General features: G+C 61.5%; 99 protein-coding genes and 1 pseudogene (2 of these 100 cut by a window edge). 44 read left to right on the forward strand and 56 right to left on the reverse strand.

The annotated features are described in order from the left end of the window. Positions 1-833, reverse strand: partial view of an AraC family transcriptional regulator gene (locus tag HHL24_RS06915; RefSeq protein ID WP_169484760.1) — the 5' portion only. The gene continues 22 nt to the left of window position 1, outside the view; only the first 833 of its 855 coding nucleotides appear in the window; its start codon is at positions 831-833; its stop codon lies off the left edge, out of view. A 29-nt stretch (positions 834-862) separates the two neighbouring features. Next, a complete protein-coding gene (locus tag HHL24_RS06920; RefSeq protein ID WP_169484761.1) occupies positions 863-1,576 on the reverse strand; it encodes an alanyl-tRNA editing protein in 714 nt (237 codons plus the stop codon). Between the two features lie 292 nt (positions 1,577-1,868). On the opposite strand from HHL24_RS06920, the gene HHL24_RS06925 reads away from it, so the two are divergent. Beyond that, complete coding sequence (locus tag HHL24_RS06925; RefSeq protein ID WP_169484762.1) at positions 1,869-2,435, forward strand: chromate transporter; 567 nt, start codon at positions 1,869-1,871, stop codon at positions 2,433-2,435. 2 nt (positions 2,436-2,437) lie between these two features. Then, positions 2,438-3,010: a chromate transporter gene (locus tag HHL24_RS06930; RefSeq protein ID WP_169484763.1), complete on the forward strand. Its 573-nt coding sequence runs from the start codon at positions 2,438-2,440 to the stop codon at positions 3,008-3,010. Between the two features lie 10 nt (positions 3,011-3,020). Here the strand turns inward: HHL24_RS06930 and HHL24_RS06935 are convergent, their stop codons facing one another. The 4 genes from HHL24_RS06935 to HHL24_RS06950 all read right to left on the reverse strand — a co-directional run bounded on the left by HHL24_RS06935 (position 3,021) and on the right by HHL24_RS06950 (position 7,334). Further along, complete coding sequence (locus HHL24_RS06935; protein ID WP_169484764.1) at positions 3,021-4,268, reverse strand: enolase C-terminal domain-like protein; 1,248 nt, start codon at positions 4,266-4,268, stop codon at positions 3,021-3,023. A 115-nt stretch (positions 4,269-4,383) separates the two neighbouring features. Beyond that, positions 4,384-5,676, reverse strand: coding sequence for an MFS transporter (locus tag HHL24_RS06940; RefSeq protein ID WP_169484765.1), 1,293 nt, complete (start codon positions 5,674-5,676; stop codon positions 4,384-4,386). Between the two features lie 80 nt (positions 5,677-5,756). Next, positions 5,757-6,524, reverse strand: a complete 768-nt coding sequence (locus HHL24_RS06945) for an SDR family oxidoreductase (RefSeq protein WP_169484766.1) — start codon at positions 6,522-6,524, stop codon at positions 5,757-5,759. Between the two features lie 90 nt (positions 6,525-6,614). Further along, positions 6,615-7,334 carry a FadR/GntR family transcriptional regulator gene (locus tag HHL24_RS06950; RefSeq protein WP_169484767.1) on the reverse strand — a complete coding sequence of 240 codons (720 nt, stop codon included), beginning with the start codon at positions 7,332-7,334 and terminating at the stop codon, positions 6,615-6,617. Positions 7,335-7,749: 415 nt separating this feature from the next. On the opposite strand from HHL24_RS06950, the gene HHL24_RS06955 reads away from it, so the two are divergent. The 4 genes from HHL24_RS06955 (at position 7,750) to HHL24_RS06970 (ending at position 11,640) form a co-directional block, all read left to right on the forward strand. Next, the gene (locus HHL24_RS06955) at positions 7,750-9,114 is read left to right on the forward strand and encodes an MFS transporter (protein WP_169484768.1); all 1,365 of its coding nucleotides are present in this window, start codon (positions 7,750-7,752) and stop codon (positions 9,112-9,114) included. A gap of 33 nt (positions 9,115-9,147) precedes the next feature. Next, positions 9,148-9,807, forward strand: coding sequence for an RraA family protein (locus tag HHL24_RS06960; RefSeq protein ID WP_169484769.1), 660 nt, complete (start codon positions 9,148-9,150; stop codon positions 9,805-9,807). 107 nt (positions 9,808-9,914) lie between these two features. After that, a complete protein-coding gene (locus HHL24_RS06965) occupies positions 9,915-10,691 on the forward strand; it encodes a class II aldolase/adducin family protein (RefSeq protein WP_169484924.1) in 777 nt (258 codons plus the stop codon). Between the two features lie 22 nt (positions 10,692-10,713). Next, positions 10,714-11,640 (forward strand): 2-hydroxyacid dehydrogenase, encoded by a 927-nt coding sequence (locus tag HHL24_RS06970; protein WP_169484770.1) that lies wholly within the window; start codon positions 10,714-10,716, stop codon positions 11,638-11,640. 99 nt (positions 11,641-11,739) lie between these two features. On the opposite strand, the gene HHL24_RS06975 is transcribed toward HHL24_RS06970, so the two are convergent. Continuing rightward, on the reverse strand, positions 11,740-12,693 hold the full coding sequence (locus tag HHL24_RS06975) for a LysR family transcriptional regulator (RefSeq protein WP_329606593.1): 954 nt from the start codon (positions 12,691-12,693) through the stop codon (positions 11,740-11,742). A 141-nt stretch (positions 12,694-12,834) separates the two neighbouring features. Here HHL24_RS06975 and HHL24_RS06980 point away from each other — a divergent pair, with 141 nt between their 5' ends. From HHL24_RS06980 to HHL24_RS06990, 3 genes are all read left to right on the forward strand, one after another. Further along, positions 12,835-14,067 (forward strand): Zn-dependent hydrolase, encoded by a 1,233-nt coding sequence (locus HHL24_RS06980; RefSeq protein ID WP_169484771.1) that lies wholly within the window; start codon positions 12,835-12,837, stop codon positions 14,065-14,067. Further along, positions 14,064-14,966 carry an HpcH/HpaI aldolase/citrate lyase family protein gene (locus HHL24_RS06985; RefSeq protein ID WP_169484772.1) on the forward strand — a complete coding sequence of 301 codons (903 nt, stop codon included), beginning with the start codon at positions 14,064-14,066 and terminating at the stop codon, positions 14,964-14,966. The genes HHL24_RS06980 and HHL24_RS06985 overlap by 4 nt, the downstream gene beginning before the upstream one ends. A 281-nt stretch (positions 14,967-15,247) precedes the next feature. Continuing rightward, positions 15,248-15,541, forward strand: a complete 294-nt coding sequence (locus tag HHL24_RS06990) for a DUF1330 domain-containing protein (RefSeq protein ID WP_169484773.1) — start codon at positions 15,248-15,250, stop codon at positions 15,539-15,541. Between the two features lie 152 nt (positions 15,542-15,693). Here HHL24_RS06990 and HHL24_RS06995 read toward each other — a convergent pair whose 3' ends face one another. Continuing rightward, the gene (locus tag HHL24_RS06995; RefSeq protein WP_169484774.1) at positions 15,694-16,095 is read right to left on the reverse strand and encodes a DUF302 domain-containing protein; all 402 of its coding nucleotides are present in this window, start codon (positions 16,093-16,095) and stop codon (positions 15,694-15,696) included. A 104-nt stretch (positions 16,096-16,199) separates the two neighbouring features. Between HHL24_RS06995 and HHL24_RS07000 the strand changes: the two genes are divergently transcribed. Further along, positions 16,200-16,913: a phosphonate utilization associated transcriptional regulator gene (locus HHL24_RS07000; protein ID WP_169484775.1), complete on the forward strand. Its 714-nt coding sequence runs from the start codon at positions 16,200-16,202 to the stop codon at positions 16,911-16,913. 76 nt (positions 16,914-16,989) lie between these two features. Here HHL24_RS07000 and HHL24_RS07005 read toward each other — a convergent pair whose 3' ends face one another. From HHL24_RS07005 to HHL24_RS07025, 5 genes are all read right to left on the reverse strand, one after another. Next, positions 16,990-18,378, reverse strand: a complete 1,389-nt coding sequence (locus tag HHL24_RS07005; protein WP_169484776.1) for an FAD-dependent oxidoreductase — start codon at positions 18,376-18,378, stop codon at positions 16,990-16,992. 116 nt (positions 18,379-18,494) lie between these two features. Then, positions 18,495-19,625 carry a 2-aminoethylphosphonate--pyruvate transaminase gene (locus tag HHL24_RS07010; RefSeq protein WP_169484777.1) on the reverse strand — a complete coding sequence of 377 codons (1,131 nt, stop codon included), beginning with the start codon at positions 19,623-19,625 and terminating at the stop codon, positions 18,495-18,497. Between the two features lie 34 nt (positions 19,626-19,659). Further along, entirely contained in the window at positions 19,660-21,387 is a 1,728-nt protein-coding gene (locus HHL24_RS07015) for a putative 2-aminoethylphosphonate ABC transporter permease subunit (protein WP_169484778.1), read from the reverse strand. Beyond that, the gene (locus HHL24_RS07020; RefSeq protein WP_169484779.1) at positions 21,384-22,475 is read right to left on the reverse strand and encodes a putative 2-aminoethylphosphonate ABC transporter ATP-binding protein; all 1,092 of its coding nucleotides are present in this window, start codon (positions 22,473-22,475) and stop codon (positions 21,384-21,386) included. The genes HHL24_RS07015 and HHL24_RS07020 overlap by 4 nt, the downstream gene beginning before the upstream one ends. Positions 22,476-22,592: 117 nt before the next feature. Continuing rightward, complete coding sequence (locus HHL24_RS07025) at positions 22,593-23,648, reverse strand: putative 2-aminoethylphosphonate ABC transporter substrate-binding protein (protein WP_169484780.1); 1,056 nt, start codon at positions 23,646-23,648, stop codon at positions 22,593-22,595. 227 nt (positions 23,649-23,875) lie between these two features. Here HHL24_RS07025 and phnA point away from each other — a divergent pair, with 227 nt between their 5' ends. Next, positions 23,876-25,111, forward strand: a complete 1,236-nt coding sequence (gene phnA / locus HHL24_RS07030; RefSeq protein ID WP_169484781.1) for a phosphonoacetate hydrolase — start codon at positions 23,876-23,878, stop codon at positions 25,109-25,111. A 13-nt stretch (positions 25,112-25,124) separates the two neighbouring features. Beyond that, positions 25,125-26,579 carry a phosphonoacetaldehyde dehydrogenase gene (gene phnY, locus HHL24_RS07035; RefSeq protein WP_169484782.1) on the forward strand — a complete coding sequence of 485 codons (1,455 nt, stop codon included), beginning with the start codon at positions 25,125-25,127 and terminating at the stop codon, positions 26,577-26,579. A gap of 142 nt (positions 26,580-26,721) precedes the next feature. On the opposite strand, the gene HHL24_RS07040 is transcribed toward phnY, so the two are convergent. The 3 genes from HHL24_RS07040 to HHL24_RS07050 all read right to left on the reverse strand — a co-directional run bounded on the left by HHL24_RS07040 (position 26,722) and on the right by HHL24_RS07050 (position 31,402). Then, positions 26,722-28,248, reverse strand: a complete 1,527-nt coding sequence (locus HHL24_RS07040; protein ID WP_206002746.1) for an indolepyruvate oxidoreductase subunit beta family protein — start codon at positions 28,246-28,248, stop codon at positions 26,722-26,724. 26 nt (positions 28,249-28,274) lie between these two features. Next, positions 28,275-30,458 (reverse strand): thiamine pyrophosphate-dependent enzyme, encoded by a 2,184-nt coding sequence (locus tag HHL24_RS07045; RefSeq protein WP_169484783.1) that lies wholly within the window; start codon positions 30,456-30,458, stop codon positions 28,275-28,277. A gap of 164 nt (positions 30,459-30,622) precedes the next feature. Further along, a complete protein-coding gene (locus tag HHL24_RS07050) occupies positions 30,623-31,402 on the reverse strand; it encodes a cyclase family protein (RefSeq protein ID WP_169484784.1) in 780 nt (259 codons plus the stop codon). A gap of 362 nt (positions 31,403-31,764) precedes the next feature. On the opposite strand from HHL24_RS07050, the gene HHL24_RS07055 reads away from it, so the two are divergent. Next, positions 31,765-32,457 carry a GntR family transcriptional regulator gene (locus HHL24_RS07055; RefSeq protein WP_169484785.1) on the forward strand — a complete coding sequence of 231 codons (693 nt, stop codon included), beginning with the start codon at positions 31,765-31,767 and terminating at the stop codon, positions 32,455-32,457. Between the two features lie 290 nt (positions 32,458-32,747). On the opposite strand, the gene HHL24_RS07060 is transcribed toward HHL24_RS07055, so the two are convergent. Beyond that, positions 32,748-33,320 (reverse strand): YdcF family protein, encoded by a 573-nt coding sequence (locus HHL24_RS07060; protein ID WP_169484786.1) that lies wholly within the window; start codon positions 33,318-33,320, stop codon positions 32,748-32,750. Between HHL24_RS07060 and HHL24_RS07065 the strand changes: the two genes are divergently transcribed. Beyond that, positions 33,301-33,624: a hypothetical protein gene (locus tag HHL24_RS07065; RefSeq protein ID WP_169484787.1), complete on the forward strand. Its 324-nt coding sequence runs from the start codon at positions 33,301-33,303 to the stop codon at positions 33,622-33,624. The genes HHL24_RS07060 and HHL24_RS07065 overlap by 20 nt on opposite strands. Here the strand turns inward: HHL24_RS07065 and HHL24_RS07070 are convergent. From HHL24_RS07070 to HHL24_RS07105, 8 genes are all read right to left on the reverse strand, one after another. Further along, on the reverse strand, positions 33,616-34,389 hold the full coding sequence (locus HHL24_RS07070) for a peptidoglycan recognition protein family protein (RefSeq protein ID WP_329606594.1): 774 nt from the start codon (positions 34,387-34,389) through the stop codon (positions 33,616-33,618). The genes HHL24_RS07065 and HHL24_RS07070 overlap by 9 nt on opposite strands. Positions 34,390-34,391: 2 nt before the next feature. After that, complete coding sequence (locus HHL24_RS07075; RefSeq protein WP_169484788.1) at positions 34,392-34,973, reverse strand: PAAR domain-containing protein; 582 nt, start codon at positions 34,971-34,973, stop codon at positions 34,392-34,394. Further along, positions 34,966-35,154, reverse strand: coding sequence for a hypothetical protein (locus HHL24_RS07080; protein ID WP_169484789.1), 189 nt, complete (start codon positions 35,152-35,154; stop codon positions 34,966-34,968). Before HHL24_RS07080 ends, HHL24_RS07075 begins: the two co-directional genes overlap by 8 nt. Before the next feature lie 515 nt (positions 35,155-35,669). After that, positions 35,670-37,073, reverse strand: a complete 1,404-nt coding sequence (locus HHL24_RS07085) for an amino acid permease (protein WP_169484790.1) — start codon at positions 37,071-37,073, stop codon at positions 35,670-35,672. 37 nt (positions 37,074-37,110) lie between these two features. Then, on the reverse strand, positions 37,111-38,250 hold the full coding sequence (locus tag HHL24_RS07090; RefSeq protein WP_169484791.1) for an aminotransferase class V-fold PLP-dependent enzyme: 1,140 nt from the start codon (positions 38,248-38,250) through the stop codon (positions 37,111-37,113). A gap of 33 nt (positions 38,251-38,283) precedes the next feature. Then, positions 38,284-39,354 carry a porin gene (locus HHL24_RS07095; RefSeq protein ID WP_169484792.1) on the reverse strand — a complete coding sequence of 357 codons (1,071 nt, stop codon included), beginning with the start codon at positions 39,352-39,354 and terminating at the stop codon, positions 38,284-38,286. Between the two features lie 105 nt (positions 39,355-39,459). Further along, positions 39,460-40,620, reverse strand: coding sequence for a pyridoxal phosphate-dependent aminotransferase (locus HHL24_RS07100; protein ID WP_169484793.1), 1,161 nt, complete (start codon positions 40,618-40,620; stop codon positions 39,460-39,462). A gap of 97 nt (positions 40,621-40,717) precedes the next feature. Next, the gene (locus tag HHL24_RS07105) at positions 40,718-41,455 is read right to left on the reverse strand and encodes an HpcH/HpaI aldolase family protein (RefSeq protein ID WP_206002747.1); all 738 of its coding nucleotides are present in this window, start codon (positions 41,453-41,455) and stop codon (positions 40,718-40,720) included. A 372-nt stretch (positions 41,456-41,827) separates the two neighbouring features. Here HHL24_RS07105 and HHL24_RS07110 point away from each other — a divergent pair, with 372 nt between their 5' ends. The 3 genes from HHL24_RS07110 (at position 41,828) to HHL24_RS07120 (ending at position 47,362) form a co-directional block, all read left to right on the forward strand. Continuing rightward, positions 41,828-42,124 carry a hypothetical protein gene (locus tag HHL24_RS07110; protein ID WP_169484795.1) on the forward strand — a complete coding sequence of 99 codons (297 nt, stop codon included), beginning with the start codon at positions 41,828-41,830 and terminating at the stop codon, positions 42,122-42,124. A 954-nt stretch (positions 42,125-43,078) separates the two neighbouring features. Further along, a complete protein-coding gene (locus HHL24_RS07115; protein WP_169484796.1) occupies positions 43,079-44,629 on the forward strand; it encodes a methyl-accepting chemotaxis protein in 1,551 nt (516 codons plus the stop codon). Between the two features lie 99 nt (positions 44,630-44,728). Then, positions 44,729-47,362, forward strand: coding sequence for a putative bifunctional diguanylate cyclase/phosphodiesterase (locus tag HHL24_RS07120; protein ID WP_169484797.1), 2,634 nt, complete (start codon positions 44,729-44,731; stop codon positions 47,360-47,362). A 388-nt stretch (positions 47,363-47,750) separates the two neighbouring features. Here the strand turns inward: HHL24_RS07120 and HHL24_RS07125 are convergent, their stop codons facing one another. From HHL24_RS07125 to HHL24_RS07145, 5 genes are all read right to left on the reverse strand, one after another. After that, positions 47,751-48,881, reverse strand: a complete 1,131-nt coding sequence (locus HHL24_RS07125; protein ID WP_169484798.1) for a porin — start codon at positions 48,879-48,881, stop codon at positions 47,751-47,753. A gap of 193 nt (positions 48,882-49,074) precedes the next feature. After that, complete coding sequence (alc, locus tag HHL24_RS07130; protein ID WP_169484799.1) at positions 49,075-50,283, reverse strand: allantoicase; 1,209 nt, start codon at positions 50,281-50,283, stop codon at positions 49,075-49,077. A gap of 8 nt (positions 50,284-50,291) precedes the next feature. Continuing rightward, on the reverse strand, positions 50,292-51,050 hold the full coding sequence (locus HHL24_RS07135) for an aspartate/glutamate racemase family protein (RefSeq protein WP_169484800.1): 759 nt from the start codon (positions 51,048-51,050) through the stop codon (positions 50,292-50,294). Between the two features lie 22 nt (positions 51,051-51,072). Next, positions 51,073-52,419: an allantoinase AllB gene (allB, locus tag HHL24_RS07140; RefSeq protein WP_169484801.1), complete on the reverse strand. Its 1,347-nt coding sequence runs from the start codon at positions 52,417-52,419 to the stop codon at positions 51,073-51,075. Between the two features lie 88 nt (positions 52,420-52,507). After that, positions 52,508-53,947, reverse strand: coding sequence for a cytosine permease (locus HHL24_RS07145; RefSeq protein ID WP_169484802.1), 1,440 nt, complete (start codon positions 53,945-53,947; stop codon positions 52,508-52,510). A 258-nt stretch (positions 53,948-54,205) separates the two neighbouring features. Between HHL24_RS07145 and HHL24_RS07150 the strand changes: the two genes are divergently transcribed. The 3 genes from HHL24_RS07150 (at position 54,206) to HHL24_RS07160 (ending at position 56,616) form a co-directional block, all read left to right on the forward strand. Further along, complete coding sequence (locus HHL24_RS07150; RefSeq protein WP_169484803.1) at positions 54,206-55,228, forward strand: LysR family transcriptional regulator; 1,023 nt, start codon at positions 54,206-54,208, stop codon at positions 55,226-55,228. A gap of 279 nt (positions 55,229-55,507) precedes the next feature. Continuing rightward, on the forward strand, positions 55,508-55,720 hold the full coding sequence (locus HHL24_RS07155; RefSeq protein WP_329606595.1) for a hypothetical protein: 213 nt from the start codon (positions 55,508-55,510) through the stop codon (positions 55,718-55,720). A gap of 53 nt (positions 55,721-55,773) precedes the next feature. Next, positions 55,774-56,616, forward strand: coding sequence for a transposase (locus HHL24_RS07160; RefSeq protein ID WP_329606596.1), 843 nt, complete (start codon positions 55,774-55,776; stop codon positions 56,614-56,616). Positions 56,617-56,684: 68 nt separating this feature from the next. Here HHL24_RS07160 and HHL24_RS07165 read toward each other — a convergent pair whose 3' ends face one another. The 9 genes from HHL24_RS07165 to HHL24_RS07205 all read right to left on the reverse strand — a co-directional run bounded on the left by HHL24_RS07165 (position 56,685) and on the right by HHL24_RS07205 (position 65,974). After that, positions 56,685-57,557, reverse strand: coding sequence for a type 2 periplasmic-binding domain-containing protein (locus HHL24_RS07165; RefSeq protein ID WP_169484805.1), 873 nt, complete (start codon positions 57,555-57,557; stop codon positions 56,685-56,687). 156 nt (positions 57,558-57,713) lie between these two features. Beyond that, positions 57,714-57,923, reverse strand: coding sequence for a hypothetical protein (locus tag HHL24_RS07170; RefSeq protein WP_169484806.1), 210 nt, complete (start codon positions 57,921-57,923; stop codon positions 57,714-57,716). Between the two features lie 30 nt (positions 57,924-57,953). Further along, entirely contained in the window at positions 57,954-58,202 is a 249-nt protein-coding gene (locus HHL24_RS07175) for a hypothetical protein (RefSeq protein WP_407947485.1), read from the reverse strand. 130 nt (positions 58,203-58,332) lie between these two features. Continuing rightward, positions 58,333-58,965, reverse strand: coding sequence for a response regulator (locus HHL24_RS07180; protein ID WP_169484807.1), 633 nt, complete (start codon positions 58,963-58,965; stop codon positions 58,333-58,335). Beyond that, entirely contained in the window at positions 58,943-60,592 is a 1,650-nt protein-coding gene (locus HHL24_RS07185; protein ID WP_169484808.1) for a response regulator, read from the reverse strand. The genes HHL24_RS07180 and HHL24_RS07185 overlap by 23 nt, the downstream gene beginning before the upstream one ends. Further along, positions 60,589-62,754 carry an ATP-binding protein gene (locus HHL24_RS07190; protein ID WP_169484809.1) on the reverse strand — a complete coding sequence of 722 codons (2,166 nt, stop codon included), beginning with the start codon at positions 62,752-62,754 and terminating at the stop codon, positions 60,589-60,591. The genes HHL24_RS07185 and HHL24_RS07190 overlap by 4 nt, the downstream gene beginning before the upstream one ends. Before the next feature lie 201 nt (positions 62,755-62,955). Further along, positions 62,956-63,267, reverse strand: a complete 312-nt coding sequence (locus tag HHL24_RS07195) for a hypothetical protein (protein ID WP_329606597.1) — start codon at positions 63,265-63,267, stop codon at positions 62,956-62,958. Between the two features lie 349 nt (positions 63,268-63,616). After that, positions 63,617-65,605: an acyl CoA:acetate/3-ketoacid CoA transferase gene (locus HHL24_RS07200; RefSeq protein WP_169484810.1), complete on the reverse strand. Its 1,989-nt coding sequence runs from the start codon at positions 65,603-65,605 to the stop codon at positions 63,617-63,619. Positions 65,606-65,731: 126 nt separating this feature from the next. Beyond that, complete coding sequence (locus HHL24_RS07205; protein ID WP_169484811.1) at positions 65,732-65,974, reverse strand: hypothetical protein; 243 nt, start codon at positions 65,972-65,974, stop codon at positions 65,732-65,734. Between the two features lie 29 nt (positions 65,975-66,003). On the opposite strand from HHL24_RS07205, the gene HHL24_RS07210 reads away from it, so the two are divergent. The 3 genes and pseudogenes from HHL24_RS07210 to HHL24_RS07220 form a co-directional block, all read left to right on the forward strand. Next, on the forward strand, positions 66,004-66,975 hold the full coding sequence (locus HHL24_RS07210) for a Dyp-type peroxidase (protein WP_169484812.1): 972 nt from the start codon (positions 66,004-66,006) through the stop codon (positions 66,973-66,975). Between the two features lie 142 nt (positions 66,976-67,117). Next, entirely contained in the window at positions 67,118-67,672 is a 555-nt protein-coding gene (locus HHL24_RS07215) for a histidine phosphatase family protein (protein ID WP_169484813.1), read from the forward strand. 42 nt (positions 67,673-67,714) lie between these two features. Further along, positions 67,715-67,957 (forward strand): annotated as a pseudogene (locus HHL24_RS07220) (S16 family serine protease); the annotation flags it as partial. Here the strand turns inward: HHL24_RS07220 and HHL24_RS07225 are convergent. The 5 genes from HHL24_RS07225 to HHL24_RS07245 form a co-directional block, all read right to left on the reverse strand. Then, on the reverse strand, positions 67,929-68,711 hold the full coding sequence (locus HHL24_RS07225) for an LON peptidase substrate-binding domain-containing protein (protein ID WP_268966692.1): 783 nt from the start codon (positions 68,709-68,711) through the stop codon (positions 67,929-67,931). The pseudogene HHL24_RS07220 and the gene HHL24_RS07225 sit on opposite strands and share 29 nt — an antisense overlap. Positions 68,712-68,744: 33 nt before the next feature. Next, positions 68,745-69,149: an Hsp20/alpha crystallin family protein gene (locus HHL24_RS07230; protein ID WP_329606598.1), complete on the reverse strand. Its 405-nt coding sequence runs from the start codon at positions 69,147-69,149 to the stop codon at positions 68,745-68,747. 494 nt (positions 69,150-69,643) lie between these two features. After that, a complete protein-coding gene (locus tag HHL24_RS07235; RefSeq protein WP_169484814.1) occupies positions 69,644-69,907 on the reverse strand; it encodes a DUF1488 family protein in 264 nt (87 codons plus the stop codon). A gap of 188 nt (positions 69,908-70,095) precedes the next feature. Next, a complete protein-coding gene (locus tag HHL24_RS07240; RefSeq protein WP_169484815.1) occupies positions 70,096-71,607 on the reverse strand; it encodes an aldehyde dehydrogenase family protein in 1,512 nt (503 codons plus the stop codon). Positions 71,608-71,665: 58 nt separating this feature from the next. Continuing rightward, positions 71,666-73,267: a GMC family oxidoreductase gene (locus HHL24_RS07245; protein ID WP_169484816.1), complete on the reverse strand. Its 1,602-nt coding sequence runs from the start codon at positions 73,265-73,267 to the stop codon at positions 71,666-71,668. Between the two features lie 809 nt (positions 73,268-74,076). On the opposite strand from HHL24_RS07245, the gene HHL24_RS07250 reads away from it, so the two are divergent. The 8 genes from HHL24_RS07250 to HHL24_RS07285 all read left to right on the forward strand — a co-directional run bounded on the left by HHL24_RS07250 (position 74,077) and on the right by HHL24_RS07285 (position 84,554). Then, on the forward strand, positions 74,077-75,777 hold the full coding sequence (locus HHL24_RS07250; RefSeq protein WP_169484817.1) for a DUF1302 domain-containing protein: 1,701 nt from the start codon (positions 74,077-74,079) through the stop codon (positions 75,775-75,777). Between the two features lie 109 nt (positions 75,778-75,886). Next, a complete protein-coding gene (locus HHL24_RS07255; RefSeq protein WP_169484818.1) occupies positions 75,887-77,251 on the forward strand; it encodes a DUF1329 domain-containing protein in 1,365 nt (454 codons plus the stop codon). Positions 77,252-77,339: 88 nt separating this feature from the next. Next, on the forward strand, positions 77,340-78,446 hold the full coding sequence (locus HHL24_RS07260; RefSeq protein ID WP_169484819.1) for a YCF48-related protein: 1,107 nt from the start codon (positions 77,340-77,342) through the stop codon (positions 78,444-78,446). Between the two features lie 97 nt (positions 78,447-78,543). Beyond that, on the forward strand, positions 78,544-81,048 hold the full coding sequence (locus HHL24_RS07265) for an efflux RND transporter permease subunit (protein WP_169484820.1): 2,505 nt from the start codon (positions 78,544-78,546) through the stop codon (positions 81,046-81,048). Between the two features lie 38 nt (positions 81,049-81,086). Next, entirely contained in the window at positions 81,087-82,064 is a 978-nt protein-coding gene (locus HHL24_RS07270) for a VOC family protein (protein ID WP_169484821.1), read from the forward strand. After that, positions 82,065-82,892 carry an enoyl-CoA hydratase/isomerase family protein gene (locus HHL24_RS07275; RefSeq protein ID WP_169484822.1) on the forward strand — a complete coding sequence of 276 codons (828 nt, stop codon included), beginning with the start codon at positions 82,065-82,067 and terminating at the stop codon, positions 82,890-82,892. Positions 82,893-82,896: 4 nt separating this feature from the next. Further along, complete coding sequence (locus HHL24_RS07280) at positions 82,897-83,766, forward strand: SDR family NAD(P)-dependent oxidoreductase (RefSeq protein WP_169484823.1); 870 nt, start codon at positions 82,897-82,899, stop codon at positions 83,764-83,766. Next, positions 83,763-84,554, forward strand: coding sequence for an alpha/beta fold hydrolase (locus HHL24_RS07285; RefSeq protein ID WP_169484824.1), 792 nt, complete (start codon positions 83,763-83,765; stop codon positions 84,552-84,554). Before HHL24_RS07280 ends, HHL24_RS07285 begins: the two co-directional genes overlap by 4 nt. Positions 84,555-84,604: 50 nt before the next feature. Here the strand turns inward: HHL24_RS07285 and HHL24_RS07290 are convergent, their stop codons facing one another. Next, positions 84,605-88,225, reverse strand: coding sequence for an indolepyruvate ferredoxin oxidoreductase family protein (locus HHL24_RS07290; RefSeq protein ID WP_169484825.1), 3,621 nt, complete (start codon positions 88,223-88,225; stop codon positions 84,605-84,607). Positions 88,226-88,318: 93 nt separating this feature from the next. Here HHL24_RS07290 and HHL24_RS07295 point away from each other — a divergent pair, with 93 nt between their 5' ends. After that, positions 88,319-89,224, forward strand: coding sequence for a LysR substrate-binding domain-containing protein (locus tag HHL24_RS07295; RefSeq protein ID WP_169484826.1), 906 nt, complete (start codon positions 88,319-88,321; stop codon positions 89,222-89,224). 50 nt (positions 89,225-89,274) lie between these two features. Here the strand turns inward: HHL24_RS07295 and HHL24_RS07300 are convergent, their stop codons facing one another. Beyond that, positions 89,275-89,736, reverse strand: coding sequence for a MarR family winged helix-turn-helix transcriptional regulator (locus HHL24_RS07300; protein ID WP_169484931.1), 462 nt, complete (start codon positions 89,734-89,736; stop codon positions 89,275-89,277). Between the two features lie 115 nt (positions 89,737-89,851). Between HHL24_RS07300 and HHL24_RS07305 the strand changes: the two genes are divergently transcribed. From HHL24_RS07305 to HHL24_RS07315, 3 genes are all read left to right on the forward strand, one after another. Next, positions 89,852-91,405 (forward strand): DHA2 family efflux MFS transporter permease subunit, encoded by a 1,554-nt coding sequence (locus tag HHL24_RS07305; RefSeq protein ID WP_169484827.1) that lies wholly within the window; start codon positions 89,852-89,854, stop codon positions 91,403-91,405. A 127-nt stretch (positions 91,406-91,532) separates the two neighbouring features. Continuing rightward, complete coding sequence (locus tag HHL24_RS07310) at positions 91,533-92,387, forward strand: SDR family oxidoreductase (protein ID WP_169484828.1); 855 nt, start codon at positions 91,533-91,535, stop codon at positions 92,385-92,387. 298 nt (positions 92,388-92,685) lie between these two features. Then, a complete protein-coding gene (locus HHL24_RS07315; protein WP_329606599.1) occupies positions 92,686-94,080 on the forward strand; it encodes an MFS transporter in 1,395 nt (464 codons plus the stop codon). Between the two features lie 212 nt (positions 94,081-94,292). Here HHL24_RS07315 and HHL24_RS07320 read toward each other — a convergent pair whose 3' ends face one another. The 4 genes from HHL24_RS07320 to HHL24_RS07335 are packed head-to-tail and all read right to left on the reverse strand — an operon-like array spanning position 94,293 to position 97,184. After that, positions 94,293-95,177: a fumarylacetoacetate hydrolase family protein gene (locus tag HHL24_RS07320; RefSeq protein WP_169484830.1), complete on the reverse strand. Its 885-nt coding sequence runs from the start codon at positions 95,175-95,177 to the stop codon at positions 94,293-94,295. Further along, entirely contained in the window at positions 95,174-96,130 is a 957-nt protein-coding gene (locus HHL24_RS07325; protein ID WP_169484831.1) for a VOC family protein, read from the reverse strand. The genes HHL24_RS07320 and HHL24_RS07325 overlap by 4 nt, the downstream gene beginning before the upstream one ends. Before the next feature lie 43 nt (positions 96,131-96,173). Beyond that, complete coding sequence (locus HHL24_RS07330) at positions 96,174-96,932, reverse strand: SDR family NAD(P)-dependent oxidoreductase (RefSeq protein ID WP_169484832.1); 759 nt, start codon at positions 96,930-96,932, stop codon at positions 96,174-96,176. 21 nt (positions 96,933-96,953) lie between these two features. Further along, a complete protein-coding gene (locus HHL24_RS07335; RefSeq protein ID WP_097392617.1) occupies positions 96,954-97,184 on the reverse strand; it encodes a ferredoxin in 231 nt (76 codons plus the stop codon). A gap of 471 nt (positions 97,185-97,655) precedes the next feature. On the opposite strand from HHL24_RS07335, the gene HHL24_RS07340 reads away from it, so the two are divergent. From HHL24_RS07340 to HHL24_RS07370, 7 genes are all read left to right on the forward strand, one after another. Further along, positions 97,656-98,390, forward strand: a complete 735-nt coding sequence (locus HHL24_RS07340) for an IclR family transcriptional regulator (RefSeq protein ID WP_329606600.1) — start codon at positions 97,656-97,658, stop codon at positions 98,388-98,390. Positions 98,391-98,829: 439 nt separating this feature from the next. Next, positions 98,830-100,143 (forward strand): amidohydrolase family protein, encoded by a 1,314-nt coding sequence (locus HHL24_RS07345; RefSeq protein ID WP_169484834.1) that lies wholly within the window; start codon positions 98,830-98,832, stop codon positions 100,141-100,143. Positions 100,144-100,338: 195 nt separating this feature from the next. Continuing rightward, complete coding sequence (locus tag HHL24_RS07350; RefSeq protein WP_169484835.1) at positions 100,339-101,487, forward strand: acyl-CoA dehydrogenase family protein; 1,149 nt, start codon at positions 100,339-100,341, stop codon at positions 101,485-101,487. A 5-nt stretch (positions 101,488-101,492) separates the two neighbouring features. Then, positions 101,493-102,584: an acyl-CoA dehydrogenase family protein gene (locus tag HHL24_RS07355; RefSeq protein ID WP_169484836.1), complete on the forward strand. Its 1,092-nt coding sequence runs from the start codon at positions 101,493-101,495 to the stop codon at positions 102,582-102,584. Further along, complete coding sequence (locus tag HHL24_RS07360) at positions 102,581-103,384, forward strand: crotonase/enoyl-CoA hydratase family protein (RefSeq protein ID WP_169484837.1); 804 nt, start codon at positions 102,581-102,583, stop codon at positions 103,382-103,384. Before HHL24_RS07355 ends, HHL24_RS07360 begins: the two co-directional genes overlap by 4 nt. 75 nt (positions 103,385-103,459) lie before the next feature. Beyond that, positions 103,460-104,584 carry an acyl-CoA dehydrogenase family protein gene (locus HHL24_RS07365; protein WP_169484838.1) on the forward strand — a complete coding sequence of 375 codons (1,125 nt, stop codon included), beginning with the start codon at positions 103,460-103,462 and terminating at the stop codon, positions 104,582-104,584. 76 nt (positions 104,585-104,660) lie between these two features. Beyond that, positions 104,661-104,984 carry a 2Fe-2S iron-sulfur cluster-binding protein gene (locus HHL24_RS07370; RefSeq protein WP_169484839.1) on the forward strand — a complete coding sequence of 108 codons (324 nt, stop codon included), beginning with the start codon at positions 104,661-104,663 and terminating at the stop codon, positions 104,982-104,984. A gap of 74 nt (positions 104,985-105,058) precedes the next feature. Here HHL24_RS07370 and HHL24_RS07375 read toward each other — a convergent pair whose 3' ends face one another. Next, positions 105,059-106,336, reverse strand: a complete 1,278-nt coding sequence (locus HHL24_RS07375; protein ID WP_169484840.1) for a cytochrome P450 — start codon at positions 106,334-106,336, stop codon at positions 105,059-105,061. Positions 106,337-106,530: 194 nt separating this feature from the next. Here HHL24_RS07375 and HHL24_RS07380 point away from each other — a divergent pair, with 194 nt between their 5' ends. Continuing rightward, on the forward strand, positions 106,531-108,177 hold the full coding sequence (locus HHL24_RS07380) for a phytoene desaturase family protein (protein WP_169484841.1): 1,647 nt from the start codon (positions 106,531-106,533) through the stop codon (positions 108,175-108,177). Here HHL24_RS07380 and HHL24_RS07385 read toward each other — a convergent pair. The 5 genes from HHL24_RS07385 to HHL24_RS07405 form a co-directional block, all read right to left on the reverse strand. Beyond that, complete coding sequence (locus HHL24_RS07385; RefSeq protein ID WP_169484842.1) at positions 108,133-108,888, reverse strand: TetR/AcrR family transcriptional regulator; 756 nt, start codon at positions 108,886-108,888, stop codon at positions 108,133-108,135. The genes HHL24_RS07380 and HHL24_RS07385 overlap by 45 nt on opposite strands. Before the next feature lie 156 nt (positions 108,889-109,044). Beyond that, positions 109,045-109,779: an SDR family oxidoreductase gene (locus HHL24_RS07390; protein ID WP_169484843.1), complete on the reverse strand. Its 735-nt coding sequence runs from the start codon at positions 109,777-109,779 to the stop codon at positions 109,045-109,047. A gap of 52 nt (positions 109,780-109,831) precedes the next feature. After that, the gene (locus tag HHL24_RS07395) at positions 109,832-111,286 is read right to left on the reverse strand and encodes an acyl-CoA reductase (RefSeq protein WP_169484844.1); all 1,455 of its coding nucleotides are present in this window, start codon (positions 111,284-111,286) and stop codon (positions 109,832-109,834) included. Positions 111,287-111,293: 7 nt separating this feature from the next. Continuing rightward, a complete protein-coding gene (locus tag HHL24_RS07400; RefSeq protein ID WP_169484845.1) occupies positions 111,294-112,712 on the reverse strand; it encodes a LuxE/PaaK family acyltransferase in 1,419 nt (472 codons plus the stop codon). A 124-nt stretch (positions 112,713-112,836) separates the two neighbouring features. Next, entirely contained in the window at positions 112,837-113,826 is a 990-nt protein-coding gene (locus HHL24_RS07405; RefSeq protein ID WP_169484846.1) for a helix-turn-helix transcriptional regulator, read from the reverse strand. Positions 113,827-114,082: 256 nt separating this feature from the next. Here HHL24_RS07405 and HHL24_RS07410 point away from each other — a divergent pair, with 256 nt between their 5' ends. After that, a protein-coding gene (locus HHL24_RS07410) for a cytochrome P450 (RefSeq protein ID WP_169484847.1) crosses the window boundary here: on the forward strand, positions 114,083-115,343 show its 5' portion. 26 nt of this gene lie beyond the right edge of the window; only the first 1,261 of its 1,287 coding nucleotides appear in the window; the start codon lies at positions 114,083-114,085; its stop codon lies off the right edge, out of view.

Genomic DNA, 115,343 nt, shown 5'->3' on the forward strand with positions numbered 1-115,343 from the left:
GCATACGTCCCCGGCGTGATCCCGTACGCCCGCTTGAAAAGCCGGTTGAGATGGCTTTGATCGTAAAAGCCCACGGCCGCGGCGGCCGTTGCCGCGCTATGCCCCGCCGCGAGCATGCGTTTGGCCGCGAGTAGCCGCACCTGCGTCGCATAGGCGTGTGGCGGCAGTCCGAACGCTTTGCAGAAGGCACGCGTGAGGTAATAGCGGCTCAGTCCCACCAGTTCCGCCAGCTCGTCAACCGGAATATCGCGCGCATGGTTGGCGGCGATGTACTCACGCACTTGCGCCATCTTGCGGGCTTCGCGCGGGGCTTCGCCGAGTTCGTGCCTCGATTGCCCATATCTTCCGACCAGCATCCCCATCGCGGCCCACCAATTCGCCTGCCGCTCCATCAGCGAGACCGAGCCGCGTTCGTCGAGACTCGCATGCGCCTTGACCAGCAGACCGGCAAGATGTGCATCCTGATAGAGCCCCGGCGGGATCAGAAGCGGTTTGTCGGGACGCGAGTCGGGCGAAAACACCGCGCCCAACGCACCCAGACCCTCCATGTCGAGATAGATGGCGCGGTAGATCCACTCGCGCCCTTCCCACACCTCGCCGCTGTGATACTCGCCCGGTCCGAACACGAGTACGCTGCCAGGTCCGGCGATGTCGCTGCCGGTGCGCGTATGGCATTGTCCCGCACCGGTTTGCGTCATAACGATGACGGGTTCGTCGTGCAGATGCCGGTCGAATTTGTGCTCGCCGTAGCGGGCGCTCGCGAGACAGGCGCCGTCGAGCGCACCGTCTCGCCAGCACACCACTTCCGGCCCGCTTTTATCCGATGTGTCCATGGGTCGCTCTCCGTTCTCCGGGATACCTGTTAAACCAGCTCTATTCTCACCCGGCGATTGCGGCGCCCCTTGTTCTCTATCTTCACGATGCGGATCGGTCTCGATTGCGCCGTATTGGTCAGATGCGTGCCGCCGCAGGCCTGCCGGTCAAGGTCGCCGATTTCGACGATCCGCACCGTGCCGTCGGAGGTCGGCGGCGGCGCCACCGAGAGGCTGCGGATCAGGCCCTGGGTCGACTTCGCTTCCGTTTCGCTGACGTAGTAGGTCCGCACGTCCATGGCGCTGCGGATCACCTCGTTGGCAGGTTCCTCCAGCAGGCGCAGCGCGTCGTTATCCGCTTCGGGCAGATCGAAGTCCATGCGGGCGGTGCCGTCGGCATTGATCTGTGCACCGGTCACGAGCGCACCGGCGAAGCGCTGATAGACAAGGGCGTCGAGTATATGCGTGGCCGTGTGGAGCTGGGCGACGGCGGCGCGCCGGGCCGCGTCGACGGCCACGTGCACGTCGCCATTCAGTTCGAGCGGCTCATCGAGCAGATGCCATAGCATGCCGTCTTCCGACGCGACGCCGGTAATGCGGACGGCGCCGTGCGCGTGTGTCAGCGTCGCCGCGTCCGATACCTGACCTCCGCCGCCCGGGTGCAAGGCCGAGCGGTCCAGCACGACTGCGCCGGGCCGCGAGGCGATCACGCTCGTTTCGAACTCGAGTAAGTCCGGCTGCTCATGGCAAAGATAGTGCGGCACCTTGATGTCCTCGCATGGAATGACTGATGACGCCTAGCATACTCAGTCCCATGGGAAGTCGTCTTGGTTAAAAATGCCCTGTGCGATTGGGGCCGGACCGTGGCCGGCCTTCTTCGGAGCAGACGAATCGCTGTTGAGCGGTCCGCCGGAAGCCATCTAACGACCCACCGCCGAAACGTCGTCCAAAAAAACGACCTCCGATTGATATAATTTTTCCGGGCGCCCATGCCCGGGCTCGCTCACTCAGAGCGAGTACTTCGGCCGCCTTACATCAATCCGACTGGAAGATGCGATGTCCAAACAAATCGCTAACGCGAGTCGACCACCCACGCTTGCCGGGCTTTTCTTCATTTTCACCCGCATCGGCCTCACCAGCTTCGGCGGCGGCCTGAGCGGCTGGCTCCTGCGTGAATTCGTCCAGGATCGCGACTGGATCAGTGAAGAAGACTTTTTGAACGGCCTGGCCATTTCGCAGGCGCTGCCGGGCATCAACGTCAAAAACATGGCGATCTGGATCGGCCACCGTCTGCTCGGCTGGCGCGGCGCGCTGCTGGCGGTCGCCGGCATCATCATCCCGCCCGCCATCTTCATCATTATTCTCGGCACGCTTTTCAGTCACCTGCTGCAGTTCCCGCTCGCTCACATCCTGCTTGCGGGCGCGGCAGCAGCGGCCACCGGCCTGTCGTTGTCGATGGGCGTGACGACCGCGCGACGGGTGCCACGCAGACTCCTCCCGCTGCTCTTCCTCGCGGGCACCTTCGTTGCGGTCGGCATATTGCGTCTGCCGCTGGTGTGGGTCGTGATCGGCGCAGGAGGCCTGAGCGTGCTGTTCGAATACATCAAACTACGCAAAGCCTAGCCATGTCGAATCGCGTTCTTCTACAGCTAACGGCGGTTTTCGCGCCCCTGTCACTGGTGACGATAGGCGGTGGCCAGGCGATCATTGCCGATATCCAACGGCAGGTTGTCGACGTACATGGATGGATGACGCATGCCCAGTTCGGCGTCGACTTCGCCATCTCACGCATGGCGCCTGGCCCCGGTTCGCTGCTGGCCACCTTGATCGGCTGGCAAATTGCCGGGTTCTGGGGCGCAGTGGTGGCCACGCTGGCATTGCTCCTGCCGACTGGCATCCTGATCTACGGCGTGACCCACATCTGGACACGTTATCAAGGCGCGGCGTGGCAACTAGCGCTCGAGCGCGGTTTGCGCCCCGTCGCCTCCGGCATGATTCTCGCCGCGGGATGGGTTCTGCTGAAGTCGCTCGACGGTGGGCTGCCGGCCAAAGCGATTGCCCTTGTTTCAGTAGCGACGCTGCTCAGCACCCGAATCAACCCGCTGCTTCTATTGCTGTGCGGTGCCTTGCTGCTGCTCGGCATGTCTGAACTCAGCGCCAGCCTGCCGTCCATGCTCCAGGTGCACATGGCGAGCTAACGCTGGCTCATCACGGTGTCTGCAGCGTGCCGTCCTTCAGGCGCGTTTGCGTCCACGTCGTCACGCTGTTTTCGCACGGATATTTCGCGGCCTCGGTTTCGTCGATGTCGACGCCCAAGCCCGGTTTGTCATTGGCATAGACGTGTCCGTTCCTGAATTCCGGCAAACCCGGGAAGACATCCAGCAAGGCCTCTCTCGGCCCCTTAAGATCCTGGATCACGAAATTTGGCGGTTCAGTCCCCGACCATTCCTGCACGCCGAAATTACGCGCGGCGAGATCGATATGGATGTTCGCGGCATGCGCCAGCGGCGACATGTCGCCCGGACCGTGCCATGCGGTCCTGACCCCGAACTGCTCGGCAAATATCTGCAGCTTGCGTCCCGCCGTGATGCCACCGATCTGGCTCAGATGCACGCGGATGAAGTCGATCAGCCGCTCGGTAATCAGAAACCGCCATTCATACGGGTTGTTGAACAGCTCGCCCTGCGCCAACGGCGTGGTGGTTTTGGCGCGTAGCTGACGCATCCATTCGCCTTCCTCGAGCGCAATCGCATCTTCGAGAAAGAACAGCTCGTACGGTTCCAGTTCGCACGCGAAGCGGATCGCTTCCACTGGCTTCAGACGTTCGTGCACGTCATGGCACAACTCGACGTCGAAACCGATCGTGCTGCGAATGCCGTCGAACAGCTTGAGCGTCTCGCGCATATATTTTCTGCTGTCGAGATACACGCCATCAGCGGCGCCTTCGGGCGCGCTCGCGGGCGCGTTGCCGAAGCCACCTCCGCCATAGCCACCGCTTTGGCAACGAATATGCGTGATGCCCTGCTCGCGATACTTCTGAATGTTCTCGCACAGCTCGTTCAGATCGCGGCCGTCCGCATGGCGATAAATCGGCACGCCTTCGCGGCACTTGCCGCCGAACAGTTGATAGAGCGGCATGTTCGCCATCTTGCCCTTGATGTCCCACAGCGCCATATCCACACCGGATATCGCGTTGTTCTCGATCGGGCCATTGCGCCAGTACGCGTTCTGATGCATCAGCTGCCACAGTTCCTCGATCGCTTCGGCATCACGGCCGATCAGTAACGGGCGCAGATATTCCTCAATGAGACACTTCACCGCGACGTGCCGATAGGCGAACGTCGCGCATCCAAGACCGTACAAACCGGCCTGGTTCGTCTCCACCTTCACGACAATCAGGTTGATGCCTTCCGGCGCGGTCAGGATGACTTTTACATCGGTAATCAGGGTTGCCATGTTCTGTCTGCCAAAATCGAATCAATCAAATGAAGTCGGATTGCGCCCTTCTTCGTCAAAACGTGATGTCCAACGTGTCGGTAAGGCCGAACCGGTGTGAACAATTCCCCGTGCCTCACGTGCGATGCAACGACAGCGAAGCCTCACGTTTCGCGTGCTCGTCAGCATTCGCGGGTACGGTCATCATCAAGATCACCGAGAGCAGCAAACCCGTCGCCATAAAAATGTACGAAGCCGCCGGACTGCCGGTCGCGCCGTTCAGATAGCCCACCACCCAGGATCCCGCGAACGCACCCAAGGCGCCGCACGCGTTGATGAGGCCGATCGCGCCGCCCAGCACGTTGCTCGGGATCAGTTCCGGCACCAGTGCGAAGAACGGGCCATACGGCGCGTACATCGTTGCACCGGCAACGACTAGCAGCGCGAACGAAATCCAGAAGTGCGAGCCGCCGACCAGATAGGAAGCGACAAATGCAATGGTCCCAACGAGCAGCAACGGCCACACGAACAACTTGCGGTTGCGGGTCTTGTCCGAGAGCCACGACGCGAGCAGCATCAGAATGATCGCAGCGAGATACGGGACGGCGGCGAGCCAGCCGACCGAAACGATATCGATCGTCGACGCGCCCTTGAGAATCGACGGCAGCCACATGATGAAACCGTACACGCCGATGCTCCATAACGCGTGAATCCAGCAGAACTTGATCACGATCGACGAACGGAACGCCGCCTTGTAATTACGTACCGGCGCGATGTGGGCCTGCTCAGCGGTCAGGCGTGCCTGGAGTTCGGTCTTTTCGGCATCGCTCATCCAGGGCGCGTCGGCCGGCCGATCCTTCACGGTGAACCACCATACGATCGCCCATGCGAGCGCGGGGATGCCTTCGAGAATGAACATCTCGCGCCAGCCGAAGCTATGCACCAGATAACCGGACACCACCGACATCCACAACACTGTGACCGGATTGCCGAGAATCAGGAAGGTGTTGGCGCGCGAGCGTTCGCTGCGCGTGAACCAGCGGCTGATATACATCAGCATCGACGGCATCACGGCGGCCTCCACCACGCCGAGCACGAAGCGCAGCACCATCAGCATCGGAATATTGCTGACCATGCCGGTCGCCGCCGCGCATAGGCCCCACAGAATCAGGCTGAAAAAGATCAGCTTCTTGACGCTATTGCGCTGTGCGTAAATCGCACCGGGCACCTGAAACAGGCAGTAACCGAGAAAGAACAGCGAGCCGATCAGCGACGAGGTGCCGTGCGAGATGCCGAGGTCCCTGTCGATTCCGGCGGCAGCAGCAAAGCCGTAGTTCGCGCGATCGAGATAGGCGAGGCTATACGTGATGAAGATGATGGGCATCAGATACCACCATCTTTGAGTTGCTACGGGTTTGACGCTTTCCATGATGTCTCCGGATCTGTACGGCATACGAACTATCTGGCGCGAGTGGCTGTTTGTTTTGCTCTACTCGCGTTGACCTGCATTTAAAGAACCGCCAGCCAGCCGCCATCGACGTAGATGATCTGGCCGTTCACATAGCTCGACGCCGGCGAAGCCAGATACACCGCCGTGCCGACGAGTTCTTCCGGCCTGCCCCAGCGTTGCGAAGGATTGCTGCTCTTGACCCACGCGTCGAAAGCGGCGTTCTCGATCAGCGGCTTGTTCATGTCGGTCAGGATGTAGCCCGGCCCGATCGCGTTCGCCTGAATGTCCGAGGCCGCCCACTCGGCGCTCATGGCGCGGGTCAGCATCTTGATGCCGCCCTTCGCCGCCGTATAGGCGCCGACTGTCGCGCGCCCGGCTTCGCTCGTGAGCGAGCCAATGTTGATGATCTTGCCGCCCGTGCCGCGCGCGATCATGCGACGCGCGGCCTGTTTCGCGACGATGAAGGCGCTCGTCAGATTGGTGTCGATCACGCGCTGCCAGTCGCTCAGTTCGAGTTCGACGAGCGGTTTGCGAAACTGGATGCCGGCGTTGTTGATCACGATATCGACTTGCACGCCGTCCTTGTCCCACTGCGCGAACGCTTCGGCTACGGCGGCTTCGTCGGTGACGTCGAAGGCGCGGCCTTGCGCATTGAAACCCTTCTCGCTCAGACGGGCGGCCGCTTCGGCGACCGTGTCGGCGCGCGTGCCGTTCAGGATGACGTTCGCACCGGCGGCGGCCAGTCCTTCGGCAAGCGCGAAACCGATGCCGCGCGCCGAGCCGGTAACGAGCGCCGTGCGGCCGCTCAGATCGAATAGCTGTGTCATGCGTGTGTCCTCTCGATGTTCAAAAACGAGGCGCGAGTGCACCCCTCGCGATCGTCACGACGGTCGCGATGAAATGGGTTACGGAGTTCGCTAAGCGGGTTGGTCGTTAGCGGTTCGGTCTAGCGCGGCACGGTCTTCGAAGTCCTGCTCGGCCCGCCTGATGAGCGTGAGGACTGCCTCCTCTGCCCCCTCGGGGTCACCCTTCTCGATCGCGACGCACAGTGCCTCATGCATCGGTAGCGAACGGGCCGGACCGCCGGCGATTTCGGAGCTGAGTTCGAAACTGGTGCGCAGAATCGCCGACAGCGCGTTCTGCATCTGCTGGACAAACTGGTTATGGCAGGCGGTGAGGATGGCGCCGTGAAATGCGAGGTCGGCGGGAACATACTCGCCGTGGCCGGCGACCGCGCGCTCCATTGCCTTGAAAGCGCGCCGGACCGCGATGCGGTCTTCGTCAGTTGCGCGCTTCGCGGCAAGCCGGGCTGCGTTCGGCTCGATGATCAGGCGCAGCTCCATCAGGTCTTCGATGAGACCGGGCTCGACGGCGCCCGCACGCGCGCGCCACATGATCACGTCCGGGTCGAACAACTGCCATTGCGCGCGCGGCAGCACGACCGTGCCATAGCGGCGGCGCACCTGCAGCATGCCCTTGGCGGAGAGCGACTTCATCGTCTCGCGGATGGTGATGCGGCTCACCTGCATCTGCTCGGCAAGCACCGGCTCGGCGGGAAGAATGTCGCCGGGCATGAATTTGCCTGAACAAATCTGTTCGCCCATCTGATTCAGGACCTGCCTGTGCAAAGTAGCCACGATTTGCTCTCTATGTCATACGTATGATGTAGAAAGATAGGCGTGAAGCGGCCTCATGGCAATTCGGGTTGACCCGGGGTGTCGGTCGAAAGGGGGTTGCCGGGGATGGAAGGGGCTGTGGCACGAAGCAACGCGCCGCGCGTTTGCGCGCATCCGCAAGCGCGGCGCCCGATGCAGTGATGAAGCCGCGACCGCATCGGCGAGAAAATTGAATAGCGGCTCCAGCGCATTGCCCGTGCCGTTGCACGCGCCGTAGACGCTCACCTGGCCGGCCGTCCGACCATTCGCCGCATTAATACAAAGGATTAGAAAACAGACTTTTACTTATTGTTTTTGGCTTCCGATAAAGGCACCAGGCCATGCGCGCAATGGCTGCGTTCATCCACTGAAACCGCCATGCCTCAAGGAGAAACCCATGACGTCCTATCGCCCAGCGGACACGCCACCGCCGTCCTCACCGTCACCAGACGGCTCATCCGGCAATATGAAAAAGATCGCGGTGGCGAGTGTGATCGGCACGACCGTCGAATGGTATGACCTGTTCGTCTTCGCCACTGCCTCCGCACTCGTCTTCAACAAGGTGTTCTTTCCCGGCTTTGTCCCATTGGTCGGCACCTTGCTGGCGTTCGGCACGTTTGCCTCCGCCTACCTCGCACGCATTGTCGGCGCCGCCCTGTTCGGCCATTTCGGCGACCGCCTCGGACGCAAGGCGATGCTGCTGGTCTCGCTCATCATCATGGGCATCGCGACGTTCTCGATCGGCCTGCTGCCGAACTACGCGTCGATCGGCATCTGGGCGCCGATTCTGCTGCTCGCCTTGCGCGTCATTCAGGGACTCGCGCTCGGCGGCGAGTGGGGCGGCGCCGTGCTGATGGCGGTGGAACACGCACCCGCCGACAAGCGGGGACTGTATGGTTCGTGGGTGCAGATCGGAGTGCCCGCCGGTACCCTGATCGCCAATCTGGCGTTTCTGGTCAGCAACGCCATGCTTTCAAACGAAGCACTGCTCTCCTGGGGCTGGCGCATTCCGTTCCTTGCGAGCGCATTGCTCGTAGGGGTCGGGCTGTACATCCGTCTGAACACATCGGAGACACCGTCGTTTCGCAAGATCAAGGAAGCCGACGCCCAGGTCAAGTTGCCGATCGCCGAGGTACTCACCCGATACTGGAAGCAGGTTCTGCTCGGCGGCATCGCGACCATGTCGACGGGCACCTCGTTCAACCTGATCGTCGCGTTCGGGCTCACCTATGGGACGCAGACGCTGGGCTTTTCGCGTAACGCAATGCTTTCCATCGCACTGATCGCCTGCGCGCTCTGCATCGTGTTGCTGCCGGCCTTCGGCAAGCTATCCGATATCGTGGGCCGCAAGCCGGTGATCATCGGCGGCATCGTAGCCGAGGCCCTGCTCGCTTTTCCGCTGTTCTGGCTGCTGGATACGCGTGAGTTTCCGTTTGCGCTGCTCGGCTATCTGCTGATGATGACCGCCTTCGCCGCGAACTATGGCCCCATCGCGACCTTCCTCGCGGAGTTGTTCGGCACCGAGGTGCGTTACTCCGGCCTGTCGGTGAGCTATATGTTGTCCGGGCTGCTCGGCAGCGCCGCCACGCCGATTGTCACCACCGCGTTGTTGTCGGCTACCGGCCGCGGTTCGTCGGTGGCGTGGTACATGATGGGCTCGGCTGCTGTTTCGGTACTCGCGCTCGTGCTGCTCGCCGAGACGCTTCGCCGCGATATCTCGTCTGCGGCGCGCGCCAATGCCGCCACGCCGAGCCTTTCGTGACGGCCTGATATGGGAACGGAAAAGATCTCTCTTATGCCAGCCACACCAGACTCATCCTTACCGCGCAGCCTCGAGGCCGTCAGCTTCCCGACACTCGGGCATTTTCTGGAAAACGGCTTCGCGGACCATCGCCTTCGCGCGATGGTCCCCAACGTGAAGGTGATCGGGCGCGCGGTGACGCTCAAGTTGCTGTCGCCGGACGCCATTCCGGTGAACCGCGCCCTGTCGCAACTCAAAGCCGGCGACGTGCTGGTGATCGACATGAGCGACGACCACTCGCATGCGCCGGTCGGAGCGGTCACGGCATGCGCCGCGCTCAACGCCGGCGCGAGGGGTGTCATAGTTGACGGCGTGGTGACCGATCTCATCGACTTACGCAGCACGGGGCTGCCGGTGTTCGCGCGCGGAACGTCTTTGCTGACGACCAAAAAACGCGACACGGCGTCGAGTCTGTTCAACGAGCCAGTGGTATGCGGCGGGGTCGTGGTGCGCCCAGGCGACATCGTGCTGGCCGACGACAACGGTGTGCTGTTCGCCGAAGCGCCGGCCCTTGCCGCCGTGATCGATCTGGCGCTGGCGTCCGACCGCGCGGAACCCGCCATCCTGGATCGGCTTAACGCCAAGGAGCCGCTTCACGAGGTCCTGCAATGCTTCATGCCGCCAAATATTCACGCCGCTAATGATCAGCATTAGAACATTGAAATTGACGGATACTGACACGCTAACGAACACTAAGCGCACTACAGCACGTGAGAACCTGGGAGACTTCTGAAATGCAATCCACGCCAACACCCGATCGCATGAGCGACAAACCGGCGCCGCTGGGCGCCGAACAGCAGGTACGAGAGGAACTGGCGGCGCTCTACCGGCTCGCCGCTCACTTCCGCATGACCGACATGATCGACACGCACATCACGGCGCGCTTGCCCAGCTCGCCGGGCGAGCCGCCGGCATTTCTGATCAACCGCTATGGCGTGCTGTTTCACGAGATGCGCGCATCGGACCTCGTGAAGATCGATCATCTCGGCAACGTCATCGACGAGAGGGCGCACAGCGAGCCGGCGCTGTTCCGTGTGAACGCCGCCGGATTCACGATTCATTCGGCCATCCACGCGGCACGCGACGATCTGCATTTCGTGATCCATACGCATACCGCCGCGGGAACGGCCGTATCGGCCCAGGAGCAGGGGCTGCTGCCGATCAGTCAGCATGCGCTGAAGTTCTACGGCAATCTCGCCTATCACGATTACGAAGGCATCGCGCTTGAACTCGGCGAGCGCGAGCGTCTGGTGCGCGACCTCGGTTCCTGCAAGGCGATGATCCTGCGCAATCATGGCTTGCTTGCAGCAGGCGCCACGGCAGCCGAAGCGTTCCACGAGATCTATTTCCTCGAGCGGGCCTGTCAGGCGCAAATCCAGGCGCTGGCCGGCGGCAGCGCGCTGCGCATCCCGCCGCGAGAAGTGTGCGAATTGACCGCGAGCCAGTTTGCTCGCGACGACTCCGCGGGAATTTCGGAGTTGGCGTGGCGCGCAGCGTTACGGTTGATCGACGACCCGCAATCCGACTACCGCAACTAGGCCCGCTGTCCGATTCAATGCAATGACCAAATTAGTTCTGATGAGCCGTGACTACGACATGTCACACCTCGTGCAGCCGATTCTGCGCGCCGCCCCCGACCTCGATGTCGTGATGCACGGCGAGCACTCCGCTGGCGATGCTGAAATTGCCGTGTGCTGGAATCCACCGTCCGGCGCGCTGGCGGCGCTGCCGAAACTGCGGCTCGTGCACAGCATCGCCGCGGGCGTCGACAACATTCTGTCCGACCCTGCCCTACCCGCCGTGCCGCTGTGCCGGGTCGTCGATCCGCAACACGCACGCGGAATGAGCGAATTCGTCACGTGGGGGGTGCTGCACTTTCATCGTCAACTCGACCGCGTGCTCGCCAATCAGCGTCTCGACCGCTGGTTCCGCCACAATCAACGTGATGCTTCCGAATGCGCCGTCGGCATCATGGGACTGGGAGAAATCGGCAGCCGCGTCGCGACGGATTTGCAGCGCTTCGGTTTCGCGGTGCACGGCTGGGCGCGTAAGCCCCGGGAACTGCCGGGCGTGACGACCTTCGCCGGTCCGCAGGAATTCAAGCCATTCCTCCAGGCGACGGACATCCTCGTTTGTCTCTTGCCGCTCACGCACGAAACTCGCTGGATTCTCAACGCCAACACCTTCGAACACTTGCGGCCGGGCGCGAAACTGATCCACGTCGGCCGCGGCGAGCATCTGGTGCCCGCGGACCTGATCGCGGCGCTTACGAGCGGGCAGATCGGCGGCGCGATCGTCGACGTGTTTCCGACGGAACCGTTACCGCCCGAAGATCATTTATGGCGGGCACCGAATCTGATCGTGACGCCTCACATGGCGTCGGTCGCAAGCTCGGAGACGATCGGCACGCAAGTGGCGCACAACGCGCGCAGGCTGATCCGCGGCGAAGCGCTGCAGAACGTGGTCGATGTCACGCGCGGCTATTAGGCGAGGCTATCGAGCACGGCTATTAGGTGAGGTCATTGAGCACGGCTATTAAGCGAGGCTATTAAGCGAGGCTGCTGAGCGAGGCTACTGCGCGCGGTGCTAGCGTTCAACACCTTCGGCCTGGCCGTCGATGAACGCATTCAGGGCATCGATAAACGCAGCTTCAGCGGCGCTCAGCTTGCGGTCCAGTGACCACAGCATGTAGATATCGAGGTCGGCCACACCTTCATCCGGCGGCAGCCGCTGAAGGCGGCCTTGAGCGATGTCATCGCGTACGACGTGTTCCGGCAGGCAGCCGATGCCAAAGCCCGCGAAGATGAAACGCCTCACCTCGGTCATGCTCGACGATGAGCCGACCACGCGCCCCGTGAAGCCCATCTCGTCACGGAAGAACGTGAGCGGCGACAGGTGATCGCCCACTTTGTCGCCGGTGAAGGAAACGAACTTCTCGCCGGCCAGGTCGGCGACCCGAAGATCGTCGCGCCCAAAGAGCGGATGATGCCGTCCGCAGAAAAGTGCATACCGTTGCCGCAGAAACACGCGGCTGTCGACCCGTTTAGGTAGTGCGCGCCGCGGCGTCAGTCCGAGCGTTGCGGATTTTTGCTGGAGACTGTTCACCACATCCGCGCTGCGCATTTCCTGGCTTTCGAGTTCGATACGCGGATACGTGCGATGGAACTCCGCGAGAAACGTGTCATAGGCCGGAAAATCGATGCCGCTGACAGTACTCACGCGCACCATGCCGGAGATATCGTGATCGCGATCCACCTCGGCAAGCGACAGACGCGAGATCGTGCCGTACACGTCTTCAGCAATCTGCTTCACTTCGATACCGGCCTGCGTGACCTCGATGCGCGGACCGTGGCGATCCACGAGGCGCAGTCCCAATTGCTCCTCCAGCCGGCGCAGCGCCTGGCTCACGGCGGGCTGCGTCAGATGCAGCTTCGTCGCCGCGCGACTCACACTACCTTCTTTCGCAATGGCGAGAAAAGTACGCAGCAGGTTCCAGTCGAGGCGGTCGTTCAGATAGGTGTCCGGGCGGTCTTTGCTCACGATGAGCCTCACTGTTTTCATCATCCGCGAAAATTATACTTAGGATTAGAATTAGAAATTAGACTTATCATTTTTGATTACCGATAAAGGCATCACGACGAACCCGACGCGGCCAGTACGCCGCGACTTCAGGAGTGTGTGATGCTAAAAATCAATGGTGAGCGGCTCTGGACGAGCCTGATGAACATGGCCGCTGTCGGCGCCACGGCCGGAGGCGGTGTGCGGCGCCTCGCACTGACCGAACAGGACGCGGCAGGTCGAGCGCTTTTCTCGCAGTGGTGCGTCGAGGCCGGGCTCACGTTGTCCGTCGATCAGGTGGGCAATCTCTTCGCCCGGCGCGCCGGCAAACGGGACGATGCCGCGCCCGTCGCAAGCGGAAGCCACCTTGACACCCAGCCCGAGGGCGGCCGCTTCGACGGGGTCTACGGCGTGCTCGCCGCGCTCGAAGTCGTCCGCACCTTGAACGATGCCGGCATTCAAACCGACAAGCCCATCGAAATCGTCGTGTGGACCAATGAGGAAGGCGCGCGCTTCACGCCAGCCATGCTCGGCTCGGCGGCCTTCACGGGCGTCATGCCGCTCGCGCAGGCGTTAAACACGCGCGACGCCGGAGGCACCTCAGTCGAACAGGCATTGCAAACAACCGGCTACGCCGGCACGCGCGCTGTGCCCGGCATCGTCTTCGACGCCTACTTCGAGGCGCATATCGAACAAGGGCCCGTGCTAGAGGAAAGCGGCGTGCCGATCGGCGTCGTCACGGGTGGCCAGGCGATTCGCTGGCTCGATGTGCACGTGCGCGGACAGGCAGCGCACGCGGGCACGACGCCGATGCAGTACCGCCGCGATGCTCTGTTCGCGAGCGCGGAAATGGCCGCGGAACTGGAGAGCATCGCGGCGGATTTCTTCCCGCAAGGCCTCGCCACTATTGGCGAGTTGCACATACGCAATGCATCGCGCAACACCATCGCCGCGGACCTGTCGTTCACAGTAGACCTGCGTCACCCTTACGACGCGCTGATCGACAACATGGAAGCGACGCTGCGCGAGCGCTTCGATGCGATTGCGAAGCGCCGTCGCCTCACGGTCGAGATTGGGCAGCATTGGGTCAGTCCGGCGACGCCGTTCGACCCGCACTGCATTGCTGCTGTCAGCAACGCTGTAGAGGCGCTGGACTATCCGCATCAACGCATCGTCAGCGGGGCCGGTCACGACGCGATCCACCTCGCCAAACATTGTCCGACCGCGATGATCTTTATTCCTTGCGTCGACGGTCTGAGCCATAACGAAGCCGAAGACGCTTTGCCGGAAGACGTTACGCGCGGCACGGACGTGCTGCTTCACGCGATGCTTGTGCGCGCGGGCCAGGCCGTATGAATGCCCATCAAACACCGCGCTCGCCAGGCATCCGGCGCACATGGCTCTTCGTACCCGGCAACCATTCCGAGGCCCACGCAGTCGCGCTGCAAAGCGGTGCGGATGCAATCGTCGCCGACCTCGAAGAGATGACTTCGCCGCAAGACCGGCCGCAGGCACGCGAGCGCATTGTCACGCTATTGCGCGAGGCGGCTCGCGCCGGCACGCTCGGCTCGGTACGGATCAACAAACTGGAGCACGACGGCCATGCCGATCTCGAAGGCGTCATGCCCGGTACCCCGCGGGCCATCTTTCTGCCGCATGCGGAGAGCGCGGCGCAACTGGCCGCGCTTGACGATGCGCTGGCCGTCATCGAGCGCAAGCTGGGCATTCCGGCGGGCTCGACGGAGGTGGTTCCCGTTATCGAATCCGCGAAGGGTCTGGTCAATCTGGGAACGCTACTTCAGGTGGGGGCACGAATAAAGTGCTGCATGCTCGCAGTCGAAGACCTGGCGGCGAATCTCGGCGCGCGCCGCACGCCCGGCGGTAACGAACTGCTTTACGCGCGCAGCCGTTTTCTGATCGAGTGCGTTGCCGCCGGCTGCGTGCCGGTTGATCTTCCTTGTACATACCGGTCGGCGCAGGTGCTTGTGCAGGACCTGGACATCTCCACACAACTCGGATTCGCCTCGAAAAGCGTCGTGTTTCCGGAACACGTGGTGGCGATTCACCGAGCACTGACGCCATCCGCGGAAGACGTGCAGGCAGCGCATGCGCTCATCGACGCGCACGCAGCACTGCAGGCGAGTCCGCCCTCTGCCGGATCGGCATGGATCGATTACCCGGAGCGCAATAACGCGCAACGGCTGATCGCGCGTGACGCGCTGCTCCGCGCCTTTGACGACAGCCGGAACGCATAGGCAGGGCGAGTGGCTGCCATTGGCGATTTTCTTCACCGTGGGTCGGGTACGGCCGCGTCGAGGAAGCCGGATCGCCGTTCCGTTCGGCCGTGTCGCTGATTGGAATCGTCAGGCTCGATCGTTATCGCAAGCGGATACGCGCCGAGGGATCTGCGGCGATGCTTGCCAATTAGGGCTGGTTGACATGGGTTGACTAGGCGGATCGCCGATAAGTGACATAATTCCTTCGCCGTTGCTTGCAACGCAACCACCACGTTCACGCCCCAAACAAGGAGATTCAAATGAGCAAGGGATATTGGGTTACCGCATACCGCGCGACGAAGGACCCGTCGAAGCTGGCAGCGTACGCACAACTGGCAGCACCCGCTGTGGCAGCCGCTAACGGCAAATTCATCGTGCGCGGATTAGCCGAAGAGGCTCGTGAGCAGGGCTTGAAGGAACGGACTGTCGTGATTGAGTTTCCGACCTACGAGCAGGCCGTTGCAGCGTACGAAAGCGATGCCTACAAGAAAGCGCTCGAAGCCCTGGGCGACGGCGTCGAGCGCGATCTGCGAATCGTTCGCGGCGCCGAATAACGTTGTCGATACGACGGGCGTGACCGGTGTAAAACGCGGCACGCCCGAGCAGACCAGACGGCAGAATCTCTGCCACGAATGGTCAGGTCGAGCGCCGCAAGCAGGGATTGCCTCGCTGCACGGTTGCCGCCACGCGCTTGACCTCGATCGGCTCAGCCGGCCGCCGCTGCCTGCACGAGCGCGCCAATACCGTCGAGCGCTTTCATCAACTCTGCAGGCGCGCCATGCCGCGCTTGTAGATAGCTCGTTGCGTTATACGAGAACCACACGCGGCCGTCGTCGTCCTGCCACACCAGCACCTTGAGCGGCAGATCAAGCGCCGCAGTCGGCACTGCTTGCATCAGCGGTGTCCCCGCCCGTGGATTACCGAACACAAGCAACTGTGACGGTTGCATCGCCAGCCCCGCACGTTGCGCATCCGCCGCGAAATTGATGCGGGCGAACAAGACAATGTTCTTCGCTTCGATCAACGATGCGAGTTTATCGGCGGCTTGCTCGACCGTACCTTGTGTGGGCACGGTGACGATGCCGTTATCGGCTGTGTGAGTGGACATGGATTTCTCCCGGTGCTGACGATTGTTGACAATAGACAAGTAGCCACGTTATGGTCAAAGAAGCCGACCGTCTGTTATCCCATCCTTTGTTCTAATCGCCGATCATGACAACGTCAACCACGTCTAGCGCCATCGAACTGCTGCAGCGGCATTCCCTTGCGACGCTAGTGCAGGAAATGCTCGAACGCAGCATCGTCTCGGGGGAATTCGCCCCGGGGGAGAAACTGAACGAAGTCGAAGTCTCCACGCGGTTGAACGTGTCTCGCGGGCCACTGCGCGAAGCGTTCCGCGCCCTGGAACAGGCAGGTCTGCTAAAAACAGAGAAAAACCGCGGTGTCACGGTGCGCGCGCTATCGCTGCGCGAGGCCGAAGAGATTTATGAAGTCCGGGCGATGCTGGACGAATCGGTCGCCCGCGCACTCGCCACTCGGATGACGCCCGAAACGCTTGCCACACTCAAAGGCATCATCACGTCAATGAAGGCCGCGAAGAAGGATCATGACCTCACGCGCTACACGGCACTGAACGTCCAGTTGCACGACGCAATGGTGACGGGCGTCGGCAACCAGCACCTGATCGAAACCTATCGGCATCTCGTTCGCCAGCTTGGCTTGCTGCGTCAGGCCGCAATCGAATCGGAAAAGAGCGCGCTGGCAACGTCGGTCACGGAACACGAGAAAATCGTCAACGCGCTCGCCAAGGGCGATGCGGAGAGCGCCGTCACGCTCGTGCGCGAACATGTCGCGCATGGTCTCGCGAGAATGCGGCGCGCCCACGAGCACTGGGCAGCGTCCGCTAACAGTACCCACAAAGACTGAGGCAAGCTGGACGGCTGCGCACGCGCACCACGCGCAGCGCTGCGGCTCCGCCCGTCTGCGGACCCGCAGCCGCGTCCTACGCTTTATCTGACTTCCCGGCAGCATTGGCGAGTTTGCTGAGCAATCGGTCGACGAGCCACGGCTGCCTATCTTCATCTTCCGCGCGCTCCTTGCGCCGAATCGCGTCGCGCACGGTAATCGAGCCCACGAAGCGGATCGGCTCGGGCGGGAAATAGCCCAACGGTCCGTTCGTCAACGGACTGCGCGTCCATTCATTGTCGAACTCGAGCAACAGCGAAGACAGGATCTGCCCGCCCATGTAGGTCGGTCCAACACCGTTCCCGGAATAGCCAAATCCATAGAGCACGTTCGGCGCGTCGTCGAGCCTGCCGAAAAACGGAAAGCCCGTGACCGACCGATCCGACGGACCGTTCCAGCTCGCCGTCACCGGCACGTCGCGCAACGCCGGGAAGAAATCGTGCAGGCTGCGCGTCAGATCGGCTTCATACGGCGAGCGTTGATCGAACACCGGCGCGATCCGGCCGCGCCACGCAAACGTATTGCCCCCCTTGCCGAGCATCAGCCGGCCGTCCGCCGTACTGCGATAGTAGTAAACGAAGATGCGCGAGTCGAGCACCGACACGCCATCTTTCAAGCCGATCTGCTGCAGCAACTCCGGGCATTTCTCGGTGACGATCATGTCGCTGGAGACGACTGCGAGCGTGCGTTCGAACTGCGGGAAGCGGCTCGCCATCCACGCATTGATCGCGAGCACCATTTTTGGCGCCGTGACACTGCCAGCAGGCGTACGCACGATCACGCGCTCGCCGGAGGTGAAGTCGAGCATCGGTGTGCGTTCGCAAATACGAATCCCCATTTCAATCGCGACACGCCGCAACCCGCGCACGAGCTTGCCTGGATGAACCGTTGCCGCAACCGGCGAATACACGCCGCCAAGATTGCGCGCCGAACCGGAACGGCTCGCCACTTCGTCCGGTGCGAGATGTTGATATGAATTGATGCCATGCTCACTCAGTGCGGCGATCACCGGGTCGAGCAGGCCGATTTGCGCGCGCGAGGTCGCGGTGTAAAGCGTGCCGTCGAGCCGGAGCTCGGCATCGACAGCGTGCTCGGCACAGAAGTCGCGAATCCGCCCAACCGCAGCTTCGGACGCTTTCACCAGCCGGATTGCTTCGGCCTCGCCAAACAGACGCCGCAGTGTGAAGAATTTCGTCGACCACGTCAGCAGGCAGCCACCGTTGCGGCCGCTTGCGCCCGCGCCGCACAAGTCGCTCTCGATGATCACGATGTCGAGATCGGGTTTCTTCTGCTTCGCCTGGATGGCGGTCCACAAACCGGTGAAACCACCACCGACGATGCAGACATCGGCTGTCGTCGCGCCTTGCAGTGCGGGCGCCAGTGAACCATCGGCAAAGAGTGCTTGTTCAATCCAGAACGGACGCATGAATTGCTCGCATTGATACAACGGTTTAACGCCACGCGGCGAAAAGAAAGACTTCTCGCCGCGCCTACGGAAAGAAGCCTTCGCACGTGGGCACGGTCAGCCCAACTCAGCCCAACTCAGGCCAACGCTTGCGCCGATACCCGCGTGATCCCCATCGCCTTCAGCGTATCGGCGATGGCGGCGACCGCACCCGGGATGCCGGATTCGCCGAAGTGTCCAATACAGCCGACACGGAAAGTTTCTACCTGGGTCAGCTTGCCCGGATACAGGATGTAGCCGCGCTTTTTCACTTCGGTGTAGAACGTCTTGAAGTCGTAGTTGGGATCGTCAGGCGCATGGAACGTGACGATGATCGGCGCCTGAATCGACGGGTCAAGAAAGGTTCGAAAACCGAGCGCGGCCATGCCCTCGATCAGCGCCCGGCAATTGCTGGCATAACGTGCGCCGCGCGCTTCCAGACCGCCCTCTTCCACGTATTGCGCGATCGCCTGATCGAGGGCCGCGACGACGTGGGTGGGCGGCGTAAAACGCCACTGCGTCGTGCGGTTCATGTAGACCCACTGATCGTACAGATCCATGGCAAGCGAGGGGCTGTTGCCCTCGCATTGCTCCAGCGTGCTGCGACGAATAATCACGAAGCCCATGCCGGGTACGCCCTCCAGACATTTCCCCGAGGCGGCCACGACGGCGTCGAATGGCGTTTCGCGCGCATCGATGTCGATTGCACCGAATGAGCTCATCGCGTCGATGATCAGACTGCGTCCATGCTTTGCGACAACCACGGCAATCTCATGCAGCGGATTGAGTACCCCCGCACCGGTTTCGCAATGCACGAGCGCGACGTGCGTGATGCCCGGATCGGCCGCTAGCGCGCGATCGACGTCAGCCGCTTTGACCTGCGTGTCTTCGGGATAGTCGAGGGTTTGATGACGGCGGCCAAGCGCCTTGCAAATCTTCGCGATGCGCTGGCAATACGCGCCGTTGTTCGGTATCAGTACATGTCCATCGCGCGGCACCAGCGTGCCGATCGCCGCTTCGACCGAGAACGTGCCGCTGCCTTGCAACGGTACGCATTCATGCGTGTCTTCGCCATGCACAATGCGCAGCGTCTGCTGGCGGACACGGGCGGTGATCTGATTGAAGTCCCCGTCCCACGATCCCCAGTCGCGCAACATCGCCTGACGCGTGCGGTCGGAGGTCGTGAGCGGACCGGGAGTGAGCAGAATGGGCTGGGCAGGCAGATTCACAGTAGCTCCTTAAAGGTCTTGATGAAGACTTGTTTCAGCCACGGCGCGAGGTGCGCCATGCCTGGGTTCTGCGCAATACGCCATGCGACACGCAGGCAAACAGCACGCAGGCGAATGCCGCCGTGACGAGCACCAGCGTGGCCATCGCTGCGGCCGGTCCAATCTGTCCGGCGTCGTCGAGATTGAGGATGGCGACGGAGGCCGGCTGCGTGTCGGGTGAATAGAGAAACGCAACCGCCGACACCGTCGTCATGCCGTTGACGAACAGATAACGCGCGATCTGCAGGATCGACGGCAGGCACACAGGCACGGTGACGCGCAAAAACGTCTTGTAGAAAGGCACTTTCAGCGAAGCCGAGACCGCTTCGAACTCGTTGTCGATCTGACGAAGCGCGGTGACCGCAGTCAAGTGGCTCGACGAGTAGTAGTGCACCACCGTGACGATCGCGAGCAGCGCGAGCGTGCCGTAAAGACCGTTCAATGGATTGGCGGGCGAGTTGAACAGAAAGATGTAGCTGATACCGAGCACAAGACCCGGCACGCCCATCGGCAAAATCGCGCACAGATTGATAAAACCGCGTAGCCAGCGCGGCCCGCGCGTTTTCTCGACGAGATACGCGCCGCCGAACACGATGATGGTGCCGCCGATCGCCACACAGGCGGCAATTTTCAGGCTGTTCTTGTACGCATCGAAAATTCCGGCGCCGATCAGTCCCATCTTGTAGTGCTGCAAGCCAAGGCTCATCTGATACGGCCAGAACTTCACGAACGAAGCAAACACCGAAATGCCGACCACCGCCAACAGCAGCAGGCAGACGAATCCGCAGTACCCGAGCATCGCCAAGTCGAAACCACGCGCGGGTTTCGGCTGATAAGGCGTCGAGCGCGCGCCGAGTTGCGATTGCTGCTTACGGCGAATGAAGAAGTCGACGGCGAACGCAACCAACGCCGGACAGAGCAGCAGTAGGCTAACCACGGCACTCCGGTTGAAGTCCTGCAAGCCGATGATGAGCTTATAGATGTCGGTGGAGAGCACCGAATAAGGTCCACCAATCACGACCGGTACACCGAAGTCGTTGATGCAAATCGTGAACGACACCATCGTCGCGCTGATCAGGCCATACTTCGCGCCCGGCAGCGTGATCGTGAAGAATTTGCGCGCGCGGCGTGTGCCCATCGCGTCGGCCGCTTCGTATAAGCGTCCGTCGGACAGCGACAGCGCCGTCACGAGAATCATCAGCACATGCGGAAACGCGGCGTAGACCAGACTGCACACGATGCCCGGCAGCCCATAGATCGAATGGCCGTGAAGCAAGGGCTTGAGGATGCCCGAGTTGCCGAACCAGTAGATAAACGACACCGCGGACAGCAGCGTCGGCGCGAGCAGCGGAAGCAGCGCAACCGTGCGGGCGGCGTTCTTCATCGGCATGCACGAGCGGGTCAGCGCGTACGCGAACGTAAATGCCATCGGAATCACGATCGCCGTCACGAGGCAGGCGACCGTGACCGAATGCAGTGTCGACGTCCACACGCCGGAATCCACCAGATAGCCGGTGAAATTGGCAAGTCCGACAAAGTGGCCATCCGCATCGACGAAGCATTTGCCGATGACCAAGGCGAGCGGCAACAGCAGAAACATGCCGAGAAACGCGGACATCAACACGAGGGCCAACTGCGCGATCCGGTCATGCCAATGGCTCTTCTGGCGCACTTCGGCGTGACCTTCCTCGCCGCTGCGGCGCTCGATCAGAACGGCGCTCATTGAAGTCGCTCCTTCGCGGCGGAGAAGACGCATACGTGTTCGCGGTTGATGGCCAGATTGAAGCGCGACCCCGGTTGCAGGCGGGTGCGATGCATCTCATGAAACGACAGATCGGCGACGACCTCCTGGTCGCCGAGCCCGTCCACCTTGAAGCTGACCCGGCAGAACGCGCCGAGAAATTCCAGTTTCTCGACTGAGGCGGACAGCAGGTTGTCCGCCTCGCTGCCCGGCGCGCTGAGGTGAATGTCTTCCGGGCGCACGAACGCCGACACTTTCGAACCCAGCACCGCACGCTCCGATCCACACCCGTAGCGCAGCGCGATGGAGCCCGCCTTGAGGCTGCCGTCGTGCGACACCTCAGCCGGAATCAGATTGACCTTGCCGATGAAATCGGCAACGAACGGCGACGCCGGCTCGCGATAGATTTCGTGGGGCGTACCGATCTGCTCGATCACGCCTTGATTCATCACCACGATCCGGTCGGCCATCGAAAGCGCTTCTTCCTGGTCGTGCGTCACCATGATCGTGGTCACGCCGAGGCGCTGCTGCAACTGGCGGATTTCCTGGCGCAGCCGCACCCGTACGCGCGCATCCAGCGCCGAAAGTGGTTCATCGAGCAAAAGCAGACCCGGTGAAGTGGCGAGCGCTCGCGCCAGCGCGATGCGCTGCTGCTGGCCACCCGACAGCTGGTTCGGATGCTTCTTCTGCGCATCCGGCAAGCCGACCAGCGCGAGCAGTTCGTTCACACGATCAGCGATTGCCGCGCGCTTCATCTTGCGATTCACAAGACCATAGGCCACGTTGTCGAAGATGGTCAGATTCGGGAACAGCGCGTACGACTGAAAGACGATGCCGTAATCGCGAAGCTGGGGCGGCAGCCGCGAAATGTCGCGGCCGTCCTGCATGATCTGGCCGCCACTCTGAGTTTCCAGTCCGGCAATGATGCGCAACAAAGTGGTCTTGCCACATCCCGACGGGCCGAGGAAGCAGAGCATCTCGCCCTTCTTCACGCCAAGATTGATGTCCTCCAGAACCGGCGTGTCGTTGAACCGCTTGTAGACCCGCTCTACGCTCAAATACGCTGTCATCTGCTCCTCCGCTTCCTTGCCCGCATGGCGGCGACGCACCGCCGCTGTGTCACCGCATCGTTCGGGGGCCGCGCAGCGCGCGCCCCAGCGCTCGTTAAGACCTGACTGAACCCGGCCTTACTTTTGCTCCTTGTTGCCGTAGCGCTTTTGCCAGTCCTCGAGAATCGCGTCGCGGTTCTTTGCTGACCACGTGAAATCGTTTTTCACGAGCAGTTCTGAATAGTTATCGGGGATGCCCGAGAGTTTCTTGGCGACGCCGGGGTACGCAACAATCGCCCACCATTGCGCGGTGATTTCATTGGCCTCCTTGCTCGCCATGAAGTCCGCGAGTTTTTTGGCCGCTTCCGGCTGCTTGGTCGTCTTCATGATGCCGGTCGCTTCCATGTCCCAGCCAAGCCCTTCTTTAGGGAAGATCAGGTCGATGGGAGCACCCTGCGCCTGCAACTCGTGGCCGCGGAATTCGAACGAGATACCGATCGGAAATTCGCCGGTGCCCGCCAGCGTGCAGGGCTTCGAGCCCGAGTGCACGTATTGCGCGACGTTCTTGTCCAGCGCGTCCATGTACTGCCAGCCCTTGTCCTTGCCGAACGTTTGCAGCCAGGACGTCACGTCCAGATAGCCGGTGCCGGACGACACCGGACTCGGCATCACGATCATGCCCTTATAGACAGGTTTGGTCAGGTCTTCCCACGACGTCGGCTTAGGCAGATGGCGCTTCTCCGCTTCGACGCGGTTGTAGCAAACCGTCGCGCCCCACACGTCCATGCCGACCCAGTGCGGCGGCGTGTTCGCGTCGCTGTACTTGCGCGTCAGACTGTCGAAGTCCTTCGGTGCGTAGGGCATCAGCATTCCCTGCAGATCGAGCAGCGTCAGGCTGGATGCCGCGAGCCCGAGCACCACGTCGGCACGCGGATTGTTCTTTTCGGCGAGCAGTTTGGCGGTGACCGCGCCCGTCGAATCGCGCACCCAGCGGATTTCGATATCCGGATTGGCCTTTTCGAACGCGTCCTTGTACGGCTTCATGGCTTCGTCTTCGAGCGCCGTATAGACGAGCAACTGCGTTTTTGCATACGCGAACTGGACTGCGCCGAGCGTGACGGTGGCGGCCACCAGACAACGCAACGCCAGCTTCAGACGACCTCTACAAGCTTTAAACCCCGACTTTTCCTTCATTTCCAGACCCCTTGAGAAAGTGGCGTCGCGGCCAGCGACGAAAACGACCGGTGCTACGGGACCACAGCGGGTTGCAACCCTCCTGACGAACTGCTTTCGATGATTCGAGAATGTTGTCTGTTGTTGACAATCTACAAAGCATCAATTTTAATGTCAAGTATTGCCTCACTTTGCCACATAACGCCACACCGTCATCACCCGACTTACCCTAGCCAAGAGGACTTGTCATGAGCGAAGCACCGGTTTCCATTGAAGTGAACGGCCGCAGCTACAACTGGATGCGCCGCCCCGTCGTCGTGGTCTGCGTGGACGGCTGCGCGTATGAATATCTGGAGATGGCGGCGGCGGCAGGAGTCGCGCCCTTTCTTGGCAAGCTGCTGCGTCCCGGCACCTCGCTCAAGGGCGAATGCGTGGTGCCGAGCTTCACGAACCCAAACAACCTGTCGATCGTGACAGGCGTGCCGCCCGCCGTGCACGGCATTAGCGGCAACTACTTTTTCGATCGCGACAGCGGCACCGAGGTGCTGATGAACGATCCGAAGTACCTGGTCGCCCCTACCGTGCTCGCCGGGTTCGCCGAACAGGGCGCGAGCGTTGCGGTGGTCACGGCAAAGGACAAACTGCGCCGGCTGCTCGGCAAGGGCCTGAAGGGCGTCTGCTTCTCGGCGGAGAAAGCCGACGAAGCCACGCTCGAGGAGAACGGCATCGACAATCTGCTCGAACTGGTCGGCAAGCCGGTGCCGAGCGTCTATAGCGCGGAGTTGTCGGAGTTCGTGTTCGCGGCCGGCGTGCGGCTGCTCGAAACCCGCGAGATCGACCTGATGTACCTGTCGACCACCGACTATGTGCAGCACAAGTGTGCCCCGGGCACCCCCGGCGCCAACGCGTTTTACCAAATGATGGACGGCTATCTGCAGCGCCTCGACGAGCTGGGTGCGATCGTCGCGGTCACCGCCGACCACGGGATGAATGCGAAGCACAACGAAGACGGCGAACCCAACGTGATCTATCTGCAGGAGCGCTTCGACGAGTGGCTCGGCGAGGACGCTGCCCGCGTGATCCTGCCGATCACGGATCCCTACGTCGTGCATCACGGGGCGCTCGGGTCGTTCGCGACGGTCTATCTCCCCGCCTCAGCCGACCTCGAAGCGATGCGCCGTCGGCTCGCCGCCGAGCCCGGCATCGAACTGGTGCTGACGGGTGCTGAAGGCTGCGCGCGTTTCGAACTTCCGCCTGCGCGCATGGGCGACCTCATCGTGATCTCAACGCGCGACGTGGTGCTCGGCACGCGGCGCATCAAGCACGATCTGTCCGGCCTCGACGTGCCGCTGCGCTCGCATGGTGGCCTTGCGGAACAGATCGTGCCGCTCCTGTTCAATCAGCCGGTCGCGAAATCGGTCGGCGAGCGGGCACGGTTGCGCAACTTCGACATCATCGATATCGCACTCAACCATCTTCAATGATCGGGGATCAGACATGAACGCTGTTGCTGAAATGAAGGCTCAATTGCAAGTGCGTCATGAAGCGCTGCGCATTGGCGGCGAAAAAATCTTTCGCGACGAAGTGATCGAAGTGCGCAACCCTTACGACGGCACGCTCGTCGGCACCGTGCCGAAAGCGACACTCGAGGACGTGCGCCGCGCGTTCGAGTTCGCGCGCGCGTATCGTCCAGCGCTGACCCGCTATGAGCGCGCCGCGATCCTGCGTCGCGCGGCCGACGCAGTGCGCGCACGCACCGAAGAAATCGCCGCTGTCATCACGGCGGAAGCCGGCTTGTGCAAGAAGGATTCGATCTACGAAGCCGGCCGCGTCGCGGACGTGCTGGTTTTCGGCGCCGGCGAAGTGCTGAAGGATGATGGTCAGATTTTCTCGTGTGACCTCACGCCTCACGGCAAGAAACGGCGCGTCTATACGCAACGGGATCCGCTGCTGGGGGTGATCTCCGCGATTACGCCGTTCAACCATCCGATGAACCAGGTCGCGCACAAAATCGTGCCGTCGATTGCAACGAACAATCGCATCGTCGTGAAACCGTCGGAGAAAGTGCCGCTGTCATGCTATCTGCTTGCCGACATTCTCTATGAGGCAGGCTTGCCGGTGCAGATGCTTCAGGTGTTGACGGGCGACCCGAGCGTGATTGCCGACGAGCTGATCACGAACCCCGCCATCGATCTCATCACCTTCACCGGTGGCGTCTCGATCGGCAAATCGATCGCCTCGCGGATGGGCTACCGGCGCGCCGTGCTCGAACTCGGAGGAAACGATCCGATCATCGTCATGGAAGACGCCGATCTCGACGAAGCCAGTTCGCTCGCCGTGTCGGGCTCGTACAAGAATTCGGGCCAGCGTTGCACAGCGATCAAACGCATGCTGGTACACGAGTCGGTCGCCGACCGCTTCACGGATCTCGTCGTCGAAAAGACACGTGCCTGGAAGTATGGCAATCCGGCGGATAGTTCAGTCGATATGGGAACGGTGATCGACGAAGCTGCCGCGCAGTTCTGCGAACGCCAGGTCAACGACGCCTTGTCGCGCGGCGCCCGTCTGCTTGCGGGCAACGTCCGCGAGGGCGCGCTTTACTCGCCGACGGTTGTCGACCGTGTCACGCCCGACATGCCGCTCGTCAAGTACGAGACGTTCGGACCGGTGTCGCCGATCATGCGCTTTGCCAACATCGACGAAGCGATCCGCATGTCGAACTGCACGGACTACGCGTTGTCATCGTCGGTTTGCACGAACCGCTTTGACTACATCACGCGGTTCATCACCGAACTGGAAGTGGGCAGCGTGAATGTGCGCGAAGTGCCTGGGTATCGGCTCGAACTCACGCCGTTCGGTGGCGTGAAGGACTCGGGACTCGGCTACAAGGAAGGGGTGCAGGAGGCCATGAAGAGCTTTACCAATACGAAGACTTATTCGCTGCCGTGGTGAGTGCGATGTGAGGAAGAAAAGCGCTGACCGGCGCCACGGCTGAGGAAGATATCTCCTCTCCGGGCGCCGGCCATCAACCTGCCCCTCATGCGCCGTTCGCGTCGGCGCATGAGGGGGTGTGTTGATCGGCGCCGACGACGCGCTACGCCTGGGTCAGCGCGTACTTGACAAGCAACTCTTGCAGCTTTTTCCCATGTTCGTCAGCGAGCGCCGCTTTGCGCAAGTCGCGTAGTGTTGAAGGCGCAAGCATGGAGCCTGCCCGTACCACCGCCGCCATCAAGATCTCATAGTTCTTCAGGCCGCGGGAATGGGTATCACTGTATCCTTTGACCAAGCCCTGGCACTGCACCACTTCCACGGCCAGCGCCGGGTTGCGCCCAGCCGCGGCGATCACGTGTTCCAGCCATTCTTCGATGCGGGCGTTCTCCATTGCGTAGCGCAGCGTAATGCGGCGCCAGCGGCGCACACGCGACAACGCAAATAGCATAAGGTAGCCGCGCAGCGAACTCGTGGTCACCACCCGCCCCGCGCTCGTGAAGCGACGCACCAGCCGATTTGCAAAATGTGGGCGCATCAGCCAACGGCCAACGCTCGCGGGCAGCGTCTCGCAGATTTCCTCGAGGCGCGGGTGCATGAATTCGTTGATCGCGAGGAGCTGCTCCGGCCGTGCGCGCACTTCATCACGCACGCGCTCAAAGCGGGCGCCACGCGTCTTCAGGTCAGCCACACGGATGGTGTCCTCGTAGGACATCCACAGAGCCAGATGGCGCGCGGTTTCACGCAGCAGGTCCACATCTTCGTGCGTCAGCGATCGGCGCACAGCGCTGAGACGATCCAGATACAGGCCCGCGTAGGCAAGGTCCTGATAGTCGATCAAGCGCCGCACGCCCTCCACGACAATCGGCTGAATCGCCACGGGTAATTCGTCGCGCGCGCGTTGCAGCAAGCGTGCTACGGCTGGATCACGCGGACTCGGCTCACAAGGGCTGGCGGTGACATCGACTATCGGCTTCTCGTCTGCCTCCGCCGTGGCATACGCCGTACCGAACGCCCTCAGGCTCGGCGCGACGCCGACCCCACCGCGCTCAATGGTCGCCTCGAACTGCGCACGGCTAAATGGCAGCACACCGGTACCCGCCAACGCGCCGAACAGCACGGCGCTGATCACGCTACCAGCCCCCTCGGCGGCCGCGGCCATGTCGAAGCGCACAAAACGCTTTGCCGCCTTGCTGGCGTGGGCAATCAAGGCACTGCTCTCGACCCGGCCATCGCCCATGGCCGACTTCTCGGCAATCGAATAGACACGGTGCGTGGATGCGACCAGCGTGGTGCGCTCCGGCGTGACAAAGCCGCGCTGCACCGCGCGTCCAGCCTCCATCAATTCGGAAGCCAGCACGACGTCCACATCACCGGGCGCGGGCATCAACGCCAACACCGGCATGCGGCCGCTGCGCTCAGCTGCTTCGCGTGGAAACAGCTCGACGTAGTAGATGGTCGCGCCGGTGCGTTGAGCGACGCCCGGCACCGAGGTCGTCTGCGCAATCCAGCCGTTGAGCTCGCCCATATCGACGATCCAGTCAGCCAGCACGCCCCCGCCCTCTCCGCCCATGGCCAGGATGGCTATCTTGATCGGTTTTGCTTTCACGGTTGAAGTATTCGAGTCGCTCATGGTCAAAGTGCGGGTCAAAGTGCGGGTCAAAATGCGGTTCGGGCGCGGCGCGCAGCGTCGCGCTGCTGCAGCCAGCCGATCACCCCATTGCGCAGCCGCTGCCGCAACCGGTCCCAGCGAGTGGGGTTGGTGACGATCTGTGCACGATAGAACGACGGGCACAGAACAGCCGCATGCGAAACCTCGCCGCACAAGCCACAACCCACACAACTGTCGAGCACGGCTGCCACCGGATCTGTGCGCAGCGGATCGGGATTGGGTTTGATCGTCAGCGACGGGCAGCCCGACAGACGGATACAGGAGTGATCGCCGGTGCAGGTGTCGGAGTCGATGCCAAAACGCTCGCGAACGGCGCGTTTGCCAGCGGCAATCGCCTGACGGACCTTGGGCTTCTCGCGCCGCTGTTTGTTGAGCATGCATTCGCTTTGGGCGATCAGCACCTTCGGACCCTTGGTGCCGGTGGTGAGCGCTTCTTTCAGCGTCGACATCATGGCCTTGAGGTCATACGTGTGGCGGATGGTCCGCACCCACTTGACGCCAACGCCGCGCACGGCACCTTCGATCGCATGGCCGGTACTGCGCGCCGGGTTCAGCGCGGTCGACGACAGGATATCTTGCCCCCCGGTTGCGGACGTATAGCTGTTGTCGACCACGATGGTCAGGTTATCGCTCTTATTGAACACCGCGTTGGCGATGCCGCTGGTCAAGCCGTTATGCCAGAAGCCGCCGTCGCCCATCACCGAAATCGCGCGCTTGCCCGCGGACGCATTGAGCGCCGCTGCGCTGGCGCTGCCCAGCCCATAGCCCATCGTGGTGTTGCCCAGATTGAACGGCGGCAGAATCGAGAACAGGTGACAGCCAATGTCGGCGCTAACGTGATGCGGACCGAGTTCGCGCTCCAGCAGCTTCATCGCCGTGAAGATCGGCCGCTCCGGACACCCGGTGCAAAAACCAGGCGGCCGGGCCTGAACGCTCTCGTCGACCGGCCGCTCTCCGGCATCTTTATCGGGCACCGCGCCGGTCACGTCTGCAACCAACGGAATGACTTTGCGTACGGGTACAGGCTGCGGCAGCGGCTCGAGCCTGCCATACCGCTCAAGGAAAGCGCGCAGGCCCTTCAGGATGGTGGCGATGTTGTATTCGCCGGCCAACGGCAGCATGTCCTTGCCATGTAGCGCGGCCGCTGAACCGAGCTGACGCAGAATGCTGGCCGCGTTCTGCTCGACAAAGTTGGGCTGGCCTTCCTCGATCACCAGCACGGCACGCTTACCTTCGCAGAAACGCTGCCACTCCGCATCGATCAGCGGATAGGCAACATTCATGACGTACAGAGGAATCTGCGACTCGCCAAACACATCGGCAAGGCCGAATTGTTCCAGCGCGCGGATGACCGTGTTATAGCTCCCGCCCTGTACGGCGATACCAATATCGTCCGCCTCGGCAGCGAAGAATTCGTTGAGCTCTCGATCCTCGATAAACTTCACCGCGGCAGGCCAGCGCTGATTGATCTTCTCCTGTTCGTGCAGGAAGCTTGCCGGCGGCAGCACGATACGGTTGACGTCACGCGCAGGGTTCTCCAGCGCATCCCGGATCGAGAATGCCGAGCGGCGATTATCGGACGCGACGAACTGACCATGCACATGGCAGGCTCGCACGCGCAATTGCAACATCACCGGCGTGTTGCTTGCCTCCGACAGATCGAACCCGTTCTTGACAGCCTGCACGATGGACGGGAGGTTGGGACGCGGGTCAAGCAGCCACATCTGCGATTTCATCGCGAACGCATGGCTGCGCTCCTGCATGATCGACGAGCCTTCGCCGTAGTCCTCGCCGACGATGATCAGCGCGCCGCCGGTCACACCGCCGGAAGCGAGATTGGCCAGCGCGTCCGAGGCCACATTGGTTCCGACTGTCGCCTTGAACGTCACGGCGCCGCGCAACGGATAATTGACCGATGCGGCCAGAGACGCAGCCGCGGTCGCCTCACTGGCACTGCTCTCGAAACGGATGCCGTTCTCCGACAGGATATCTTGCGCGTCGGCCAGCACATCCATCAGATGCGAAATCGGCGAACCCTGATAGCCGGCAACATAGGCCACGCCGGATTCCAGCAGTGCCTTGGTTACCGCGAGAATGCCCTCGCCGCTGAATACATCGCCCGAACCAAGGCGCAACTTCTTGACCTCTTCCGCAAATGACCGCTCAGCCATTACCTTCCTTCATGATGATCTGGCGGCACGGGGCTCACTTTCGCCATTCCGGCCGCCAATTAAATCTGGTACTTGAATCTCTGTCACGCCTTGCCGCTACACCGCGCGAGCCGCTTTGGCGCATTTAATTGCGCCGACGCTTCACATTCTCACGAGCGCGTAGCTCAGTCGGCGATCAGCGCCATTACGCGCAGCGGACTCCCTGACCCACCCTGAATTTTCAGTGGTGCGGCTACGATCACTGCGCCACGAGGTGGCAACTGGTCGAGGTTCGTCAGACACTGCAAGCCGTAGCGGTTTGACCCGTGCATCAGCGTGTGGCACGGATAGGGCACCGGCCAGCTATACGACTGGCCTGCATCGGTGTTGATCGTCTCGACGCCGAAGCCATGCACTTTCCGCTGCTGGATCAACCACTCGACCGTCTCCTGGGTCGGCCCAGGCGTATGGGCGCCGTCCTCACGCAGGTTCAGGAATTCGACGGGATCGGTGCGCTTTGACCAGTCCGTGCGCAACAACAGCCAGGCGCCCTCAGCAATGCGGCCATGCCTTGTTTCCCAGCGTTCCAGAAAATCGACCGTCAGCAGCCAGTCCGGATTGGCCGCCACTTCGGCGCTGGCGTCCACCACCATCGCGGGGGCGATGAAGTTTTTCGGGTCGATCGTGTCGACGGAATTCTGAGCGTGGTCCTTGCCCGTGATCCAGTGCACCGGTGCGTCGAAGTGCGTACCGGTATGTTCGCCGCACGAAAAATTGTTCCAGTACCAGCCCGGTCCGTTCTCGTCGTACTGACTGATCTTCTCCATCCTGAATGCCCAGACCTGGCCGAATTCAGGCGGCAGTTGCAGCGCCGGGAATTCCGGCGATAGTGTTTGCGTCAGATCGACGATCCGGACGCTCCCGCTCACGAGGTCCGCGGTGAGTTGTGCAAGGCTGGAAGTCATTGTTGAGGCATCCTGTGTGATGGGCGCACCCTCTGCTGGCTCGAACGGGTAATCATCTCGTGCGACGTCGGCGGTAAATCGCGACGCCTTCGATGCATCCCACGGCGAAAACCAGAAACTGAATTCAGAATATTGTTTATAGAAATAGATGTCAAACACCAACCACCGAAATCCGCAGCCGCCAGGGTAAACGTGGTCATGCACGGCGACCTTCATGCCTGTCTGTTCAACCAGATCGAGCAGGTGGAGACAGACATGAATTCACGATGCCGGCACCCGCGCGAGCCGCGCAGTCGCAAGGTAGAATGCTCTTGCCGTTAAATGAATTCAGAATGCCAGCTCGATTGATGGAGAAGCCACCGATGTCCGATGAAGTTGCGAAAGAGACGAAACTGCCGCGGCGCACCGCGCTCAAGCAAACCACGTTGAGCGAGACCGTCTATCAGGAAATCCGCACACGGCTGCAACGGGGCGAAATCGAGCCGAATGATCGCGTGCTCGACTATGAGGTTGCGGAAGAATTCGATTGCACCCGCATGCCGGTAAGGCAGGCGCTGCTGCGCCTCGTCAACGAGGGTTATCTGGTCGGCACGACACGAGGCTTCGTGGTGCCGACACTCACGAGCAGCGATATTCGCGAGATCTTCGAAATGCGGCGCTTGCTCGAGCCCAGCGCTGCCGCGGGCGCCGCCGCGAACCTCACGGAGAAACAGGAAGCCGCACTCAACCGCGCCTACCGGAAAGCGTGTAAGGCCTACGATAAGAACGACACCGTCACGTTGATCGACGCCAACATCGAATTTCGTGACGTCTGGCTCGATGCCGTTCAGAACGCGAGGCTGCAGTCCATGATTCGGCGTTTCGCCGATCATGTGCAGCAGGTACGACTCAGCACGCTGAAGAATCGTAGTACGCACAAGATCGTGATCGATGGTATGCAGGTGCTACTCGATGGCTTTACGAAGCGCGACCCGAAAAAGATCAACGCCGCGATGCTCGAGTTCATTGCCAATGCGGAGGAACAGTATTTCGCATTGCTTGGCGGCGAGGACTGAGTCGATAACCTCCACGCAGAGCATGTGGCGCGTAACAGCGCCCCGCGTGCTCACTGCGAATCGCGTGGTCTGGCGTGAAAAAGTAGCCGCGACGCACGCACAGTGGGCATGCGCCGCGTTGTCACCCTACATGGCCTATCGCTGACAGCCGCCGCGAGTTCGATTGACGCGGCGAAACAGGTGTGCAGTAGCTACGTCGGTTGCCACGAAGCCAACGGGCTGGCAACTCCGCCCGCACGCTGCGTATCCAGTGGCAACCCAGCCACCACCAAGCACCTTTAGACCCAATGCTAAAGCGGGCGGATGCCGTACCAGATTAAGGCCGGCACTTCACGCACAATCGAATAGAGATCACGCACCTCCCAGAAAACGGGATACGCACCACTAACCTCACGCACACCAAAGCGCTTCAGCGCGAACATCGCCCTCGGAATATGAAAATACTGCGTCACTACCAACGCACTCGACAACCCTCGATTCCGCATGAAGGCGCTTGCGTTACGCGCGGTAGACCAAGTGTCGTTTCCCGCACGATCAACCACGATGTTGTCGGACGGAATACCACGACGCACAAGATAGGCGTGCATCGCTAGCGCTTCGTCGGTACCGGATGCATCAATGCCGCCGCTCACAAGAACGAGTTTGCATTGCCGTTGCTCATAGCACTGATAGGCTTTCTCCAGCCTTGCCGCCAACCTCGGCGACGGACTACCATCGGCATATACCGTGTTTCCCAGCACGATGGCGATGTCTGCCGGGCGCGGCAGGGAAAATAGGGCGGCCGAAGCCAGCACTACCCCCGAAAACAACCATAAGTAAGCAATGGTCCTCAAAAAGGCGCAAATGAAAATCTTTACAGGCATCTGTTCCGTTATCGTTCTCGCGTGGCTCTTCGTTACCACCAGCGTACCGCGTGCCCCAGTCGTCCAGCCGTGTACGCAAGAGTGGTTTTCATATCTGGACAGTCACTACTTCGATATATCTGATGGGGAAGGGCATGGGCCCGACTTGGGCAACAGTGAATGGGTCAACGCATTTGAGGAAAAAGCCAAGCTGCTCGTGACGAATGGTCTTCCAAAACAGCAACGCTGCCAGCTAATTCAAGGCCAGCTTGAGCGCCGCACCTACGTCATTAACGAACAGCTTGGCTGGACATTCTTACTTTGACGGTGCTCTAAGCCCAAATTTCGCACGCATTTCGTCGACCACCTGCATGCCATACCGACCCGGACATGCCCGCCCCTCGTTACCAGGTGCCAAAAGCTGATATTCGCGGTGCCCGCCTAACGCAGTGATGTTGAAAAGATCATTCAATGTTGCTATCAAGGCCGACAGGGCATCAACCTGCGCCCTTGTCGGCATCGCATGATCGAAGGCCACAGCATCTTTCGCGATATCCATCGACCCTTTGAGCTTCTGCCAAAGCGATTTCCGACTGTACTCCTGCTGCCAAGCTTCGCCGGCTTCGGCCAGATTCTCAAGCAGGACGGTGCCAAGCTTTCCCGTGTTGTCACCTTTCACGTGGGAACCGATAAAACGAATGTCACGGGCTTCAATCACCTCACCAGGGCATGAAACGGCATAGTGATAACCAACGTCATCAAACGATTGCCCGTCCATGTCATAGGATTGAACCCTCTTCATTTGTTCGATCGCGCCGTGTCCGTCCACTGCACACGAATAACTATGCCCTGCGTGGTGAATCACAATATCGCGATAATCCCAGTGTGACGATGTTAGTGTGTTCTTAGGCGGCATTGCGCCCCATGACGATCTTTCCAGTAACGTGTAGCCTTTTTGCTTCAACTGCACGATAACTGCCTGTCGCGTCGCAGCCCGGTCGTTGACCTTGATCGAGACAAAATTGTCTTTGCTGCTGCCAACCATCGTACAAGCCGACGTCCAATGCTCAACGTTGTAATCTGTTGCCACGGCTAATTTCCTTGACGGGGTTTCAGGACGCGCTTCGGCGACGAAAAGATGACATGAATGTTGAACGGTTGCTCGCCGTTGGTCTCGATCTTCACGTAGCCCTTTCCGTCCGTCTTGCCGGACTGTCTTACACCTCCAACATTGGCAACAAACTCCCGATTGGCTACCGGCTCGCCAGTAACACTGTCCCATACCAAGCACCAACGGGTATGCTTCGCCTCATCTACGGTCTGTTCGACAGGTATGCCGTTTGTCGCGGCAGGCTTCGCAAGCGGCGCCGCATTGCTCGCGACCGCCGAGCTATCGGTGATGGTGAGAAAGACTCCCGGCTTATTGCCTACAAGAACTCTGTTCTTCTTGCACGGACAAAGCACCTGATCGCCGTCAACGACGGCCTTGCGCCCCTTGTCGGATATTCCCTTGCCCGTTCCAAATATCCTGTGGGTTCCTTTGCAGTTGCCGCAGGTCGCCGCGTCGCCATCCAGCGCGATCCTTTTCCCGTGATCGGTAATCCGAGTTGAGGTGCCCATGACAACGCCGCCTGTTGTCGTCGGATCGCCGTCCCGTACCGCCGCCTTACGCATGGTCACCCCCTTCGGTCGTGGCGGCGCGCTCGGGCAGCGTATAGGTCGGATCAGACAGGCGATGAGTCAGCTCGCTAGAGCAGACCGATACGCCGTGGTCATCCTGCAATGTTTGCGTGATCGTGTCGCCGTTGCTCAGGGGCAAATCAACCGGCGTGAGCGTTTCGCTTTTCTGCAGCATGCTGGAGTCTCCTTCTGGATCGGGCCGCTTATATTGATACCGCTAGGGTCCAACGGACAGGGGGCGTCACGGCCCTGAATACGCCACCCCAGCATGTACCCTCCTCAATATTGCCGTGTGGGGATATCAGAGCCGTCCGAAAAGCAAAGCAGCACTTCAATGGTTTTGAGGCCTCTTAAGCCGGGTAAGTACGCACTCCTTCACTGCACAGCTGCCGGATTTACGTCACCTTCCCTTGATCACGAAAGCTTCACGGTTCTTGGCCCACTCGCCCTGATCGGTAACGCCTTCTATCCGGTTCTTGTTCATCGGCTCGCAGTTTCGCTCCACCCTTCCGCCCCTCGCTCGGTCACCTCCCACGCAGTTGCGCTTCGCTCGCTGTGATCAACTCGCGGCGAGGCTTGTGCCCACAAGAGTCCGCCGATGCTGCGCGCACAAACAAAAATCCCATAATGCCTTGACATTACGGGATTTTCTAAAAGCAATTGGCGGACGTTGCGGTGCAGGAACTCAGATCAGGCGCTCGCAGCCTCAGACAATCCAGCTTGCGACAGTCGCCTGCGGTAGATCAAATACACTGCCGACACGGCAATCAACCAGGGCACACCGACGATCCACGAGATATCCCAGAACTCAGTATCGAGGCCCATGGTGACCAGAATTGCACTCAGCAGGGCGATACCCGTGATCTGCGCAATCGGAAACAACGGCATGCGGACCGGCAGCTTGCGGCCTTTCCATGCTTGACGGAAGCGCAAGTGCGTCACCAGAATCACGATCCACACGAAGATGCCGCCGAACAATGCAATCCCGAACAGATAGTTATAAGCAAGCGGGCTGAAGAAGGACACAGCCGCAGCCAGTAACACACCTGCGCCGGAGATCAGCGTGGCCACGAGTGGCGTACCGTTCGCCGACAGCGTGCCGATCCAGCGCGGCGCAAAACCACCCCGAGCCAGCGAAAACAGCGTGCGCGACGACAGGTAGATGTTCGTGTTCATGCTGGACAGCGCCGCCGTGATCACCACGAAATTCATGATGCCCGCCGCGTGCCGGATACCGGCGTGAGCAAACAGCTTGACGAACGGACTTTGCTGAACCACCTTCGCGCCAGCCTCGGTCCATGGCAGATACGCGACCATGATGCCGAGCGCGAGGATATAGAACAGCGTCAGGCGCAGGACCATTGAGCGCAGTGCATGCGGGATCGCACGCGACGGGTCCTTGGCCTCCCCCGAAGTCACGGCCACGATCTCCACGCCATAGAACGAAAAGATCGCCATCAACACGCCCATCCACACACCATGGAAACCGTGCGGCATGAAACCGCCTGGCAAACCGGTCAGGTTATGCATGCCGACCGCCGCTGTCCCAGTGCCAAGACCGAAAACGTGCGCGAGACCCACTACGATGAACGCGATGATCGCGACAACCTTGGTCAGGGCGAACCAGTATTCGAACGAACCGAAATTGGTCACTGATCGGCAATTGACGTAAATCAGCGCGACACCAAAGGCCATTGACCATAGCCACACGGGGATGTCTGGAAACCAGAAGCCCATATAGACGCCCACCGCAATAGCTTCGCCGCCGACCGCGACCACTTCAATGACCCAATACGTGTAGCGCACCACGAAGCCGACGCCGCGGTTCAGATACATCTCCGCATACGTGCCGAACGAGCCGGCGGTCGGGTGCGCGACGGCCATCTCCGCCAGGCTGAAGACCATAATGACCGCGATCAACGCCGCGATCGCATAGCTGATCAGGACGCCTGGACCGGCATAGCCGATCGCTATGCCGCTCCCCATGAAAAGGCCGGTGCCAATCGCGCCGCCAATGCCGATCATTGTGATCTGCCGCTGTGTCAGGGCTTTATTCAAGCCGCTTTCACGTGAGGTGATGCTTGTCTCTTCCATGTCCTGCCTTCCTTGTTGTAGTCGCGATACGTCAGATTCAGGCTTCAGGTAGCAATGCCGATAGCTCGTCAAGCGCCTCGGAGGTCGTCAGTACGCCGGGCGACATGCGCACCGTCGTGCCGCGTGTGTCGACCAGGATGCCGTGCCGCGCGAGCCCCGCTTCCAGTTCGCGCGGGTCAATCCGCGCAGGCAAGTCGGCCATCACGCTGCCGGCGCGTTGCGCATCGTCGCGCGGCGAGCGCAAGCGATAGCCCTTCGCGTCGATCAGCGCGATCAACCTGTGCGACAGCGCCAGGTTGTGTTCACGCAGCCCAGCAGCGGCCGGTGACAACCGCCACGCAAGACCGGGCGCGGACGCCGCGAACGGTAGAAAGGACGGCGTGCCGCTGTCGAAACGGCGTGCGCCGGCGGCGAGCGAAAAGCGCGTCAAATCCCAGTTGAACGGATCAGGTTGACTGAACCAGCCCTGCACCATGGGCTCCAGCTCCGAGTCGAGCAGCGCCGGATTGAGATAGGCGAGCCCGGTGCCGGGCGCGCCGCACAGCCACTTGAGCGTAGTGCTGGCCACGAAATCGACAGCCGGTTGCGTGACATCAAAATCGAGGATGCCAGCGCCCTGCGTGATGTCGACCGAGATCAGGCTGCCTTGCGCGCGTGCGTGGGTTGCAAGACGCGTCACATCTGCCCGCTTTGACGCGGTCGAGGTGACCCAGGTGACGATCGCAAGCGCAACATCGTCCCGCCAGCGCGCGATGAAGGCGTCGTCGCTCACGTAGGACTCGTTTTCCGCGAGCGGCACCGTGTCCAGCGTGAAACCCAGCACCGGCTCAAGCCCACGCAGCATGAAATGCAGACTCGGAAAACAGTCCGCGGCGATCAGGATCCGGCGCCCGGCCAGACGCCGGCGACCCAGTGCGCCAACGAACTTGGCGAACGCCTCAGTGACGTTTTCAGCGGCGAATACCGCATCCGCCGGTGCGCCGATCAGTGTGGCCCACTGCTCGAGAACTTGCTGACGCGCGGCCAGCCCGTAGTCCCAACGCTGCAGATCGGGGCGGCACCAGTTCGACGCGAAGGTATCCAGCGCGGTGCGCACGGCGTCTTCCTGTCCGGGGAACAAGCCGACGGAGTGATACAGCAGCCAGCCTGCCCGACTGGATTCAGCGGGGTAGTTCATAAATTACGTTCCTTGCAAAAAAACGGTTCCGCATTAGAAACTGTGGCGGATACCCACGGCCACACCAGTCTGGTTGTCATTACCCGGCAATTCGGTGTACGCGCCACCCGTCACGCGGTTGTAGTCGACCGTGCCATAGACCTGAGTGCGCTTCGACAGCGAATATTCAGCCAGCAGCACGCCGGTGCAGCGCTTGCCCCCGTTGCCAGAGAAACCGTTGACGTTTTTCATGTCGTCGTAATAGAACGCGCCAGTGATCGCCAGCGCCGGATTAACCTGATACATCGCGCCGGTGAAGACTGTCATGTCTCTGTGTGCGTTGGCTGTGAACGAGCCCGTTGTGACCGTGCGAGTCGGATCGTTGAGCGAGCTGTCGACGAAACCGGTGGCATCACTGCCGCCCATGTAACCGAGGTACAGCGTGGCCGGGCCGATCCCGTAGTGTGCGCCGAGCCCCCACATGCGTTGCACGTTGTTGCTGAGATCGCGCGCTTGCTGATACGTGCCGCCAACGCTGAGCGTGCCCATGTCATACGAGGTGCGGACGCTCCAGTTGCTGTTCTGGCTCAAACTGCCCGGCTGCTGGCCGAATCCATAGGTTGCGCCGACATGGAGACCACCGAAGTTGCCTGCATAAGTGGCCGCATTGCTGATGCGGCCGACCGTCATAAAGAACGGCCACGAGTTGGCCGTGTAGTTGCCGACCGTCAGCGGATCGAACTCGCCGAACAGGTTGAACGCTTCGGTGCCCTGACGACCCAGCGTGACCGTGCCCAACCTGCCTGATAGACCTACATACGCATAGCGGCCGAAGAGGCTGCCACCCTGATCGAGCTTACCCGTTTCCGGTTCGAAGCCGCTCTCCAGGCGGAACACCGCTTTGAGGCCGCCGCCGAGGTCCTCGTCACCCTTGATACCCCAACGGCTGTTCGTGATGGCGCCGTTCAATAATTGCACGCTGCTATTGTTGGACGAGTCTGCGTTGGTCGTGTAGCGCACGCTCTGGTCAACGATGCCGTACAACGTGACGTCGCTTTGCGCCATGGCGCTGCCGGTAAGAGAGGCACCCAGGATCGCGATCACAGCGTGAAATTTGCGTTGCATACTGCTCCTTCCTCTTTTCTTTGGTTGAATATCGCTCTCAGCGGCAAGCGCCGGTCTCCTGCGAGCGTGGTACTGCACTGCAAAATCCTCGCGGCCGTGGCCGCGCTAGCGACCGCTGGTCACGAATGTTTCGAGCCGGTCCATTGCCTCGATCAAACTGGCTTCACTGCGCGCGTAACAGAGGCGAATCTGCTGCGCCGACGTTTCACCGAACGCGATGCCCGGCGCAAGCCCCACACCCGCCTCGCGCACTGCACGCTTGCAGAACTCAAGCGTGTCGGAAACGCCGTCAACACTGAACATCAAATAGAACGACGCATGGTTCGGCACTACCTCCACGCCGGGCAGCGCGCGTAGACGGTCGAGCGCAATCCGTTGGCCGACGCGGCAGCGCTCCACGAACGAGCGAACGAATGGTTCGCCCTCGTTAAGGGCGACAACAGCGCCAGCCTGCAGAAATGCCTGGCCGCCGCTCGTGTTGAACTGGATCAGCTTCTCGAAGGTGTCGAGCATCTGGCGCGGATACACCATCCATCCCATGCGCCAGCCGGTCATGGCCCACGCTTTGGAAAAGCTGTTGATGACGAAGACGGGATCATCCGGTGTCGCGATCTCCAGCATCGACGCCGCATACGGACGGTCATAGACAATGCGCTGATAAACCTCGTCGGCGAGGATGGCGATGCCGCGCGAACGCGCGAATTCGAGCAGTTGCCGCTGCTGCCCGTCTTCCAGCATCCAGCCGGTCGGATTGCCCGGCGACGCGTAGTAGATGGCTCGCGTGCGTGCGTCACATGCGTCGAACAGGCGCTGCAGGTCGAGATGCCAGCCGTCGTCGCCACGGTTGAGCGGCACCTCGCGGACATGGCCACCTGTCACGGTGACGGCGCGCAGGATGTTGGGCCACGACGGGCTCACGCACACGACGTTGTCGCCCGGTTCAATAATGGCCTGCGCGATGAGCATCACTGCGTTCATACCGGAACTGGTAACGGCGATGCGCTCGTCTTCGACGGTGACGCCGCACAGTCGCGCGTAATAGCCGCCGATGGCTTCGCGCAGTTCGGGGATGCCGCGATTCTGCGAGTAAAAGGTGTGACCGGCCGCCAGTGCACGGCTGGCCGCATCGCAGAACGGCTGGGGTGTCGGCAGGTCGCTCTCGCCAGCCCACAGACCAATGACGTCGCTGCGTCCAACGCCCAGACGCCATACGTCGATGATCGGCGAATCCGGCATCGACAGGATTGCTTCTCTCGTGATGTTCATTGGGCCTCCAACGAATTCGTAAGATGTAAGGGATGGCAGCCGTTCCCGGGCGAAACGCCGCCGTGATTCTGTACAGCGTGGTCGTTCCATTCGTGCGTCATCGCGACACCTGCTTTAACGCCGACAGAAAACCTTGCTTCACCAGGTCGATGTCGTTGGCGCACACAGCCATCTGGTATCCGTTCGCAAACGCCTGACGTGCGGCGTTTGCGTCGCCAGTGAAGATGCCGCACGGCAAATCATGCGCCCGCGCTGCACGCAAGATGCGCTCGCAATCGCGGCCAATCTGCTCGGCATCCCCGGTCCCGCGCGACAGTGACAGATCGCCAGTACCGATGAACAGGTAATCGACACCCGGCACCGCTGCGATGGCCTCGACATTTTCGACGCCGTGGGCAGTCTCGATCAGCATGCCGACCACCACGTCGCGGTCTGCGGCCAGCATCGCGTCAACGCCAGCCAGCAACGGTCGCACACCACCAGCAGAACGATTACCGAATGGCGGGTAGCGTCCGGCCGACACCGCGCGCCGCGCGTCCTCGGCAGTCTCGATGAGCGGTACTAGCACTGACGCCGCGCCCGCGTCGAGCGCCTGGGCGATGGCGTGCTGAGAATTCTCGGCGCAGCGCGCAATGACCGGCAGCCGCGCGCCGGCGACGCCGATCGCCGCCTCCAGCGTGCCGCGTTCCCAAAGGCCGTGCTGAAGATCGAGCACCAGCGCGCCCGGTTTGGCAAAGGCCGCGAATTCCGCCATGGGCACACTTCCAAGTGCAAGCCATATCAGATCGAGCGGCTGTTTGCTTCGCAGGGCTCCCTTGAGGGAGTGAAATAACATCAAGGACTCCTCGTGGATGGAATTGCTGAATGCATAATGTAAGAAAGTGCAATTAGCATTCTGTATTCAGTTTTCTGCGCACGTCTTCACACTAAGGATGAAATGTTTAGATGTCAAGTATCTGGGTGCCGAATTGTCGGCTCCGACGCCCGGCGGGAGGTTGCGGGGCAAGGAAAAAGGGTTTTCACTGAATGGGTTTACCCCGTCGCCAAACAACCTCGAAGCTGACGCAATTGACGCAATTGACGCGAGGATTCCGCAGACAAGCCATCCTGCAGCACCTCTTGCCGCCTTTTGCTCGGTCCGCTTCCTGGGCGAATGAGCGCCCTTCGCGCAATGCCTGTCGAGCGCTTTGGACGTGATGAGGCCCTATTGAACATCGACGAATGGTGTCTCCATTCCCACGCGATCTCGCAAAGGAATTTGAAAACGGTGATCCGCAGCGTAGATCAACTCAAGGAAATGCCGACCGATATCCTGTGCGCGAGATTGCAACATCAACCGATGTGCGGCCTGGTCGGCAATAGGATCGAAAGAAAATCTGCGACACGTCTCGATGGAAGTTCAAGCCATGAACGGTGCAGCCAGCCGCGCGAGACAACTGAATTGTCTCCAAAGACCAGCGGCGCAAAGGGTGCGATTCATAAAATACATCCGATTTATCTATGATCCGCAGGCGCTCCACATGGTGGCTCGCGTTCTGTTTCAGTCAATGACGGGAGTGCTCCCGTCGTCATTGCGGCGAAGGATACTCAAAAAGGATAGCGGTTGCCCGGACGCGCGGAAGGCACGGCGAAATCGATGGGAGAGAAGTAGAGGGAGATACTGATGCACACCGCTGAAATGTCCTTGCGTTCACTAATTGAAAAATGGCTCACGCCGGCTTTGGCGGCGCCGATTCGAGTAACCCGATTCAGTCGCACACGGGCTGCCCGGCGACGTTATGTACATGTTGAAGCACTGCGGGCCGACGGTCCGATTGGGCTGTTTTTCTTCCAGCATGATGATGGCGCATGGCGCGTGTTCCCGCCAGAGAACGGACGCCCGACAATATGTGCTTACTCAAGTGCCGGGTAACCAGGACTATCTGCGCGGCCAATAACAACGAGCACCTGTCCCGGTTTGCCGGGGATCGTCATGAATGAAGACTTGAACCACATAGGCCTTGAGGACTTTCGGGAGCTGGAGACGTGGGCATGCGCCTGGTATGACTGCGCAGTGGCGGCCAGGTTTGTTAGGCCGCCGTACTGTCCCGATTCCGTTACCCTGGAGCACCTGCGTGGATATTTCCACGCAGGTCTATCGCCCATGGATGCCGCTTACGCGTGCTTCCTCAACAAGCATTAGACGAACTCTTTAGATGATCGATGCGCACCAGCATTAGCTCATATGGTGACCAGTCCGTCAGGTTTTTCCAGACATTAATATGTCGTAAACCTAAGTAATATTAAAGAAGCATCATCTTCACGATATCTCGTCGCATGGCCTCATGAAATCTGTGCGTCTGCCGTAAAACATAAACGTGCCCTCCTCGGTACATCAGCGATGATATGACTCATCATAACCATTGCTTGAGCCGCCGTAAGGTGTGGATTCAGCGAGACGAACGGGAGATATGTTGATATGAGTTTGACCATCAAGGCGCGCATCGGCATAACGATGCTGTGCCTCGGGGCGTTGATGACGATTACCGGGAAGCTGGACCTGGTCGGAATGACCCGGGCGAATCTTGCCAATCACGAAACCTTCACCAACCAGTTGCCGAGCGCCGTCGATATCGGTTATTCGGAAATATTCGTTGGCCGCGAACGCACCGCGCTGGACCGCGCGGCACTCTCGCCCGGCACGCCGGTCGCCGAGGATCTGTTCAGGCACGCTCAAGACATGCGCGACCAGTCCGCGACGTGGTGGCAGAAATATCTTGAACTCCCGAAGGACGCAGACGAGGATCGGCTTGCGCAGAATGTCGCGACAAGGCGCGCCGATATCGAGCGCGGATTGGATGCTTTTCGGGATGCGATCCGAACAGCAGATCACGACAAGATTCTCGATCGGTCGTCGAAGTTGAGCGATCTTAATACTGCGCTGTCCAGTGCATGCGACGCCTTGAAGCGATTTCAGTTCGAAGCAGCGCAGAAGAGTTACGACAATGCTCAGACAACCTTCACGTTGTTCCGTGTGCTTAGCATCGGGATGCTGCTGTTCGGCCTCGTGGCTGCAACGTACAGCTGGTTTGCGCTGCGGCGCGCAATCGGCACGCCGCTAGCAATCGCGCTAGCGCATTTTGACGAAATCGCCACTGGCGACCTGCGCCGGTCGGTTCAGGTCACAAGCCATGACGAGATGGGACAATTGCTCGCGGGACTTGCGAGGATGCATGACAGCCTGGTCACGACCGTGCGCACAGTACGGGATGGCGGTGTATCAATAGCCTTGGCTAGCAAGGAAATCGCCGCTGGCAATCTCGATCTTTCGTCGCGTACCGAAGAACAGGCGGCATCATTGCAGGAAACCGCGGCAAGCATGGAACAGCTGACGGGTACGGTCCGCCAGAACGCTGATAACGCGCGTCACGCGAGCACACTGGCGAGCAATGCATCCGATGTTGCCAGTCGAGGAAGCGAGGTTGTGGCGCGTGTCGTCGGTACCATGAGCGAGATTGACAAAAGCTCGTCAAAGATTGCCGACATCATCGGCATGATCGAAGGCATTGCCTTTCAGACGAATATCCTCGCATTGAACGCGGCGGTCGAAGCTGCGCGCGCCGGCGAACAAGGGCGTGGTTTTGCCGTGGTGGCGGCGGAGGTGCGCTCGCTCGCCCAGCGTTCGTCGACTGCAGCGAAAGAGATCAGGGACCTGATCGAGACATCGACCGCACGCGTCCAAACCGGCACGGAACTGGTCGGTCAGGCTGGTGCGACGATGCAGGAAATAATTTCGGCGGTATCGCGCGTGACTGACATCATGGGAGAAATCGCGGCGGCGTCGGATGAGCAAAGTCGCGGGATCGAGCAGATCGGCCAAGCGGTTACACAGATGGATGATGTAACCCAGCAGAATGCGGCGCTGGTCGAACAAGCGACCGCAGCTGCGCAATCATTAGAGCATCAAGCAACGAAACTCAAAGATGTGGTCGCGCTCTTCACGCTTGATCACCGGGATGCTCTAACGTAAATCTCCGTGCCGCAGCCGTGCTCCTGAGCGTAGCTCGTCGTTGCCTCGGTTTCGACAATGAGCGACGCGCCGCAAGATCTTCGATTCTCGAGCCGCCCTATGCAGAAGTTCTTCCTGGTGTTGATGGCGCTGTTTCGCCGGCGGCGAGTCGAGTTTGTCCTGACTTCGTCGGTAACCTTGCTGATGGGTGTTGCGGTCTACGGGATTGTCAGAGATCACGTCACGACGATGGAAATGGCGCATCGGAATGCACTGCACATTGCGGAAGCGTTGCAGGTGAATATTTCGGGCAAGCTCATACAGGCGTCCTATAGCGTAACGGCTGTTCATGAGGATATGCAGCGAAATCGAAGCGCGAGCCGGTCGCAGGTGCAGGCGAGCCTGTCGCAGGCGATGCGCTACGATCCCGTATCTGCGTTCCTTGGCGTCTCCCATGGCAGCGAAGTTTTGATGGTCGACCGAGCGGGACACGCCGTCGAGAGGACAACCTTGACTGGCACGCTCAGTCAGGCGCTTCAGACGGCACGGACGAATACCGTGGAGGCACTCCCTCTCATTCATGACGATGAGCAAGGAATCTGGTATTTGCCGCTGGTAGCGCGTACCGACAATTCCACGGGTAACGTCGACACCTCTTTCTCCCTTGTTCCAGCGCAGCAACTAGTCGACGCGGCGGCCAGTCTTCAATTGATAGCAGATGGGCGTTTTGGGGTTTTTACGCTCGATGGAAAAAGACTATTCCGATACCTTAGCCATGAGCACGTCTTTGAGATTCGTCCTTCCCCGGCACCTTCAGGCAGGCTACGAATCATAGCGGAACGGGAACGCGGGACGTTTGAGGGGGAGTCTTCCGTCGATCATCGAAACGACATTTTTGGTTACTCCATCTCCAGGTCTCTACCGCTGTTTGTCGTTGTGGGTATTCCCAAGAACTCGCTCGAATTGGCGTGGTTGATGCGGTCCGCCGTACAACTCATACTCCTGTTTGCGGGGAGTCTCATATCAATCGTCTTCGCCTCGCGATTGAGGAAGGCGGTCTCCGATCTTGCCAGCAGTCATAGCCTGTACCGGCAGTTGTTCAGATCGATGGACGATGCGTTGATCATCCTGGATCGGGATGGTGTCATCCAGAAATGTAACCCAGGCGCTTCCCGACTTCTTTGCGTCGGATCGGAGCAGGACCTCGTTGGTCTTGATCTCTTTCGTCTTACGGTTACCGATCGATCTTCAGAGTTTGTCGCGAGCCTTGGGCTGAGACAGCTCCGCAAGCTGCAGCCGGGCGAGACGTACACGCATGACTGGAAATTCCGGCGCATCGGCCAGTCTGGCGCGGTCGACGTGAAATTGCAGCTATCCGCTTTTCCCGGTGAAGTGGATACGCTCGTCACAGCGGTGCTAAGAGACGTGACGGCCGAGCGCGAGTATCTCGCCAAACAGGAATTTCTTGCCCGCCACGATATGCTGACTGGACTTCTAAACCGTTACGCGTTTCTGGATCATCTCGCCGGCAGAGTCAACGACAATCCGGACGCTTCGTTCATCGTCGTGCTGATGGATTTAAATCGCTTTAAGGAAATCAACGATTCTTTGGGGCATCACGCAGGCGACAAAGTCCTCGAGATTCTGGGTGTGAGATTGAGCCGCCTGCTTGATGACCGGTCTGGTTGCATCGGAAGACTTGGGGGTGACGAAATCGCGGTTTGCGCGGACCCAACGGAATGGGATGGTGGGACAGCGGAACTCTGTCAGGCGCTGCACGCCGCCGTTCAGAAGGCGTTTACACTTAACGATGCAGATTTCGAAGTCACCGCGAGTGTCGGCGTCGCGGTGTACCCAAACGACGCAAACGAGCCCGATCAGCTTCTGCGCTGCGCCGACATCGCCATGTATTCCGCAAAGGGGGCGAGGATGCCTGTCGAGTATTACTCGCAGCAGCTGGATTGCCATACGCCGGCTTCGTTGGCGTTAAAGTCCGATTTTGCACGCGCCATTCGTAACGGAGACTTGTCCTTGGCGTACCAGCCCAAGGTGAAGCTAAGCGACGGAGCGTTGGTCGGCTTCGAAGCATTGGCCCGCTGGACGCACCCCACCGAAGGACCCATATTGCCAGGCGTTTTTGTGCCTCTGGCAGAGACAACCGAGCTGATTTATCCCTTTACTCTCCAGGTGCTCAGGGCAGCCATCGAGCAATTGAAATCCTGGTTAGTACACGGCCATAGCGTATCGGTTTCTGTCAACATCAGCTCGAACAATTTGTTGGATCCAGACTTTGTCGGGCAGGTAAGCGCATTGCTTCTGGAGTTCGGCATTTCGCCCACACAACTAGAACTGGAGGTCACGGAAAGCGCGTTGATGCGAGATTCCGACACCGCGCTGAAGCGGCTTTTCCAGCTTAGAGACATCGGCGTGAAGCTGTCGATCGACGACTTTGGTACCGGCTACTCTTCTCTGGCCTATTTGAAGACGCTACCCGTGCATATCCTGAAGATCGATCAGTCATTTATCGCATCGCTCATGACCGAAGAGGCAGATCGCCGGATCGTGGAATCGTCCATCGCACTTGCGCATAGCTTCGACATGCAAGTGGTGGCCGAAGGCGTGGAAACGTCAGACGTGGCTGACTTGCTGGTAGCCATGGGATGTGACATCGCGCAGGGCTACTACTATGATCGACCAGCGGGAGCGGAGGAAATTGCAGGGCGGTGGTTGCTGAACCGGCCGTCCACTCGTTAAGGTTATGGAGCTTGTAACACAGGTACCAACGCACGCGAATGCCAATGACTTCGCGGCCAAAGTGGCGCCCGTTGAACGACCCGCCGATACCTTTCTGCTTATTCATTGGCTCGCTATCATTGAAGAGCTCTAGCGTAACAGGCCGGTACATCCGAATTGCACCACATCTGCCTGTACTGCTAACGTCTGCGGGAGGATCTGTCGTATCGCACGTGCTTGTGCTCCTGGATGTGGCCGATACCCGTTCGCGCCAGAGTTCGTTCCCTCAGTATTTTGGCCATATACCCAAGAATCGTACGCATCGCTATCCCTCCCTGATCTGGACGCCTGTCGTGCTCTTTTCCCCGCATGCCACTACCTCACGCTCGCTCACGATCAGTAACCGGGGTTAAAACTTGTGCCGGATGCCGACAATCAAAAGTTCCTGCTGCGACGTCCCCGGATCAGCGTACGAATCCGCGATCACGGCCTGAGCAGCTCCCATGCCGTTCGAGCCCGATGCATGGCCGTAGCTCGCCGACGCGTACAGATCCGTACGTTTGCTAAGAGCGTAGTCGGCGGCAAGCGTCACCTGTTGATAGGTGGCCGATGAATCACCACGAGACTTCAGGTAGTCGTATCCAAGTTCGAGCGATGTTTCAGGCGTCATCTGCCAGAAGACAAACACCTCACCGTTGTTGTAATACTCTGAGTTCCTAAACGTTGAGAAGCCGTCCGGCAGATACTCCGAGAAACTGTAGTACCCACCGATCGTCACAGGGCCCGCGTTGTACGCAAGTCCAGTTCGCGCAATGTTGAACTTACTGGCACTCGAATACGCCGAATTGACAGGTGTAAAGAAGATACCCGTTGCGCTACCTGTACCTCTCGTCGAGTGGTCCCCGTTTCCGTTATCGGAATGGAGGTATCCGGCAGCAAACGTGAGCGGGCCTGCCGCATAGTTCGCCGCGACTTCATACGATTGCCCCGAACCGACTGAGCCGGCCACGTTACCGAAGCCGTACATCGCTGCGAGCTGTAACCCTGCCCAGTTAGGGCTGAGCCATTTGACCGCGTTGTTCACCTTAACAGAACCGTCGGAGAGGTCGACATCGCCCGGGGCGGTAAAGTATTCAAGAAAGCTGTTGCCTTGCACAGGCACCACCAGATCCTGCATTACATCGATCTGCCTGCCAAGCGTCAGCGTCCCCAGTCCATTCCGGGAAAGCCCCACGTACGCGATGCGCCCCCATAGAAGCCCGTTTGCGAGAGCACCGTTATTCACATCGAACTGACTCTCAAGATCGACGACAGCGCTCAGGCCGCCACCTAGATCTTCGTTACCTTTAATCCCCCACACGCTCGGCGACATTTGTCCTGACTGAAGCTTGATCTGATGACTCTCGCCCCCGGTGTCGTGAGCATATTGAATAGAGTTGTCAACAACTCCATATAGCGTCATGGAACTCTGGGCAGATGCAGAAACGGCCAACGTCAAGGCAGCCATGCCACCTAGTGCAGAAAATATTGCTCTTCTCATTCAGTATCTCCTGTTGTTTGTATAATTATTAGTACAACGATATTGATGCGATGCGACTCGCAACACTTCACTCCTTTGAACGGATAAAAGTTCCACCACTCCGAGCGCACGCCTGAAAGAAAGACTTCAGGCGTGTGTGAATTCTTGCAGCCGCGGCGATGACTGAACGCAGCTTTAATCAACTACCATTCGGTTATCCATCGTGACCAGGTCCTTCGATCATACGGAGAACGCGCGACCAGACGGTGGTGTCGCTGATCCGCATCACTTCGACGGAATCCGCCCTTTTCATGCTAATTTCCTTTGCCTGCTCCGGCTGCATACCTGCCGCAATCAGGACCTGCGTTGCCTGGTTATCGGGCATGGATTTCCACCACAGATTCCCGGCTTTCTTGCGCGCCTGATGGTCGATCTCGCCCCACACCCGCAATCGGGAAATCCCCCCATCCGGGAAGACATCGAACTTGACGGCAGAAATCAGCTGCGACGGCTTCGCTTGCGGAAATACGTGGCGTGTGTCCGGTTGCAGGGCTACTTTCGGCAACAGGGGGTGCCAGTCAGCAGCGTCAACAGGGGCGCCGTCCGTCCATAAACAACCTGAAAGAGCCGCCGCGCCCGAGGCGTTGTACTTGAAATGTGCAGTATCGATCTCGATCGACCTCACCCGTCCTGGGAAAGCCAACCTGAATACAGCGTAGTCGTGGCCGTCGTCACGCCGACGGCGTGTCTCCCAGCCCTCGCCCATGGTACGTGCCTTGTCCGGTCGGTTCAGGTTGGAGGCGGAAGAGTAGAAGCCGTCGCTGCTGGCAACGAGTACACCACCGTGGTCCTGGCTGGCCAGATCGATGGTGAGGCCATCGAAGAGTCGCGGGTCAGGCATCGCCTGACCACGCACGCGCAACCGCGCGATACCGCCGTCTGGAAATGCCGAGAGGCGAATGTGTGTGAAGCGGCGCTTGTCGTTCACCTGAAAAATATTGTGGGTGTCGCCTTTCAGCGCTGAGCGCGGAACTATCTGAACCCACTCGATGGATTCGCTCATCAGTTCCTTTTCCGACGGATACCCCTCGACGCCGCACGCTTCAACGAGGCAGTGTTCGGGAAAGTTGCCAGTAAAGAAATGCGTATCAACATCAACCGATGTAATGACGCCGGGGCAACCGAGCCGGATGACAGCCCAGTCGTTGCCTCCTTCCCGCCGGCGCCTCGTTTCCCAGCCATCGACGATTTCACCACGGTAGTTGTAGCGGCCCGGGACGAAGTTCGCCGCTGTCGGTGTCAACAGGTTCTCTTTTTCGCCGAACGATTCATCGCTGGCTGCAATCACGCTGCCGCCAAGCCACCGCGAGGCAAGGTCGACTTCCCATGTGTTGAGGGCTTCGTTGTTAGTGTTGGAGGTCATGAATAGATTCAAGCTGCGATGGATTGAAGGTTTTGTTGCTTGAGGTTCGTAGAGAAGGGCCAGCCTGTAATGGATTTGGGATCTGGTTTAGCGTAGGTCAGTGTCTTGCTCGTCTTCAATTTCAGGTTCACCAGCGTTTCGACAAGTTGCACTGCGGCACCGACGCCATCGATAACCGGTACTCCAAGCGTGGACGTGATCTGCTCCTCTAACCCCGCCATGCCGGCGCAGCCCAAACAGATGACTTCTGCGAAGTCCTCTTCCACTGCCTTTCGTGCCTGTTCGACAATGGTTCTCATGGCACGCTCGGGGTCGTGATCCACCTCCTGGGTTGTCATACCATTGGCTCGGACGGACGCGCAGCGATCCCAGAGTCCGGATATTTTCAGGCGATCTTCAATGGCACTCACCGAGCGCTGAAGCGTAGTAACGACCGAATATTTGCGCCCGATCAGCATCGCTATGTGCGCTGAGGCTTCGCAGATTTCGACGACCGGCTGGTCGATCAATTCCTGCAGGCCATCGCGACCATGTTCGCCAAAGCCGGCCATGACGACGCCGTCATACGGCAGGTCGTATCCCATCACCCGGTCCATCACGCCGACTGCCGAAATGTAGCTCTCGAAGTTGCAGTCGACACCGTCTGCACCGAAGGCCGGTTGTAGCGCCACGATCTCCGTTCCTGGTGACGCGTACCGCTTTGCCGCGATATCAATGCTGCGCGTCATTGATTCACTGGTATTCACATTGACCACGACGATCTTCATAGATGTTCCTCCAAAGGACTTTTCAGTGGCGCGAGGATTTTGAAAGGAGCTTTCCGCGGGGCGGCGCCTGAAGGTCGATACATTGGCCACGCAGGAAGGTGCGTCGTACGACGCCATTCAGCGTGAAGCCGTGATAAGCCGTGATGGGATGCCGATGATGCAGTTGGTGCTTATCAACCACGAACGACTCATCGGGCGCGAAGATGCAGAAGTCGGCATCGCGGCCGACTGCGATTCGACCCTTGTGCGAAAGCCCGGCGAACTCGGCGGTCTTTTCGCTCATCCACCTCGATATGTGCGTGAGTTGGTATCCGCGTTTTCGAGCCTCTGTCCACATCACCGGCAGGCTCACCTGGAGTGACGAGAGGCCGCCCCATGCGGTGGCGAAGTTCCCCGAATCGAAATTTTTCATCTGGAGTGTGCACGGCGAATGGTCGGAAATCACCATGTCCAGCAGCCCGCTCTCGATTCCCCGCCAAAGGGCTTCACGATTGTCGGCTTCGCGAATCGGCGGACCGACCTTGAAAGCCGTGGCCCCATCGGGGATTTGCTCAGCTGCGATCGTGAGATAGTGTGGGCAGGTTTCGGCGCTGACCTTCACGCCCTCCCGCTGCGCCGAAGCCAGCATCGGCAATACGTCAGCTGTTGACAGATGCAGAATGTGCGCTCGGCCACCAGTCAGACGTGCCGCCTCGACGACCTGTGCCACTGCAAGATTTTCCACGCCGCGCGGTCGATAGGACAGGTACTCTGCGTAGCTTCGGGTGTCGGGAATATCCGGAATTTTGGCGATGGCATCAGCACTTTCTGCGTGAACCATCAGCACCTGATCCAACGGTGCCAGTTCCCGCATCGCCTCTTCCAGCTGTTCGAAGGAGATACCAGGAAATTCATCGAGACCGGTTTCGCACACGTAGCATTTGAAGCCCAGGATCCCGGCCTCATGCAGCGAACGCAGGTTGCCGAGGTTGTGCGGCACGACGCCGGCCCAGAAACCCATGTCGACGTAACATTGCCCTTCTGCCGTTTGCCGCTTCAGCTCGAGGGATCTGAGGTCACACGTGGTTGGCGAACTATCCAGCGGCATGTCAACCAGGGCCGTGATGCCACCCGCGGCTGCCGCTCGCGTTGCGTGGGCGAAACCCTCCCATTCCGTGTTTCCCGGGTCGCACAGGTGCACGTGGCAATCCACAATGCCAGGCATCAGCACTTCATCGGGGCCCAGATCGATGATCCGGCGGCCGGTCATGCTCGCCGATAAGGGAGCGATTTCGGCAATGCGGCCATCTGAAACCCCCACGGAGCAAGCCACCTCCTCGCGGTTGACGATGGCACGGCGTGCCCGTATGACAAGATCGAATTGAGACATGGGCGATTCCCGCACTTTGGTTGATTCGTTGGTTGTTCCGCTAGTTGCGGCACTCCCGGTGCAATGAAGTGGAAGCGCCGCGCGGTCTTCAGATTCTGGAGAAGCCGAGAACTTTCGTAGCATCCGCGCGCTTTGCAACGATGCCCACACCGATCAGGTAGACCACAGCCCCCGTAATCCATGACTGCAAGGCCGGTATTCCGATTGTGTCTTTGTTCAGCATGGGAATCAGGCCCGCCGTATACAGGCCAACCAGGGCACCTGCCGCAAGCGCGATAATTGCTGGCCAGTTTGCGGCGCTCACTTCGCTCCAGCTCGCAACCCGGTGCGTGGGTCGCTTCAGCCCGAACAACCACGGCACCACAAAGAGGTCCATTGCAATAATGGTGCTGGCCACCGGCACCGTAGTCGAGCCGATGCCTGTCACGACCGTAAAAGTGTCCTGGAGGTTACCCAGAAAGAACGTCAGAGCAGCAGCAATCAGACCAAGACCTAACACTGTGTACTGACGCTTCCATCCCTGGAATCGCGAGAGGATGTTTTGCGCACCGTTGACTGCGATATACAGGTTGCCGTCCTGCACTGCCCACTGGTTGATGAGGATGATGATGACACCGAGAAGCGAACTGCCCAGCATCGTCAAGCCGATAAAGGAACTGATGCTCGGGCCGAAATCGGGTTGATTTGAATAGGCTGCCACCATGTAACCAAGCACGGGAAAGAAGAAGGCCCCGACGACGTAGGAGATAACAATGGTCGGCACACTCCACAGGGACTCACGGCCCACCTTGGAATAGCGAAAGAAGTCCGGCTCGTTACCCCACGTGGAAAGTCCGATCATCGCGCCGGCGATCGTCAGGATGGTAGCCGGCGTGCTGGTGTGCGGCACCGCCGCGATCACATTGGGTGTGACCACGGTGAAAGCCTTGAACACCGCATACAGACCCCAGAGCAGAATGACCGGCACCGCAACTTTTTGCGCGAATCGTTGCACCCCTTCGAAGCCAAAGTACGTATTCACGATCATCACAAATGCGAGTACCGCGGTAATCGTCGCGACAGCAGGAAGCGTAAACAACCCTCCGACGACATCCATGATGAACTTGACCGTGAACAGGTAAAAACCCATCCCGTTGACAACCAGCAGGATCGAAACGAACCCGGCACCCAGCACACCGAAAACGTTTCGCGACAGCACCGGAAGCGTCTGACCCGTAGCCGCTCCGCTATTCGCAGAACCGATGCAGTACAGGGACATGAGGCCGGTGGCGATCGCAAGGGCCACAAGGAGCTGGATTAAGGAGAGTCCCTGAAAACGGGCTCCGTAGCCCACCAGGATGGTGCCGAAGCTCGCCTGCATCGACAGGAATTGCGCCAGCATGCGAAAGTTCGAGCGTCGCTTGCCCAGTGGGACGACCGACTCGGTGTAGTCCGCAACATCCTCATCAGTGAGGTGGAGCACACTTTCGATCTCTTTCGTCATCACCGGATGAGTCGGCGACACCTCGCCTTGCTCATGATTGGTCATGTTGTCTCCAATATATTTGTCTTCCCGCAAATAGTTGCGGGATGCCGTCGTCTGGCCTGTGAATTCAGCTTGTTGACCAGGACGGCTTCAGTATCTGTCGTCGAATTTGCGGCGACAACGCCAAAAATTTCAACGTTCTACATTGATAGAATTAATGTGCCTCCCGCGGTGCGACGCTTCGGCAACCTCCTCGTCATCCCCGATATGCGGAAACACCTTCGCATGCTACGGTTGCGTCAGACGCACATGACGTGAACGTTGAATAGCAACCAGATCCCCCGCGCCATACGACTAATGCGAAATCAGACCAGACCGGCCTCATCAGTTTCGGTCGACCCAAAGCGTGCGCGACGCCGGGAACTCCAGTTCGCTCGCAACCTCGATTGGAACCTGCTGAAGATCTTCTACGAGATCGTGGATGCCAAAGGGTTGACCAGGGCCGCCGAGGAGCTGTCGCGCAAACAGCCTGCCATCAGTCTTGCCTTGCGACGTCTTGAGGATCAGTTGGGCGTCGTGCTGTGTCGGCGCGGTTCGACAGGCTTTGAGCTTAGCGACGAAGGCCGGGTACTATCAGATGTCTGCAGACGCATCCTGGATCACGTGCGCGAAGTGCCGGCCCGAATGTCCAACTTGCAGGACCATTTGACAGGGCACATTCATGTGAGCATGGTGAGCAATCTCACCTCAGAGCCATTCGACGCTGCGGTGGGTTCATTTCACCGGAAATACCCCCGCGTGGAATTTCTTGTCGAGATCTCTTCGTGGGAAGGGGTTGTGAACGCCATCCTGCAGAAGAAGACAGATGTCGGCATCGCGCCTGCGCGGACAAAACGCGCAGAACTGAAGTACGACTATCTCTACACAGAGGTCCATCGAATCTATTGCGGGCGATACCATCCGCTATACGGACGGCGTGGACTTACCATGGCGCAGCTCAGCGAGGAAAGCTACATTCTTACGGGTGCCGATGAAGACGAAGACCTTACCCGCTTTCGTCAGCAATACGGACTTGGCAAGAAGGTCACTGGACGCTCCGATTACCTCGAAGAGGTAAAGCGATTGTCCGCACTTGGGGTTGGCCTGTGCTTTCTTCCCGAACCTTTTGCCAGGCAGGATGTCGAGGCGAAGAAACTCTGGCCGCTTTTGCCATCAAAGGATGCGCCGCGCTCGGACATCTACGTGATCACGAACCCGGCAATCCAACAGCATGCGGCCCGCGATCTGTTGATTCAGGAACTCTTGCAGTTGAAGAATCAGAAAGCTGCCGCGGCGAACGGATAGCGGCCTGCCTCAGCTAAACGTCGCCACTGTTCCCTGCCTCGCAGCTACGCGAGCAGCCCTTAAGGATTCCCTGACCCCAAGTTCAGCATCCCCCGCCCGTTTTTTCTCGATGTCCCGACAGCACCACGAAAACTGGCCGCATACGATGAATGCACGTCAATCGTCCCTTATCCGGGTGCTGTCATGTTCCCCTACCTGTCTGAGCGAGAAAATTCTATCGAGCATATCAACGCGATGTGCTTGCACCTTTTCGATCTGTGGTGCGAAAGCAGAAGCGTAGTGCCGCTGACGCATCTGTTACGAGGCTGGCCGCTGACGAACAGCGATCCCGAAGCCCTCCGGCGCCTCGGCAACGCGCTGCGCGATCTCAGACGACAACATCTGCTCGACGCCAAAGGTGCGTCGTTTCAGGAACTCTGCGAGCTATCGGATTGCGTCGAAGATCTGCTTGTCCTGTCATCCCTATCAACGTGGGCAACGAGCAGCGCGTAGCGCGACCGGAGACACCGCGCCCCGTGCAATGCGATTGGTATGTGGAGGACAGCGTGCATTTCAATGAAATCAGTGACGAAGAATGGCTACAGTTGGCGCCCGTCCTGTCCGATGCCCCCATCGTTCATGGACAGCGCGGCCGGCCCCGCGTGCAGGTTCGCGTCGTCGCCAATGCCGTGCTGTGGATACTCACCACCGGCGAACCATGGTCCCGGTTGCCGGGCACCTTTCCGTCGATACCAACGTGCCGGCACCGCTTCGAAAAATGGCGTTCGACCGGCGCCCTTGCGGACATGCACAGGCTCCTCTCGGACGCCGGACGCACGTTTCGTTGCGGCCCGGACGGCCTGCTGAAACTCCGCCATGCCAAGCCACGCGTCATTGACCGTCAGCCCAGGGACGAAGGTCTTCGCCAGGTGTTCTGGAAAGACCAGGCGTCGTGGCAGACACCGCATGACACACAGCGGCCACGTCATACGGTGGATACGTTCACTCAGATCGCACGGCAGCTCCCTGATTCTTCGCGCACGGTGCCTGAGCGCGAAGAATCCCACGCTCCGCTCAAACTGCCTCAGTCCATCCATCGGCCGGTCTCACCCTGGATGGGCCTCGCGTCGAAAGGCAAATGCGAATTTGACCCGCGTGGCTACGTCATCTACCTTGCCGCCGATCCGGTGGCTAACGCCCGCTTCCGCGGATGGGCCGAGATCGTGCGGGATGCACGGCGGGTCGCCCGCTCTGGGCTGATTGGCCCGAGCTTCAAGAACAGCGAGGCGGCACAGCAGTACGCGTTCGAATGGGCGCGGCGATGGATCGACGAGGTAAGCGGCAGTAACGCGGACGACGCCGACGAAGTCGAGGACGATTTCTGGCAGCGAAAACTACGGTCCGGGTAAGCGGCCCATCGACGGCGTGCGCGTACGGCTGATGCCGGAGCCAACAAAAAAAACCGACCGTGACGCCGTCAGAGCATCCAGTATTCATCTGGAATTCTGCGGTCCGCTTCGGAGAGGTAAGGATTACCCAGTTGAAAGGTCTTCCGCGACGCGGGCTTCGTGCGGGCCAGCGCATCCTGAATGTAGGGATGCGAGTTGAACAGTCTCATGTAGGTGCCGTCGCGATACGCCAGCACGAGACCCTTCTCAATCGTATTCGCGAGGGCTTCCTGGCCCGTCGCGACATAGAAAATAAAATCGGATCGATACTTCAGCATCAGTCGTTTCTCGACCGACAGATCAGGCTCGCGGTGCTGGCGGCCCTCCAGTTCGGAGAACGCTTCAACCACGCCTCTTGGAAAATAGTCGACGCGCCCGCTCTGGGTCATCTCGAACATCGTCTCGTAGGTCGACGTCTGAACCTCCAGACCCGCGGCCGTCAGGATATCGGCATCGATCCACCCTAGACCCTGGCCACAAGTGAACGCCTTCAGATCGGAAAAGCGCTCAATTCGGTCGAAATCCTTTTGCCGGTCTTTTCTTATGACGAATACCCGATAGCCGATCAGCCCGCGATGGATTGGAATCCGCACCACGTTCAGCCCGCGTTCAGCCTTTGCCTCCATGCTCGTCCAGTGCAGATTGATTGTGTTGTTGCCGTTCGCCAGTTCGGCCAGCGCACGGCCACGCTCCATGATGATTTCGGCCTGCCGCGCCGTATAGGAGGCTTTCGCCGTTTTCATCGCCAGATCGAGGACAGCGAGGGCAAACGCGGCATGCACATCGCCGCCAGGACGAATGCGCGGATAGACAATCTCGAAGTGCTCCTGCGATGCCGCAGGCGTGCCAAGCGTCACGCCTGCGGCGCCCAGCGCGGCCAGTACAAAACGCCTGCGATGCATAGATGGATGGTTTCTCGGCACGGAATGACGCGCCCGGATCGGCGCAATGCCGCACAGGCTTCCGCCTGAACGGTCCTGCATCGTGCCATGCGTTATGCATGCTGGCAAACCGTGCTTTCCCGCTGACGCAGCAGGCGCTTCACTGCGCCCGACGCGTCAATGAACCACGCCAAAGATCGCGCTGACACCCTCCGCAGGCGTCAGTCCTACGTTGAAATAGCCTTCCAGCCTCAACGCGGTCGCATCGTCGAGTATGAAAGGCGGCCGGATGAAGCCGATCGCAAACGCGTGGTCGTACCATTCGCTCATCCACACGCGCAATTCTGTCTCGTGCTTCGACAGTTCCCCCGAGTGCTCTGCGCTCATCGATGATCTCCCTTGTCCGGACCCGCCATGTCACGCCACGAGCCGCTCGAAACCCATCCTGCCCAGGTTGTCCTCGGGCGGAAATACGTGCCAGGTACCGTCGCTGTGCCGGTAGAAGAACAGCACGATCGGACCATCGGGCCGCCTGATTTCGATGCATACCCGGCAGGTCAAACCGTCCTGCGAACCATGCAGCGCGAGCAAACGGGCGGGCATGGCGCCCGCGGTTGCCTGCAATTTTTCGCGCAAGCCGCGCAGTGAACTTTTCGTCGCAACCACGTTTGCCCTTCGCACTTCTCGTTCCCGTTTGACAATCGTGGGGCAACGGCGAGAATTTTTCCGTCAGCAGCGATGGATTGTGAATTCAGGAAACGCTGGTTCAGGGCTCAGGATTTCCTTAACGGCACGCTTACTCCGTGATCAAACCGTGCCTGATCGCATACCGGATCAGTTCAGCGTTGTTGTTAAGGCCGAGTTTCTGCATGAGACGCATCTTGTGGGTACTGATGGTCTTGGCACTGAGCGAACACGATTCGGCAATCTCATTGATGGCTGTGCCGGCAGCCAGCATTTGCAACACCTGGAATTCACGGTCGGACAGAACTTCGTGCGGCGGCGCGTCACCGGAATGGGTCTCGAAGACCATGGCGTCGACCAGCTTCGGATCGATGAAGCGCCCGCCTCCGGCCAGCTTGCGGATTGCTGACAGGAGAACGTCGGGATCGCTGTCTTTCGTCACATAGCCCGTTGCCCCCGCTCGCAGCGCTCGCGAGACGACCTGCGCCTCGTTGTGGATACTCAGCACGAGGATGGGCAGAGCGGGCTGCTCAGCACGTACGCGCCGGATCAGATCGACCCCGCTGATCCCGGGCATCGTCATGTCAAGCAGCACAAGATCGAACCGCTTCGTACGCAGGCGCTCAAGCACTTCTGAACCCTGCGCGGCCTCGGCGGCGACGACGATGTCCGTGGTCGTCGCGATAATCTGTTTCAGGCCTCCACGCACGACAGCGTGGTCGTCAGCAATCAGGACGTTGATCATTTTTTTCCCCGCCTGCAAGCGGAATGTGAATGGAAATGGCCGTGCCCATGCCTTGTGCACTGTCGATCGTCATTGCCCCGCCGATCAGGCGGGCACGCTCCTGCATGCCGAGCAGACCGTACGAATAACCTGTACTCGCCATGGCTGGATCAAAACCGCAGCCGTCGTCGCTGACGTGGAGGTCGAGCGTCGTCGCCGTGCTGGTCAGCGTCACGTCGACTCGCGCCGCATTGGCATGGCGCCCAACGTTGGTTAGCGAAGCCTGCACAATGCGAAACACGGCGGTGGCGCAAGTCTCCGGCAACACGGGCTCGCCTCCGTTAATGTGCAACTGGCAAGGAATGCCGTTGCGGCGGACGAAGTCTTCAACCAGCCACTCCAGCGCCGAAACGACCCCGAAGTTCAGCGCCACAGGCCGCAGATGGTTCGCGACATTGCGGACCATCCAGATCGTTTTCTCGACAAGTTCACGCATGTCGTCAGCCTTGCGCATCGCGTCGGGATCATGGCCGAGGCGCATTTTCAGCAGTGAAACGTCCATTTTCAAGGCCGTCAACAGTTGGCCCAGTTCATCGTGAATTTCCATCGCGATGCGCTTGCGCTCTTCCTCGCGAATCGCCTCCATGTACGCGGACAATTCGCGCAACTGATTGCGCGATTCGAACAACTGCTGCTCAATACGCTTGCGCGACGTGATGTCGTTCAGGCCAACGTAGATCGCCGGCGCATCGCCGAAGGTCGCCACGCGCGCGGTCGCCATGGCCCAGAACGCCGAGCCGTCCACCCGGCGCAGATGGACTTCGCTGTTATTGAAGCTGCCCTCCTTGCGCAGTTGAGACACCAGGCTGTCACGATCGCCGGCGTCCACATAGAAATCAACGATATTGGTCAGCATGCCCGCGCGCGCATCGAGACCGAACAGTTCGCGCAGCGGTTCATTCGCGTACAGAATGACGCCTTCGGGCATCGACGTAATGCACAGCGGGATTGGGCTGGTTTCGACAATCGTGCGAAAGCGCGCTTCGCTCGCCTGCAGTTTCGCTTCCGCCCGGCGGCGCTCGTCGACCTGGGCGGAAAGCCTCGCGTTCGACTCCGCCAGTTGCCTGGTGCGCTGGTCCACCTGCTGCTCAAGGACATCGCGCGCGCTCGACAGTTCGGCCTCTGCCTGCTGGCGTACCGCCACTTCTTTCAGAAGCTGGCGGTTCTGCGCGACAAGCTGGCGGTGCATCACGCGCAGGGCGAGATGGGTCTCGATCCGGGCCATCATTTCATTGACGCGGACTGGCTTCGCCACGTAATCGACGCCGCCGGCCGAAAAGCCCTCGACCATGTCATCGCCGCCCGTCAACGACGTCATGAAAATCACCGCGATATCACGCGTGCGCTCATTCGCCTTGAGCCGCCGGCAAGTCTCGAAGCCGTCGATACCCGGCATCTTCACGTCGAGCAGGATCAGGTCGGGTTGCGAAAACAGCGCGCGTTCGAGCGCCTCTTCGCCATCGAGTGCAACGAGTACCCGAAAGCCGCGCTCTGTCAGGCTATCGACGACCACACCAAAATTCGCAGGCGTGTCGTCCGCAATGAGGATCGTCGGCCGCTCGCCGGCATCTGCGTTGAGATCGCTCATGGCTTGGGCTCGACATGTAAGTATCGTTCGACCAACTGAAGTATGGCTTTCGACTGATAGTCCCGGGCAAGCGCGCAGAGCTGCGCCGTGAATAAGTGATAACGCGGATCGCGCGCCGCCATTCTCTCGGCCCAGACGATGATTTCATGCATGTCACCCAGGCGGGCAAGATGATGCAGTTCTTCCATCTGTTGCCAAGGCACCGCCGCCAGGCTTATCTCGGGCGTATTGGGCCGCGCGGACGGTGGTGGCGAAGCATGGATCCACGTCAGTCCGAGCAACGTAGCGATCTGCGTGAGCAGCGCGTCGAGGTCGACCGGTTTGGACAGGAATGCGTTGACACCCGCGTCCATGCTCGTTGCCCTGTTGGTTCCGGAAGGACTGGCGGACATCGCAATGATCGGAACGTGCGCGAACGCCGGCAATTGACGCAGGTTGCGTGTCAGGTCGAGTCCGTTCATTTCAGGCATCACGATGTCTGTGAGAATGAGTGCCGGGCGTTCGCGCTGCGCGGTCTCGAACCCCTCGCGACCGTTTTCCGCCTCAACAGTATCAAAGCCAAGACGACTCAGCAGATCCACTGCAATCGTGCGATTGACCTCGACGTCGTCGACAACCAGCACCTTCCTGCGCGGCCCCTCATAGCCCGTTATCGTATCCGGGGCCGGTGCGGCCGCTGCCGTCGTGCGCGACACCGGCAACACGCTCGCCGCCGGCAGTTCGAACCGGAAGGTACTGCCCTGCCCGATGCGGCTTTCGACCTCGATCCCGCCACCCATCGCACGCACAAACTCCCGGCTGATGGCCAGACCGAGGCCGGCCCCGCCTGCTCGCCGCTCGGCCGCGCCCAGTTGCTCGAATGGCTCGAAGATCGTATTCAGCAGGTCGGGACCAATGCCGATACCGGTATCACGCACTTCGAAACGGACGCGGTTCAACGCAGACCTCGAGATATGCAGGCTGACGCAACCAGAATCGGTGAACTTCACGGCGTTTGCAAGCAGGTTGAGCACCACCTGCCGCAACCGCCGCTCGTCGGCACGCACGCCGGCAGGCGCATCCTCAGTGATTTCGCAGATGAAGCCGAGACGCTTTTGCTCCGCTTTCACGCTGATGATTTCGCGAATGACATCGACAAACCCCGCCAGCGGCACGTCGCAGATTTCGACACGCAGCTTGCCCGCTTCGATTCTCGCGAAATCGAGCGTGTCTTCGATCAATGTCAGCAGATGTTCACCGCTATTGCGGATGGCCTCAACGCGTTCGCGCTGCCGCTCGCTCAGCGTGACATCGCGCGCCAGGATTTGGGCATAGCCAAGAATGCCATTCAGCGGTGTCCGCAGTTCATGACTCATATTCGCCAGGAATTCACCTTTGGCCCGGTTGGCCGCTTCGGCCAGATTGCGTGCTTCGCGTTCAGCCGCCGCGTCCTGCTCGTCGCGATACGCGCAGTACAGGCGCGCGCCCATCGCATTGAATGCGGCCGCCATGCGGTCGAGTTCGTCCGGCTCACGCGGCGTGCGCCGCTGCAGACTGAATGGCCGGGGCGTTTCACGGAAATCGTAATTTTCCACCGTGCGCGCAATCGCAGCGACATGCCGCATAACCAGACGGGACAGGATGTAGACAATGAACAGCGAGACGAGGAAGGTGTTGGCCGCCTGCGTGACCAGGATCATCGCGGCGGTTCGCATCAGCTCATCGTAAAGATCGAGGAGCGTCGCCTCGACGTAGAGCTCGCCGATCTCCCGCTCTTTGCCCTGTACTTTGTAGACAAGCGGAAACTCGCGGGCGACGACCGGGCCGGCCGAGCGCTGACCGGCGCTCATGTAGGCAGATTTCCCGTGGCTCCCCGGCTCGCGAATTTCCACGGCCCGGATATCGGCGAGACGCAGAATGCCATTCAACTCCAGTTGCAGTTGGGCATGATCGAGCCGCCATAGCGCTTCTGCGAGACTGTCGCGATTGCTGCGATCAATGTCCGCCAGGCGATTTTCAATCTGCTCCACCCCACGGTAGTAATCGCGGTAAAGCTGTAACCCGGTCAACAACACAGTGACGGCGCAACTGACGAGCAACACCGTCACGAGCAGCCGCAACACAAGGCTACTCCGGAAGCGGCTGATCAAACTCCACCATGCGTCGAACAGGTTGTGCTTCATACATCCCCGTGAGTGCTACGGTTCTAGTTTCGTCTATTCTGCACTCGTTGCCGCGGCGGGATACTGACACGTCTGCCGCCACGTCGGCAGGGTGGCGATGCAACGTTTGCCTGCCCCCAGCCAGTCGCTCGTTCGGGTTTTTCCTGGGCTCCGCCGGCGCTCACGCCGGGTGAAACGTGCCCTGACTCATCTGAAGACCGCTTACATGCCGTACCGGACCCGCCCCACAGGCGGTGCATCGTCTACCGCCTTCTGCACATAGATCCGGGGATACAGCACAATCTCATCGATGCATAAAGCCAACTCGCAGAGGATCGGCCAGATGCGACCGCCGAGTGCGTCGGGATCCGTCCTGCCCAGTTCGCGTAATCCGTCCGCCAGGCGTTTCACGGACGCGTGCCCCTTATCCGGTAACGGCCAGCAGTGCAACAGGTAGCCGAGCGGGATGACGCTTCTGCTTTCACACCACGTCTCGAACAGGCGCTGACACGCGCTGTTCAGGCGTTCAAACACGTGTTCGTGGTCCTCTGAATGACCGCACATAACGGACCCGCTGATAAAGACGACGATAAACCATCGTAGGGAGATCGACCGCGCTACGCAGTCAGGAAGCCCGGAAAAATGCACTTCCGATCTGCTGAATATGCCGTCAGGAAATCCTGAATGCCGACGCATGAGCTAGTGCGGTCCAGGATAGCGGCGAATCCCTGGCTCATTAGCCGGCATTGCCACGGCCGGCCAATTCTGCCAGCGCACGCCCCCGTTCCGTCAGGACGTGAGCCTGCCGCGCCACGTACCCGGCGCCTGCCGCTTTCATTGCGAGGTCGAGCACCGGACAGGAAGCCCGGCATCGCGTCACATATCAGGCGCTTGAGTTCCGCGCCTGCTGCGCATTCTCGGAGATATACGGCGACAAGCCGCGCCGGTGCAGCGCGTCGCCCAGCTTCGCCCGCAGGAAGCTGCTCCCCGTATAGCGGGATACCGTCGTGTAGTAACGCTCGACCAACCCTTTAACCATCTCCGCATAGGCATCTTCCAGCTCCGGCAGCAAGCTGAAGTTGTCGTAGTTGACGATCGCATGCACGTGCCGGCCGAGCGGGCCGATCAGCGCCTCGACCTGCTGGCGAATCGCGTCGATGTCAGCGACGCTGCGCACGCTATGCCCCTCAAAGTTGATAAACAGCGTATTGCGCTCGGGGTCGTACGCGAAACGGTTCGGCAGCGGCAGCCGCAGCAGGTCGTCGCGCAACCCCATCGGTTCAGGACGGAAGATGCGCGCGTCCATCAGGGCCGGCGTGTCCTTGATGATCGGCGTGAACGCCATCCGGTCGAGCACGTCGCGCTGGAGATCCACGCCCGGCGCCACTTCGATCAGTTCCAGCCCGTCGGGCGTCAGTTGCAGTACGCAACGCTCGGTCACGTACAGCACGCGCTGGGCGCGCGCGCTCGCGACGTGGCCGCTGAACGTGCAATGCTCGACCTCGCGCACGAACTTCGCGACCTCGCCGTCGTCGACGATGCGCAATTGCCCGTCATCCAGTTGCACCTGCAACCTTCCCGCGTTGAAGGTGCCGACAAACACGACTTTCTTCGCGCTCTGGCTGATGTTGATGAAGCCACCCGCGCCGGCGAGCTTCGGGCCGAACTTGCTGACGTTGACGTTGCCCTCGGCATCGGCCTGCGCGAGGCCAAGGAACGCGATATCGAGGCCGCCTCCGTCGTAGAAGTCGAACTGGTAAGGTTGATCGATGATCGCCTGCGCGTTGACCGCCGCGCCGAAGTTCAGGCCGCCGGCGGGCACACCGCCGATCACCCCGGGCTCCGCGGTCAGCGTCAGCAGGTCGATGATCTTCTCTTCGCTCGCGACTGCAGCGATGCCCTCGGGCATGCCGATGCCCAGGTTCACGACGCTGTTCGCATCCAGCTCGAGTGCGGCGCGCCGCGCGATGATCTTCCGTTCGGTCAGCGGCATCGGCTCGACGTGCGCGAGCGGCACGCGAAACTCGCCGCTAAAGGCCGGGCTGTATGGTTCGGCGAAAGTCTGCCAATGGTTTTCCGGGCGCGCGACGACGACGCAATCCACCAGCATGCCGGGAATCTTGACCTCGCGCGCAGGCAGCGCATGGCGCTCGGCGATGCGCTCGACCTGCACGATCACGATGCCGCCGGAGTTGTGCACGGCCATCGCGATTGCCAGCGATTCGAGCGTCAACGCCTCGCGCTCCATCGTGACGTTGCCGTCCGGATCGGCGGTCGTGCCGCGGATGATGCCGACATGGATCGGGAACGTCTTGTAGAACAGGTACTCCTCCCCGTCGATCGGCATCAGGCGCACCAGGTCCTCTGTGGTCCGCTCGTTGAGCTTGCCGCCGCCGTTGCGCGGATCAACGAAGGTACCGAGCCCGATCCGCGACAGATAGCCGGGCTTGCCCGCGGCGATCTCGCGAAAAAGATGGGAGATCACACCCTGCGGCAAATTGTAGGCTTCGATCAGATTCGACGTCGCGAGGTGCTGCAGTTTCGGCACGAGTGACCAGTGGCCGCCGATCACGCGCTTGACGAGGCCCTCGTGCGCCAGATGATTAAGGCCCTTGTCACGCCCGTCGCCCTGACCGGCGGCATACACGAGTGTCAGGTTGCGTGGTTTGCCGACGGCCTGCAGGTACGCGTCGTCGCTCGCCAGATACAGCGCCTCCAGCGCGAGCGCGACTTCCTCGGCAAAACCGATGCCGACGAAGCCGCCGGTCGCCACCGTATCGCCGTCGCGGATCAGCCGTACCGCGTCGCAAGCACTGACAATCTTGCCCTGCGAGGTCTGCAAAAGCGTTGCGAGTTGCACGTTCTGAGTCATGACGTCTCCAGTCAACGGAAGGGTTCGTCCCGGATGCGGCGCTTTTCCCTGTCGACGCGGTTGATCGCCGGGTTCTGATTGGCCCAATGATGCGCTCGAATCGAAACGCAAGTTTCTCGCCCACCATCACGCTGGCGGGCTGGAGTGGCCGGAAACGTTCGGCTGCTCAGCCGTGGATGTTCCCTTTGCCGTAACCGCGCGATGGATCGCTTCGGTCAGCGCATTGTTGACCTCGATGAGCCGGTGCATCTCATCCTGGATCTTCAGGAGCGCCTCAGCGTCCTTGTAAGTCTGTAGCGCCTGCTTGTCTGAGGCGGCCGCCGCAACCTTTTGGCCCACCATGATGACTGACAGCAGCACCAACTGCAATCATCCTCACCTCGCGACTGGAGGCACCCATGAGCCCGATATCCTCGCCGATCTCCGCAGCCCAGCACGCACTCGACACCGAGCCGCAATACATCGATGCGCCAATGTCGGCGGCCGCCGCGTTCCTGGTCCTCGTCGTCAAGGACGATGACGTGTCGATCGCCACGGCCCGCTCCGTGGTGGCCAGCACCGACGACCTCGTCAAGGACGTCAGGATCCGAGCCGATCGTGGCGTGTTCACCTGTAACGTCGGAATCTCGCATCGCGTGTGGGGTCCACTTACCGGGAAACCCGCGCCCAGCGAGCTCGCGCCGTTCCAGGAGGTGCGGGGTGCCACGCACACTGCGGTGGCCACAGCGGGCGATCTGCTGTACCACATCCGTGCCGATTCGACGGACCTGATCATCGAGTTCGAGAAGATTCTCCTTGAGGCCTTCGGCGACGCCGTCACTGCGGTCGACGACGTGGCCGGGTTCCGCTACTTCAACGGGCGCGACCTGCTCGAGTTTGTCGACGGCACCGCGAATCCCGACGGCCTCGACCTGCCCGCCGCGACGATCGTCGGCGAGGAGGATCCAGCCTACGCCGGCGGCAGCTACGTCGTGATCCAGAAGTACCTGCACGACCTGTCAGCCTGGCGCGCGCAAACCGTGGAGAGCCAGGAGGCGATCATCGGGCGTACCAAGTTCGACAACGTCGAGTTGCCGGACGCGACGGAGGGCCAAAAGTCGCACAAGACTCTCTGCACGATCGAGGACGCCGAGGGCGAGCACGACATCCTGCGCGACAACATGCCGTTCGCCGTCCCCGGCCGCGGCGAGTACGGCACCTACTTCATCGGCTATTCGCGCCACCTCTGGGTGATCGAGAAGATGCTGGAACGGATGTTCATCGGCAACCCTCCGCCGCTTCACGACCGGATCCTGGACTTCTCCAAGGCCGTCGCCGGTGTGACGTTCTTCGCTCCGGCCCGCAAGTTCCTGAGCAATCTGGCTGACTGATGAGGGACCCGCTCGATTCAACCTCACGCAATAGGCTTTGAAAAAGCCGGGGCATACTGGCACTTCCTGTTCGAACGCAACTTGTGCCTGATACTGTTGGTTGTACTGAGAGAGCGATCTTCAACACCACCACGGAGGCAACATGGCACCTGATCGAATCATGTTTATCCGGCACGCGGAGAAGCCAACCGCCAACGAGGGCATCGGCATCGAAGCGGACGGTAAGGCCGACGACGAAAGCCTCGCGGTTCGCGGCTGGCAGCGTGCCGGCGCGTTGGCGCGATTCTTCTGTCCGATCCACGAGCCGCATTCTGCGCGACTGACGCCGGCCAGCGTGTTCGCGCCGGGCAACGGTCCTGCCAGCAAGAGCAAGCGAGCGATGCAGACCGTTGCGCCTCTCGTTGCGCTGCTGCGACAAACATCGCAGGTGAACTACGTCACGACGTACCTGAAAGACGACGGGCCGGCGCTAATGGGGGACGTGCTGACCCAATCCGGCGTCGTGCTGATTGCATGGGAGCACAAAGTGCTGCCGTCGCTATTCGGACACGTGCCTCGCGCTCCCGCGGTTCCTGCAATGTGGCCGGAAGACCGGTTCGACATGGTTTGGATACTCGATCGCGCACCGGGCGGATGGTCGTTCTCACAACTCCCGCAATTGCTACTCGCCGGCGATAGCGCCGAGCCAATCAGGTAGACCTTCCGGTAGCGGCGAGATCAGTCTGCGGCGCTACGCGGAGGTGTGCGCAGCCTGGAGCGGCAGATCGGTTCAGTATTTCGGTATGTCGCGTTGCGCGTTGCTGAGGACCCGGCCACGCACGAACGAATCGAGCCCGATCGCTTGTCATCGATATTGGGTCATCGCCGCTTCGAGAGCGAGGTGGCAATGCGTACCAGTTTGCCGGGCGTGGTGACCGGACTTGCATGGACACCCGTTGGCGGCGAACTGCTCTTCATCGAGGCCAGTAGCACGCCGGGTGCTCGCGCAGCATCATCTCGCGTTGGCGCTGATCGAGCCGGCCGCGCGTCTGATCGCCGATTTCGCGCGACAGGCGAAGGACTTCGATTCGTCCGGCGACGGCATCCAGCACCTTGTCGAGCCGCTTGCAGAGATCGAGCGTTTCCAGGATGTCCTGCTTGCTCGCCGGTGGGATGTCGAGCAGACCGGCCACGCTATCGGCCAGCAGCGCGGGCGACTCGATCGCATCCAATGCCCTTATCAGTTCGCCCCCCGCATTGGGCAGCAGCCCGATCATTTCGCCCGCACGTTGCTTCAGGACCAGCACGCGCGCGTCGATGGCAGCGTCACTGTGCGCGGTGTCGGGCAGCAGTTCCACCTGAGCGGCGCGGAACCCGAGGCCGGCCACTGGCGCGATCAGGCGAAAGCGCTCCACACCCTGGCATATCAGGTGATGCGCGCCGTCGTCCGGACTAGTGACATAGCGCAGCACATTTGCCACGGTGCCAATCGTGTTGAGGCCATCGAAGGGCGGATCCTGCAGCTGCGGGTCGCGTTGCAGCACGATGCCCAAGGGCTGCTGGCGCTTGACGGCCGCCTGCACATCCTCCTTGGTCTGCCCATGCCCCGCCGTCAGCGGTAACACCATGCCCGGAAACAGGACGGTATTGCGGACCGGAAGCAGGATCAGGCTGTCTTTGGGGAGTGCCGGCAAGGGGGTGGCCTCCCGGCTCGCCGAGGTGGCCTCAGGGGCCTCGCTATCGCTGTCCGTGCTCATCTTCGCTCCTCGATTCGCCGGCGCTCGCCGGGCTCATTCCAGTCTCTCGAAGTCCAGCAACAGGCAACCGTCTTCGGAGTCGCGCCGTGCCAGGCGGTAGCGCCCGGCCGGAAGCCGGATGTGCCGCTCGGAGCGTCCATAGGGAATTTCCAGGCAATGGACTGCGCCTCCGGCGAAGGCCCGGGGCAATGTCCTCTCGGCGGTAACGATCAGCGTCGCGCCTTCGAGGTTCAGGTTGACGCGATCGGGAGGCACGCCGGGCAGCGCCACCACGATCGCCAGCAAGCCGTCATGCTCGAACACTTCGATGGGTGGCTCCCATACTGGCGCCCGCGTGTGCTGACCAGCTAATCGGAAGAACTGGCGATGCAGCCGTTCGGCGCGCTCGAGCGCATCGATGGCGGCTTCCCACATCATGGTATGGCGAGTGGATGTCACGTCTGGCTCCCTGCCTGTTCTGTCAGCCCGACACTGGCTGTCCATTCATCAAAGGCCAACGTCGGATGCATGTCAAGTAAGTGAGGACGCATGGACCGCTCCTACCAATCTACAAACGGGCAATCGCGCTGAACATTCACCCGTGTCGTATGCGTGTCACTCGGCTGATCGCGTTCGATAGAGGCCGAAATGTCGATATGCTTATCAATATGTCCGATACTTACCATCGCCTTATACACTATTGATGTGAGCCGCTAGTCACGCCGAGAATGTAAGACAGCCAGCTTCCCGTTGTACGTCCACATTCGTTTCATTCCGATGTCGGCCCTTTCTCTGTCTCTCGCCGACACGGTCGTTGCAGCTCATCGCGGCACGATCTACCGCAAGCCGCTTGGTGCATAAAACAGGGAGTAGGTCTCGATCGCTGACCTCAGCGTGATCGAGTATAGGAGGGGGAGCTGATGTCAGCCCCCAGGTGAGGTTTGCGGTTTGCGTTACGGGAAGAAGAGTTCGGCGGTAAGTGGTAGCGGATCGCCCTTCAAACCATTTCGAATTGCAAGTGCGGCCTTCTCGCTGATCAATTCGCGGTGCCGTTCGAACTCCTGCAACAAGTCGTTTTTGTGGCCACCCGGCTGCGACAATTCCTTAAGCACTTCCCTGCTCACAATGCAGAAGTGGTGGACGCTGTCGACTCTGATGCCGAACTTAACGGCCTCACCGTCATTTGCGACACTAATGCCTTCGATGTTGTCAGCCATCGTTGCCTCCGTTGGTAGCTTTCAAAGAAGCCTAGCATGAAATATCTAGCCGACGCTGACTTTGCGGATGAACGCGATGGCGTCGACGTCAATACTAATCGTCGCAATCTTATTCAACCGATTAACTACCAGACGGAAGATTTGCGGCTACCCGCTCACGCGTTTTGTTCTGCCGCACCCCGAACAGATCAAACCCCAATTCGAAACAGCACCGACTTCTCCTGCGTGTATTCATCCAGCCAGTTTTCACCGAATTCTCGCCCAAGCCCGGACCGCTTATATCCGCCAAATGGGGCATCCATCAATGAATACAGGCCGCCATTGATCACCACGCCGCCGGTGCGCAAACGCAGCGCCATGTCATAAGCCTTCGCCGGGTCACGCGAATGAATCCCGCCATACAAACCATATCGGCTGTCATTGGCAATCTGCACCGCTTCTTCGTCGCTATCGAAACCGATCACGCTGGCCACAGGGCCGAAGATCTCCTCCTGCGCGATCGACATATCGTTCGTCACGCCGTCGAAAATCGTCACGTCGTAGAAGAAACCTCTGTCCAGATGAGCTGGCCGCCGCCCGCCGGCCACGAGCCGTGCGCCCTCGTCCTGCCCCTGCTGCACGAAGCGCTCGACACGGCTGCGGGCCGCTTCGCGGATCAGCGGTCCGACCACCGTGCCGGGCGCCGCCGGGTCGCCGACGCTCAACTGCGCCGCAATCGCACGCATGGTTTCGACATACGCGGGACGGATCGCGTTGTGCACGATATGACGTGTCGCCAACGCGCAGCCTTGGCCGCAATGGGTCGACACCTGGAACACGCCTTCCATCGCGGCTTTCTGCACGTCGGCATCTTCACGCACGATCAACGCCGACTTGCCGCCGAGTTCGAGCAGCGTCTTCTTGATGGTCGGTGCGCCTTGCGCCAGAATCGCCGCCCCCACCTGCTCCGAGCCGGTGAACGTCACCATGTCGACACGTGCATCCGCGGTCATCATCTGTGCGACGTCCGCATTGCCGGTGACGATATTCAGCACGCCGTTCGGCAACCCGGCTTCCTGCGCCGCCTCGCCGAACAGCAGCGCCGAAAACGGCGTATGCGGCGACGGTTTGAGCACGACCGTATTGCCTGCCAGCAAAGCCGGAAACAGCTTGGCCAGGTTGGTGAGAAACGGCGCGTTGAACGGCGTGATCGCCGCCACCACGCCGATCGCTTCCCGCACCACGACACCGCTGCCGATCAATTGCGCGCCGGCGGGATCGAACGGATTGAGCGCGGTCGTAATCGGCAGATGACGCGCGGCCTGGTTGAGGGAGCGCTCGATCGCGGTTTCGACGATCTTCATCGGCGACGCGAACATCATGGTTTCGGCAAGTGCTTGCGTTGCCCCGGCTTCGACGATCTGCAACGCCTTGATGCGGTCGGCACGCGCGAGCAACGCGGCATGCACGCGCCGCATAAAGCCGGCGCGCTCCGCCGCCGACATGCGCGGCCACGGCCCGCGATCGAATGCTTCACGCGCAGCGGCGAGCGCGGCTTCGGCTTCGTGCAACCCGCCAACCGGCGCTTCGCCGATCACTTCCTCGGTGGCCGGATTCAACACGGGCTGACGCTCACCACTTTGCGGCGTGACCCACGCGCCGCCAATAAAGAGCCGCGTCTGTTCGGTGAACTGCTTCGGCAGCGCCGCAAAATCGTTCATTCGATGTCTCCGTCCATGTCGTTGTCAGATGGCGATAGCGCTGGCAGCAAGGCCACGCTCATTGCTCGCCGAGTATCAGTTCAGCCGCGCGCATGCCGATCGCCATGGCGGGCGCGTTGGTATTGCCCGCGATCAGCGTGGGCATGATCGACGTATCGACCACCCGCAGGCGTTCGACGCCACGCACCCGCAGTTTCGTATCGACAGCAGCGGCATCGCTGTTGCCCATCTGGCAGGTGCCGGACACGTGAAAGGCGGTTGAGCCGAATTTGAAGTACGCCTCGACCAGTTCCTCATCGGACGTGAACGCCGGACCCGGCGCGGTCTCCTCGGTGAAATGGCTACCCAGTGCCGGCTGGCGCAGCATGCGGCGGATCAGCCGGATCAGCTCTACGCTATGACGGCGGTCCTGTTCGGTGTCGAGATAATTGGCGTCGATGGCGAGCGGCGCGCCGTGATCCGCCGACGTGATGCTCACGCTGCCCAGGCTCTGAGGATGCGTGAGATAGGCGACCCAGGTCATGCCGGGTTGCGAGTCGATTGCGATCTTGCCGTCTTTCACCGTCAGCGAATACAGACCGACGCCGATCTCCGCATTCGGACGCGTCAGTTCCGGGTTTGTTTTAACGAAGGCGCAGACCTCGTGCGCCGCATGCGTCATCGGGCCCGCGCCACGCAGCTGGTAGCGGAACATGTTGGCGACGAGCGGCCAGCCGCGAAACTGCCGGTTCAGACTGCCGCCCGTGACGCGCGCGCTCAGCATTATCGGACGATGCTCGCGCAGGTTGCGGCCCACCGCGGGCACGTCGGCAACCACGTCGATGCCGAGTTCGTGCAATCGCTTGCCGTCGCCGACACCGGAGAGTTGAAGCAATTTCGGCGAGTTCAGCGCGCCCGCGCTCACCAGCACTTCGCGCCGCGCATTCACGGTCAGCACGGCGCCCTCAGCCGTGCGCAGCGACACGCCCGTGGCGCGCTTGCCGCTGAAGTTGATCCGCTCGACCTCGACACCCGTGCGAATGTCGAGATTCGCACGGCCGCGCACGGGATCGAGAAACGCCTTGGCCGCGCTCCAACGTCGCCCGCGCCAGATGGTTCGCGGCTGGTAGCCGATCGCCGCATCCGCGGCGGCATTGATGTCCCCGACTCGCGGCACACCGCTCTGCCCTGCTGCTTCAATCACTGCCTCGCAAAGCGGATCGCCCGACGGGTGCATCGACACTTTCAGCGGACCACCCGCGCCGCGCCACTGCGCCTCACCAAGCTCGTGATCCTCCATGTCCTTGAAGCAACGGCCCATGTCAGCCCAGCCCCAGCCGGTGCAACCCGCGGCTTCCCAGTCGTCGTAATCCCGTGGATGGCCACGCAGATACACCATGCCGTTGACCGAACTCGAGCCGCCGAGCGTACGCCCTTTTAACCAGTCTTCCGAGCCGCCGCCGCTGCGCTGGGTGGCGCGATAGCTCCATACGAGCGGACCGCCCGGGCTCAGGATTTTGCCGATGCCGCGCGGCATGTGAATCAGCGCGCTGCGATCCGGCGGCCCGCTTTCGAGCAGCAGCACGGACACAGCCGAATCCGCCGACAAACGGTTGGCCAGCACACAGCCCGCCGACCCTGCTCCGACAATCACATAGTCGTAATGCTCACGAAAAGCCATCGATCGTTCCTGTGACAAGTTCACGGTTTTGTCCGTCGCCGGCAGGGGTGCCGTTTCGAGCTCGCGCGGCCAACTGCCGAAATATTATGAACACATATAGTCAATGTGTCTCGTATTTGGCAATGCCTCCAGGGTATCTCTGGAGATGGCGCTTTCGGAGCCCCCGCGAGGCCGGGTAACTCCTGATAGCGGATAAGTTGAACAGGTTCGATTCTGGTGATCAATTTAAGAAAATGGCGGCGGATGGTCCGACTGGCCAGCATTACCTCCCGACTGTCGAGCATGCAAGCCCCACGCCTTATCTCACGTCCTGCTGTCCATTCCTTGCGTCGACCCGTTGATGCCCTGCGCCGAGTTGCACTCTACGCGCTCTCTCCGCACCTGCGTCAGATGCGCGCCATCGCCCGAAATCCATTGTCACAGAAGGATTCGATCGAAAATCCGCGGTCCTTGACCTTACCTGGCGGCGCACCTTTCACCTGCGGAAACGGGTTGACTCTCCGTCTCCTGGCGCGGCGTCACGCAGCATCCTTACCCCCATCACCGAAATGGATATGAACAACTTCGCTGAATTTGTCTCGAATAAGGGAAAACGAGAGAATCGAAGTCGAAATTCTATCTATAGAATTCAATTCCGAATCCAGGCGAATCTAACGAGTCCCGACGAGCAGACTGCACAAAGTTGAACACTGTGTGCAATTCCCTGGGCGGCAGCGTGAAATTCACGAGGCCAGCAGTACCGAGCCGTCACCACCGTCGAACAAAAGCCCAGCCCCGCCAGGGAGCCAAGGAGACAGGAGATGAAGGGAATGAGCAGCTGCGCCAGATTCAAAAAAAACCGGATGAGCCTCGGTATCGCGATGGCTCTTGGATGCTGGGCTGCATCGGCGAGTGCCGTGCAGATCGGCTCGAACCCCGATCTGGCCATCAATTGGGACAACACAATCAGCTACAACCTGGGCATGCGTGCGCAGGGCATCAATGACTCGATCGGCAACAACCCGCTCTATAGCGAATCGGATTACAAGTTCAAGCACGCCGGCGACATCGTCACCAACCGCGTGTCCGACCTGAGCGAATTCGATGCGGTCTATCAGGACAAGTTCGGCTTTCGCGTGAGCGCCTCGCTCTGGAAAGACTTCGCGTACGGCGGCGGCGTGAACAACAACCCGGGCATGGCCTATCCCGGTGTGCCTTACTCGAGCCTGAATTCGTACACCGGCAATCACTACGGCAGCTACACGGAACGCTATTACCAACAAGGCGCGGATCTGCTGGACGCGTTCGTGTTCGACAAGTTCGAAATCAACGGGCAGCCGGCTGTGATCAAGGTCGGCCGCCTTACCGAATACTGGGGCAATGCGCTGATCTTCGGCAACGAAGGCATCAACTATGGCCAAGGCGCTTCGAACAGCATCGAGGGCGCCGCCTCACCTGGCACGCAGGCAAAGGAACTGGCCATTCCGCGCGCCCAGGTGCTGTTCTCGACTCAGATCACGCCGACGGTCTCACTGGCCGCGCAATATTTCGCCGAATACGCGCCGACCCGTTTGCCTGAAGGCGGCACCTATCTCGGCACGGTCGGCTTCGGGTTCCAGGGGCCGAACCTGCTGGAGGGCTCGGTGCCACGCGGCAGCGACTTCATGCCGAACAACGGTTTTCATAACGACTACGGCGCCAAAGCCACGTGGGCGCCGGAATGGTTGGGCGGCACGTTCGGCTTCTATTACCGTAGCTTGACGGAAACGCAGCCGTGGGTACTGCTCGGGGAGAACCCGGTGACCGGTGCGACCAACTATCACCTGTCATATGGCTCGAACGTGAAGCTATACGGCATGAGCCTCGACAAACAGATCGGCGACCTCAGCACGGGGTTCGAAGTGTCGTACCGGCATAACACGGCGTTGAACAGCGGTACCGGCCCGTTGCCTGGCGATCTGAGCGGCCAGCAAGGCGCACGCGGCGACGTTGTCAATGTGATCGCTAATGCGCTGGCGGGTTTGGCGCGCACGCCGTTCTGGAACACCGGCAGCGCGCTGGCGGAAATCGCGTTCACGCAGAAGGTCAAGACGACCAGCGACGGCGCGCTCTATAACGGCGTCGGCAACCTGGCGCAATGTCCGAGCGGCAGCAAGTGGGCCGGTTGCTCGACCAACAACTCGGTGGCGCTCGCGGTGCAGTTCGATCCTCAGTGGCTGCAGGTGTTCCCGGGCATCGACCTCGACGCGCCGATGTTCATGCAGTACGGCCTGTGGGGCAACACGCCGACTCTGGGCGGCACCAATCAGGGTTCGATGATCTACACCTTCGGCCTGCATGCGTTGATTCAGAACAAATACAACGTCACGTTGCAATACAACGGCTATCACTCGCACGCCGGCGGCCAGACCAATTTCGGCACGGCCAACGGATTACCGAGCGGCGGCCCGTCGTATTACGCAACGGGTAATGGTCCGGTTTTCTACAACGACAAAAATTGGGTTTCGCTTACGTTTTCTTCTTCATTCTGACGGGCGCCGGTGCCGCCCGCTTTCTGTCACGGACGCCGTTACGAGCGCCGGATAAGAAAAACTGTCGCGCACCGGCTGGGTTTTTCTGACACATATTCTGGAGACAAGCATGAAACTCTCAATGGTACTGGCAACGATGGCGACGGCAGTCGCCGCCAGTGGGCCTGTGCTCGCGGCGGTCAGCCCCGACGAAGCCAAAGAACTGGGCGGCAAGCTCACCGAATTCGGCGCACTGAAAGCCGCCAACGCGGACGGTTCGATCCCTGCCTACACAGGCGGCGTGAAGGATCTGACCATCCCCGCCGACTTCAAGCCCGGCAGCGGCCGCTATCCCGACCCGTTCAAGGATGACAAGCCGATCGAGTCGATCACGAAGGCCAATCAGGCCAAGTACGCCGACGTACTGACGCCGGGCACCAAGGCGCTGCTCGACCGCTTCCCCGATTTTCGCGTCGACGTCTACAAGACACGCCGCACGATGACGTATCCGGACTGGGTGCTCAAGAACACAGTAAGCTGCGCGACCACGGCGAAGCTGGTCGGCAAGATCAAGGGCGATGGCGTTGAAGGCGCATTTGGCTGCATCCCGTTCCCGATTCCGAAAGACGGCTACGAGGTGATGTGGAATCAGAACATGCGCTACCAGGGCGTGCGCACCGACTTCCACTTCCGTACCATCTTTGTCGACCAAGCTGGTCACAAGACCTTGATGGGCGACCAGGAATCGAAGTTCATCTACCCGTACTACGACCGCAACGCGACGAAGCTGACCGACCCGTTCTTCCGCCTGACCTACACCAACTTCTTCGGTCCGTCCTCGCAGGTCGGCCAGTTGTATCTGGCGAAATACAGCATCAACGACGGCGAGCAGGACGACACCACGTGGATCTACATGCCAGGTCAGCGGCGCGTGCGGGTCGCGCCGGAATTGAAGTACGACACGCCGATGGCGGGCATTGGCGGCACGCTGATATTCGACGAAATCGGCGGGTTCCAGGGACGCATGGACCGCTTCGATTTCAAGCTGGCGGGCGAGAAAGAAATCCTCGTGCCGTACAACAACTATCGCGCCTATCAGGCAACGAATCTGGTCGGCGATAAGTTCGCGAACCCGGACGTCGTGCGTTGGGAAAAGCACCGTGTCTGGGAAGTCGAGGCGACCCTCAAACCGGGCCAGCGTTTCATCTACAGCCGCCGCACGTATTACATCGACGAAGACACCTGGCTGATCGTGGCGTATGACGCGTACGACCAGAGCAATGCGCTCTATCGCACCGCCTATACGCTGGACATCGTTCCTTACGACAAGCCGCGCGTCGGCCAGCCGATCCAGGTGGTCTACGACCTGACCAAGGGCAACTACGCGGTGATCGCGGACCAGGGCGATCCGGCCACCCACATGATCCCGCACGACGAACTGCCGAACCAGGCGTATTACACGCCGGCAGCGCTGCAAAGCGCAGGCGTGCGCTGAACGGCGTGCGCGCTCGCCGGATCTTTTTCTCGATCCCGGCGAGCGCGCACCGCGTCACTTGTCAATCTGTGTCTGCGGAGACTTACCCATGACCTTCCGGTCTGTGCATTGCATGACGGCCATCGTGGCGGCACTCGCGTGCGTCCCGGTGCTGGGTGCTGCCACCAGTGTCGAGCCGGCCGCGGGCCGCCTAAAGGCGTTCGTCGACCCGCTGGACGCGCCTGCCGAAACCGCTGTCTCGCCGGGTACCCGTCCGATGACCGCGGTAGCAAGCGCAGGCAGTCGCCTTGTCGGCGTTGGCCAGCGCGGTGTGATCGTCGTATCCGACGACCACGGGCATAGCTGGCGCCAGGTCCCGAGTCCGGTTCAGAGCGACCTGACGGCAGTGGCCTTCCCCACCCCTTCCGAAGGCTGGGCCGTCGGCCACGACGGTGTGATTCTGCACACGTCGAACGGCGGCATGAACTGGTCCAAACAACTCGACGGACGCATCTCCAACGAGCGCTTCGTCGCCTATTACCGCTCGGCCGCGGCGCGCGGCGACACGAGCGCCGCGCCTTATCAGAAGCAGGAAGAGAACAACGCCAAGGGGGGTGCGTCGCTGCCTTACCTCGATGTCTGGTTCGACAATGCCGAGCACGGCTACGCGGTCGGTTCGTTCGGTTCGTTCGCCGTGACAAACGACGGCGGCAGAACCTGGCAGCCCGGCCTCGAGCACGTCGACAACCCGGACTTCCTGAACCTGAACGCGATTCGCGGTATCGGCGGCGAGGTGTATATCGCCGGTGAACGCGGCACGGTGTTCCGGCTCGATCGCGCGAGCGGCCAGTTCAAGCGTCTGCAAACGGGCTACGCCGGCAGCTTCTTCGGCATCGTCGGCAATGAAAAGCGGCTGTTCGCATTCGGTTTGCGCGGCACCGTCTATCAAAGCGCCGATCAGGGTGCAACCTGGCAGAAGGCCGACACCGGCACCGATTCGACGCTGAATGGCGCCACCGTGCTCGGTGATGGCCGCATCGTGATTTGCGGCAGCCGCGCGATGCTGTTGGTTGCCGATCCGGTCAGCGGCGCATTCCAGCGGGTCTCCACCGATACGCCGATGCTGTTCGCCGGCATCGCCGCGGACGGCGCGGATCGCGTCGCGCTCGGCGGTTCGAGCGGCATGAGTATCGAGGCGATCGGCGCGCGGCGCTGAGCCGGACAGACTCAATCAGCACCATCAGCGCGGTAAGTGCAGTAAGTGCAGCAGGCGCGAGAGCCGCCATTGAATCGCATCACTAGAGGTGTTCAACATGGATAACCCCCACGATCAGTCCGCGGCGAAGGATCAACCGCAACCGGCGCAGCCTTTCGACCGCCGTTCCGGCGGTCCGGTCGAGCGGCTGATTTTCAATCATCGCGCGCTCATCGTGATCGTCTGCGTGTTCCTGACGGCGCTGTTCGGCGCCCGCGCCACGCGTCTGGAAGTCAACGCGAACTTCCTGAACATGATTCCGCAGTCGCACCCGTTCGTGCGCAACTATCTCGACAACGCCGCGTCATTGCGTGCGCTCGGCAACTCGCTGCGGATTTCGGTGGAGAACACCAACGGCTCGATCTACGACGCCGACTATCTGCGCACGCTGGAGAAGATCAACGACAAAGTCTTTCTGATGCACGGCGTGGACCGCGCGTACATGAAGTCGTTGTGGACGCCGTCGGTGCGCTGGACCGAAATCACCGAGGACGGCTTTCGCGGCGGCCCCGTGATGCCGGAAGCCTATGACGGCTCCGTCAAAAGCCTCGACGAATTGCGCCGCAATGTGGCGCGCGCCGGCATCGGCGGCTCGGTGGTCGCGAACAACGAGCGGTCGAGCGTGGTGTTCGTGCCGCTGCTCGACAAAGATCCCGCCACCGGCGCGCCGCTGAACTATCGCGAACTCTCGAATGATCTGGAAAAGCAGATCCGCTCGCTTGAAACCGGCAACGTCAAGATTCACATCGTCGGCTTTGCGAAGCTGGCGGGCGATCTGATCAACGGCCTTGACGGCGTGCTGATCTACTTCGGCATCTCTGCTTTGATCGCGGCGTTCGCGCTCTACGCGTACACCCGCTGCATGCGCAGCACAGGGCTGGTGGTGCTCTGCTCGGCTGCCGCAGTGATCTGGCAACTCGGCATCGTCCAATGGCTGGGCTTTTCGATCGACCCGTACTCAATCCTCGTGCCGTTTCTTGTCTTCGCCATCGGTGTCTCCCACGGCGCGCAGAAAATGAACGGCATTACCCGCGACGTCGCACGCGGCGTGCATCGCTATGCGGCCGCCCGCCATACGTTCCGGCGCCTGTTCCTCGCCGGCCTGACCGCCCTCCTCGCCGACGTGGTCGGCTTCGCGGTGCTGATGATCATCGACGTGCCCGTGATCCGGAATCTCGCGCTCGCTGCCAGCATCGGTGTGGGCGTCTTGATCTTCACCAACCTCGTGCTGCTGCCGGTGCTGCTGTCGTACACGGGTGTCAGCAAATCGGCGGTGCGCCGGGCACGCCTGAGCGCCGATCCGCATGCAAAGCGCGGTTTCGTGGTGCGCAGCTATCAGGCCTTCGACCGCTTTTCCACCCGCCGCTGGGCGATCGGCGCGCTGGTCGGCGCGCTGCTGCTGTTTATCGGCGGCTTTGCGATCAGCACGCATCTGCAGGTGGGCGACCTCGATTCCGGCGCCCCCGAACTGAAGGCGAACTCGCGCTATAACCGCGACAACGCGTTCATCAACCAGCACTACAACTTGTCGAGCGACGTCTTCGCGGTGATCGTCAAGACGCCGGCGGGCGGCGTGGAGAGCTTCCCGACGCTCACCGAAATGGACCGTCTCGAAGCGAAGCTGCGCGAGACCGAAGGCGTGCGCGGCACGGTGTCCGCGTCGAGCGTGGTGCGGCAGTACACGGCCGGCAACTTCGAAGGCTCGCCCAAGTGGTTGACGGTGAACCGCGACCCGTTCGTCTCCGGCGACGCGTTTTCAAACGTGGTGGTGGCCATGCCCGAACTGACCAACGCCGACCGCACGGTCGCCCCGCTGCTGGTCTTCCTGAGCGACCACAAGGCCGAGACACTGACGCGCGTGGTGAACGTGGTGAACGATTTCGCCGCGGCGCACGACACGCCCGAGCGGCATTTCCTGCTTGCCGCCGGTTCAGCCGGCATCGACGCGGCGACCAATATCGTTGTCGAGCAGGCCAATCGCGAGATGCTGCTGCTGGTCTACGCGTCGGTGGCGATCCTCTGCTTCATCACCTTCCGTACGTGGCGCGCCGTCGTTGTCGCGCTGATTCCGCTGATGCTCACCTCGGTGTTGTGCGAAGCGCTGATGGTGTTGCTCGGCATCGGCGTGAAGGTCGCCACGCTGCCGGTGATCGCACTCGGCGTCGGGATCGGCGTCGACTACGCGCTGTATCTGCTCTCCGTACAACTCGCGCGGCAACGCGCCGGCGCCACCCTGCGCGAGGCCTATCGCGACGCCCTGATGTTCACCGGCAAGGTGGTGATGCTGGTCGGCTTCACGCTCGCGGGCGGCGTCGTCACGTGGGTCTGGTCGCCGATCAAATTCCAGGCCGACATGGGCATCCTGCTCACCTTCATGTTCCTGTGGAACATGGTCGGCGCCCTCGTGCTGATTCCGGCGCTCTCCTATTTCCTGCTGCGGCCGAAAGCCGAGCGCCTGCGCGGCGGCTCCGGCAGCGAGCCTGCCGAGGCTAGCCAAACCGTGACCGCCGCCTCGGCCACCCGCCTGCGCGCCGCTGCGCCGGTGGCCCGCCAGGCCTCCTGACACGCCGTTCATCCAACACTTTTTGGAGATTCACCGATATGTTCGATCTACTGATGACCGCCGACATGATGGTTCCGGACCCGGACGGGATGACCGAATTGCTGGTCAACAAGCTGGGGATTCACAAACACCCGAACTGGCGCCAGGCGTTCGACAACCATCCGTACATCGCCCATTTTCTGCGCGTGCACAAGTCGCTGGCGGTGGCGCCGACGCGCGTCGAGCCGCAAGTGCATCTGGATCGTCCGAACCCCGGCGACCCGTCGTTCCATCATTTCCTGCAAAGCCTCGAAGCGTTTCAGGGCAAGCATCGGCCGATCCTCACGCACTCGATCGTGGTGGCCACGCATGGTCCGAAGTTCGAGCAGACCGTCGAGCGCCTGATGCGCCGCCGCCTGCCGTTCCGGATGGCGCAGCGCACCCCGGAAATGCCTTTCGACCGTTTGTGGGTCGGTGTGACCCCTGAGCGCCCCGAGTACGAACCCTCCGTGGACGGCGGCCTGTGCATCGAGATCATGCCGATGGAGCCGCTGCAACTGCCGCCCGAAACCTTCGCGACGCCTGCGCCGCAGCCGCGCGATCTGCAGCCGGGCCAACTGGTGCGTGTCACCGCACGCGGCTTTCTCGTGCGCGATCTCGACGACACCCTGCGCCGCTGTTCGGCGAATCTCGACTGGGAGCCGGTCGGCGCGGTGGAAACGCTGGTCGGCGAAGGCTACCGGCGCGCGCGAATGGGCTTCACGCTGCCCAACAGCGCGTCGCTCGACGTGCTCGAGGCGACCCGCTGGGACGGCGAGGCCGGCCGCTATCTGAACAGCTGGGGGCCGGGCCCGTATTTCGTGCGGATCGCAGTGAACGGCCTGCAAGTCAAGGCCGAAGAATTGAAGGCGCGCGGCATCGGTTTCGACTGGGTCGAATCGTCCGAAGCCGTGGGCGGCCGATCGCTGATTCGCATCCACCCCGCCGAGCTCGACGGCCAGCTGTTCGAGTTCGAAGAATTTCAGGCGCCCCGCTAAATGCTGACTACCCACGAGGGGACCCCCATCATGAATGGGCTGACGATCAACCCTACCGTGCGCATCGAGCGCAGCGGCAAGACCGCGTGGATCGTGCTGAACCGGCCGGAGCAGATCAACGCGATCAACGACGACATTCGCCGGGGCGTGCCGCAGGCGCTGCAGCTCCTCGACACCGATCCCGACGTTCACGTGATCGTGCTGCGCGGTGAAGGTCCGCGCGGCTTCTGTGCGGGCGCCGACATCAAGGAAAAGCGCGGGCCCGAATCGTCGCTGCAAGTGCGGCGGCGCATGGAGCGCTCGCGCTGGATCGAGGCGCTCGATCAGGTCCAGAAGCCGGTTCTCGCCGCCTTGCACGGCTTCTGCATGGGCGGCGGGCTGGAGATCGCGCTCGCCTGCGATATCCGCTTCGCCTCGCCCGATACCGTGCTTGCGCTGCCGGAAACCGGCCTCGGCCTGATTCCGGGCGGCGGCGGCACGCAGCGTCTCGCGCGCGTGGTCGGCCATGGCCGTGCGCTCGACGTGCTCCTGACCGGCGACCGGATGAGCGCACAGCAAGCGAAGGAAATCGGCCTCGTCACGCGCATTTCGGCAACGCCCGAGAGTCTGATCGCCGAAGTGCAAACGCTAGCGGACCGGCTCGCCGCGAAATCGCCGGCGGCCACGATCTACGTCAAGCAGGCGGCGCGCGCCGCGCTCGAACTCGATCTGCGCCGCGGCCTGGATCGCGAGCTCGATCTATTCGCGCTGCTCGCCCCGAGCGACGACGTGAAAGAAGCCGCGCTGGCCTTCAAGGAAAAGCGCACCCCTGTTTTCACTGGAGATTGAGCAGATGACTAGCGGTATTGGCAGTTCTGGCGGTACCGGCACGACGCAAACGACGGCCGGCAAACTCGACGGCAAGGTTGCGATCGTCACCGGCGCGGGCGGCGGACTCGGCGCGGCCTGCGCCCGTGGCCTCGCGGCGCAAGGCGCGCGTGTCGCCGTGGTGGATATCGACGGCGATGCGGCGGCGGCGGTGGCCGCTTCGATCGGCGGACGGGCGCTGGGCCTGCGCACCGACGTCTCGTCCGAGGCCGAGGTCAAGGCGATGATCGCAGCGGTACTGGAGCGCTTTGGACGCATCGACATCCTGCACAACAATGCGGCCGTGCTCGACGCCGCGCAACGCAGCGGCGACCGCGATGTGTGCAACGTCGAAGTCGAAGCATGGGATCGCGCGATGGCGGTCAATCTGCGCGGCCCGATGTTGTGTTCGAAGCACGCGATTCCCGCGATGCTGAAGGTAGGCGGCGGTTCGATCATCCACGCGTCGTCCGGTTTTGGCGCGCAGGGCGATTTCACCTTGAGCGCGTATGCCGCTTCGAAAGCCGGCTTGACGATCCTGAGCAAGTCGATTGCCGCCCAATACGGCAAGCAAGGGATTCGCTCGAACACGATCCAGATCGGTCTCGTGGTCGCGGAGAACGGTGGCGCGCATCCGCTGCCCGACGACATCAAGGCGGTGATTCTCGACGGTCATCTGACGCCCTATCTCGGCGAACCGAAGCATGTGGCGGATGTCGTGTGCTTTCTCGCTTCGGACGAAGCCGCGTTCATCACCGGCGCGACCCTGCCCGTCGATGGCGGCTTCACGAGCCATGCGCCGACTCTGGCGCCGATGCGTGCGCTGTTCGCCGCGCGCGGTAGAGAAGCATATTGAACGCGCAGCCGTCGTCTCAGGCGCGGCCGGACTTCGATACTTCAGTTGCAAAGCCGAGGGGCGCCGGCAAGCCGACTATCGTCCTGGTGCACGGTGGCCAGCATAGTGGTACGTGCTGGCAGCCCACCGTCGACGCATTGCGCGCGCGCGATCCTTCAGCGCAGGTACTCGCCGTCGATCTGCCCGGCCACGGTAACGAACCGGGCAATCTGGCGACGCTGACCATCGCGCAATGCGTCGAGAGCGTGACGGCGCAAATTCTCGCGACGCGGCCGGACCGGGTGATGCTGGTCGGCCATTCGATGGCGGGGATCACGCTGCCCGGTGTGGCGGCGCGGCTTGGGCCCGCGCTCGTGCAACGGATGGTTTTCATCGCCTGCTGCATCCCGCCTGACGGCAAGACCGTGCTCGATACACTGCATGCGCCGATGAACGTGATCGCGTCGCGAGCCGCACGGCGCACCGCCGTTAGCGCGCCGTTCCCCGCGTTCATCGCGCGCTGGGTATTCGCCAACGGCATGACGCGGGAGCAGAAGCAACGCGTCGTGGCGGGTCTGTGTGCCGAAAGCACCAGGGTGACGACCGAACCGGTCGATCGCTCGACATTACCGCGCGTACCGATGAGCTGGGTGCTCACTCAACGCGACCGTGCGTTGCGGCCGAAGGTGCAACGCGAATTCATCGGCAACCTGGGCGGCGTGGACGAAGTGATCGAACTCGATACCTGTCATAACGCGATGATCAGCGAGCCGGTGAAGCTGGCGGAGATTCTGTTGAGCCGGTGCTGAGCATGACGAAGGGCGCTTGCTTTACGCAAGCGCCCTTCAGCTTCATCACGTCACACTACGAGTCGCTCTTCTCGCGGCGCCTTCGGCTGGTTCGGCCCCCTTGCCTGCGCATACTCCGTCATCAATGCCTGCCGCTTTTTCTCCACAGCGTGGATGTTGCGTTCCTTGACGTGACCAAATCCTCGAATCTCGTCCGGCAACTTCGCGAGCCGGATCGCCACATCGAGATTGTCCGCATTCAGTGAAGCGCAAAACGTTTCCACCAGTGCGATGTAGTCTTCGATAAGTTGCCGCTCCATGCGCCGCTCGGCAGTCTTGCCGAATATATCGAACGCCCCGCCGCGCAGACCTTTGAATTTAGCCAGCATGCGGAACATGGGCAGCACCCAAGGTCCAAAGCGGCGCTTGATCAGGTGCCCATGCTCGTCGCGCTTGGCGAGCAAAGGCGGGGCGAGATAGAAGCTGAGCGCGTAGTCTTTGCCCGGCTCGCCTTCGAACTGGGCGCGCAGCTTGTCGAGATAGGCCGGCTCGGCATAGAGTCGTGCGACTTCGTATTCGTCCTTGTAGCTCATCAGCTTCGCGAGATTTTGCGCGACGGCGCGCGTGAGCGGCATCTGCATATCGCCGCTGATTTGCGATTCCCTCGCGCGTAGTCGTCCCACCACGTTTCGATAGCGCTCTGCATAGCGCTCGTCCTGATACTCGACGAGAACCTGCGCGCGCGTCTCGATCAGCTTCTCCACCGACTGCGGCAGTTGCAGCACGACCGCCTGCGTTTGCGCTAAGTCGCGCGTTTGCCGTGGCACGAACTGATCCACCGCCTGCGCGCCGTGTTCAGCGATATAGCGCCCCCAATCGAACGCGAGGCGGTTCTTCTCGACTGCCACGCCGTTCAGTTCGATGGCGCGCAGCAGGCTCGCATTCGAAAGCGGCAACCAGCCCTTCTGCCACACATAGCCCAAAAGCAACGGGTTCGCGTAAATCGTGTCGCCCAGCAGTGTCAGTGCGAGCTGATTGGCATCGATAAATGCGCAATGCTCGCCGATATTGGCACGCAAATCCTGCTCCGTCTGCGCACCCGGAAACACCCAATGCGGGTTCTTCACAAACTCGGCCGTGGGTGTGGCGCCGCTATTGATCGCCGCGCGCGTGACGTCGAGTCGCGTCTTCGAGAGCACTTCCGGCAAGGCCGACACGATCGCATCGCAACCGATGATGAGCCGCGCCTCGCCGGTGCCGATGCGCGTGGCGTGCAGCGCGTCGGGTGTCGGCGCAAGCTGGATATGGCTCAGCACCGCACCACCTTTCTGCGCGAGTCCCGCCATGTCGAGCACGACGACGCCCTTGCGCTCCAGATGCGCGGCCATGCCGATCAGCCCGCCGATTGTGACGACGCCCGTGCCGCCGACGCCGGTCACGAGAATGCCGTAGCGTTGCGCGAGCGGTTCGGCCCGCGGCTGTGTCAGCGCCGCAAAATCCGGCATGCGATTGTCGCCTTGCGCGGCCCCACCCGCGCCTGCCGGCTTCTTCACTTGCGCACCTTCCGCCGTGACGAAGCTCGGACAGAAGCCCTTCACGCACGAAAAATCCTTGTTGCACGACGACTGATTGATCTTGCGTTTGGTGCCAAGCGGCGTCTCGAGCGGCTCGACCGACAGACAGTTCGACTGCACCGAGCAATCGCCGCAGCCCTCGCAGACCGCATCGTTAATGAACGCGCGTTTGGCGGGGTCAGGGTACGTGCCGCGCTTGCGCCGCCGACGCTTTTCGGTCGCGCAGGTCTGGTCGTAAATCAGCACGGTGGTGCCGGCCGTGTCGCGCAATTCGCGCTGAATCGCATCGAGCCGGTCACGATGATGGACCTGAACGCCGGTCGGCAATAACACAGCCGCCGAGTATTTCTCTGGCTCGTCGGTGACGATCACCACCCGCTTCGCCCCTTCCGCGACGACCTGAAACGCGATCTGCGGCACCGTCAGCACGCCGTCGACCGGTTGGCCACCGGTCATGGCGACCGCGTCGTTATAGAGAATCTTGTAGGTGGCGTTCGCGCTCGCCGCAATCGCCGCGCGGATCGCCAGCAGGCCGGAGTGGAAATAGGTGCCATCGCCGAGGTTGACGAATACATGCTTATCGCTCGTGAAATGCATCTGCCCAAGCCACGCCACGCCCTCGCCGCCCATCTGGCTGAAGGTCTCGGTATTGCGGTCCATCCACATCGCCATATAGTGGCAACCGATACCCGCCAGTGCGCGCGAGCCTTCCGGAACCCGCGTCGACGTGTTGTGCGGGCAACCCGAACAGAACCAAGGTTTGCGCTCCACCGTGACGCGCGGCCTGGCCGCCTCGCGCTCCTTCGCCTCGATCAAGGCGACGCGCCCGGCAATTCTTGCGGCGACGTCAGCGGGCAAATCGGCCTTCGCGAGACGCCGCGCGATCGCCTTGGCGATCAGCGCGGGCGACAGTTCGTGATGCGCCGGCAACAGCCAGTCGCCACGCGGCACCGACCACTCGCCGCCTTCGTTGTCGCGCTCGTCGAACTTGCCATAGACTTTCGGGCGCACGTCGTCGCGCCAGTTGTACAGCTCTTCTTTCAGCGCGTATTCGAGAATCTGACGCTTCTCCTCGACGACCAGGATTTCCTGCAAGCCGGTCGCGAAGTTGCGCGCGTCCTGCGCGTCGAGTGGCCATACACAACCCACTTTCAACACGCGAATGCCCACCTGCGCGCACGTTACGTCGTCGAGGCCGAGGTCGAGGAGCGCCTGGCGCACGTCCAGATAAGCCTTGCCCGCGGTCATGATGCCGAAGCGCGGCGCGGGTGAATCGATCACCACGCGGTTCAGTTTGTTGGCGCGTACATAGGCAAGCGCCGCATACCACTTATGGTCGAGCAGCCGCGCTTCCTGCGCGAGCGGCGGATCGGGCCAGCGGATATTCAGGCCACCCTCCGGCATCGTGTAATCGTCCGGCAGCGTGATCTGTACACGCTCGGGATCGATCTCGATCGATGCGGTCGACTCCACCACATCTGTCACGCATTTCATCGCGACCCACAGGCCCGAATAGCGGCTCATGGCCCAGCCATGCAGCCCATAGTCGATATATTCCTGCACGCTGGACGGATACAGCACCGGAATCCCGCTTGCGATGAACGCGTGCTCCGACTCATGCGCCACCGACGACGACTTCGCGCCATGATCGTCGCCTGCCAGCACCAGCACGCCGCCATGCTTGTCGGTGCCCGCCGAGTTCGCGTGACGGAACACGTCGCCGGTGCGATCGACGCCCGGCCCTTTGCCGTACCACATGCCGAATACGCCGTCGTAGGTCGCGCCGGGCCACAGATTGATCTGCTGCGAGCCCCACACGGCGGTAGCCGCGAGGTCTTCGTTGACGCCCGCCTGAAACACGACGTCATGCGCTTTCAAATGGCTTTTGGCCTTCCACAGCGCCATATCCAGCGCGCCGAGCGGCGAGCCGCGATAGCCCGAGATATAGCCGGCGGTATTCAAACCCGCGCGACGGTCGCGTTCTTTCTGTAACATCGGCAGGCGCGCCAATGCCTGAGTGCCGCTGATATAAATGCGGCCTTGGTTCAGGGTGTATTTGTCGTCGAGTGAGACGGCGGCTAGCTCCGCTTCTTGAGCGGGCGATGCTGGCGCGTTCATGGGCTTGTCTCCGATACTGGTTTCGGGCCAGTATAGGCAGGCCGATTCCAGCGGTAAAACCACAAAAACGCAAGCCTCGCATCCGAAAAACGCATGGCCAAAGACGTCACCCTCAGACAACTCCGCTACTTTGTCGCCGCTGCCCGCGCGGGACAGTTTTCGATGGCGGCCGCGAGCGAACATGTGTCGCAATCGGCGATCACCAATGCCGTGATCGCGCTCGAACAGGCGCTCGGCGCACGCTTATTCGACCGCGGCGCGCACGGCGTGACGCTCACCGCCGACGGTCACGATTTCTACAATCATGCACGGCACGTGCTGGAGTCCGTGCGGGACGCGTTGCACAAGCCGCGTTCGGGCGCACGGGCCAGTTCGGGCACAGTGCGGATTGCCGCCTCGTATGCGGTGCTGGGCTATTTTTTGCCGGAGTTACTGGCGCGGTTTCGCGCGAGTTTTCCTGCGATCGAGCTCGATCTGCGGGATATGGACCGGCCCGCTATTGAAGAAGCGGTCTTGCGAGGCGACATCGATCTCGGCGTCACCCTGGTATCGAACGTCGAACGCCTGGGCGAGTTTGGGCACCAGATTCTGATTCGTTCGCGGCGGCAGTTATGGACCGCGCCTTCGCATCCGTTGGCGATGCTGCCGAGCGTTTCGCTGGCTGATGTAGCTGCGCATCCGAGCATTGTGCTCACCGTCGACGAAGGCGAGGCTTCGATGATGCGCTATTGGCGCGCGGCCGGATTGGAGCCGAACATCGCATTTCGGACCGGGTCAATGGAAGCCGTGCGGGGCTTGGTGGCCAATGGCTTTGGCGTGACCGTTCTGTCGGATATGCTGTTTAGAGCCTGGTCGCTCGATGGAACGCGCATCGATGCGCGGCCTCTCGTCGACCCGATCCCGCCGATGGAAGTCGGCTTGCTATGGCGCCCCAGCGGGGAAATTGCGCCAGCTGCGCGACAGTTGCAGGAGTTTCTGATTCAGGCACATAGCACATAGCGCGTGGGACATAGCGCATGGTTCGGAGGTTCGGCAGGAGAGAAACCACCTCACGCTTCAGCCGTGCCGCAGCTTGCCAACGCCTGGGCCAGATTCGCCCGCATGCGATGCAACAAGCCGATCAGTACCTCACGCTCGTGAGCATCGAGGCCGGCTAAGGCGTCGTCCGCAACCCGGTCCCCGACATCCAGCACCTGGGCGAGCGCTGCCCGCGCCTTGCGGGTCGCTTTCACACAGTAAGCGCGCCGGTCGTGCGCATCCGCCACCCGCATCACCCAGCCGCCTTCGGTCATTCTGTCCAACAGCCTCGTCAACGAAATCGGCGATATCTCCAGCGTCTCGGCAAGCCTTGCCTGATTCGTCTCGCCATACCAGGAAAGATAGGCCAGCACGCGACTCTGTGCGCGCGTCAAGCCGAGGCGAGCCTTGGCCCGCTCATCGAAAAGCCGGCCGCACAGCCGGCCCGCGTCCGTGATCAGAAAGCCCAAGCGGTTGTCGTAGCCGTTTTCCATGCCGGCGATTATACGAGCCAATTTAGTCAAATGTGAACATGACGGCGATATCTGTCTCAATTACAATAAGCACGCTTATCAATTTTGCGCGCGACGCGACTGAGACCTCTACGTTATGGCAGGACATTCCACGGCACCCGCCCAGCCACCGCAACCCGGCGCTGGGCTCAACCGGCCGCTGATCACCGTGTCGATCATGCTGGCCACGCTGATGCAATCGCTCGACAGCACGATCGCCAACGTGGCACTGCCGCATATGCAAGGCGCGCTCTCCGCGTCGCAGGACGAAATCACCTGGGTTCTCACCTCGTATATCGTGTCCGCGGCCATCGCCACGCCGCTCACCGGCTGGCTTGCCACCCGCTTCGGCGTCAAGCATCTGCTGGCTGCCTCGATCACGGGCTTCACGATCGCTTCCGGCTTCTGCGGTCTGGCGGACTCGCTGCCGCAAATCATCATCGCGCGCTTGTTGCAAGGGATCTTCGGCGCGTCGCTGGTGCCGTTGTCGCAATCCATCCTGCTCGATATCAATCCGCGCGAAAAGCAGGGCCAGGCGATGGCCGTGTGGGGCATGGGCGTGATGGTCGGGCCGATTCTCGGGCCCACGCTCGGCGGCTGGCTGACCGAGAGCTATAACTGGCGCTGGGTGTTCTTCATCAATCTGCCGGTGGGCGCCTTCGCGCTATTCGGCACACTCGCCTATCTGCCGGAAAACCGCCGCAAGCTCGGCGAGCGGTTCGATTTTTTCGGCTTCGCCACCCTGAGTCTGGCCGTCGGCGCATTGCAGGCGCTGCTCGATCGCGGCGAGCAGCTCGACTGGTTCAGTTCGATGGAAATCCGCGCCGAAGCGCTGCTGGCCGTCATCAGCTTCGCCTTCTTCATTGCCCATACGGCGACCGCGGGGCCGCGCTCTTTCTTCCGCTATCAGTTATTGAAGGACCGCAATTTCGTCACCGGCGTATTCTTCATCTTCGTGGTCGGCGCAGTGATGTACGCCACGCGCGCACTCCTGCCGCCAATGCTGCAATCGCTGATGAATTACGACGCCGCCACCGCGGGTCTCGTCAGTGCGCCGAGCGGCGTCGGCACGATGATCGCCATGATGGTCGTGGGCCGGCTGATCGGCCGCTTCGACGTGCGCGTGCTGCTCGTCACGGGTTTTCTGATCTCGGCGTTCGCGCTGTGGCAGATGACACACTACTCGCTGGTGTTGTCGCCCTCGGACATTGTCTGGCCGGGCGTGGTGCAGGGATTCGGCCTGGGCCTCGTGTTCGTGCCGCTCAGTTCCGTCACCTTCTCCACGCTGGCCGGCGAACTGCGCAGCGACGGCACCGCCATCTATAGCCTGATGCGCAACATCGGCAGCAGCATCGGGATTTCGGTGGTCCAGACCTTCATCACGCGCAATACCCAGGTGGCGCATGCATCGCTGGCCACCCATGTGTCGGTATACGACCCCGTGGTGCAGAACCAGGTCGATCTGCATTCCCCCAGCGCGCTCGCATTGCTGGACATGCAGGTCACCCAGCAGGCCTCGATGATCGCGTATATCGACGACTTCAAGCTGATGTTCATCGCTACCCTGCTGGTGATTCCTTTGCTGGCCATCATTCGCCCGGCCCGTCATTCGAGCGCCTCGCCCGCCGACGCTCATGTCGCGATGGACTAGCCCGCACACGCGAAGAACTTTGCTTCGGTTTATCTGTACATTTATCGCTATTCTGTTTAAATTACAAAAACCAAGACACCACCCGGCGGGCGATCGATCCATTGCTGGGCACGACATGAGGAGACATATGCAGATCGACCTGAGCAGCAAGCGCGTGATCGTCACCGGCGCATCACGCGGCATCGGCCGCGCAATCGCGCGGGCTTTCGCGGCCGAAGGCGCGCGCGTCGCCATTTGTGCGCGCACCAGCGCCGACCTTGAAACGGTTGCGGAAGACCTTAAAGTGCGCGGCGCATCCGCCGTGATCGCGCACTCGGTCGACGTGACCGATACCGAAGGCGTCAAACAGTTCGTCGAACATGTGGCGCAAAGCTGGGGCGGCGTGGACGTGCTGATCAACAATGCCGGCCAGGGCCGTGGCGGCAACCTCGAAACGCTGACGCCCGAACAGATCCTCGAACACGCCAACATCCTGCAAATGGGGCATTTCCGCTTCGTGCAGGCGGTGGTGCCGCATATGCGCAAGCAACGCTGGGGCCGCATCATCGAGATCAACGCGCTTGCGGGCGTCGTGCCGACGCCGGATGGCATTCCGTCGGTCGTCAATCGCGCGGCCTGCGTGGCGATGTCGAAATCGCTCGGCATGTCGCTCGCGAAAGACAACATCCTCGTCAACACGCTGAACATGGGCTGGATCGACACGGGCCAGTGGGACCGCCACTATCGCGAGATGCCGGCCGGCTGCACGCGTGAGGAGTTCGACCAAATGGTGCTGAAGGTCGTGCCGATCGGCCGCTTCGGCAAACCGGAAGACGTCGCGGGCATGGCGCTGTTCCTGTCGAGCGACTACGCGAGTTTCATCAGCGCGGCATCGATCGATATCGCCGGCGGCATGGGCGGCCAGATCGCCTACTACCCGACGCTCAAACGCGATTTCTACGAAGCGGTGAAGGCGCGCGGCGAGGCAGTGGTCGACCGGTAAGCGGGCGGGAAAGCATCATGCTGCCGCGGCGTACTTTTCTTCAGCACGCTGCATTCCATGACGTATGACACCGCCCGCCTCGCGCGGGCGGTTGTCCTTCTGCCTCGGGAGTCCCGCTTTGCCCAACGCTTCCACGCCACGGACGCAGCAGAGCGCGTCCGCGTCAGCGATCACCTCAGCGACTGCCTCAGGGGCTACCTCTGCGACTGCGTCAGTGACTGCCTCACCGACCGCCTCTGGGTCTACCCCGCCGACTGCGTCAATGACTGCCTCTGGGTCTACCCCTCCGACTGCGTCAGTGACTGGCTCATCGTCCGCTTCGGGGGCTGCCGCGACTGCCACGACTGCCGGCACACTACCCAGTTACCCATCGGCCCGTTACGCGTGGTACGTCATTGCCGTGCTCTTCGCGGCCACCTTGCTGTCCCAGCTCGATCGCCAACTGCCCGCGCTGCTGGTGCGCCCTTTACGCAAAGAGTTCGGCATCTCGGATACGGCATTCAGTCTGCTGCAAGGCTATGCGTTCGCGATCTTTTACACGCTGGCCGGTTTGCCGCTTGGCCGTTTCGTGGATCGCGGCAACCGCCGCAATCTGATCTTCGTCGCACTGTTGTTCTGGGCCGCGGCGACCGCGCTGTTCGCGTTCGGCCAGAGTTATACGCATCTGCTGCTCGCGCGGGTCGGGGTTGGAATCGGCGAAGCCGTGCTCGCGCCGGCCGCCTATTCGCTGATCGCCGACTGCTTTGCACCGGCGCAGCGTGGCCGGGCGATCGCGGTCTATTACGTCTCGATTGCGATCGGCTCGGGCGCGTCATTGCTGCTCGGCGGCTGGTTGTTGGCGGCAATTCCGCCGCACGGTCTGGCGATTGCTGGTTTCGGCAGCATGCCGGCGTGGCGCCTCGCGTTTGTCGCGGCCGCGCTGCCCGCCGTGCCGCTTGCCTTGCTGTTGTTGATGACGGTGCGTGAACCGGCGCGCCAGGAAGTGACGATGGCAAGCGCTGGATTCGATGCGAGCGAGCATGCTTCCATCGGCGATTTCGCGCGTTATCTGCGCCTGCATGCCGCGACGTTTGCCCGTGTGCTGACTTACCCTGCCCTGCTGTCGGTCATCGGCTATGGCGCACTTGCCTGGGCGCCTGCGTTGTTCGAGCGCAGCTTCGGTATGCCGCCTTCGCGTTCTGGGCCGGTGCTCGGCCTGATCATTGCGATTGCAGGCGCGGGCGGCACGCTGGTATGCGGTTTTCTCAGCGATGCGTGGACCGCGCGCGGCATCACGGCGGCACGCTTTCGCGTCGCGCTGCTCGGTTCAGCGGTGTTCGCAATGCCATGCGTGCTGTGGCCGCTGATGCCGGACGCTCGTCTCGCGTTCGTGCTGCTGTTCGTCAGCGTGTTCGGCCTCGGCATTGCCCAGTCGGCGGCGCCTGCGGCGATTCAGGCGGTCGTGCCGAACCGGATGCGTGGTCAGGCCATTGCTCTGTATCTGCTGCTCGCTGGATTGCTCGGTATCGGCCTTGGACCGACCGCGGTCGCGCTCGTCACCGATCACGTGTTTCATCACGACGGCGCCTTGCGCTATGCAGTGGCGTGTACGGCGGCCCCCGCAGCACTGTTCGGATTGTGGCTGATTAGCTCGGGCGTCAAGCCCTATGCGCGAACGCTTGCCGCTTTGCACACCGCGCCGCAGCGTCGGTGAATGAAAACGGCGGCTAAGCGTGAGTGCTCAGCCGCCGTGTGACCATGATGCTCGTGATGATCCGCTTGCCCATTGCACTTGCCCATTGCACTTGCCCATTGCACTTGCCCATTGCACTTGCCTATTGCACTTGCCAATCGCACTTGCCAATCGCACTTGCCAATCGCACTCGCCAATCGCACTCGCCAATCGAACTTGCCAATCGCACTCGCCTATTCCCCACGCCCTAACCGGCCAATCGCGCGCATCGGCGAGAGCACCCGTTTCGCCCCAATCCGGTTACGCAGCACACCGATGCGCTCGATCTGCGCCTCGATCACATCCCCTGGTTGCAGGAAGCGGCCGTCCTCAAGCCCCACGCCGCACGTCGAGCCGGTAAAGACCAGGTCCCCCGGCCGCAACGCGATGCGCGCATCGACATAGTTCAGCAATTCATCGACCGGGAAAATCATCTGGTCGGTCGTATCGTGCTGACGCTCCTCGCCGTTGATGCGCAAGCTCAGCGTCACACACGGCTGACCCGGACCGCCGAATTCATCGAGGGTAGTGATCCACGGACCGATCGGTGCAGTGCTATCCAGCGCCTTCTGAGTGAACAGATCGAGCGAACCGAGCTGCTTGCCGGCATCGCGCGCGCTGATGTCATTGCCGACCGTATAGCCGAGCAGACAGGCGCTCGCCTGCGGTTCATCGCCGAACGCACGCGCGACGACCGCCACCAGTTCGACCTCGTAATCGAGCTGATTCGTGACGGCGGGATACTGAATCTCGCCGCCGGGCGGCACGAGCGCCGATGCCGGCTTGATATAGGCAAGCGTATGCGGCGGCGCCTGCTTGCGGCCGAGCCGCACCAGATGCGACAGATAGTTCAGACCGACGCCGAACACGCGAGCCCCGGGATTCACCGGCGGACACAACTGCAATTCGGCAAGCGGCAAACGGCGCGCATCGAGATCGAGCGCCGCGTCGCCCTGGTTCGCGACCACCGGCGCCCACACTTCGAATGGCGCACGAATACGCTGCACCTCGCGAGCGTTTTCATCGACCTGAGCCCAGAAACTCTCGCCCGCCGCGTCGCGGACTCTCGCGAGCTTCATGGCGAGGCCGGCTGACGTTTGGCGGCGAGAATCGCGAGACCCTCGGCATCCATCACTTCTTCCGGCGTGCGCACGCTCGGCCCGAGAATCGGACCGACCAGTTCGTGGCCCCACGTGCTCAGTTTTTCCGGATTCAGCTCGAAGCCGTCACCATGCCAAGGCTCGAGTTCGGTGATGATCTCGAACGCGAAACCGCCCGGCGAGAAGTGATAGAACGACACGTGCGGGTCTTGCGTGTGCTGGCCGAGCGTCATCATCATCGGTAGCTTGCGCTGCTTGACGATGTCGTAGGTCTCGCCCACGTCGCGCAGATTGTTCACAAAGAGCCCGATGTGCTGGATGCCCATCTTGTTCGGTCCGAGCCCGTACGCGATGTCGTGGCTCGTGCTGGTGTTCAGTTTCGAGCGATAGAACGCAGTCTTGCCCTTGCCCGCTCCCGCGCCGTAGTAGTGAAAACCCATCACCACGGTCAGAAAGTGTTCAAGCTCCGGCGGGAATTCCGGCGTGATCACCACGACATGACCGAGACCGCGCGCGCCGGCATTGAAGCCACCGTGCGGACGGCCTGGGATGAATGAGCGCGGCATCCATTTCTGCGAGTAGAACAGTTCGTGCTGATAGCCGACCGGATCGCGAAAACGCACCACGTCGCGCACGCCACGCAGTTCCGCGTCGCCTTGCGTTACTTCGACACCCGCTTCACGCAGCCGCGCGACAGCCGCCTGAAATTCGAGCTTGCCACGCGCTTCCCAACCGATATACGCGAGCCGGTCGACCTTGCCGGGATGAAACGCAAAACGGTGACGCCGGTCGTCCATGCGGAAGTACAGCGAATCGCGATCCGCTTCCGGCGATGCACCGATTTGCAAACCCAGCACTTCGGGGCCGTAAGTGCGCCACTCGTCCATGTTGGCCGTCTCGAAGCCGAGGTAGCCGATGCCGATAATATCCACGACGTCTCCTGATAATGTGTTCTCTCAGGCATGCACGGCGCCATTAAAGCGCGAGCATGCCGCCGTCCACGACGATGTCGGTGCCGGTGATGTACGAGGCCTCGTCCGATGCCACAAACAAAGCCGTGGCGACGATTTCCTCCGCTTCACCCGCGCGTTCCATCGGAATGCCGGCGAGCAGCATGGAGCGCGTGGCCGGGTTATCGAGGAACGGTTTGGTGCCGGGTGTGACGACCACGCCCGGACTGATGCTCACGGCGCGAATCCGATGCTTGACGCCTTCCACCGCAAGTTGCCGCGTCAGGGCGATCACGCCGGCCTTGGCTGCCGAATGCGCGCCGATGCCGGTCGCCGCCGAGGCACCCCACGCCGCCACCGACGAGATATTGACGATCACACCGCCTTGCACCGCGAGATGATGCCAGGCAAAGCGTGTCGGATAGAACACGATGTCCAGTTCATTGCGCAGCGTGTAACGCCAGTCGTCCACCGACATCTCGCCGATCGGACCGAAGCGTGCCGCCGACGCGTTGTTGTACAGAATGTCGATGCGGCCATAGGTGGCGAGCGCGTCTTCGATCCACGCCTGGGCCCCTTGCGGATCGCCCAGATCGACGCTGCCCGCGCCTGCCATGTCGAGACCCTCGTCGCGCAGCAGTGCGATGGTTTCCTGCTGCGCCGCCGCGTTCAAATCACAGCCGAACACCTTGGCGCCTTCGCGTGCGAAGCGCAGCGCGGCTGCCCTGCCCTGACCGCCGCCGGTGCCGCTGATCAGCGCGACCTTTCCTTCTAGCCGTCCCATGTGATGCGTTCTCCCGTTGGCTCAGCCGGCGATCGCTTCGACGCTTAGCGCCTCAGCGGGACAGGCGGCCGCGCCTTCGCGCGCGTCAGCCTCGAGTTCAGCGGGAATCGTTTCCGCCTCCAGATAAACGAGGCCGTTCTCGTCGAGCTTGTAGACCTGCGGACACAGTTGCGCGCACAGGCCATAACCGCAGCAGCGGCTCCGATCGGCGCTCACGCGCAGCACCACTGATGCCTTGATTTCCGAATTCATGTCTCCTCCTTTGGGCGCGTGGCCATGCATGGCCATTGGCTGGAAATTATATGCACAGAATATTAGAATGTGTTTATTTTATGGTCCGGGTTGACCCTGGCTGCAGGTCTTTGCGGAGGTGTCTGCTCACCGGCGAAGGCATCGTCGACCGTGCGTCTTTGATCGGGTAAGCCACTATGAACAAAGGCTTTGCGCCGGGACTATTCTGGCTACAGAATATAATGACTGTCTGTAGAACGATTCCAGAGCGATTCCGGAACACCGTGAACACCCTTTGGCGCCGCGTTTCTTACGGGCGAGGATAGAAAATGAACGGCACATGCCAGTGCCCGGACGGCAACCAAGAGACCGCCACCCATGACGACGAAGAAGAACACTGCTGTAAGCGAGTCTGCAGGAACCCGAGCGAGCGTGGCGCGCCGCTCTGCTGATCAAGCGCCGAAAAGCCGTGCCGCAACGAGCGCGGTAACCGTGAAGCCCGTTGCAAATGCAATCCGTATCCTGCGTTATCTCACGCAGACAGGTGCGCCGGAGCGAGCCGCCGACATCGCGCGGCATCTGTCGATCAATCCCAGTACCTGCTTCAATATTCTGCGCACACTCGTTGCTGAGGACGTGGTCGATTTCAATGCATTGTCAAAGACGTATTCGGCGGGCCTCGGCTTGGCGCGGCTGGTGGAGCAGCTGGTGACGCAGGGGCAGCGGCTACAGCTGGCTGCTCCGCCGATGCAGGATCTTGCCGCGGAGTTCGGCGTCACCGTGACCTTGTGGCGCCGGCTCGGCGCTGACCGGATCGTGCTGGTGAGTTCCGAATCGAGTCCGACGGATTTGCACATCGATATGCCGGCCGGCCAGCGGCTGCCGATTTTGATGGGCGCCAGCGGGCGCCTGTTCGCCGCGCGCCTCGGGCTTACCGATGAACAGTTGCGCGAAGAATTCGAACAGCTGCGTTGGGCGCGGCCGATTTCACTCGAGACCTACGTGCGCGAAGTGAATCGCGCGCGGCGGCGTGGCTGGGCCAGTGACGATGGGTACTTCGCTACCGGCGTGATGGCGATTGCCGCTGCTGTCTGTGACAAGAGCGATAACATCGCGTTTACCGTGTCTACGGTCATGATTCGGGGGGACCGTGGGGAGGCGCAAGTGGAGGCGCTCGGCGAGGCCGTTCGCGATCTGGCTCACCGGTTGGAATCGGTACTGTTCTGATTTTTTCTTCTCATTCGGGCGCGATGGCTGTGCGCCCGAAGCGTTTGCGTTTTCGCGCTGCAATTCGTTCGGCGCGACGGCACGCATCTGCATCGCCGGCGTTCGCTTGACGCATCGGCATCTCTTTCAACGTATCAATCCGCATTCGCACGAGGTGTAGGGGTTCGAGTCCCCCACCTCGCACCGCCTTTGCCTCCGACGGCACTCTCCGCACGCAAACTTAACAAAGCCCTATGCCGCGTAGCGTGCGGACAGCGCGCGCCGCTGGCGGAAATCCCGTCTTCCTTCTCCCTGTAAACCCTAAAAACGCCTCGTCAGAGACATATAAGTGAACATTATCGTTGATTGTGTTCAACTTGTTATCTACTATCTCAGTACCAACTCGCTCCAAACCCGGCTCGCCGAATCGCAGGTGAGCCCTTCACTACGGGGACCCCCGATGAAACTGGAAGACCTCATTCTCGTCAGCGTAGACGATCACGCGATCGAGCCGCCTAACGCATTCGCACGCCACATGCCCGCCAAATACAAGGGCCGCGAACCGAAAGTCGTGCAACGCAGTGGCCGCGATGTTTGGGAATTCGAAGAAAAAGCCACCGGCTACATGGGCCTCAATTCCGTCGTGGGCCGGCCGAAAGAAGAGTACGGCATGGAACCGCTCGGCTACGAGCATATGCGCCGCGGCACCTGGGACATTAAAGCCCGCGTCGACGACATGAACGCCAACGGCGTCCTCGGCTCGCTGTGCTTCCCGACTTTCCCCGGCTTCGCGGGTCAGCGCTTTCAGGCCTACGCGGATCGCGGCGTCTCGCTCGCAGCCATCCAGGCGTACAACGACTGGCATCTGCACGATTGGTGCAACGCCGCACCGGGCCGCTTCATGCCGCTGATGATCGCGCCGTGGTGGGACCCGCAAGCGGCCGCGGCCGAAATCGAACGGATGGCCAAACAGGGCGTGCACGCCATCTCGCTTTCGGACAACCCCTCGCTGCACGGCTACCCGTCGATCCATAACGACCACTGGGATCCGGTTTACAAAGCCTGTGCGGACAACAACGTGGTGATCTGCTGCCATATCGGCACCGGTGCGAAAGCCGACCACGCTTCCGACGAATCGCCGATCGACGCATGGATCACCTCCATGCCGATCTCGATCGCGAATTCGGCCGCGGACTGGATCTGGGGGCCGATGTGGAAGAAATACCCGACGCTGCGCATGGCGCTCTCGGAAGGCGGCATCGGCTGGATTCCGTATCTGCTGGAGCGCGCTGATTTCACGCACCGTCACCATCACGCGTGGACCATGTCGAACTTCGGCGGCAAGATGCCAAGCGATATCTTCAACGAGCACATCATCACCTGCTTCATCGAAGACCAGTTCGGCCTGAAGAACCTCGATTCGATCAACCTCGACAAGGTCACCTGGGAATGCGACTACCCGCACTCCGACTGCACGTGGCCGAATTCGGCCGACGTGTTCTGGGAACAGGCACAAGCGCAAAACGTGTCCGATGAAGTGATCAACAAGATCACTCACCTGAATGCGATGCGCGAGTTCTCCTACGACCCGTTCTCGATCCTCGGCCGCGAAAATTGCACGGTCGGTGCACTGCGTGCCAAGGCCACGCACGTGAGCGTCGAACCCGCGCTCGGCATGGGCGGCGCCGCGCCGGTGCGCGATCCGAACAAGCCGGTGACCTCCGGTGATATCAACCGTATGTTCGCCGCGGCCGACGCACAGGCCGCGCTGTAAAGCGGTCCACTCACGCCGCGGCAGCCCATCGCCGCGGCGTTAGCAACACAGACCGGGCCGCGCTGCACGTATCGGCTTCGTGGTTCAGGCGAGCTATGCGGCCGGTGTGACCTGCCGACTGTGCTCGAATGCGCTCGACGTCCTCGGCCATGATCGGCGCAGCCCGGTGCCCGCTACCTGCGTTCCATCCGAACTATGTCCGCTACCGCCTTCCGCTATCACCGCATTCCCACCGACGCCGAGCCGCTGCGCGAGCAGGTGCGCGCGTTCCTGACCGACGCCTTGAAGACGCGCTCGCCGCTCAAGCGTGCCGAATCTTGGATGGGCGCCGATCCGGCGTTCAGCCGCGAACTCGGCCGGCGCGGCTGGCTCGGTATGGCGCTGCCCAAACGCTATGGCGGCAGCGAGGCCGGCCCGTTTGCGCGCTATGTCGTGATCGAGGAACTGCTCGCGGCTGGCGCGCCCGTCTCGGCGCACTGGATCGCCGATCGCCAGAGCGGTCCGCTGCTTCTGCGCTACGGCACCGAAGCGCAGCGCGAGCGCTATCTGCCGGCGATTTGCCGCGGCGAAAGCTATTTTTGCATCGGCATGAGCGAGCCGAATTCCGGTTCGGACCTCGCGTCGATCCGCACCCGTGCCGAACGCAAAGGCGACGGCTGGGTGCTCAATGGCCACAAACTGTGGACCACCAACGCGCATTACTCGCACTACATGATCGCGCTCGTGCGCACCGGCGAAAAATCCAGCGCGCGGCACGAGGGCATGTCGCAATTCATCATCAACCTGAAAGCGCCGGGTGTCACGACCCGCCCGATCCGCGATCTGGCCGGCGGCGAGCATTTCAACGAAGTGTTCTTCGACGACGTCCAACTCGGCGCCGATGCGCTAGTGGGCACCGAGGGCCACGGTTGGGACCAGGTCACCGCTGAACTCGCGTTCGAGCGCAGCGGACCCGAGCGCTTTCTCAGCAGCATTGCGTTGCTGCATACCCTGATCGATGCGATCGGCCGCCGCCCCGATGCCTTGCAGGCACGCGAGATCGGCCGGCTGACAGCGCGGCTCTTCACGTTGCGGCAGATGTCGCTCTCTGTCACGGCAGAACTTGCGGCCGGGCAAAACCCCGCGTGGGCTGCCTCGTGCGTGAAGGATCTCGGCACGACCTTCGAACAGGAGATTCCCGAAGTCGCGCAATTGCTGCTCGATACGCTGCCTGGCACCGGCGGCGGCAGCGACCATGCACAAGTACTCGCCTATCTGATGCAGATGGCGCCTTCCTTTTCCCTGCGCGGCGGCACGCGCGAAATCCTGCGCGGCATCATCGCGCGCGGACTTGGACTGCGGTAATCGTCATGAGAGAAATTTTCGAATCCACCATCGAGCGCCTGCTCGGTGACATCGTGACTCCCGAGGTGCTGCGCGACACTGAAGCAGGCGCCTGGCCGGCGCCTTTGTGGAGCGCCATCGAAGAATCTGGTTTTGCCGTGGCGGCCGCTTCCGAAGCCCAAGGCGGCGCCGGCGCGAGCTGGGCCGACCTGTTCGTCGTGGTGCGCGCAGCGGGCCGTCACAACCTGCCCTTGCCGCTCGCCGAAACGCTGCTGGCCAATGCGCTGCTCGGCGAATGTGGGCTCGAAGCAATCAACGCGCCGCTCGGCATCGCGGGTGGCGGCTCGGTGACGCTGCAGCAGGGACGCGTGAGCGGCACGCTGCTGGACGTGCCCTGGGGCCGTCACGTTGGCCACGTGGTTGCGATCACCGCGGGCAAGGAGCCCACCCTCGTGCTGCTCGACGCGGCCGATGCACGGGCGACATTGCGCTTGAACACGGCCGGCGAACCGCGTGACGATCTGCATTTCGAGCGCGCCGCCTGCGTGAGTTGCGTGCCCTTACCCGCCGATCTGCAAACCGACGCGCTGCAGTTGGGCGCGGCGATGCTGCGCAGCGCGCAGATCGCGGGCGCATTGCAGGCCGTGCTCGACCAGACGATTCTCTATGCCACCGAGCGCGTGCAGTTCGGCAAACCGATCGGCGCATTTCAGGCGCTGCAACACCAGATCGCCGTCCTCTCCGAACATGCCGCAGCGGCCGCGGTGGCCGCGGAGTGCGCGTTCAGCTCATCGCTCGATGGCGCCGGCGGCTTCGCCGCGCTGCCGATCGCCGCAGCGAAAGTGTGCAGCACCGAGGCGGCGAGTTTCGCGGCAGCAGCGGCGCATACGGTACATGGCGCGATCGGCTTCACCCATGAACATGCGCTGCATCACTCGACGCGGCGGCTGTGGTCATGGCGCAGCGAATTCGGCAACGCAACCGTGTGGGCCCAGCGGTTGGGCGCCGCTGTGTGTGCGGCCGGCTCGGCCGGATTGTGGCCAGCGCTGACCGCAGGGCGCCTCGCGCCGCTCGATCGCCCCGCCGTGGCGGCGCCGTTGCAAGGAGTCGCGGCATGAGCGAAACCTTCCTCAACGTCGAACGAGACGGCGCTGTCCTGACCGTGTGGCTGAACCGTCCTGAAACGCGCAATGCACTATCTGAACCCGCGCAAATGGATGAGCTGGTCGATCTGTGCCAGCAGGTGCGCCGTGATCGCACGATCAAAGCACTCGTATTGACCGGCACCGGCAGCGCGTTTTGCGCCGGCGGCAACGTGAAAGACATGCGCGAGCGTGGCGGCATCTTCGCCGGTTCGCCGCACGAAGTGCGCGACAGCTACCGCAATACGATCCAGCGCATCCCGCTCGCGCTGTATGAGCTCGACGTGCCGGTGATCGCCGCCATCAATGGTCCTGCGATCGGCGCGGGGCTCGATCTCGCCTGCATGTGCGACATCCGCATCGCATCGGACAAGGCGCTGTTCGCGGAGAGCTTCGTGAAAGTCGGCATCGTGCCGGGCGATGGCGGTGCATGGCTGCTGCCGCGCGTGATCGGCATGCAGCGCGCGAGCGTGATGTCGTTCACCGGCGACACGATCGATGCGGCCAAAGCGCTCGAATGGGGACTGGTGGCTGAGGTCGTCGCCGCTGACGCGCTGGTCGCACATTCCCAGGCCATGGCGCAACGCATCGCGGCCAACCCATCGCATGCGTTGCGCCTGACCAAACGGCTCTTGCGCGAAGGCCAGCATATGCGGCTCGATTCGTTGCTGGAGTTGTCCGCCGCCTATCAGGCGCTCGCGCACCACACCGAAGACCATCTGGAAGCGGTCAACGCGTTTCTCGACAAACGGCCACCACGCTACATGGACAAATGACCGCGCAGATACGTCACGCGCATTAGACCGACCCCACTCCATCCAAACGCAGAGCGACAATCGCAGGACATGACCATGCGGACCGTTTTCAGGGAAGACCACGAATTATTTCGCGAGCAGGCCCGGCGCTTTATCGAAACCGAGATCGTGCCGAATCTGCACGCGTGGGAACAGGCCGGCATCGTGCCGAAATCGCTCTGGCGCAAAGCCGGCGAAATCGGTCTGCTGTGCTCGACCGTGCCCGAGGAGTACGGCGGCAGCGGCGGCGACTTCTGCCATTCCGCAGTGATGATCGAGGAACTGGCGCGCGTCAATGCCACGGCCATCGGTTTTACGACACACTCGGAGATCGTCGCGCCCTACCTCGTCGCGTATGGCAGCGAAGAACAGAAACAGCGCTGGCTGCCGCGCATGGCGAGCGGCGAACTGATCGGCGTGATCGCGATGAGCGAGCCCGGCATCGGCAGCGATCTGCGTTCAATGCGCACCGGCGCACGGCGTGAAGGCGACCAATACGTGATCAACGGGCAGAAGACGTTTATCACCAACGGCGGCAACGCCGGCCTGATCGTGACCGCTACCAAGCTCGATCCGCAATCGCGCGATCTCACGCTGATCTGCGTCGAAGAAGACACGGAAGGTTTTTCCAAAGGCAAGCTGCTGGAGAAAATCGGGCTGAAAGGACAGGACACGTCCGAGCTCTTTTTCGACAACGTGCGCGTGCCGGCCGGCAACCGGCTCGGTGAAGAAAACAAAGGCTTCAGCTATCTGACCCATCAGCTCGCATGGGAACGCACCATCATCGGGATTCGCGCGGCGGCCTCGATCGAGGCGTTGCTCGAGGAGACCATCCAGTACACCCGTGACCGGCGCGTATTCGGCAAACCCGTGTTCGACTTTCAGAACACACGTTTCAAGCTGGCCGAAGTCAAGGCGCAAGCCACCATGCTGCGCGCCTTCGTCGACGACTGCCTCGGCCGCGCGATGCGCGGCGAACTGACCGCCGAAGTCGGCGCGATGTGCAAACTGGTCGGCTCCGAATTGCAAGGCAAGCTGCTCGACGAAATGCTGCAATTGCACGGCGGATACGGCTATATGAGCGAGTACCGGATCGGCAAGGCATGGGTGGATGCGCGAGTGGCGCGAATTTACGGCGGCACTTCGGAAATCATGAAGGAAATCATCGGCCGGTCGCTATAGGGCTGCCATTCACATTGCACGCAGACCCGCGCGAATCGAAAACCGGCGCTTCAACCACGCTATACAGGAGATGACCATGCCCAAACTCTCATACATCATGCACGACGGCACGCGCACCGACGTCGACGCAGCCGTTGGCGCGACGGTGATGCAAAGCGCGCTCGAACGCAACATCGCCGGGATCAGCGGCGACTGTGGCGGCGCATGCCAATGCTGCACCTGCCACGTGTTTGTCGAAGAAGCGTGGCAAGACAGATTGCCGCCGATCGACGATATGGAAGACGCGATGCTCGACAGCACCGCCGAGCCGCGCCGTGCCAATAGCCGTCTGTCGTGCATGCTGACCATGAACGCGGAACTCGACGGTCTTGTCGTGCACCTGCCCGCCTCGCAGATCTGAGCGAGCATCCTCGTGGCAGTAAAAAAGGCGACCTGCTACGGGTCGCCTTTTTTATCCATCAACGGTCATTCCCGTCAATCCCAGATCACATGCAACGCGTGCGGGCCACGCAATTGGGCACCGACGATCTGCGGCTTCGGCATATCCGGATCGAGCCGCAGGTTCGGCAGCAGGTCGAGGATGGTATTCACCGCCACCGCGAGTTCGACCTTGGCGATGAACTGCCCGATGCACATGTGCGGACCAAAACCGAAGCCGAACGACGGTTTGAGCTTGCGATCAATATCGAAGCTCTCGCTGTTCTCGAACACCTCTTCATCGCGATTCGCCGACGACACGATACATTGCACCATCGCGCCCTTCGGAATGCTGAAGCCGCCGATCTCCGTGTCCTGCGCCGCCTGGCGTACCTTGAACGTCGCCACCGGTTCGAACCGCACGGCTTCGTCGATCGCTTTCGGCACGAGGCTGCGATCCGCACGCACCCGCTCGAGGAGCTCGGGCCGCTCCAGCAACGCCACCATCAGCGAGCCGAAGGTGCGCGTGGTGGTCTCACCCGCCGCCGGCAACAATGAGCGCACGAAAGTCGCCACCTCGTGGTCATCCAGAGAGCGTCCTTCGTACTCCGCGCGGATCAGCCGGCAAATCAGATCGTCGCCATGCGCGCCGTTCTTACGCACTTCGGTGACTTCGAGCTTGACCGCATCGTAGAGGGCCTGGGCGGCCTCCATCGCCGCTTTGCGCGCCAGCGCGGCTTTTTGGGCATCGACCTGCGGGCCCGCCAGAATCGCCAGCGCCCACGCAGCGTATTGCTCGATCTGTTCGGGACGATTGTCGGGAAAGCCAATCAGCGAATAGATCAAACGGATCGGGAAATGCAGGCCGAAGTCCATCAGATCGGCGCGGCGCTTCGGCATCATCGGCTCGATATATTCGCTGCGCACGATCGGCGCCATTTTCGTCTCACGCCAGCGGTTCACCACATCCGGCATGAAGACCGGTTGCAACAGCGAACGCGCGCGGCGATGCGCTTCGCCGTCCATGCCGGTCAGGATCAGTCCGTCGAAGAACGCGCCGAGTCCTTCGGCGATAAAGCCGCTCGTGAAGTGGGTGGCATCGCGCAACACCGACATCACGTCCTTGTACTTGAACAGTGTAAACGTGGGCCGGTTCGCGTCGAGACCGGCAATGTTCGGCACGCCCAGGCGCGCCATGAAGTCTTCCGCAATGACCGGCGAGTTGCGGCGCATGTCGCGATAAATCGCGTGCAGATCGACGTCGCTGCCTTTGTAGTTGTCCGCGACGCCCGCGAAGGCGCTCTCGAGCGAAGTTGCTGCGGCGGGTGTGCTCATGCCTGTCTCCATCGTTGATATTCGGCGCGCGGACTTAGGGATCAGCCTGATAACCGTTTGACCCGCGGTCAGCGCATTATATTGAACAGATTTGTCGATTGTGATCCACTTAAGACATGGAGGCAAGACAAAAGGCGCGCACTGCGATCGACGCAAACGCCCATGCACCCTGACAACAAAAAGGACGGAGACACATGGCAACAGAAAAGACTTATGACGCGTTGATCGTCGGTGGCGGCCACAACGGGCTATCCGCGGGCTGCTATCTGGCCGAGGCCGGCAAGAAGGTGCTGGTGCTCGAAGCACTCGACAAGGTGGGCGGCATGGCTTCGTCGGGCTATCTGCTGGAAGGCGCGCCACAGCACATGGTTCATCCGTGTGCGCTCGACATGATGTCGATGCGCGTGCATCCGCGCGTGCCCGCAGAATTGCAGCTCGAACGGCACGGCTTTCGCCAGATCGAACTGACGCCGGGTTACGTTTATTTGCATCCGGATGGCACGTCGCTGGTGTTCTGGCGCGATCCGGAGAAAACCGCGGCCGAGATTCGCCGCTATAGCCCGAAAGACGCCGACGCGTTTCTCTCCTTCATCAAGGTCGTGTTCGCCTTCATCGACATGGCGGTTCCGATGATGCGCGTCGACCCGGCGGATAAAAACCTCGGCGCAAAATTCGAGGCCTTCAAGGCGGCGCTGCGCAATCGCAAGCTGAAACCCGAACTGATGGCGCTGCTCACCGGCTCGGCGTATCAGGCCGCACAGGAGCATTTCGAACACCCGGTGACGATCTCCGCGATGTGTTGCCTGACCGGCCTCGCCGGTCCCATCACGGCTGACGGCAGCGGTATCTATTACGCGCTGCTTGGCTTTTTGCACCGCTTCGGCGTGGGCCGTGTGGTAGGCGGCATGCAGACGCTGTCCAACGCGATGGCCGCACGGCTGCGGGAACTGGGCGGCGAAGTGATGACCTCGGCAAGCGTCGCGGAGATCATCGCGGACGACCACGCTGCGCGTGGCGTACGTCTCGCCGACGGCCGCACGTTCTATGCACATGCGGTCATCGCGAGCTGTCATCCGAAGGTCGCGCTCGAACTGGTCACGCCCGGCCGGGTCGAAAAGCGCCTGTTGACGCGCATGGCGCATGCACCGGCCAATGCGCACGGCGCGTCGCCGCTGAAGATCGACATGGCGCTGCGCGGCCAGATATCGCTCAAGCGCTTCGAGGCGAAACGCGGCGACGGTCTCGATCTGCGCAAGACCTGCCTGCTGATCGGCACCACCGAGGCCGTGCTGGAAAACTTCCGTGCGTCGGCGCGTGGAGAAGTCCCCACCTTGCCCTATCTGACGATCACCGCGCCGAGCGCTGTCGACCCGTCACAGGCGCCTGCCGGACAGGACACGGTGTATCTTTACCCGCCTGCCATGCCGACCCAGCCACGCGAAGGCTGGGATGCGATTCGCGAACGCGTGACGCAGCAGGTGATCGACCAGGCGAGCGAGTATGTGGACGGCCTGAAAAAGTTCGAGATTGCGCGCCGCATGGAGGCGGCGCCGGACTTCACGCAGCGGCTGAACACCGTCAACGGTTGCGTGGTGCATATCGACACCAGCACGATGCGCTCGAACAAATTCCGGCCTGCATATGGGCTGGGGGGCGCGACGTTGCCGGTGCGCGGTTTGTACTTTGGGGGCGCCGGCATTCATCCGGGCGGCGGCGTGAACGGCATGCCGGGCCGCATCGCCGCGCAACGCGTGCAACGCTACCTCGGCAAAGCCGAGCGGCGCGGTACGAACCAATCAAGCTTCGTGATGGCGATTCTTGCCGCGTGGGGCGTCTGCTAAAGCCGTCAACGCCGGCCGCTTCAGCGGTGGCCGGTCGCTGGCAAGCAACGTGGACAGCACGAAGTCCACTGAGAATTCACGCCACGCCGCCGCGCCCGCGGCGGACGTCGTATCGAAACCCGCGACCGCGGACACGGTGTAGTGATTGGTGAAGCCGCCGGTAGTCAGCAGCGCGCACGCGGCGTAGAACATGCGCGCATCCACGCCGTCACGAAACTCGCCGCTTGCCGCCCCGCGCTGCAGGATACGCTCCATCTGCGCGACCAGCGCGGGCGCCAGATCGACGAAACGGTTGCGTTCGACGGGATGCGTGTTGTGCTCGTGAAAGCGCAGACTTTCCTGCGCCAATGAGCCGAGCGTCGGATCGAGCCGGTATTGATCGATCGCGTGTTGCAGAAAAACCCGCAATGCTTCCACCGGCGGCAGGTGATCGAGTTCGAGCGCCAACAGATCGGCCAGCACGTCTTGCGCGGACTCGTCGAGCACGCTGGCGAACAACTGTTCCTTGCTGCTGAAATAGTGATAGACGAGCTGCTTGGTCACGCCCGCTGCCCGCGCGATATCGTCCACACGTGCGCCCGCGAGGCCCTTCTCCGAAAACGCCAGACGCGCCTCTTTCAGCAGACGGCTGAGCGTGGCTCGCTTGCGTGAGGGCGAGGCGAGTGCCGCGGATGTGGAAGGCGCGGCGGTATCGGTAAGCGTCGAAGGCATGGATAGGCGGCACACGATGCAGGAAAAACGAAGCACCGCTGATGCGGTTGAATGCGCCCTCGTCGGCGCAATCCGCAGCGGTGTTCGGCTAATGCATTGTAGTGCTGATCGACGGTAAAAGGCGCCTCGTTCTCACACCGCCGGTCATTCTCTGCTTCAGAAACTTTGCGAGAGCGGCCGCACGACGATCTCATTGACCGCAACCTGTTCCGGTTGAGAAATCGCATAGACGATAGCGTCGGCGATCACGTCCGGCGACATGGCGCCCTCGAACAGTTTTTGCGCGCGCTCACGGAACGCCGGCACCGTGATGCTGTCGGTGAGTTCGCTCGCGACGAGACCTGGGCAGATCGAGGTCACGCGCACCTTGCCCGCGCATTCCTGACGCAAACCCTCGCTGATTGCACGCACCGCGAATTTGGTTGCCGAATAGACGGCGCCGCCGGGTCCCACCGTTAATCCCGCCACGGACGAAATATTGATCACATGCCCCGAGCCCTGCTCCAGCATGCCGCCGAGCACCGCGTGAATGCCATACAGCACGCCTTTGATATTCACATCGATCATGCGGTTCCAGTCGTCTACGCAACCTTGCGCGATCATCGATACGGGCATGATGCCGGCATTGTTGACGAGCACGTCGACGCGGCCAAAGCGGTCACGCGCCTTCTGCGCGAGTTGTTGCAGATCGGCTGATTGCGTGACGTCGGTCGCGGCCCACAGCACGTTGGCGTCGTCGCCGAGTTGCTCCGCAAGATGCTTCAGACGATCCGCACGCCGCGCGGCCAGCACGAGTTTGGCGCCCTGCTGGGCCAGCCGTCTGGCCGTCGCTTCGCCGATGCCGCTGCTCGCCCCGGTAATCATGATGACCTTGCCGTCTATCGAATTCATACGCTTCGTCCCTTCCTTTAAAGTTGATTGTGCAAAAGCGCCGCAACCGCGCTTAGCCCGCCAGCGATTCCACCAGCACCGGATCGGCCGTCTCTTCCGTGACCCATTTCACGGTGCGGCGGATCGGTTCGATCGCATCCTGTCGGTCGAGGTTGTGCTGCAAGGTGGCCGCCGCGCCGAGCGACACCAGCCGTTGCGCGCCCTGATACGCGAGCCGGTCGCGCAACGTGTGTTTGAGTGCTTCTGGAAAAACACCGATGGTCTGCGTATACGCGTTGACCGAACGCACGGCGGTGTCGATCTCATCGATCGGCACCAGATTGCCCACGCGGCAACCGAGGATGCGCGAAAAGCTGACCGGCGCGCCGTCACGCGAGACGATCAACGCGCCTTCATTGCTTCTGCCGCCGAAGACCGTGTAGTCGTCCCCGATCATGCGGATGCCGTCGAGCTCTTCTTTCAGTTGCGGATCGAAAGCCTTGTGAGGCGTGGAGAGATTCTCGGGTAATGCCTGCAGTGCCGCGAATGTGAGTTCGGCAAGCTTGGCGCAGCGCGCGAGGCCGGCTTCATCAGTGCCCGACTGCACGTAAATCACGCGCGCGCTCACACAGGCCTCCTGGTTCTGCGCACCGACGTCGAGCGCCAGGCGCCTCGCCACGCTGGCCAGCGTCGCCTCGTCGGCGAAGGCTTCGCGGCCGATGATCGTGCCGCTCAGTTTCGGGTCGAGCGTGATCAGATCGAGGCCCGGTTGCAGATAGCGCGTGATGTGCTTGACCGAATCGAAGCCGCCCCATGCAATCAGCTTCTCGACCTTGCGGGGATCGTAGATATGCCGCTCCACCGCTTCATCGCCCCCTTTCCAGTAAGCGACGCTGAGATGCTTCGTCAACGGATGATCCGGCGCCATGTCGATCATCGTGCGGGCCAGCGCCATCGACGTCAGCGGATCGTTCGAGGGCGCCTTGATGATCGCGTCCGAGCGTGTGAGTGCGTTGCGAATCAGCGTCAGCACCGCGACCACCGGCGCATTACCCGCAATCACGTGAACGCAGCGCGCGCCGAATGCACGGGTGCGCGCAGTGACGCCCGGCAGACTGCCCGGTTGCTCGACCCAGCCCTCCAGATACTCGGCGCCGACCGAACGCGCGACGATGTTGTACAACTCGTCGCGTTGAAAGAGGCGCGGCGTGCGTGCGTAGTGAAAGCGCAGAATGCTTTCCGACAGTCCGGATGTAGCGCAAGACAGCTCGAAGGCCTGCTGCAAATGACGGTTGTCGGCAAAATTGAGGTGCCGGCCCAGTTCGACCAGATAGTCGACGATCTGCTCGAGACTCAGCGTGTACAAGTCGGCCATCTGCGACGGCGCGCGCAGGGTCAGTTCGTCGACATGGCGGCTCACGTCCGGCGCTGTAAAAGAAACGCCGCCGCGACGGCCACCGAATGTCAGCGCGTCGCCTTCGATGAGCTTGCCGCGAATGATCAGCGGCACATTGTAAGAAGTGGTCATGATCGGCTTACTCGGAAAGTTCGGTCAGGAAGTTAAGCGCTTCGTCGTGCGCGGCCGGGGCGCCGGCGCAAATCACTTTGTCGTCGCCGCCTTCCTTCTCGCTGTAGCGGCGGATCGCGGCCAGCAGATAGGGGCCGCTACGGCCGCACTTGCAGGGTTTCTCGTAACCGTGCAGCGTGATTTCGTCGCCGGTCACGAGGCCCGCCCAGTAGGTGCTCGGCGACAGATCGAGCGAAGCGAAGCGGCCCGTCATACCATCTTTGCGTGGCAGCGGTTTGCCGGTCGCCGGATCGAGCAGGAACGCGATGGTGGTGGGCGGTACGTGGTAGTGGCCTTCCTCGCAGCGCATGCAGAAACCCATCTGTTCGCTGCAGCCGTAAAACTCGTAGAAGTTGTCGAAGCCGAGGAACTCAACCAGTTGCTCGCGCCAGTTGTCCGGCATGTTCTTGCCTTTCTTGCCGCCGCCCGTATGCAACACACTGCCGCGGCCAAATACCTGGCGTGCGCCTCGGGCAAGACCTTCGGCGGCAGTCTCGTACAGGATCGTCCAGACCGCGCCCATGTAGACGTCACGGCCGGCGAAGCGGGCGATCGCTTCGGCAAAGAACTTGCGCAGTTGCTCCGGACGTTCGCGCTCCACTCGCACGAGTTCCTCGCGTTTGGCGAGCAAGGCTTCGGAGATGTGCAGCGAGCCGAGTTCGCCTTGGGCCTCGGCTGCGGCGAGACGGCCCGATAGCGAGGCAACGTCCGCGGAAAAACGCGCCTCGGGGTACATGAACAATGCGTTATGCTCGCCGCCCGCGTACATCTCGATCTGATAGCCGCTGCCGCGCGCGGCGGCGCTCGCGCCCTTGCGATAGGTCGGCGCAATCAAGGGACGCGGGTTGGCAATCAAATCCGGACCGCTGCCCGGACCGCGCCAGTCACGAATGCGGCTCGCCGATAGCGTGATGTTCTGGCGCCACTCGCGGTCGGTGCGCGGCAGGAAAGACAGCTTGCCCGTGGTGCCTGACGTATGGAACACGCGCAGATTCGTTTGCGCGTCGAGCAGATCGATCCAGTCGTCGATCAGCTTGATGCCCGATGCGTCGACGTGGCTCAGGTCTTCCGTGGTCAAACCGTTGAGCCAGCGCGTGAGTTTGTCGAACTGGCCGCGCTCGAGATACGACAGCGGATACGATTTGTACACCGTGTGCGCGAACAGCAAAGGGGCGACGTCGTCGATGCTCTCGATCGTGTCGATGCCCTGTTCCGCGGCGAGACGCCCCAGCACCGGAATCTTCGCGCGCATTTCGCCGAACCGCCGGCGTGCGCCGCTCAGTTGTATGTCGTGGATCTGCTGCTGGGTGAAACGGAAGGCGTCGTCATAGCACGCGGTGACGAGTGCGGCGGGATCGGCAAGGAGCTGCGTATACAGCGTGGACATGGTGTCTCCGTTCGGGCTGTCTGGACTATTCGGACCGCGCGCGGAATGATTCGCGGTGCGTGTCTGAATGCTATGAAAACGAGCCGCCGAACAGAATCTCTAGTTGTCGCGCTGCGCGGTCAAACTATCGTCGAACGGACATGTCGTGTCCGGGAGCCGTCCGCAAGCCCAACAGATCGAGTCGATAGGCGCGCGGCGTACGACCGGTGACCTTGCGAAACGCCGCGCCGAATGCCGCGGAGTGGGTGAAGCCGCATTCGTATGCAACCGTTTTGATGAGCACGTCTGGATCGGCCAGCCGTCCTTTGGCCTGGCGGATGCGCGCGTCGGCGATAAACGCGCTCAACGTCATGCCGGTGCTGTTCCTGAAAATGCGCGACAGGTGCCGCGCGCTGATCCGGCATGCCTGCGCCAGTTCGATCACACCCGGCGACGGTCCGTATGCGCCCTCAACGCGCTCGCGGATCAGGCGCAACTGCCACGGCGCAAGCTTGCTGCCCTCGCCCGGGTTCGCGCGCGGATCGATACCGCGCACATGCCGCGCGATATGCACGAGCATCGACATCAACAGACTTTCGGCGAGCACCGCGCTGGCAAAGCCTGGACTCAGCGCTTCACCGGCCAGTTGCAGCATCGCGTCGCGTACCTGGGTCACCCGCAAATCGCGGCACAGTTCGAGCCGGGCAGCATCCCATTGCCAGTCGCGCAGTTGGTCGAAACGCGCGGGCTCGAACATGCAGCAGACCACGCGACGTTGCATCGAATCACAACGCACATGGAAGGTCTGACCGGGCGGCACCAGCACGCTCTCGCCCAGCCGGCCAAATGCCGTTTCCCCGGCGCCGCCGCCAGGAGTGCCGCGAAAGGCGCCGCACGCGCCGCGTTCGCGCGAATCGAGTGACAGGTCCAGATAGCCCATCGACGGACGGAATACCGCATTGAGCGGGCCGTCGAGCGTAAACGTGCGCACATTGACCTCGATCGATGGCGTGGTCAGATGCGCGTCCACCGACAAATGCGGCGGCGCCATGCGCTCGCGACGCACCAGTTGGCCGCCGCCGGCCACGGTGTAGAGATCTGAGACGTTCGGGCCCACCGTTTGAGCGTACGACATCGTGACCTGGATATGAACATTTGCACGCAATATGTCTATATAAGCCGATCGGGGCGGCCACGCCTATAGCGATGAACCCGTATCGCGTCCAGTTTGACGACGCGTCAAACGAACCCGGCGGACAGCGCGGTCATTGCTCGCTAAGCTGCAGAGCAAGACGGACATCGCGTCCGCTCACATCACGCGGTCCCATTGCCGCCTTACCCCCTTACCCGATCAGGCAGCCGGGCCGAAAGAAGACAACATGAGGAGACACATGAACGCGCCCACGCAGGAAGGCCTCACGCTCGATCTGGAGGCGGCCTATCACGCCGTCTCCGACACCTTCCGGGGCCCTGACCTCGATTTGCAGGCGCTGTGCCGCGAAATGCGCCATACGCAGCCCGTGATGCAGGGCGATTTCGTCGCCACAAGGCTCGGCGTGCCGACCAATGCGGGCGCCAAGGCGGCGCAATGCGCGGTGACGCTCTTCAAGTATCAGGACGTGATGGCCGTGATGCGGGATGCCACGACCTTCACCAGCGGCTTCATCGCCGAGGGTCTCGGCGCGTTCTTCGACGGCCTGATCGTGCTGGCGATGGACGGCGACGCTCACCGCCGCGCGCGCGGCCTGCTGCAGCCTGTATTCATGCCGGAGACGGTGAACCGCTGGCGGCCCGAACTCGACCGCGTGATCCGTCAGGATTTTCTTGAGCCGCTGGTGCCGAACAAGCAGGCCGAATTGATGGATTTCGGCCTGTACTTCCCGATTCGCGAGATGTACGCGCTGATGGGTTTCCCGACGGACGACACCGCCCGCTTCAATCAATACGCGACATGGGCGCTTTCGATGGTGGCCGGCAATCAGATCGACCCGGAGAAGATCAAGATTTACGGGCCGCTCGCGGGGGCCGCCGTCAAGCATCTCTACGACGCGGTGAAAGAAGTCGTGGTGCAGCGCCGCGCCGAAGGCGCCCACGGCGACGATCTGATCAGCCGCCTCATGCGCGCGGAGTACGAAGGCCACATGCTCGACGATCACGAGGTGACCACCTTCGTGCGCTCCCTGCTGCCCGCAGCCGGCGAGACCACCACGCGCACTTTCAGCTCGGTCATGGCGCTGCTGCTCGAGCGTCCGGAACTGGTCGAGCGCGTGCGCAACGATCGCACGCTGATACCGCGTCTGATCGACGAAGCCGTGCGTTTCGAACCGGTCGCCACCTTCAAGGTGCGGCAAGCGGCGCGCGACGTCGAGATCGGCGGCGTGAAGGTGCCCAAGGGCGCGCTGGTGCAGTGCATGGTGATCTCCGCGAACCGCGACGAAGATGCGTTCGACAACCCCGATACCTTCGATATCGACCGCAAACCCAAGCCCTCGTTCGGCTTCGGTTTCGGCACGCATATGTGCATCGGACAGTTTGTCGCCAAGGTCGAATTGCAGTGCGCGGTGAATGCGATTCTCGATCTGTTTCCGAACGTGCGGCTCGACCCCAGCAAACCGGCCCCGAAAATTGCCGGTGCCCAGTTGCGTGGAGCGA

The sequence above is a fragment of the Paraburkholderia polaris genome (genome assembly GCF_012927345.1).
GTDB classification, from domain to species: Bacteria; Pseudomonadota; Gammaproteobacteria; order Burkholderiales; family Burkholderiaceae; genus Paraburkholderia; species Paraburkholderia polaris.

What these genes read in the sequence shown, in the direction of transcription:
- HHL24_RS06925 (WP_169484762.1), top strand. Translation starts at nt 1,869, where the DNA reads ATGTCCAAACAAATCGCTAACGCGAGTCGACCACCCACGCTTGCCGGG.
- HHL24_RS06930 (WP_169484763.1), top strand. Translation starts at nt 2,438, where the DNA reads ATGTCGAATCGCGTTCTTCTACAGCTAACGGCGGTTTTCGCGCCCCTG.
- HHL24_RS06935 (WP_169484764.1), bottom strand. Translation starts at nt 4,268, where the DNA reads ATGGCAACCCTGATTACCGATGTAAAAGTCATCCTGACCGCGCCGGAA.
- HHL24_RS06940 (WP_169484765.1), bottom strand. Translation starts at nt 5,676, where the DNA reads ATGGAAAGCGTCAAACCCGTAGCAACTCAAAGATGGTGGTATCTGATG.
- HHL24_RS06945 (WP_169484766.1), bottom strand. Translation starts at nt 6,524, where the DNA reads ATGACACAGCTATTCGATCTGAGCGGCCGCACGGCGCTCGTTACCGGC.
- HHL24_RS06955 (WP_169484768.1), top strand. Translation starts at nt 7,750, where the DNA reads ATGACGTCCTATCGCCCAGCGGACACGCCACCGCCGTCCTCACCGTCA.
- HHL24_RS06960 (WP_169484769.1), top strand. Translation starts at nt 9,148, where the DNA reads ATGCCAGCCACACCAGACTCATCCTTACCGCGCAGCCTCGAGGCCGTC.
- HHL24_RS06965 (WP_169484924.1), top strand. Translation starts at nt 9,915, where the DNA reads ATGAGCGACAAACCGGCGCCGCTGGGCGCCGAACAGCAGGTACGAGAG.
- HHL24_RS06970 (WP_169484770.1), top strand. Translation starts at nt 10,714, where the DNA reads ATGACCAAATTAGTTCTGATGAGCCGTGACTACGACATGTCACACCTC.
- HHL24_RS06980 (WP_169484771.1), top strand. Translation starts at nt 12,835, where the DNA reads ATGCTAAAAATCAATGGTGAGCGGCTCTGGACGAGCCTGATGAACATG.
- HHL24_RS06985 (WP_169484772.1), top strand. Translation starts at nt 14,064, where the DNA reads ATGAATGCCCATCAAACACCGCGCTCGCCAGGCATCCGGCGCACATGG.
- HHL24_RS06990 (WP_169484773.1), top strand. Translation starts at nt 15,248, where the DNA reads ATGAGCAAGGGATATTGGGTTACCGCATACCGCGCGACGAAGGACCCG.
- HHL24_RS06995 (WP_169484774.1), bottom strand. Translation starts at nt 16,095, where the DNA reads ATGTCCACTCACACAGCCGATAACGGCATCGTCACCGTGCCCACACAA.
- HHL24_RS07000 (WP_169484775.1), top strand. Translation starts at nt 16,200, where the DNA reads ATGACAACGTCAACCACGTCTAGCGCCATCGAACTGCTGCAGCGGCAT.
- HHL24_RS07005 (WP_169484776.1), bottom strand. Translation starts at nt 18,378, where the DNA reads ATGCGTCCGTTCTGGATTGAACAAGCACTCTTTGCCGATGGTTCACTG.
- HHL24_RS07015 (WP_169484778.1), bottom strand. Translation starts at nt 21,387, where the DNA reads ATGAGCGCCGTTCTGATCGAGCGCCGCAGCGGCGAGGAAGGTCACGCC.
- HHL24_RS07020 (WP_169484779.1), bottom strand. Translation starts at nt 22,475, where the DNA reads ATGACAGCGTATTTGAGCGTAGAGCGGGTCTACAAGCGGTTCAACGAC.
- HHL24_RS07025 (WP_169484780.1), bottom strand. Translation starts at nt 23,648, where the DNA reads ATGAAGGAAAAGTCGGGGTTTAAAGCTTGTAGAGGTCGTCTGAAGCTG.
- phnA (WP_169484781.1), top strand. Translation starts at nt 23,876, where the DNA reads ATGAGCGAAGCACCGGTTTCCATTGAAGTGAACGGCCGCAGCTACAAC.
- phnY (WP_169484782.1), top strand. Translation starts at nt 25,125, where the DNA reads ATGAACGCTGTTGCTGAAATGAAGGCTCAATTGCAAGTGCGTCATGAA.
- HHL24_RS07040 (WP_206002746.1), bottom strand. Translation starts at nt 28,248, where the DNA reads ATGAGCGACTCGAATACTTCAACCGTGAAAGCAAAACCGATCAAGATA.
- HHL24_RS07045 (WP_169484783.1), bottom strand. Translation starts at nt 30,458, where the DNA reads ATGGCTGAGCGGTCATTTGCGGAAGAGGTCAAGAAGTTGCGCCTTGGT.
- HHL24_RS07050 (WP_169484784.1), bottom strand. Translation starts at nt 31,402, where the DNA reads ATGACTTCCAGCCTTGCACAACTCACCGCGGACCTCGTGAGCGGGAGC.
- HHL24_RS07055 (WP_169484785.1), top strand. Translation starts at nt 31,765, where the DNA reads ATGTCCGATGAAGTTGCGAAAGAGACGAAACTGCCGCGGCGCACCGCG.
- HHL24_RS07065 (WP_169484787.1), top strand. Translation starts at nt 33,301, where the DNA reads ATGAAAATCTTTACAGGCATCTGTTCCGTTATCGTTCTCGCGTGGCTC.
- HHL24_RS07060 (WP_169484786.1), bottom strand. Translation starts at nt 33,320, where the DNA reads ATGCCTGTAAAGATTTTCATTTGCGCCTTTTTGAGGACCATTGCTTAC.
- HHL24_RS07075 (WP_169484788.1), bottom strand. Translation starts at nt 34,973, where the DNA reads ATGCGTAAGGCGGCGGTACGGGACGGCGATCCGACGACAACAGGCGGC.
- HHL24_RS07080 (WP_169484789.1), bottom strand. Translation starts at nt 35,154, where the DNA reads ATGCTGCAGAAAAGCGAAACGCTCACGCCGGTTGATTTGCCCCTGAGC.
- HHL24_RS07085 (WP_169484790.1), bottom strand. Translation starts at nt 37,073, where the DNA reads ATGGAAGAGACAAGCATCACCTCACGTGAAAGCGGCTTGAATAAAGCC.
- HHL24_RS07090 (WP_169484791.1), bottom strand. Translation starts at nt 38,250, where the DNA reads ATGAACTACCCCGCTGAATCCAGTCGGGCAGGCTGGCTGCTGTATCAC.
- HHL24_RS07095 (WP_169484792.1), bottom strand. Translation starts at nt 39,354, where the DNA reads ATGCAACGCAAATTTCACGCTGTGATCGCGATCCTGGGTGCCTCTCTT.
- HHL24_RS07100 (WP_169484793.1), bottom strand. Translation starts at nt 40,620, where the DNA reads ATGAACATCACGAGAGAAGCAATCCTGTCGATGCCGGATTCGCCGATC.
- HHL24_RS07105 (WP_206002747.1), bottom strand. Translation starts at nt 41,455, where the DNA reads ATGTTATTTCACTCCCTCAAGGGAGCCCTGCGAAGCAAACAGCCGCTC.
- HHL24_RS07115 (WP_169484796.1), top strand. Translation starts at nt 43,079, where the DNA reads ATGAGTTTGACCATCAAGGCGCGCATCGGCATAACGATGCTGTGCCTC.
- HHL24_RS07120 (WP_169484797.1), top strand. Translation starts at nt 44,729, where the DNA reads ATGCAGAAGTTCTTCCTGGTGTTGATGGCGCTGTTTCGCCGGCGGCGA.
- HHL24_RS07125 (WP_169484798.1), bottom strand. Translation starts at nt 48,881, where the DNA reads ATGAGAAGAGCAATATTTTCTGCACTAGGTGGCATGGCTGCCTTGACG.
- alc (WP_169484799.1), bottom strand. Translation starts at nt 50,283, where the DNA reads ATGACCTCCAACACTAACAACGAAGCCCTCAACACATGGGAAGTCGAC.
- HHL24_RS07135 (WP_169484800.1), bottom strand. Translation starts at nt 51,050, where the DNA reads ATGAAGATCGTCGTGGTCAATGTGAATACCAGTGAATCAATGACGCGC.
- allB (WP_169484801.1), bottom strand. Translation starts at nt 52,419, where the DNA reads ATGTCTCAATTCGATCTTGTCATACGGGCACGCCGTGCCATCGTCAAC.
- HHL24_RS07145 (WP_169484802.1), bottom strand. Translation starts at nt 53,947, where the DNA reads ATGACCAATCATGAGCAAGGCGAGGTGTCGCCGACTCATCCGGTGATG.
- HHL24_RS07165 (WP_169484805.1), bottom strand. Translation starts at nt 57,557, where the DNA reads ATGCATCGCAGGCGTTTTGTACTGGCCGCGCTGGGCGCCGCAGGCGTG.
- HHL24_RS07170 (WP_169484806.1), bottom strand. Translation starts at nt 57,923, where the DNA reads ATGAGCGCAGAGCACTCGGGGGAACTGTCGAAGCACGAGACAGAATTG.
- HHL24_RS07180 (WP_169484807.1), bottom strand. Translation starts at nt 58,965, where the DNA reads ATGATCAACGTCCTGATTGCTGACGACCACGCTGTCGTGCGTGGAGGC.
- HHL24_RS07185 (WP_169484808.1), bottom strand. Translation starts at nt 60,592, where the DNA reads ATGAGCGATCTCAACGCAGATGCCGGCGAGCGGCCGACGATCCTCATT.
- HHL24_RS07190 (WP_169484809.1), bottom strand. Translation starts at nt 62,754, where the DNA reads ATGAAGCACAACCTGTTCGACGCATGGTGGAGTTTGATCAGCCGCTTC.
- HHL24_RS07200 (WP_169484810.1), bottom strand. Translation starts at nt 65,605, where the DNA reads ATGACTCAGAACGTGCAACTCGCAACGCTTTTGCAGACCTCGCAGGGC.
- HHL24_RS07210 (WP_169484812.1), top strand. Translation starts at nt 66,004, where the DNA reads ATGAGCCCGATATCCTCGCCGATCTCCGCAGCCCAGCACGCACTCGAC.
- HHL24_RS07215 (WP_169484813.1), top strand. Translation starts at nt 67,118, where the DNA reads ATGGCACCTGATCGAATCATGTTTATCCGGCACGCGGAGAAGCCAACC.
- HHL24_RS07225 (WP_268966692.1), bottom strand. Translation starts at nt 68,711, where the DNA reads ATGAGCACGGACAGCGATAGCGAGGCCCCTGAGGCCACCTCGGCGAGC.
- HHL24_RS07235 (WP_169484814.1), bottom strand. Translation starts at nt 69,907, where the DNA reads ATGGCTGACAACATCGAAGGCATTAGTGTCGCAAATGACGGTGAGGCC.
- HHL24_RS07240 (WP_169484815.1), bottom strand. Translation starts at nt 71,607, where the DNA reads ATGAACGATTTTGCGGCGCTGCCGAAGCAGTTCACCGAACAGACGCGG.
- HHL24_RS07245 (WP_169484816.1), bottom strand. Translation starts at nt 73,267, where the DNA reads ATGGCTTTTCGTGAGCATTACGACTATGTGATTGTCGGAGCAGGGTCG.
- HHL24_RS07250 (WP_169484817.1), top strand. Translation starts at nt 74,077, where the DNA reads ATGAGCAGCTGCGCCAGATTCAAAAAAAACCGGATGAGCCTCGGTATC.
- HHL24_RS07255 (WP_169484818.1), top strand. Translation starts at nt 75,887, where the DNA reads ATGAAACTCTCAATGGTACTGGCAACGATGGCGACGGCAGTCGCCGCC.
- HHL24_RS07260 (WP_169484819.1), top strand. Translation starts at nt 77,340, where the DNA reads ATGACCTTCCGGTCTGTGCATTGCATGACGGCCATCGTGGCGGCACTC.
- HHL24_RS07265 (WP_169484820.1), top strand. Translation starts at nt 78,544, where the DNA reads ATGGATAACCCCCACGATCAGTCCGCGGCGAAGGATCAACCGCAACCG.
- HHL24_RS07270 (WP_169484821.1), top strand. Translation starts at nt 81,087, where the DNA reads ATGTTCGATCTACTGATGACCGCCGACATGATGGTTCCGGACCCGGAC.
- HHL24_RS07275 (WP_169484822.1), top strand. Translation starts at nt 82,065, where the DNA reads ATGCTGACTACCCACGAGGGGACCCCCATCATGAATGGGCTGACGATC.
- HHL24_RS07280 (WP_169484823.1), top strand. Translation starts at nt 82,897, where the DNA reads ATGACTAGCGGTATTGGCAGTTCTGGCGGTACCGGCACGACGCAAACG.
- HHL24_RS07290 (WP_169484825.1), bottom strand. Translation starts at nt 88,225, where the DNA reads ATGAACGCGCCAGCATCGCCCGCTCAAGAAGCGGAGCTAGCCGCCGTC.
- HHL24_RS07295 (WP_169484826.1), top strand. Translation starts at nt 88,319, where the DNA reads ATGGCCAAAGACGTCACCCTCAGACAACTCCGCTACTTTGTCGCCGCT.
- HHL24_RS07300 (WP_169484931.1), bottom strand. Translation starts at nt 89,736, where the DNA reads ATGGAAAACGGCTACGACAACCGCTTGGGCTTTCTGATCACGGACGCG.
- HHL24_RS07305 (WP_169484827.1), top strand. Translation starts at nt 89,852, where the DNA reads ATGGCAGGACATTCCACGGCACCCGCCCAGCCACCGCAACCCGGCGCT.
- HHL24_RS07310 (WP_169484828.1), top strand. Translation starts at nt 91,533, where the DNA reads ATGCAGATCGACCTGAGCAGCAAGCGCGTGATCGTCACCGGCGCATCA.
- HHL24_RS07320 (WP_169484830.1), bottom strand. Translation starts at nt 95,177, where the DNA reads ATGAAGCTCGCGAGAGTCCGCGACGCGGCGGGCGAGAGTTTCTGGGCT.
- HHL24_RS07330 (WP_169484832.1), bottom strand. Translation starts at nt 96,932, where the DNA reads ATGGGACGGCTAGAAGGAAAGGTCGCGCTGATCAGCGGCACCGGCGGC.
- HHL24_RS07335 (WP_097392617.1), bottom strand. Translation starts at nt 97,184, where the DNA reads ATGAATTCGGAAATCAAGGCATCAGTGGTGCTGCGCGTGAGCGCCGAT.
- HHL24_RS07345 (WP_169484834.1), top strand. Translation starts at nt 98,830, where the DNA reads ATGAAACTGGAAGACCTCATTCTCGTCAGCGTAGACGATCACGCGATC.
- HHL24_RS07350 (WP_169484835.1), top strand. Translation starts at nt 100,339, where the DNA reads ATGTCCGCTACCGCCTTCCGCTATCACCGCATTCCCACCGACGCCGAG.
- HHL24_RS07355 (WP_169484836.1), top strand. Translation starts at nt 101,493, where the DNA reads ATGAGAGAAATTTTCGAATCCACCATCGAGCGCCTGCTCGGTGACATC.
- HHL24_RS07360 (WP_169484837.1), top strand. Translation starts at nt 102,581, where the DNA reads ATGAGCGAAACCTTCCTCAACGTCGAACGAGACGGCGCTGTCCTGACC.
- HHL24_RS07365 (WP_169484838.1), top strand. Translation starts at nt 103,460, where the DNA reads ATGCGGACCGTTTTCAGGGAAGACCACGAATTATTTCGCGAGCAGGCC.
- HHL24_RS07370 (WP_169484839.1), top strand. Translation starts at nt 104,661, where the DNA reads ATGCCCAAACTCTCATACATCATGCACGACGGCACGCGCACCGACGTC.
- HHL24_RS07375 (WP_169484840.1), bottom strand. Translation starts at nt 106,336, where the DNA reads ATGAGCACACCCGCCGCAGCAACTTCGCTCGAGAGCGCCTTCGCGGGC.
- HHL24_RS07380 (WP_169484841.1), top strand. Translation starts at nt 106,531, where the DNA reads ATGGCAACAGAAAAGACTTATGACGCGTTGATCGTCGGTGGCGGCCAC.
- HHL24_RS07385 (WP_169484842.1), bottom strand. Translation starts at nt 108,888, where the DNA reads ATGCCTTCGACGCTTACCGATACCGCCGCGCCTTCCACATCCGCGGCA.
- HHL24_RS07390 (WP_169484843.1), bottom strand. Translation starts at nt 109,779, where the DNA reads ATGAATTCGATAGACGGCAAGGTCATCATGATTACCGGGGCGAGCAGC.
- HHL24_RS07395 (WP_169484844.1), bottom strand. Translation starts at nt 111,286, where the DNA reads ATGACCACTTCTTACAATGTGCCGCTGATCATTCGCGGCAAGCTCATC.
- HHL24_RS07400 (WP_169484845.1), bottom strand. Translation starts at nt 112,712, where the DNA reads ATGTCCACGCTGTATACGCAGCTCCTTGCCGATCCCGCCGCACTCGTC.
- HHL24_RS07405 (WP_169484846.1), bottom strand. Translation starts at nt 113,826, where the DNA reads ATGTCGTACGCTCAAACGGTGGGCCCGAACGTCTCAGATCTCTACACC.